This window comes from Shewanella sp. 10N.286.52.E4, assembly GCF_041468785.1.
Classification (GTDB): Bacteria; Pseudomonadota; Gammaproteobacteria; order Enterobacterales; family Shewanellaceae; genus Shewanella; species Shewanella electrodiphila.
Genome location: NZ_JBFRJJ010000010.1, coordinates 86,944 through 202,286 on the forward strand (window position 1 = coordinate 86,944; position 115,343 = coordinate 202,286).

Sequence of the window (115,343 nt, forward strand, 5' to 3'; positions counted from 1 at the left end):
TGCTTCTTGCTTCTTGCTTCAAGCATCAGCCAAGTAATTTACGCATCACAAAATTATTAATTTTCTGATCTCTTACCGCCACACTTTGGGCCTCTTCTTCCACAAAACCATAGCGGCTGAAAAATGGTTTTGCGGTAATACTCACTTCAGCATACAAACTATTAAGCGTTAACTTTGCAGCCTTGTTGAAGATCGCTTGCATTAATGCATCACCCACACCTTGCCTTTGAAAATCTGCGCTGCAGTAAAAGTGATCGATATAACCGTCATCTTGAAGATCGGCAAAACCTGCGATAACACCATTAACTTCAGCCACAAACGGATTAATTTTTGTCACTCTTTGTACCCAAGCACTTTCATTGTATTCATGAGGCGCCCATGCCGTTACCTCAGCTAACGAATAGTGCTGGCTATTAACATTATGGATGGTATTAAGCTTTAGCTGCCACAAAGGCTTTATGTCGCTTATGGTAAAACGCCTTACGTTAATCATGAGCCTACCTTGATACTTGTGTTTTTACTTATATGATTGAACCCGATCTTTTCTCGACAGACAAACGCCCAAACGATATCTAGCTCTAGGCTTATTTTTTCCAACCTACATTCAGTTTCCACACAAATCAAAGAGTAAACCTTAACTCCCTCTATCACCTCGTTGTTGATAAAAACATCAAATTTACAATACTTGACCTAAAATGAGTGTTCATAAAACAGGCAAATAAAGTTAGATCAACGTCACAAGTCAGCTTTCAAAATTGAAGTAGCATCAAAAGCCAAAGACATAATCAATACGACAACCGGATATCAATCTTTGTAGAAATAGATCGCTTATTGAGTAAGCAAACGTACTAATCAATGGCTTTTTATTAGAAGACGTCACGCTCATAGCACACTTACGCTGTTTCATTAATTGTAACGAGTTAGCAGCAATTTAATTTTTCCTAATTAAGCAATACCAGAATAAAGCGATTACGCTGATTTGTTTAATCAATTTTAAAACAACACAGAAATACTCAATACTGTAAATATTAAGTTTGAGAATGGTTTGCACATTATTTTATGGATGAAGGAGATTAACCGATGACTAAAGGTAAATGCCCAGTAATGCACGGCGGCGCAACTGAAAGCGGTATGTCCAATATGGAGTGGTGGCCTAAAGCCCTGAACCTCGACATATTACATCAGCACGATAGTAAGACTAACCCACTTACTAATGATGTTAACTATCGAGAAATAGTTAAAACACTGGATGTATCTTCCCTCAAAAATGACTTACATGCTCTCATGACTGATAGCCAAGCGTGGTGGCCTGCTGATTGGGGCCACTATGGTGGTTTGATGATACGCATGACTTGGCATGCTGCAGGGACTTATCGAGTTGCAGATGGCCGAGGTGGTGCTAGCACGGGGAATCAACGATTCGCGCCACTTAATTCTTGGCCTGACAACGTTAACCTAGATAAAGCAAGACGCCTACTTTGGCCAATAAAGAAAAAATACGGCAATAAGCTCAGTTGGGCAGATTTAATCGCTTATGCCGGCACTATTGCCTATGAATCAATGGGTTTGAAAACCTTCGGATTCGCATTTGGACGAGAAGACATTTGGCATCCAGAAAAAGACATTTATTGGGGCTCAGAAAAAGAATGGCTTGCACCAAGTGGCGGTGAAGGCAGTCGTTATTCTGGAGAACGTGATTTAGATAACCCCCTTGCTGCCGTCATGATGGGATTGATTTATGTTAATCCTGAAGGCGTAGATGGGAAACCAGATCCCCTCAAAACAGCCCAGGACGTTCGAGTAACATTTGAACGTATGGCAATGAATGATGAAGAAACTGTTGCTCTTACTGCGGGCGGACACACGGTAGGTAAGTGCCACGGTAACGGTGATGCTAATTTATTAGAAGCTGATCCAGAAGGCGCTGAAATAGAAGACCAGGGCTTTGGTTGGTTAAACAAGACTAAACGAGGTATTGGCCGAAATACCGTATCAAGTGGTATTGAAGGTGCTTGGACAACCCACCCAACAAAGTGGGATAACGGTTACTTCCAACTATTGCTAAACCATGAGTGGCAACTACAAAAAAGTCCCGCTGGGGCATGGCAGTGGGAACCTATCGATATCAAAGAAGAAGATAAACCTGTCGATGTTGAAGATCTAACAACCCGATACAACCCGATCATGACCGATGCCGATATGGCCATGAAGGTAGATCCTGAGTATCGAAAAATATCTGAGCGATTTTATCAAGATCCAGCCTATTTCTCAGAAGTCTTTGCTCGTGCGTGGTTTAAATTGACTCACCGAGACTTGGGACCTAAAGCTCGCTATATCGGACCTGATGCACCGCAAGAAGATTTAATTTGGCAAGATCCAGTTCCTGCTGGTGCAACTGATTATGATATTCAATCAGTTAAAGACAAGATCATAGCATCAGGACTCAGCACTAACGAGATGGTAACCACAGCTTGGGACAGCGCTAGAACGTTCCGTGGTTCTGACAAGCGAGGCGGCGCCAATGGAGCACGCATTCGTCTAGCACCGAATAAAGACTGGCAAGGTAACGAACCAGAGCGTTTAGCTAAAGTGCTTTCTGTCTATGAAGATATTGCTAATCAAACAGGTGCCAGTATTGCAGACGTTATTGTATTAGGTGGTAATGCGGGCATTGAAGCTGCTGCCAAAAAAGCAGGTGTCGATATTGTTGTACCATTCTCTGCTGGACGCGGCGATGCTACAGATGCAATGACAGATGCAGCTTCTTTTGACGTACTTGAGCCACTTCATGATGGCTTTAGAAACTGGCTGAAAAAAGACTATGTGGTCAGTGCTGAAGAACTCTTGTTAGATCGTTCTCAACTCATGGGACTAACTGCATGTGAAATGACATTACTCGTCGGTGGTATGCGTGTTATTGGTACAAACTATGGCGGTACTAAACACGGAGTCTTTACTGATAACGAAGGCGCATTGACCAACGACTTCTTCGTTAATCTGACCGATATGAAGTACAGCTGGAAACCAGCTGCAAAGAACCTATATGACATTGTCGACCGTCAAACTGACCAGCTAAAGTGGACTGCCACTCGCGTTGATCTTGTCTTCGGCTCAAACTCTATTTTACGTGCTTATGCCGAGTTATACGCACAAGATGACAACAAAGAAAAGTTTGTAAACGACTTCGTCGCAACATGGGTGAAATTAATGAATGCTGACAGGTTTTAAACAAAGCTAACCGCTTAACACCAAACTAGCCTGTGGTGAGTAGCACGCCTACTCACCCGCAGGACGACTTTTAAACATATTAATTTTTACACCTCAAGTAACACTTAAGGTGTAACAGCTTACAAATATCAGATACGAGGAATGAGTTATGACAGATATTGATATTGGCATTAGTAAAGAAAACAGAGCAGAGATTGCATATGGTCTAAAGCGATTGCTTGCTGACTCTTACACCTTATATTTACAAACTCATAATTTCCATTGGAATGTAACAGGCCTGCAATTTCGCGAATTACACTTAATGTTCGAGGAGCACTATACCGAACTGGCAACTGCAGTCGACGACATAGCAGAACGTATTCGTACGCTTGATGAACCTGCTCCAGGTACTTATAAAGAGTTTGCCGAACTCAGTTCAATTATTGAAGTTGATGGTGTACCTACATCAATAGAAATGGTTAAGCTACTGACAAAAGGCCATGAGCAAGTGATAAAAACGGCGCGAAGCGTGTTAAAAATAGCCCAAGAGGCTGATGATGAATCAACGGCTTCACTGGTGTCAGATAGAATGGGGATCCATGAAAAAACAGCTTGGATGTTAAGAGCAACTGTTAAGTAATAAACCCTTATTTTAATACTTACTCTCTGCAGAGAAATGGAGCTGTGCTAATTATTATATTGGCACAGTTTCATTATCAACACCTGCACCTGCCTGCAGTCAACACAGTCAACACAGTCAACACAGTCAACACAGTCAACACAGTGATTAAAGCCCTATCTCAATGCTCTTAAACTACAGCTTGCAATAACTGATTTCAGAATAGACGATTCAAGTTAGCAACCGCAGTTTTCTACTAAATGCTGACATTGTCTATTAATGACTTTTGTCGAAAGGCATGATTCTAAAGAATATATAAATGAAGTTAATTTATTCTCTCACCTTCTTATTTAATATAAAGTTAAGTACTTATTTGAACCTAAGCTTGAAAATGACCCATAAAAAAACCGCTGCAAAGGCAGCGGTTTTTTAATTAAAGAGTTTAGTTAATAATTACTTATTAGCTTCACGTTCTTTAACTTCAGCAATTACTTTTTCAGAAACACTGTTTGGACATGGTGAGTAGTGAGCGAATTCCATAGAGAATTGGCCACGACCTGATGTCATAGTACGTAGTGAACCGATGTAACCGAACATTTCTGATAACGGTACGTCAGCTTTAATACGAACACCAGTAACACCAGCCATTTGGTCTTTGATCATACCACGGCGACGGTTAAGGTCACCAATAACGTCACCGACGTTATCATCTGGGCTGAATACATCAACGTTCATGATAGGCTCAAGAAGTTGTGCACCGGCTTTAGGCATAGACTGACGGAATGCGCCTTTAGCAGCAATTTCGAACGCGATAGCTGACGAATCAACTGCGTGGAAAGCACCATCTAAAAGTTCTAATTCAACATCTAATACTGGGAAACCAGCAACAGTACCAGTTCCCATCAATGATGCGAAACCTTTCTCAACTGCAGGCCAGAATTCTTTCGGTACGTTACCACCAACAACTTTAGAGCTGAAAGTGAAACCAGTGTTTTGCTCACCTGGACGGATGATGTAGTCAATTTTACCAAACTGACCAGAACCACCAGACTGTTTCTTATGCGTGTAGCTATCTTCGATTTCACGAGTAATAGTTTCACGGTAAGCAACTTGAGGTTCACCAACGATTAAGTCAACACCGTAAGTACGCTTAAGGATGTCTACTTTAATGTCTAAGTGAAGCTCACCCATACCTTTAAGGATGGTTTCGCCTGAATCTTCATCAGTTTCTACGCGGAAAGATGGATCTTCTGCAATCATTTTACCGATAGCGATACCCATTTTCTCTGAACCACCTTTATCTTTAGGTGCTACAGCGATAGAGATAACTGGCTCTGGGAATACCATTGCTTCAAGAGTACAAGGATGTTTAACATCACATAAAGTGTGACCAGTTTGAACATTCTTCATACCAACGATAGCGATAATATCACCAGCTTGCGCTGAATCTAATTCGTTACGCTCATCAGCTTGCATCTCAACCATACGACCAACACGTTCAGTTTTACCTGTAAACGAGTTAAGGATGGTGTCACCTTTCTTGATCTTACCTGAGTAGATACGTACGAAAGTTAGTGCACCAAAACGGTCATCCATGATTTTGAATGCTAAAGCTTTGAATGGCTCGTCAACTGAAACTAAAGCGTGCTCGCCTGTTTCGTTACCTTCTTCATCAGTAAGAGGCTGAGGATCAACTTCAACTGGATCAGGTAGGTAGTCAACAACAGCATCAAGAAGAAGCTGCATACCTTTGTTCTTGAACGCAGAACCACAGTATGTTGGGAAGAATGCCATTGTACGAGTACCCTTACGGATACAACGCTTAATGTCTTCCATAGCAGGCTCTTCGCCTTCCATGTAAGCTTCCATTAGATCGTCGTCTTGCTCAACAGCAGTTTCGATTAGCATTTCACGGTATTCTTCTACCATGTCAACCATATCAGCTGGAACGTCTTCGATCTTGTAGTTTTCAGCTTCACCAGTTTCATCCCATATCCAAGCTTTACGAGTTAATAGGTCAACAACACCTGTAAACTCATCTTCGATACCAATCGGTAAAACCATAACTAATGGGTTAGCTGCAAGAACATCTTGAGTTTGCTTAACAACGCGTAAGAAATCAGCACCCATACGGTCTAATTTGTTTACGAAGATGATACGAGCTACTTCTGATTCGTTAGCATAGCGCCAGTTAGTTTCTGACTGAGGCTCAACACCACCAGAACCACAGAATACACCAACACCACCATCAAGAACTTTAAGCGAACGATATACTTCAACAGTGAAGTCAACGTGGCCTGGAGTGTCGATAACGTTAAAACGGTGGTCATTCCAGAAACAGCTTACTGCTGCTGACTGAATGGTAATACCGCGCTCAGCTTCCTGTTCCATGAAGTCAGTAGTAGATTCACCATCATGCACTTCACCGATCTTGTGGATCTTACCGGTTAGCTTAAGGATACGCTCGGTGGTCGTGGTTTTACCCGCGTCAACGTGAGCGAAGATACCAATGTTTCTGTATTTGGATAATTCGGTCATGATTCAACTTTAATGATTAGTTAAGAGGTACACGGAGTATGAAAAAAGCTTAACACACCGCACATCTGGTTATTTTAGGCGCATATTGTAAGTGGGAACCTTCAAATGCGCAAATAGGACTTGCAAAATTTATCACATTTTGCAAAAAAAAATTGCCTTTAATTTCATTATTCCTAAATAAAACAATAAAATAAAAGTTATTGTTTATTTTTCAAACAACTTAGTTTTTCAGACCCAAATCGTGTATTTTTTATGACGAATAGGTTGAGTAAGACATTTTTTCTGCAATCGGCAACAAAAAAGCGAATTTATATCAATTCATTCAATCTTAATTACGTTAATTTGTGTCGAGTTCAATCTTGCATAGCGATAAAAAATCCCCAGTTTTTCAACTGAGGATTTAATTAAGCAATTTTGTTAGCGTAATAGCATTGCTATCACGCTAATTGATTGTTACTCACCATCAATAGGTAAAATAACAAACAGTAAATCGCCTTGAGAAACCTGCTGGCCATTACCATTCAGAATACGCTCAATTCGGTATTTCTGATTTTCAGGGTACAGCACAGCGTTTTGACGGTTAAATCCAGCTAGAGTTACTTGCGAGAACATCTTCATCGCTTCTGTCAGCGCTAAATTCTGATCCACAGTAACAATGTCACCTTCTTTAACAAAGTCTGGCTCACCTGGTGCTGGTGAGGTATAGAAGATACCTGCACCTTGTGCCAATACTTTAAGCTCATTACTTTCAGCAACGCGCAGTGATTCAGTATCTAAACCGACCGTTTCAGCAGCGGCTTCCATTTCAGCAACTAGTGCAGGCACATCTAACTCAGCCATTAAGCGCGGCAAGTAGTTTGTATCGTAAACACCTTCATTAAACGTCGCATCTTTAAGAATCAGCTTCAATAATGGAATATTGGTTGCGATACCTTTAATCACGACATTATCAAGATACTCAGACATCTTAGTGACAACATCTTCACGTGATTCGCCGCGAATAATGATTTGTGCAATTAAGCTATCGTAGTACGGCGATACTTCTTTGCCAGTCTCAGCAATAGAAATGATTTCAATGTCATCACGTTCAGGCATAACGCATTCAGTGATCATTCCTGGGTTAGGTAATAACTGCAGTACACCTTCACTATCAAGTGCTGCTTTTTCAGCTGTTACGCGCACTTCCATGGCGTAACCTTGATCAACAGGTTGTAGATCTTCAATTGAACGGCCCGCAGCAATATCAAACTGTGCACTTACAATATCGATTCCTGATGTCGCTTCCGTTACTGGATGCTCTACCTGAAGACGGGTATTCATTTCCATGAAATACACTTCGTTAGCATCAAGGTTGTAAATGAATTCAACCGTACCTGCGCCCATGTAATCAGTCGCATCACCTAAAGCACGAGTATATTCAAGTACACGTTGTTTCAGCTCTTCAGGCAACATAGTAGAACCAGACTCTTCAATCACTTTCTGGTTGTTGCGTTGCACTGAACAGTCACGAATACCCAATACTTTGGTGTTACCAAATTTATCACGTAATAACTGAACTTCGATGTGACGCAGAGACGTTACATACTTCTCTAAATATAAATCGCCATTACCAAAGGCTGCTGCGGCTTCTGTAGAGGTCTTTTGGAATAAACCAATCATGTCTTCAGGCTTAGTGACAACCTGAATACCTTTACCGCCACCACCTTGTACCGCTTTAAGCAACACTGGGTAACCAATTTCAAGTGCAACGTTCACCGCTTGCTCAGCGTTAGTCAAAATACCGTGTGAACCAGGTACTACCGGTACATTTTGGTCCTGTGAAGTCTTAATCGCATTTGATTTGTTACCCATCGTCGTCATTGAATGCACACTTGGACCAACAAAGTTAACGCCATTGTTAACACATAGAGCCGCAAACTGTGGGCTTTCTGATAAGAAACCAATACCTGGGTGAAGCGCATCAACGTTTTCGTAATCAGCAACTTTCAATACAGAGTATGCATTCAAGTAACTTTCGTCAGATGTATTACCACCAATACAAACAAGCTTATCGTTCACCTTAAGCATATCTGCTGGGACTGAAGTCATATCTGGATCTGATGCCACAAGTACGACGTTAATCTTGTTATCGTGTGCTTTGCGGATCAGTTTAACCGCTGTACAGCCACGAGCATGTACTAAGACCTTATCGATAGGCTTCATTAGCTCACGAGGGTCGTCTTGAACAATCTTCTCTTCTATTGCTTTCACTTCAGGCACTAAGCTTGATAGTGCTTTAGCAATGATTTCATTGGCATGTAAATTAGGTAGCGGCATTAATGGGTCAATGCTTGATAAATGGCTATCTAACGTATCGCTGAACGGATTGTGAACCAAACCAGTCATTGCACCAGGTACTTTCGACAAATAGTTCGATAGCGTTGCTGTAGACGGTAAGTAAGCAGGTACTACCATTTGGCCAGCAAATGGCATGTTGGTGCCAGATAGGTAATAAGTTTGCACTAATGGATGGGTAACAAAACTTGCTTGTGCACCACCGGTACAATCACCAAAACCGAACATCAATACTGGTAATTCGTTATCACGGACAAAACGCGTGATACGGTCATTAACCACAGCCATTGAGAATAGTGCAGCTGCACCTTCTTTGGTTTGCATACCACCAGAACTGATGAAGCACACCACTGGCAATTTACGCTTAGCACATTCAATCAATAGCGCGCTGAATTTTTCAGCACTGGCCATATCGAATGCACCCGCTTGGAAAGCAATATTTGATACGGCAACACCAACGCGATGTTTGTTATCACCATGCTCAAAGTCAGCGACACCGGTAATCAAACCACATGGGCGAATGCCTTTGTCTAATGCATCTTCAATTGATAAACGGAAACCTGGGAAGTTAAGTAAGTTAGCCGACATTTTGTCGCCATTTAACTCTTCAAATTCAGTGAAGAACTTACCTATAACATTCTCCCAACCCATTTTTCCTTGGCGCTTTTCGTCGCGAAGTACTTTTTGGATTAATAGATCTTGATAGCCCATGGTGAGGCGGTTCCAGAAATCTTTACGACGACCAATACGCACAGGGTTAATTGCACCTGTGTACTTGCTTTGGTCTTCTTCACTGTCAAAGTATTCAGGTAATAAACGCTCAAAGAAATAGGTCAAGATAACGAATAAGCTGTCGTTTAATTGTGGGTTACCAACACTCTTCCATTGCTCTACACGTGTCAGTAATTCTGCACGGTTAGATTGGTCCATGAAGAATTTAAGCCATTTATAGAACTTAGCTTTATCGTTTGCGTCATCATTTTTTGAGAGTGCAATATCGATAGAGGTATGTAGTAGCTTATCAACTGACTCACGAGAAAGACTCTTAGACATCATCGCTTCTTTCGAAATCGACGCTAAGTTCTGAACCACATTGTCGTATAACGCATTAAAGATAAGTACGTTATGACATTGCCAAATGAAATCTTCACGCAGCTCATCGTTAACTACAATATCCAGTACTGTTAACTGGTTTAATTCTGGCCAAGGTGCTTGCGTTTTAGATGCAGGTAATGACTCAAGGTGTTTAATTAATCCCTTAAAGTTGTTAGCTGCGTTACTCTTCCAGCGATGATATAAAGACCAACCAATGTTGAACAATAATGCTTTACGGGCTTTTTTATAGTTCTCTTTTGGTTCACCTAAAATGAAACGTGTAATCACGTTACGCTCAGTAGAGATTTCATTACGCTTACTATCGAACGTGCCCCAAAGCTTATTCAATTCTTCATCGTAAACCAGCTTATCAGGTGTTGATAACCAAGCTTGGAAGACACTGTCTTGCTCTTGCTGGATACGTTCAAGTAAGTCCCCTTCTGGCACACTCACTTTTGATAAACGACCGTACTGTTCAACAGAAATTGAATGAATACGGCTACGCAGTGTCAGGTAACGTAAATAACGGTATGCACTACCAAATAGATTGTGGTGCATTGTAGGGCTACTAGCGACAGCTAAACCTTGGTTGTTTTCAAGCGCTACAAGATTCTTAGATGGGTCTAAGTAACGCGACAAACTACGGTCGTAATGTTCACGTAAATCGGCTGATTCACGTACGAAATTAATTGCAGCAGTCTCAACAGCTTCAATACTACTGATAATAGCGCGGCGAAGATTATGCTGACGCTCATCTTTATCGTAAGGAGAGAAATCTACGATTCCATCAATACAACCAGCAGTAAGTAACTCTTCAGGCGAAACACCCACTGATTTAGCACATTCTTGCCAAGATAAGTTGTACTTACGTGCAATTGATTGCAAACCTTGAGGCTGAATAGTATTGAAAATACCATCACGTAGTGAAAGTAAGATGTTCGCTGCAGCTAATGGAATTGCGCCACCTGAGTAACCTGCGCCGATAACAATACCGACGGTAGGCACGTCAACGTTAGCACTTTCAGCAATCGCTTTAGAAATTGTGTGAGCTTGGTTTTGGCTGTTAGCGACTTCACCCGCATCGGCACCTGGAGTATCAATTAAATAAACGATTGGCATTGATAGTTCAGAGAAGTGACGAATAGCTTTACATGCAGCTAAGTGATGTTCTGGCATCCAAGCGCCATTACCCGTAGTTCTTTCTTGGGCAATAAAACCAACACGACGAGTACGAGAACCAAAGTTTAATTCGATTTCCGCACTGTAGAATGCACCAAGGTGAGTTTCGCTAATCATCTTACCTTTAAGATCAGCAATAACACGCTTTGCACTTGGGCGATTCTTATCTTGAGTTGGCTGAATGACTTTCGTCACGTAGGTATCGACATCTAATGTCGCTAACTCTTTTAAGTTTGATTGAATTGCATCTTCAGATAACAATCCTTTAATTTCTTCGGCCAAAGATTGCTTGCTATGAGCAGGAAATAATGAAAAATCTTTAGCTAAATGTTCCGCTTGTAAAAATAGCGGATCAGCCGCTTGAGCTGTTGTCTTGTTTACGGGCTGCTTTTTGCTAGTCATCAAAAGATCCTCTGCTTATATAGCCTCTAAAATTTTTAGACGGTAAATATAACTTTGTTCCCTGTCAAATTACCATTAAACTATCGGAGACGCTTTGTTCCATTTTTGAGACAGTGAGGCTAAGGTGCCTGATTTAAACGGTATGATGCTGTTTGCAGCAGTAGTTAGAGCAAAAGGTTTTTCCCAAGCAGCCCGAGACATCGGACAACCAAAATCAACCATTAGTCGCAAGGTTGCTCAGCTAGAAGAGCAGCTAGGCGTGCGGTTACTGCAACGTGACACCCGTAATTTAAGTCTCACTCAAGTCGGTTCGTTATTCTTTCAACACTGTGATTCTATCAGTCAAGAAATCGATGCTGCCAAAGCCATTATTGAAAATACCCATAATGATATCTCAGGTTCACTACGAGTGGCCATACCAGTCTCATTCTCCCAAGAAGTGATCGCTAACTTATGCAGTAGCTTTATGCGCCTTTATCCTAATATCGAACTGGACGTTCAATTTACCGACAGTAATGTTGGCTTAGTCGGTGAAGGATATGACATCGCCATTAAATATGGTCCACTAGAATCTTCTGACTTAGTGGCTAAACTGTTATTTGAACGTCAACCTATTTTAGTCGCAAGTCCCGGATATCTCAAAAAATCAGGCACCCCTGCTACCCCACAAGAGTTGGCACAACACAGCGGCATATTATTAGGCACCAGTTTATCCGCGCCAATTTGGCCTGTGGGTAAAGGTAGTCGCAAGACCATGGCAAGCTTTCAACGTAAAGTGAGAGTGAACAGTGCCAGTATGGTCAAACGCTTAGCACAAGATGACTTTGGCATTGCGATGTTATCAAATAACAGTTGTAAGCAAGAGCTTGCTGCAGGCAGCCTAGTGCCGATATTACAAGAATGGCCAATGGAATCATTTAAAGTTTATGGCGTCTATTCAAGCCGTAAGCAATTAGCCAATAATATTAGTGCCTTTCTAGACTTTTTTGCCAAACGATATAGTAGCCAAGAGTCTTTGCAATCAATAATGAATTAGTATGAAAGCCGTGGTAAATTAAACCATAACAACGAAAAGACATCCTAAAGGAATAGCCATGTTCAAGCCCTTAATTATCAGCACCTTAATTGCTGCAGCACTGTTAACGTCAGCAGCCAGTTGTGCCAAAAATGATGCCGCAAACCTAGACGTTGAAGAATTACGTTTACCTAAAGTGATGGATGTTATGGCGGATGTGGCGAACCGTTTTGATAATTTAAATAGTCAATTAGATAGCCAGCTTAGTGCCTCAACAGATGAGTTAGCCATTACCCAAATGGTTGCCTCGCAAGGTACAAAATTATGGCAACAAGCTGTCGCAGATGTAAAAGCGGGCAACTACGATGACCGCGCGCTTTACTGGAGCCGATTGGCAATGCGCCAAACCTTAAAAACCGCTGATGCAGGCTATAACATCGTCCCTTGGCAACGAGACATTCTTGTTAAGGCATTTGAAAAGTCTTCTCGTGGTTTAAGCGATATTCACTTTAAACCAGAAACTCGCATCAAAATTTTACTGACAGGTTTTGATCCTTTCTTTTTAGATAAAGACATCACCCAAAGCAATCCATCAGGCTTAACAGCATTAGCACTCGACGGTATGACGTTTGATGTTAATGGACAGCAAGCACAAATTGAAACCGTGATGATCCCAGTCAGATTTGCCGACTTTGATAACGGCATTATCGAATCATTACTCACACCAATGTATCGCGATAACAGCATCGATATGATTTTCACTGTGAGTATGGGACGCGATGACTTTGATATTGAACGCTTTCCGGCTCGCGGCAGAAGTGCAGCAGCCCCAGATAACTTAAATGTTTATACTGGCGCGAACAAAGCAGCACCTAAAGCGCCGTTTTTTAATGGTGGCACATTAAATGGTCCAGAGTTTGTTGAGTTTTCCTTACCTGTAAGCGCCATGCAAAAAGCAGAAGGCCAATGGCAGGTGAATGATAATCATCAAGTCACTACTATCAGCCGTGGACAGTTTGATGCGAAATCAATTTATGAATTGGCAAATGAAACCTCGGTAGAAGGTTCAGGTGGTGGTTATTTATCAAATGAGATTTCATACCGCAGTATCTTACTCAAACAACAATTTAACCGTGATATTCCAGTAGGTCACATTCATACCCCGAGAGTCAGCGGCTATGATGCAGATACTGAATGGGCTATCGTTGAGCAAATCGTTGAAATGGTAAAACTGGCAGCAGCTGAATAATCAATGCTATAAATGGATTTGCTGCAACCGGATTGCAGCAATCCAGCTCCACAAGATATACTCACTGATATCACCATTGTTGGGTACCAACTCTCCATAACAATGTATTGTGATTATACATTCATGAACCACGATTATTTGAGTCAGGTACAAGCCAGCTTCTATGTTCAAAACCTTGTTTAGTCGCCCAACAAAGCTCTCTTCTACCAAAGCAAGCAGTGTGGGTTCATCCCATACCCGCTCTATAGCTAAAAGCTGCCTACCTAAAACTGAAGTTCAACAAACTGTACTTAAAAAGATTGAAGCTGATTACCAACAGGCAGAGGCAATTCTCGGGCGTCAATTCCCAAGACCCATTGTTCAATTTACCTTAAGAGGAAAAAGTGCAGGTACAGCACATTTACAGCTGAATAAATTACGCTTTAATCCTGTGTTACTTGAAGAAAACAGTACGGAATTTATTGAACAAGTCGTGCCACATGAAATTAGCCATCTGTTAAGTTATCAATTATTTGGGCGAGTAAAGCCCCATGGCGTTGAATGGCAGCGCATCATGCACCAAGTTTATAACGTCCCAGCACACACCACTCATCAACTTAATACCCAGTCTGTAGCAGGTAAACAGTTCGAGTATTATTGTGCATGTGGCCCAGTGCAGTTATCAATTAGACGCCACAATAAAGTATTGCGCAATCAAACCCAGTATCGCTGTAAAAACTGCTCGCAAGTGCTGGCAGCAAAAGCATAATAAATAGCTTATTTGATTAGTTAATCTGATTGCATCACAGGTACCAATCCCTTACCATCCTTCGCAAATATCAACTGATACCAACCCGTATCAATTGTGCCGTATTAATGAAGTTAGGGTTTATTGTGTCGTACCATAAAACAAACAAAATATATCAACTGCCAACACTGCTGTTTATCTTTCTTGCTGTCATTATCACAAGTTATAGCGCGCAAGCAGCAAAGCACCCCACTAGTTTTAGAAGTGCTAAAAAAGTCGCTCAAAAAATTTATAGTACTTCTTTGCCTATGACGAGCTTCTATTGTGGTTGTGATATCAATGTCGTTGGTAAACAATGGAAACCAGATTTAGACAGTTGCGGCTATCAAGTCCGTAAGCAAATCCCAAGAGCCAATAGAATTGAATGGGAACATGTGGTCTCGGCGTGGGAATTTGGTCATCAGCTGCAATGTTGGCAAGATGGTGGGCGTAAGAATTGTGGCAGAACCTGTAGCCAATTTAAAAAAATGGAATCTGACTTGCACAACCTAACCCCTGCTGTCGGTGAAGTGAACGGCGATAGAAGTAACTACCGATTTAGCGAATGGAATGGACAAGCCACTCAATACGGCCAGTGTGCTATGGTAGTCGACTTTAAAGGTCGTAAGGCTCAGCCGCCAAAGCAAAGTCGCGGCGCCATTGCTCGAACATATTTTTATATGCAACAAGACTATGGATTATCTATTTCTTCCAGCCAAAAACGCTTATTTGAAGCATGGAATAAAACTTATCCAGTTGATCAAGTAGAATGTCTACGGGATCAACTTATTGCAAAAAACCAAGGCAATCATAATAGTTTTGTCTTAAAACAATGTCAGAATCTCGGCCTCATTGATTAAGGATCTACTATGCGCGTCCCAAGAATTTATCAACCTATCAATGAACTTACTGTTAATCAGCAAGTAAAACTAGACGAAGATGGTGCTGCACATATCGGCCGAGTGTTACGCATGAATGAAGGTGACAACATTAGCCTGTTCTGTGGTGATGGCTATGATTATCTTGCAACCATTGTCAGTGCGAATAAGAAAAACGTCACCGTTGAGATTATCGAACAAACAGCTAACGAATCTGAATCACCTCTGAATTTGCATTTAGGTCAGGTAATTTCTCGAGGTGACAGAATGGACTTCACCATTCAAAAATCAGTTGAATTAGGTGTTACCACGATTACACCGCTGTTTTCTGATCGATGCGGCGTCAAACTCAGTGGCGAGCGCCTAGAAAAGAAAATCAATCAGTGGCAAAAAATTGTCATCAGTGCCTGCGAACAATCAGGGCGCAGTTTTGTGCCTACAGTCAGACCTGCAATGACTTTAAGCCAATGGTGCGCAGAGCAAACAGATGCAGTAAAGTTGAACCTGCACCCTCGGGCAGCACATGGTATTAATGGTTTATCATTAAAAAATAACAAAGTGCGGTTATTAATTGGCCCAGAAGGCGGTCTATCAGAAGAAGAGATCGCCATGACAGAAACGCACCTCTTTACAGACGTATTACTTGGCCCACGAGTGTTACGAACAGAAACAGCTTCACTAACTGCGATTACCGCTTTGCAACTAAGATTCGGTGATATCGGTTAATCAATGATATAAGCATTGAGAAAATAAGGATAAAAGTATGATCAAGCTCGGCATAGTAATGGATCCAATCAGCGACATTAACATTAAAAAAGACTCTAGCTTTGCCATGTTAATGGCTGCTCAGTCACGCGGTTACCAACTGTATTATATGGAAATGCAAGATCTTGCCATGGTAAATGGTAAGGCAATGGCCAATATGCGTTCGTTAACAGTTGAAGATAACGCCGACAAGTGGTTTGAATTAGGTGAAAGCATCGACACACCACTTGCTGATTTAGACGTCATTTTAATGCGTAAAGATCCGCCTTTTGATACTGAATTTATCTATGCCACTTATATGCTTGAACGCGCTGAAGAAGAAGGCGTTTTGATCGTCAATAAGCCGCAAAGCCTTCGCGATGCTAATGAAAAGCTATTTACTGCTTGGTTCCCAGAATTTACCCCAGAAGCCGTTGTCACGCGCGATGCTAAACGTATCCGTGATTTCTTAGCTGAACAAGGCGATATCATTCTTAAGCCACTTGATGGAATGGGCGGCGCTTCAATTTTTCGCGTCAAACAGGATGATCCGAATATTGGGGTGATTTTAGAAACCTTAACCGAACACGGCACACGCTATGCGATGGCGCAAGGCTTTATCCCTGAAATTAAACAAGGTGATAAACGCATTTTAGTGGTTGATGGTGAACCCGTGCCTTATTCATTAGCGCGTATTCCAATGAAAGGCGAAACTCGCGGCAACTTAGCAGCTGGCGGAAGCGGTGTACCACAACCTTTATCAGAAAGTGATTTCCATATCGCTCGTACATTAGGTCCTGAGCTCAAAAAACGTGGGCTTATTTTTGTCGGTTTAGACGTGATTGGCGACAAACTCACCGAAATTAACGTCACTAGCCCCACTTGTATTAAAGAAATTGAAGCCGCATTTGATGTCGACATTACTGGCATGTTGATGGATGCCATTGAAGTACGAGTTAATAAACAAGCTTAATCTGTATCCAGCCTATTAACATTGTTGATAGGCTGGTGCTTTAAGTTTTGAACACGATAGTTTTTCAGGATTTACCATGCTAATAAGAACAACACTGAGCTTAATACTCGGGATAACCCTGTGCTTTTCTAATAGCACATTTGCTAACGAACAATTACTAGCAAAAGCTGATACTAAAGCTGAACAAACTGCATCACAGATCCAAGTGCACGTCTCTAGTGTATCGGACACTTCAATTATCAAAGCATCTGACAATGCGGCGAAAAAAGTAGATAACGAAGTCGACCCAACCACATTACCTGCTGATATCGTGGCGCCTATTACCAATATCGCCAGCAAACAAGTCAGAGTATCAACAGCACCATCTAAACCTAAAAACATGGTTATTATGATTGGTGATGGTATGGGACCCGCTTATACAACGGCCTATCGTTATTTCAAAGATAACCCTGAAACAGAAGAAATAGAACAAACAGTCTTCGACCGTTTGTTGGTTGGTATGGCAAGTACCTATCCAGCTTCTGTAAGTGGCTATGTCACCGACTCAGCGGCTTCGGCCACAGCACTTGCCACTGGTTTTAAAACCTATAATGGCGCGATTTCTGTTGATGTAGAGAAGCGTCCTCTCAAATCGATAATGGAGATGGCAAAAGAGCGCGGTTTATCAACCGGCCTTGCCGTCACTAGCCAAGTGAACCACGCCACGCCTGCGGCATTTTTCGCACATAATGAGCACCGCAGAAACTATGTTGAAATTGCTGAAGCTTATTTAGATTCAGATGCAGATGTCATATTGGGCGGCGGGCAAAAATATTTCTCTGATAGCTTACTCAAGCAATTTACTAACAAAGGCTACCAACACATTACTGAATTTTCAGAGCTTGAAAACATTTCTCAACCTAAAGTCCTTGGTCTATTTGCTGAAGTGCAATTGCCTTGGGTCATTGACGATAAGCAAGGCTACAAACTCAGTACATTAACCAAAAAGTCTTTGCAGTTATTATCTCAAAATGAACAAGGCTTTGTGTTAATTGTTGAAGGCAGCCTGATTGATTGGGCAGGACACTCCAATGACATTGCGACTGCAATGGGCGAGATGGACGAGTTTGCTAACGCAATTGAAGTGGTAGAGCAATTTGTACGTGAAAGCCAAGATACCCTAATGGTCGTTACAGCCGATCATAATACCGGGGGTTTATCGATTGGTGCTAATGGTGAATATGCTTGGAAACCAGAGATACTGCATAACATTAACGCTTCACCAAACAAGATTGCAGAGCAGCTTATCGGCACTGATGATTGGCAAGCCAGTTTTAATAAATTTGTCGGCTTCGAAGCTTCTGAGCAAGAACTTAGCACTTTAGATACAGCGAGAATGCAAGGTCAAAAGCAGCTGACTAAGTCAATCATGACCATTATTGATTTACGTACTAACACTGGCTGGACTTCAGTGGGACATACTGCATCAGATGTACAAGTATTTGCTGCAGGGCCTGGTTCGCGTTTATTCAGTGGTCATCAAGATAACACTGAAATCGCAACTAAAATGATGAGTTTATTACCGCAAACCTCAAACTAAACAAGCACTTAATTAGATTTTTAATCAAATTAGTACTGACATTAAGAGCAACCCATTAAATCGATGAGTTGCTCTTTTTATTTGCTCACCATTTACATGTTTGCATCAAGAAGCACACTATTGAGTTGTACTGACGTTGCTCATTTTCAGTGAGTTTAGAGATAAACACTGCACGACTTATTTGCTATAATCCGCCAATAACTATTGGGTTAATTTATTAAGGTCGATTCTGTGCTCACCAACACTTCTCAAGTTCTGCTACGAAACATTCAATTTGTCGAAAACCAGAATGTACTGATTCTAAATCATGAAGCAGATGCCTTAGCTGTTGAATTGCTGGATACTGCTAGCTCAGTGACTGCATTAGCCTTAGATTTTAATCATCATCAAACAATAGCAAAACAGACAAAAGCAAACCTACACTGTTATTTTGGCCATGACGTCCCTGTAGATGCTCAGTTACAAACTTTTGATACTGTGGTGATTTACTTCCCAAAAGCAAAAGCTCTCGCGCCATACCTTTTCCTGTTGGCTGCCAAGCACCTTAATGTTGGCGGTACACTCATTGTCATTGGGGAAAACAAAGGCGGCGTAAAGTCTCTGGCTAAATTACTACCAAACTATTATTCAACCGCGTTAAAACGCGATAATGCTCGTCATTGTTTATTGTTTGTCGCTGAACTTATACAAGCAGCACCTAAGCTGAATATTAATGACTGGGTGAGTCAATATCAGTTGGCCACACCTCAAGGTAATATCACAATCTGCAATTTAGTGGGCGTGTTTAGCGAAAAGAAACTTGATCAAGGCACAGAGCTATTGTTATCACACCTACCCGAGCTCACAGGCAGAGTACTCGACTTTGGTTGTGGCGCTGGCGTTATTAGTGCGGCGATGCTAAAGGCTAACCCGAGTCTTAATATTGATTGTATCGATATTAATGCCATGGCATTAAAAGCTTGCGAGCTGACACTTGAGGCAAATGACATGAAAGCCAATGTATATGCTTCAGATGGGTTTAAACAAATATCTGGTAAATTTGATGGCATCATCTCAAACCCACCCTTCCATGACGGTTTAGCGGCAACCACACAAATTGCTAAAGACTTCGTAAAATCAAGCGCTAACAGCCTGTCAAATAAAGGGGTTTGGCAAATCGTTGCTAACAGAAACCTCCCCTATGCAGACACAATTGCTGAAGAATTCGGACAAGTGAACGTGCCAGCTGAAAACAATAAGTACAAACTATATTTTTTTCATAAGTAACAAAGTTTTAACAGTTATTAGGTTTCTAAGAAAAATATATCATTTAGTGAAAAAACAACTGCGTTCTGACTAGTTTTTATCATAAAAAACCGCTACATTTTGTTAGTTAATAACAAGAACGTCACTAAGGCGCATTGACCTGATAACCTTCTCAGGCTATGAATAAAAGGTATTTTATGTTGGATTGGAGCTTAGCGGTTTTTAATGAAAACCAAACTCAAGTTGAGTTTCGTGTTATCCCCAACACTCATGGGCCAGTGTCTGAAGACGATGTCAGTAAACTGCTAACTCAACCTGAGTTTGCCATGCTGCGCCCCATGCAGCACAACATTCATAATGCTGTTGCCGAAATCAATGCGCTATGTGGTCAAGATAACGGTCAACATGAGTTATTTTTTGTTATTGCTGAGCGTGCTGATGGCAAAGTCATCATAGATATAAACGAAGATAAAATGTCTGCCTCGATGACGTTAGAAGCTGCTTGGGGCGGCAAAGATCCATCACTGCCAATGATCCTCAACGGACTTAAATCTTACAAAGTAAAAATGGGCTTAAGTAAGCCGAAAATTCAATCTCTTATTCAGCAATTAGCCATTCTTCCCCCAGGTGAGTCTTGTGACAGTGTTATCGCCGTCGGTAAATTACCCGCCAACGGTATTAATGCTAGCTTGAGTAGAAAAGTTCCACTTGCTCGTGAGCGATTATTGCAACCACAAGAGCGTGAAGACGGCTCGGTAGATATGCGTAACCTAGGCGCCATGATAATGGTTAAACCTGGTGATGTATTAATGGTTAAAACGCCTGCAACTTCTGGCACTGCTGGATATAACATCCATGGTGAAGCCATATTACAGGTTGAAGGAAAAGATCTGTCGATGCAGCCTGGTAGTGGCACAGAAATCGACCCTGAAGATCCATATAAACTGATCGCTACGGTGGCAGGTCAGCCTGTTGAAAACAAAAAAGGTATGCAAGTCGATGACGTGCTGCAAATTAAAGATGTCGACGTAAAGTATGGTCATGTTGATTTTGAAGGCAGTATTTTAATCACAGGTGACGTTCATGAAGGTATGAAAGTAAAAAGCAGTGGTGACATTACGGTCATGGGCTTTGTTGAATCAGCAACCTTAGAAGCCGATGGTGATGTTATTGTCAGCAAAGGCATTATTGGCAGGCAGATTAAAGAACATGAACTCAGTAATAACATCACAGCGCAAGGGCAAATTTGTGCTCAGTTCGTACAATATTCAAATTTAACTGCCCACAGTGATATTTTAGTGACTAAGCAACTTCTGCATAGTCATTCGCAATCGGATAGCGTTATTACTGTCAGCGATCCTAGCGCAAAGCGCGGTGATTTAGTTGGCGGTAGAGCAACCGCTAAAAAAGGCATTAAAGCTGTCGCCTTTGGTGCAACCGCAGGCACAAAAACAGAACTTTATTGCGCTATGCACCAAGCAGAGCTTAGAGCAGAAGTTAAAGAGTGCGATGCTAAAGCGAAAAAATTAGTTGTGATGGGGCTTGATATCGAAGCTCGGCTCAGAAAACTTCCGCCTAAATCAGAATGGCAAACTGACGCTGGCATGATAGAGCAAGTGAAAATGATGCTCGATGAAAAGAAAGAAGTCGCGAATAACCGTGCTAAAGCAGAGTCTGAGTGTAAACAGTTACAACAAGAGGTCGGAGGTTATTACAGCAAGCACTTTATTCAAGCTGAACAGCATATTTTCTCCAATGTCGAAATCCATATTGGCCCTGCTCAAAATCGAACCCAAAGAGAGCATGGACCTTGTCAGATTAAAAACCTTCATAATGAAATCAGTTTTGATTACGGTAGCCATTAAAACTGATGGTGATAAATGCTATGGATAACATTTGTTGGCCTGCAATTATCAAGCAACAAGAAAGTGAAGAGCTGATTTATCTAGCCAGTGAGAGAGATTGGCTAGAGTTTTGTTGCTTGCAACCACACATCTATGATCACCAAGATCAGCTATTAGACACTGCAGGGCTAACCTTTAATATTGTTATCGAACCGACGATAGACTCAAGCTTGATGCAGGTACCACAACCCACAGCGGAATTACCTCAACTTGAAATAAGCCAACACCCTATCGATATTGTCAGTTTTATCCATTTGGTTCGACAACACGCAGTATTAAACGGCCATTGCTGTAGCGCTAAAATTGTTTTTAGTGATATAAAGCAAGGGATTGAAGCTGTCGCTTATCTTGAATCTATTTAGCTTGAGTCGCCTTTGCCTATCAGGCAGAATGCCTAGCGTTTTTAATAATTGCATCGAACAATGTATCAATTAAATCACACCACCAATCATCAACTTCTCATCATAACAATGGAACAGCTAAATTTATGGAACTGCTGAATATAGAATGCCTTGGTAAACGCCTACGATTAGAAGGCTCCATGGCGGGCTGGCAACAACTATATTGGGACAATCAATTAGTCTCGCAAAAGTCAGCATCTGTAGATAATCAGGCTTTTAACATACATGAGTTTGAGTTATCACGGCCCGCTTCCATGCAAACATCGAGCACTGATGATGTCATTACAGAAGCCAGTAGAAACATCATAAAAGTCCGTCTCGAAGCCGATGTGCAATGGCAGCCGTTTCTCATAAACTATGTAGTGCTCGTCGATAAAGACACCATTGCTGAAGGACAACGTAATACCAAGGATATTGAACAACAAGTTCCTGAAGTTGCCCCAGTAAAAAAACAACAATTCAGTATGGTGGGATTGGCATCTTTAGGATTTAAATTACTTAAAAGTGCCAAAGTGGTTAAAGCGATGCTGGCAGCTGCGAGTGTTGCTGCCTATTCGTGGCTTTTTTCAATCGAGTTTGCCTTGGCATTAATCGCTTGTTTGGTTATCCATGAGTACGGTCATATCAAGGCAATGAAACACTTTGGCATGAAGACTAAAGGCATCTATCTCATCCCATTCATGGGTGGTTTAGCGGTCAGTGACGAGCGCATTAATACCCGTTGGCAAAATGTAGTGATATCTATCATGGGGCCCACATTTGGCTTAATAATGTCGATAGGTTGCATGATAGCTTACTGGGTCACTGGCAATATATTCTTCGCTGGCCTCGCTAGTTTTAACGCCTTACTAAACCTGTTTAATTTACTACCAATTTTACCTTTAGATGGCGGTCATATTTTAAAAAGCATTACCTTTTCGATGAACAGCATGGTCGGGCTTATCGCCTGTATGGCTGGCGCAGCAATCGGTGTGTTCATCAGTTACAGTTTAGGTTTAGCATTACTTGGTTTCTTGTTATTAATCGGTAGCCTAGAAATTGTGTTTGAATGGAAAACCCGCCATCAAAGTCATTTATTACCGTTAGATAGATACGGCCAGATATTTTCTACGATTTGGTATTTTTTAACTGTGGGTATTTTGATTGGAATTATCTGGTACTTTGCAGGCTCTGGTGATGACATGCTGGCTATGCCACTTGAAATATTGAAGAGTTAACAAGAATTAAAGTGGGTTATTTCGAAAGTTTAACCCACTTACCTTACGCAGTTTATATTTGGTATTGAGTGTCCCAAATGATAGCTAAGTTCTAGTCCTAAGTTCTAAGTTCTAAGCACTACGCCCTAAGCCTAAGCCTAAGCTCTAGCTCTAAGCTCTAAGCTCTAAGCTCTAAGCTCTAAGCTCAGGAAAAATCATACATCATTTAATCTCAAACACATTCGTCATCACTTTATACAGCTCAGTACCTTGATGCACTGATGCCGAAGCAAAGTGCAAAACAGGCACGCAATCACAAGGTAAACTCACTGACGTTAACGCTTGTTCTGAGCCATATTGATCAAGTCTTAATAGGGTAACTAACGACTCACCTGCTGCCAGCGGCTTGCCCACTTCTGCACAATATTCTACTAATCCCGCTTTTGGTGCATGAAACTTTTTGTAGTCTTTCAAATAACAGCCCCAGCGCGGCATCTCAGCTGGTAGCACTTTCTCTTCAATCACACCTCGGTGACTCAAATAAGCCAAAATTCCTAGCGCATCTTCTTTAGCGTCGGCCATATCAATGCGCTCTTGGCTAGCCAGTTCTAAGGTAAATGCGGCAACCGGTACATCAAAATGACGTTGTTGCGTGGCGCAATATTGTTGAAGCTGCCACCATGGATAAAAAGCGGCTTCGTCCATCGCACCGCCAAATTCATTTGGAATTATCAATGAAAAGGGAATAGAGAAGAATCCAGCGGCTTCAACATCATATTCAGGACAATATAAATGTTTGGCTGATTTCGGACCAGTATGTAAATCTAATACAATATCAGCGTCGTGGGCCATTGATTGCAAGCTAACCGCAAGGCGGTGTCCTGTGCTTATGCCCCAAGTATTGGCGATACGTTGCTGACAGCTACGGGTTAATAATTCACGAAAAGCCACGACTAACTCAGCATCTGATAATCCTTGGTTTAGTTCAAACCATTGAGGAATATTGCTAATAATATCAGCATGTTCATAATATTCACGATTCCAATTGACCCCAGTGATCGGGTCAAACCGCCCCAGGGTAAACTCGCCACTTTTTTGGTTTATACCTAGTGGGTTAGCAAGTGGAAGACAGCGAATATCACCTAAAATAGTGTATGATTCTAGCAAGGTCATTAGCTGATAAATAACCGCATTACCTTGTACTTCTGCGCCATGAACATTTGCTTGAATGTACACAGAAGGCGCAGCGCTATCGCTTCCTTTAAAACTAAACAAAGGCGCTGTAAGCGCTTGACCAGTGGCCAATTCTCCCAACTCAACTTGCGAAGTCAGTGCTTTAGAAGTACCGGTTGATGCTGTCATTTTTAACCTTATTGGCATTACTTATTCAAATAGATTTTGATGCAATGAATTTACTACATCTGCCGCTTCTGATTCAGCCACTAACACACATAAGTTGTGTGGGCTCGCGCCTTGACAGATCATGCGAACATTATGGTTTTCTAGTACTGAGAATACACGACTACATATGCCAGCTGTTGAAGCGATTTTATTACCAATAATCGCGACTAAAGCGAGATTATCTTCTACTCTAACTCGGCAATGCTGTGATAACTCTTGCAATAACGACTCACTTAATAAGCCTTGACCGCTTGAATCTGAACCGGTTTTATCCAGTGTCAGCGAGACATTAACTTCTGATGTGGTAATTAAATCAACAGAGATTTTATGCTTAGCAAGCGTTGCGAAGGTTTCCGCTAAAAAGCCCTGAGCATGTAGCATTTGTAAGCTATGTAAATTTAGTAATGTTTGATCACGTCTTAAAGCAACGGCGCGAAAAACAGGGACCTCTTCAACTTGATGACGGATCCAGGTTCCGCCCTGCTCAGGTGCTTTACTTGAACCTACAAAGACTTGAATTTTTTGACGAACAGCAGGAAGAATAGTCGCAGGATGCAATACTTTGGCGCCAAAAGTCGCCATTTCAGCGGCTTCATTAAAGCTGATTTCAGGGATCGGTCTAGCATTAGGGGCCAAACGAGGGTCAGTAGTATAAATACCAGCAACATCAGTCCAAATCTCTACCGCATCAGCTTTAAGCGCTTCAGCCAATAAAGCTGCTGAATAATCACTGCCACCACGGCCTAATGTTGTCGTGTGCCCTTCACTGTCTGCACCAATAAACCCTTGAGTTACAATGACCTGTTCATTTAAAAGCGGCGCTAAATGTTCAGCGGCTAAAGAAGCAATACTCTCTATCTGTGGCTCTGCACGGCCAAAGTGACTATCGGTTCTCAGTACTTGTCTTACATCAAATGCACTCGAAGGCGTGCCTTTTTGGCGAATAACTGCTGAAAATAACAATGAAGAACATTGCTCACCCATTGAGAGTAACTCATCAATAATGGCTTTGCTTCTATCTAGCACTAACGCATCACTAAGTACTGACATTCTACTGAGTAGCTTATCAATTGTTGCCGCCACATCTTGTGGGCGCTCTAGCTTATCAACAATGTCATATTGAACTTGGGCAATTTGAGTCAACAAAGCCATACGGCGTTGGTCATTTACGTTGGCTTGAGTCAACTCAACCAGTAAATTAGTCACGCCACTTGAGGCACTCACGACAACAACACGAGTATTAGAATTAGCAAGAATGATACCTGCACAGCGATTCATTGCAGAAAAATCGGCAACCGATGTGCCTCCAAATTTAGCAACAACTAAACTCATGACAGCACCTCAGCAATAGGCTGACTAGCATTTACAGATTGAACAATAAGATTTAAAAACATGATTACGCTCCGAACTTACTTCGTTCGAAGAGCCTGGTGCAGTGATAACGCACCCTTAGAGAAGGGAAACAGCAATCTTTTCACCAGAAGCTCTCCACCAATTAATAGGTGACAATCGTTAGGATTCAGCCTAATCGACCGATATGAAGTTAAACCAATCACTTCGAATATCTCGGCGCTAATCTCCCTCATAAGTCATCATCGGAATAGGTTTTCCTCAGACTCACTACCTAGCTAACGCTCCTCTTCTGTTTCTCCCAATGGAAGAAAGTGAAAAATACCAATAAATGACCATCTAAGTCAATTCAGACTTGTAATAAAGTTACTAAATAACAGAATACTGAAAATACGACATTTAAATGCTTAATCAAACAGGAGAGCTTTTTTGAAGGAATTGATAAGATAAATACTTAAATTACAGCAACAAAGAAGAATACAAAAAACAATCTAATGGATAGTTGAAGCAAATATTATACATCTGCAATAACAAAAATAGCGATTACTGCTCAATGATGTCTTAAAAGGGTTTATATACCTCGCCAATGAATACGTATTTTCAATGCAATTGTGAACCGTCAGTAAGTGATAAATAGTTAGCTCTACAATCCGCTTTCAGAATGAAGCTGTTATTCAACCTTAATCTGCTCTTGCTAGAATAAAACCTACATAAAGATACCATTAACGACTTCTGGGCAGAGATCTCACCTTAATCAACAATACCTAATTAACAATACCTAATTAACAACAATACTTAATTAGCAATAATATCTAAAAATTACTCGTGCAAATCTGGTAGTTCATTCACTAGCTGGGTACGTGTTGTAAAGTCGCCAATCATCACTTCATCATCTGGCGCATCTCCGCAAGCCACTAGAGACAATAAACCTTGGTTCACATAATAAATCGCATGTTGTTTGAACTCTCGCCCTAATTCTAACGCCTGCTGTTTATCAATAAAGACTGCCCAGCTTTTTTCCATATGCGATAAATCAGGAGCTGCGCCAATAAGTGAACGATATGGACTGTTATATTGTTCAATTTTTCGCTGTAAACGACGGTCTAATAACCGATTTTGGCAAGGAGTGAGCACACTACCAAGAGGATTGTGTGCGGTGACAATGGCGAAAGGAATATCATTAGATAAGCGCTGCGTGAGTAAAAATTGTGTTCCTTGATACTTGTGCCAAAGGCTATCAATTAAATTATCCATTATCTAATATTCTCTGTTAATCCCAGTTAAGTGTAGCAAACCCTTATTCACGCTCATAGTCCATGTGATGCAAGTCACAAGAATAATAATTAAATTAAACAGCAAAATCAAAGGCTTATTAAAAAATTCAATTTTGTAACAATTCTAATGCGTAAATTTGTTAACATTTCATTTGTTAACAAATGCCTAAAACGAGTACAATAATCACCACTAGCTAGATTTTGCTACATAACTATAAGTTGTGGCACAAGCTGTTACATTTATCGGTACATTTTTTCACCATTAAATAATCAAGCTTGAGCATTTTGTTCTACATTTTTAGATAACATTAAATATAGAACATTATTAAATTGCCAAGGAACTTTTATGAGCAATTTAATCTCATAGTGTAACGAATCATTGTTTTAATAGATCTTTAGACTGATTGTGAGTGAGTTAAGACTCAGCATACAATGAGAATATGGATTTTTTATGATCACATTTATGTCACGTATGTCTCTTTTAATAATGTATTAAGCTGAGTGTATATAATGTAGCTAGTCATGAAGCGTGTTTTGTTCAGGGCAGACATAGATAAACACCTATCGTGAAATTTATAAATTATCGGCGTTTCATTAATAAACACGCCAACGCCCTAGTGCAACATGACTAGAATCAATTGTTTTTAATTTAGGTAAATAACATGCAAAACCCACACATTCTTATTGTTGAAGATGAAGCTGTAACCCGTAATACACTGCGTAGTATTTTTGAAGCAGAAGGGTATGTAGTAACTGAAGCAAACGATGGCGCAGAAATGCATAAAGCCATGCAGGATAATAAGATTAATCTTGTTGTTATGGATATCAATCTTCCTGGTAAAAACGGTTTATTGTTAGCTCGTGAGCTTCGTGAAATTAACAATATCGGCCTTATCTTCTTAACTGGTCGTGACAACGAAGTTGACAAAATTCTTGGTCTTGAAATTGGCGCTGATGACTACATCACTAAGCCATTCAACCCACGTGAATTAACTATCCGTGCTCGCAACTTATTAACTCGCGTTAATAGTGCTGGTGCAGAAATCGAAGAAAAAGGTTCTGTAGAATTCTACCGCTTCAATGGTTGGAGCTTAGAAATCAACAGCCGTTCTTTAGTAAGCCCACAAGGTGAATCTTATAAGCTTCCACGCAGTGAATTCCGCGCGATGCTTCACTTTGTAGAAAACCCAGGCAAAATCTTAACTCGTGCTGACTTGTTAATGAAGATGACTGGCCGTGAGCTTAAGCCACATGACCGTACTGTTGACGTAACCATTCGTCGCATCCGTAAGCATTTCGAAAGCTTACCTGATACGCCAGAAATCATCGCGACTATCCACGGTGAAGGCTATCGTTTTTGCGGTAACTTAGAAGATTAATTTTCGCTTATTGCGGAAATAAAAAAAGCCAAGTCGATGACTTGGCTTTTTTATTGGCTGTAATTCAGCTTAACGGACAAACTATATTACGAATATTCTTTGGCTAAAGCTCAATCTCGAAACGAAGGGGTAAGCTACGCTTTAAATACCGAGACGTTACTTCTTATGAATGTAGTTTAACTGATCGAATTATTTACGCCTTTTGTCTTTAAACAATTCAATTAAGCTCATTAAACACAAAGCCCCCGCTATCACATTGAGGGCTATTAGTACCGCTACCGTCATTACTTCAACTCATTTTCCAAGAAAGCAGCCAACGACTTATAAAGGTGATTTCTAACTTTTTCACCACGCATTGAATGTTTCGAACCTGGATAATCCATCATCTGAAATAATTTACCTTCATCCTGCAAGGCTTTATAAACGCGAGTGCTGTTTTCAAACAACACATTATCGTCAGCCATGCCGTGATACATCATCAATCCTGATTGATAATTTTTCACATAAGGTAAAACACTACTGGCATCATAACCTGTTTGATTTCTTTCAGGATGACCCATGTAACGTTCTGTGTAATGCGTATCATATAAACGCCAATCTGTGACCGGTGCGCCAGATATTGCAGCCTTAAAATAATCAGGTGCTTTAAATTGCGCCATCAATGCCATGTAACCGCCATAGCTATGACCATAAATCGCAATATTGTTTCCATCGATATAAGGCAGACTACGTAAATGATCTACGCCCACTTTCTGATCTTCGACTTCTGCATCGCCCATGTTTTGGTAAATAACATATTCAAACTCAGTACCACGGTGCGCAGAGCCACGATTATCTAATTGAAATACCGCAAAACCTTGTTGCAGTAGATACTGAGTAAAATAATCCGCTTCGCTCCAACTATTCACTACTAATTGCGCATGTGGACCGCCATAAACGCGAACAACAACAGGGTATTTCTTACTGTCATCAAATGGTACAGGTTTGAATAAACGATATTGCAGTGCTTGGCCATCTTCAGCTTTTAGCTCTCCAAATTCAGGCATTTGCCAAAGACCCGCAAAGTCATACAAAGGGTGTGACTGATTAACTTCATTTTGCTCAACCCAAGCTAATTGCTTACCTTTTTCATCGTGTAAGCTCACTTGTGGCGGCTGACTTAGGCTATTAAAGTAATCTAAGTAAACAGGTTTATTATCTGCAAATACCGCAGAATGCATGCCGTTACGGCTGGAGATTTTTTCGATTTCGCCACCAGCTAATGGCACTCGGTATAAATGACGTTCAACTACAGAATCTTTACGACCAGAGAAATAAACCCATCCTGCTTTTTCATCAACTAACTCAAGCGCATCAACCGCCCAATCACCTTGGGTTAATTGCTTTAATACTTTGCCATTTAAATCGAATAAGTAAAGGTGGTTAAAACCATCACGTTCTGACGCCCAAATGAAAGACTTTTGTTGTTTTAAAAACTGTAAATCATCATTAAGGTTAACCCAAGCTTCACTTCGCTCAGCCACTATGGTTTTAGTCTTGTTGTTACTGGTTAAATCAGCAATGCGTAAATCTAGCGATTGTTGGTCGCGACTCTGCCATTGGAATGACAAATGTTTGCTATCAGGTAGCCATTTCACTCGCGGCAGATAAATATCTTTTTCTTTACCTAAATCGATCCATGAAACTTGTTGCTCTTTTCCTTCTTTGGCAAGCGTAATCACGCCTAACTCTATTTCAACATTTGTTTTACCCGCATATGGGTAACGCTGCTCGGTGAGTTTAATCCCGTCTGCATAAATTTCATTACGTGTGACTAATTCAACGCCTGACTCATCAATACGAGTAAACGCGATAGATGACTCGTCTGGCGACCACCAATAACCTGTCATACGGCCCATTTCTTCCTGGGCGACAAATTCTGCCATACCATTTTTAATCGGACCTTTGCCATCAAAGGTCAACTGAGTCAGTTTTGAGCTAGCGAGTTCTAGTACATAAATGTTTTGTTCGCGCACAAAAGATACATACTTACCTTTTGGCGATAGTCGCGCATCAGTTACGAAACCTTCGCCAGTATCAAGCTCCACCGCTTTGTTATCAGCAATGGTAAAATAATATAAAGTGCCAGCAGCTGGGATCAATAATGCTTCGCTGTCATCAGCCCAGAAGTACTCCATGATCCCTTGACCATAAATACGTTGGCGCTCACGGCGTGCTTTTTCTTCATCTGACAATTCACCCGAAGCTAATTTATCGGCATTGAGTAAAATACTGCGCTTTGCCGTTGCAATGTCCATTTGCCATAAATCGTAGAAGTGTTGATTATCTTCACGACTTGCAAGGTATGTCACCAATCTACCATCTGGAGACAACTTCAGTCCTCTAGGGCTTGCACCAGCTAAGGCTGGCGAAGCATGAATTCGTTCAATAGTAAGCGGAGTGTTATTACCTGTCATATTCATTGTTGAGGCCAATACGTAGGTCGAGAAAAGAGAACTAGTCATTACTAGCGGAATTACGGATAACACTGAAAGTGCCGTAGATTTCCATTTCGTCATCATGGTCATTCCTTACAAAAAATGATGGTGTAAATTTCTTATTGTTATTATTTTTAATTTAACCAAATACCAACCTAAAGTAGGCATTTTGCGTGAGTTTATAACAAATCAGTCCGAAGTCATATATTGCTCATCTTTTTCACGCTGTAATGTCACCCGAACTAAGGTATTATCTGTGGCAATAAAATAGAACATTAACCACTGGTTACCGACCTTAACCTCTACTGTCTTAGGAACAAGCATGCAAACTTTGACACAAACCCTTACAAAACAAGCTGTATCAGAATCTCTTTCACAATTAATTTTGAGCTTAGCTGACTGTTCAAAAGAAATTAGCCAAGCCGTTCGCCATGGCGCACTAGCAGGCGTTTTAGGTGCAACTGAACAAGAGAATGTCCAAGGCGAAACACAGAAGAAACTCGACGTTATCACCAACGATATGCTCAAAGATGCACTCAAAGCCGAAGGTAATGTGCGTGGTCTAGCATCAGAAGAAGAAGACTATGTGGTTGAAGTGAATAAGCAAGGTGAATACTTGGTTTGTTTTGATCCATTAGATGGCTCTTCAAACATTGATATTAACTCTTTGGTAGGCACTATTTTCTCAGTACTACCAGCACAAGCTGGTGAGTTAACTGAAAACAGCTTTTTACAAAATGGTCGTCAGCAAGTTGCTGCTGGTTATGTTCTATATGGCCCATCAACCATGATGGCATTAACGACAGGTAATGGCACTCAACTTTATACTCTAGACCCTGATACAAACGAATTCTTGTTAACAGATCCGAGTGTTAGCATCAGCCAAGACACTGCTGAGTTTGCCATCAATATGTCAAACCAACGTTTTTGGGAAGCGCCAATGCAAACTTACATTAGCGATTTGTTGCTAGGTAAAATTGGCACTCGTGAGAAGTCTTTCAATATGCGCTGGATTGCAGCCATGGTGGGTGATGTACATCGCGTGTTATGTCGTGGTGGTATCTTTATGTATCCAACCGATAACAAGAACCCTGAGAAGCCGTATAAGCTACGTTTGATGTATGAAGCTAACCCAATGGCATTATTAGTAGAACAAGCCGGTGGTAAAGCCTCAACTGGTTATGGTGACATCTTAGATATTGAACCAGAAGCCATTCACCAACGTGTAGCGGTAATTTTAGGATCAGCTAACGAAGTTGAAACTTGCTTAAGCTATCACGGTCTTGATTACAGTAGTGAACCTGAAATCAGCTAAGCTGCTTATTTTAAACCTCATCTTTTAAGTGAGGTTTAACTAAAAAACCGCCAGTTGGCGGTTTTTTTTTATTTCGAGTGTTAGGCCCGGTTATTACTGCCAGCTAAAAAGAGCATAATCGGGCAAATTCAATTTTGCTGCAGGATCTTCGGCTAACTTTAGTTTCATTGCGACAATATCCTTTTGTAATTGCGTGCGAAATTGCCACACTTCAGTGGCGACAGCTTGCAACTCATCCGACTTATCTACACTCCCCTCTCGCACCGCAGCCCAAATCGGTCTTAAATGATCAAAGCCCTGCTTCATTTTCGCCACATTTTTTTCGGTAAATTGATCAATTTCCGCAGAGCTATGTAATGGCGCGACAGGTTGGCTACCAATACTTGAAAAGAACGTTAGATAATCATCCATAGGAACACTGTCAGCACTTTGCCATTTAGATAAGTTTACCTCATTGAGAAGTTGACTGGTTTCAGGGTTAATCACCATCACTGTCGGCGTGCCAAAGTAGGCAGGATAGGCATATTTTTGAGGTAAATAATGTAAGTCATCAAAGTAGCCCACATCAATAAACACAGTTTCAAAGCGATCGGATAGTATGGTTTGCATTTGATTTGTCGAAAACTTAGCAGCAAGACCACGGCTGTCATGGCACCACTGTGCGCCCATCACCACCAATAACAATTTACCATTTGCTTGAGCAGTAGATTGAGCCGATGCTACTCGCTCCATATCATTATCATGAGCAATAAACGTATATTGTGGCAGTGATTCACCATGATGCGTCGTTGACTGACACCCCATCAATAACATTAATGGTATTAAAATAAATCCAATCCCTAATTTCACGTAACCTCCCCTTTATTTTTATGATAGTTATCTAAGCATATACAAAAAAGGTCTGCTAATGCAGACCTTTTGTTAACCCCATGTTCAACGAACGGTTAAGCATAGGGTTAACCGTTCGTTGAGCCCCAAAAGACTCAATCAAACTTAAGCTTTTTCAGCTTCAATCTGGTGCGGTTTTTCAGTTTGGTCGACAATGGTTAATACCGCTGTATCACCAACAACGTTACATGACGTCAGCACCATATCGATGATACGGTCTAACGCAGCGACAATAGCAAACGCTTCAACTGGTAATCCCATTTGGTGAATAAGCACACCAATCATCACCATACCACCACCAGGCACACCACCTGCACCCACTGACAATAAGAAAACACTGAACAATAAGGCTGGAATTTGATCGCCACTAATAGGCATACCAAAAGCATTGGCAACAAAGAAAATCGCAATAGTAATGTAAATAGATACGCCACCCATGTTCATGGTTGCGCCCAACGGCACCCCGAAACCTGCTACAGCGCGGTTTACACCTAGCTTGTCAGTTAAGGTTCGCATGGTCACTGGAATTGTTGCATTTGAACTCGCAGTTGATAGCGAGAACAAGATTTGTTCGCGGGTTTTTTCGCGGAATTGTTTCGCTGTTACTTGAGTAAAGAAACTTACTGCATATGGATAAACCACAAAAATCCACAGTAATAACAACCCAAGAATTAGCAGTAAATATTGCACCACGCTGAAGAAGATTTCAGGCTCTAACGTCGCACCAAGCTTGAACATCAATGCAAACACACCTATTGGTGCAAGGTTCATCACCACTGATATCAAACGCATCATAATGACGTTAGCGGTTTGAAAGCCCTTCACTGCGCCTTTAGCAACTTCACCTAATGACTTGATCACGCCGCCTAGCAATAGCGCCATGAAAATGACTTGCAGCATATTGCCTGACGTAAATGCAGAGAACGGGTTATTCGGTACGATATTGACAATCAAGGTCATCAAATTAGGCAGTTCAGTGGCGGTAATATCCACACCACCAGCACTAGACATATCAACGCCTTTACCTGGCTCGATTAACATTGCTACCGCAAAAGCAGCCGTAATCGCCACTAGGGTATTAATAATGTAAAAGCCAAACGTTTTGCCACCAAGACGGCCGAAGCTTTTTAGGTCTTGTAGTTCACACACGCCGCAAACAATACTGACAAATACTAGCGGTACCACTAGCATCATGATCATATTGACGAACATTTTACCAATGCCAGAAGCGACTTCGACTAATGTCCCCGAAAAGAACGCCACATCATTTAGCGCAAATTGAACGATACTACCCAGTAGTACCCCTAAGAATAACCCGATAAAAATTCGAGTCGATAATGATTTGGTCATAATTTTCTGTATTCCTAGTTCAAGCCGACTTCAGAAAGAAAACACCTAAAAACGACGATAAAATTTGTTTTAATTATTTTTAACGACAAGGATACTGAAACAAGATGCAACATAATTCAATGTTAGAGATCAATAAGTTGTTATAAGGAATGAAACTAGATATTTACAGTGAGGTATAATTGACTGTTTTAAAACAACTAAACCATTAAATTTAATAAAATTGACTGTTATGCCAGTTTTCAAAACCAAAACACAACTCCATAACAGCGAGATCCGTTAGTTAAATTACCAAATTAAGTTAGATACACTGGCTTACTACAATATGTTTTGCCTTGATGCCATAACACTCGTAAGCAATAACATTTGTTACTAAATAAAATTAATCATAATGTTATCAGTAAGATCGATAAATGTATCAATATAAAACCATATGAGTCGCTACTGTTAAATCATCACAGCAATTTCAACTGGCTAAATTCTAGCCAATAAAAAAGCAGTTAAGTTGCCTTAACTGCTTTACCCGCTAACAAGCTTATTTACGTTTTGAGCGCCATTAACGCAAATTCAAAGCTCGTCTTTTTATGCTAGCCATAGCTCAACATCGTGGATCATAAAGTTACCATTATAAACAGGATCAGGTTCACCTATTGGTTCCAACTCAAAATAGGCTTTATGCTCGTCGGGTAAGCCTTCATAGCCACCAATAACTTGATACAGCCAGTTTTCGGATTCCCACTCAAGCTTATTAGCTTGTAGATACTCAAGCGCCGACTGGCGAAGACCTGAATCAATGACTTCACAGAAATACTCATCGACAGCTAGCTTCAATGGATTATCTGGGATATCAAAATCTTCCACTGCAGTCATTGTGGTTTCAACATTATGCTCACGCACTTTGCTTGGTAACAAGTCCCGACTAATGGCTTTAATTTTTGATACCGTATCAAGCAAGGTTAACTCATGCTGACTATTATGCACATCAACACTGGCAGGCTTGATGATCGCTTCAGCGCAATTAAACAACCTAGGAACATGCTTATGGCCAACATGATTTTCTGGTTGATAATCAGGGTGTAAATCTGTGTGCAGTAAAAAACCTTTCAACAATCGAGTTCGGCCTTGGATTTGTCTAAATCGCCCTAAAAGCTCCAATAACCTGCCCTGCACCGCACTGATTTCTTGAGTACACTGACTTAAAGTTTCTTGTAAGTTAGTGACCAGCAAACGTCGTAACTCACGAATATCACCGGCAATCTCACTTAATTCGCTGAACTGGAACATCTCCAGACCGTTAAGTAGCTCAGATACCTGACTTTGGGCTAATTCATTTTCGCGAATTTTAGCGTTGATACTTCCCACATAGCCAAACTCATTATTGATCCGGCTCCATAACACCCTAATGGAGTACCTTAGGCTATCGGTAAAGCTATAAACATGTTCACTTAAGTCAGCTAAATACGCTTCAGCGGCACTGTAATCGATATTATGACGGGCTTCTTTATAATGATCAGCCAAAGTCTTAATGGTGCTAAATGCGGATCCCACATTAGAATCAATCTGCCGATTACGTTCATCACTTAAGGCTTCTTCTAGTAAAGCCCGCACCGAGCGTTTTAGTCGCAGCTCTTCGTCTGGTTCTGGTCGCCATAAAATACCGCTCTTTTTCAGTTTCTCAATCACCGCAACATCATGAGTAGATTCACTGACTGAGCCTGCTAAATAGGCATCCATAACCACATCAGCATGACGACTGAGCTGTTTGAGCAGCTTAACCCCGGCTTGATGTAAATTATTACTCATACTAAATCCCGTTGCGTGGCCGTTTCAGCTTGAGCTTCAAGACTTAGTCCTTCGGTTTCATCAATAAAGCGAATCACCTCATACAGGTAATCAAGCTTACCCGTGGCGATGTAAATCTGCTTTTCGCTGTTTGGCTTAATCAAGTAGCCCAGTTCAACTAACCGCTTAAACACCAGTTTTATTTGGTTATCGACATTACTGCTGGTTGAGCCAAATAGTCGATACTGGCTTAATTTAGCCAGTTGTTCCATAAAGGCTGGCGTATCTTCAATACGCGCCTGCAGCTCAGTTAATCTTATTGGTGCGCCTTCACTTAAAGGGGCATCTTGGCCACTGCTCTCTTGCACCAGTACTAACCATTCCACCAGCGGAATTAACGCTGAACAAATGTCTTTAAACTGACTCGAGATAACCTTCTTTTCTTGATCTCCTAGTTGCTGGTAACCACAAAAAAATACATCGCCTTCAGCAGCCGATGAAATCGTGCGATTAATTTGGTTAAGATATTGCTCAACCTTTTCAAAGGTGGTGCTATTTTTAAGCGCGCGCCAACCATCTTCATTGGTTGTGCGACAAATAAACTCGCCGCGTAACAACTGTTCAATCAATACCCCTGTGCCGACCAAAGGCGTGTCTGAAGAGACAGAGTTTAATGAGTTTGAAGTAGACGTTATAGACTCAGACATTACACAGCCTCCTTGTTAGCTCGTTGGCTTAATCGTTCTGCCAGAGGATTACTTTTAGGCTTAACCACTTGCAGTTTTCGGGTTTGTTTATTGATAATATAGCGGTTAGCAAACAAGTTAAGCACTTCAGATTCTGGGTTAGGGAAGGCCCCCAAAACACTGATATTGTTATTGACACAAGCATCAAAAATCTTCTTCACATTGGTGTGATGCAAAGTGCCTAATTCATCAATTGGCCAATGAATAGTGACATCTGCTTTACCGCGTAATAAGCGCGTAAATGCCAATAAGAACTTACACAAGATTAAGTAAGCCATACCATGACTTGATGACTCATTAAGTTGTCTGTCTGTGCGAATGATTAAGTCACTGTTGCCTTCTTTTAGGCGCAATTCAATTTCCAGTAATTTAGCAATACCACCAGATAATGCGGAGCGGCCAATGATGTCTAATGCTCGGCGCATACTTGAGGTGTAATGCTCATCAGGCAATTGGCTAAAACCATCCGCTTTCCATTGTTTAAAGGCTTTCACGAACACTTCTAATTCTGGCCAGAACTCTAATTCACTAATACGCGAACGAATCCTCACTGCCGACTCTGAAACACCATCAAGGAATAACTCTTCGCCTACTTCGCGAGTAATCCGCGCGCTTTGTGAGGCAATACGGCGATCGATATCGGCAAGCACATCATAATAAGCGGTTAAATCGATACCAAAAATACGTCCTTGCTCACGAATAGCCATCAGTGATTGCGGCACCATCACATTCAGCAGTTGCTCAAGTTGCGGCACTAACTTACGGTAATCCAGTAAACGGATCCCTTTATCGTTAGTAAAGCTCGACTCATCCCGAGCACGCTCCCAAAACTCAGCTAAACTCGAACCGGATTTACTGACAATCACCGAGTCAAAGTGTTCAACATATTGCTTTACTGAACCCAATAAATAGTCACGTTGCAGAAGTAACTCTTCACCTTGTCTTAAGCGTTCGCCAATACTGCCATCAGCTTCATCTTTACTAGGTGGTAGTTTCAATTCCGCTAATTTGCGCATCACTGCACGTAATTTAGTTAAGTTTTCGGATGCATCGACTTGCGCAGCATCTGAAGCTTTTTTCTTGGTTTCAAGCTGCTGTTTACGTTGCTTCACATCTGCTGTTTTATTTGCAAGCTGCTGCTCTAACTCTAGTGCGGCTTGTTTGACTTTAGATAAGTCGGTTTGCAGTTTAGGTTTAGTGATCATCCATGCATTTTGATACCAATGGTCATAACGCAACACATCACTTCGACGTTTTTCAGCGTTACTGATTTGGCTTTCTAATTCACGGATGCTTCCTTTAAGCGCAACAATCGCTGCTTCATCGACACCGCGAGATTTAAGCTCGTTCTTGTACCAAGTATCACAGGCTTTCTGTTCTTGTTTGGCGTTACTGCGGCGAGTCTCAATATTGGCTTTGATTTGCCCCAGTTGGTTATCCAGTGCGCCAACCACATCTTGCCAGTAAGCATTTTTTTCCATTCGCGCTTCAAGCGCTTGCTCTTTTTGCTCAGATAACCAAGCTAAATGGTGATTATGTTGTTGCTTAAGTTCGTTATCTAATTGAATAAGACGCTTGCTTGCATGGGCTTTTCTATCAGCCAAAGCTTGATTGATTTGCTCTTGAGTACTGCGTTTTTCATCAAATAAACGCCTAACATCTTCACGACTATTTTTATAAGCTGTGCGGGCAAAGGTAAGCTCTTTATTAAGATTATCGAGCTCATCGTTGATGGCAACCAGCTGATCTTCGTGCTCAGCTTTAAGCTCTTCAGCTTGGGCTAAAGCATCTTCAGCTTTATTGAGCCTTAAACGCAAGTCTTGTTCAGAGGCGGCATAATCAGGCACCTCAATCGCTTTAAGATCTAAGCCAATACCAAATAACGACTCGTCATTATTTCCTGAAACACTTGGATGTAAGTCTGTTCGATGGAGTAATTCTGGCGCAATCACTTTACCAAAGCTTTGCTCCCAGCCCGGTGACTCTTTGCGTAGAAACTCAAGTAAAGTATGTGACTGAGGAAATAAAACCCCCTTAACATCATCCACATCGCTTAGTCGCTCATTTACTCGAACACTGGCGATACGTAATGCTTCGCTGACTTGATCGCGCTTTGCTCTGAGTTTGCGTTCATCACTCGATAAACGATCGACTTTTTGATTACATATTTCTTGCTCTTCATCGGCGCGACTAATTCGTTCATCGAATACCGCCAGCGTCATTTTTTCTTCTTCGGTATACGTTACGCCATCAATCTGATGACTTAACTCACCACGAGTTAATTTGAGTTGGTACTCTTGTTCAGCAAATGCCGCTTTACCAGCATCGGTTTTATCACGCCATAAATTCTCTAATGCCGCTAAATCTTCTGACGACGCTTCACGCTGACTATCGCGGTTTTCACGCGCTTCATCTTGCTCTTCATGAAGAGATTCCAGCTCACGGTGCAGTTGCTCTGCAATTTTGCTGCGACGAGAACTGTAAGCTGCTTCAATATCTTGGTGCTTTTCAGTTTGTAGCTTATGGCGCTCTGTGAGGTTTTCTAAATCACTGCGCCAATTATCCAAACTGTCTAAATCAGCTTTAGCTTGCTCAATATTGGCATTTAAAAAGCCTTCGTATTGATCTTCAATGGCATCCAGTTCAGCTTCATACTTACGTGTGTCACCTTGCGCAAAAGATAACTCCTGACTGATCTCATCACGTGCTTCTTTCCACTCTTCATCTAATAATCTCAGCTGTAAACTGGCATCTTTAGATTCATTTTGATTGATATCTTGTCTCTCGGCTTCAAAGGTTTCATCTGCGCGATAACCTTTAGCCAATGTCCCTAAACGCAATTCAGCGCTCAGTAACTGGTTAAATTCTTGTTCTAATTTCTCAAACTCTGGGCGAATTTGTTCAAAGCCTTGTACCAATTGGCTTTCACGGATCCAATTCTCGACACGCTGCGGATTAAGGCGAGACGTTGGCGGATTAACTCCGTCTTCTTCTAAAATAGCCGCAACCATCGACTTAACGGTTTCCATTTTTCCTTCTTTGGAATGGACCGCTTTAGCAAGTTTCTCTATATGACGTAATGAATATTCACTGTCACACAATGAAAAGTGATGCGCATAGGTGCGTAACTCACCTTTATTACCACCTGTAGTTAATAAACTGCGATCGTGTTGGATAATCGCGCGATATTCACGGGTGTTCAGTAGATTAGTATGAGTGACTTGAGCACGTTTCATTTCTCGGCCAAGTTCTGCCATGGTATGACAAATAATTGTATCGCCATTACGGTTTTTAACGTAATCATCTAACTCGAAGCCTTTAGCAATAAAGCGATAGTTAACACCTTTGCCGTCACCAGCTGATGCCATAACCGCTTGATACAACTTACCATCACTCTTTTGATACTCATAAATGATATAGCTTGAATCGTGAGGTAAGTACCAACGCTCGAAACTGTCACGGGTAGAAGGAACAACGCGGCTTGGGTATTCGCCATAAAATACAGGAACCAGTCGCTGTAACGTGGTTTTACCCGACGCATTGGTACCACAAATATTAGTGTGTCCATCTAATTGAAGTTCTACTACACCTGGGAGGTGAGTATTAATTAACACGATTCTGATCAAGCTTGGCATTGGAGTCCTTTTGCGCAGTCAGCTAAAGCTACAAACTAGATTTTAAGGCACTTTTTAAGCGCTTTTCTTATGAGCTTGGCTTATGATTTTTTACCTATTGGTAATAAGTTAAATCAAAGCGATGAATGAAGCAATTTCGCCGATTATAATGTTTGAGATAATACGCTAACAAGACGAAAAGTGGCGCCTAACAAAGCAGCAAACAGTGATGTTTAATTCATTTATTCCTAATGGAATAAGCGATATTCCAAATAGCGCAACCAGCTTTGATAGAATGGGGGATATTTATCTCTGTACATTGCTCATCAATCAATAGGTTTCCCTTTTCGTATGGCAAAATCTCATTTACTCACATCACTTTCAATTTTGTGTACGCTACCTGCTTCTTTGCTAGCTACCGCTGACGAAAAGCACCATGAAGATCCGACTAAAATTGTCACTAAAGCGGGTGTCGGCTATAACGATCAATTTACCTTTTCGGGATCTATTGGCCTTGATGCTACGCGAATGGTAAACGCACGCATTAATGATGATGGCAGTGAATGGCGCATTGGCGGTTCTTGGTTATTTGATTTTGGTATTGTGAACTTTAACTTTAATCGCAATGAATACGACAATGATGCGAGTTCTAACGGTTATAGTGTGGGTACATTTATTCCATTGAGTTATTTCGGTTTTACCCCTGGTGGCTGGCAAATATTTCCTATGGCCGGCTACAACTATACCTATGGCGACATTGCCGAAGAAGACGTCATAGATGATAACGGCTTTATTTTAGTCCCTAAAACCAGCCATGGTGCATATCTTGGCGCTTTTGCGATGAAGCCTCTCGGAGAAAGTTGGACCTTAATGGCATTTGGCGGTGGCGCTGTCGGTAGTGACAGTTATTCTAGCTATTGGGCTGGCGGCGGTGCGAGTTATAAAATTAATCAGCAGCAATCATTTAACTTTTATGGCTTTATCTCTGAGAGTGACTACGGAAAAACCAATAAAATCGGGATTTCTTATACTTATCAATTTGAGTAAAATGTTTTCTGAGGTTTTGTTTACTTTTATCTCAAAACCTATGATCAAAAAAGCCACCTGACGGTGGCTTTTTAGTGACTGTTTTTTGCTACTATTTTTAAAGGCTGTTTTTAAAGGCTGTTTTTAGTAACTAATTTTTTAGTAACTGTGAATTTATCCTACAGCTTATATTTCGTTAGAGCTTAAACTGAGAGGTCGCACTTTGAAGCTCGTCAGAGAAACCTAATAAGCCTTCTGATACATCTTGTACTTCAGCAAGGATATCTAAAGTTTGAACAAATGAAGCATTCATTTCAACCACGTTATGACTCACTTGCGCCGCAACCGCTGATTGCTGTTCTGTCGCCGCCGCAATATGGGTGTTCATGGTATTAATACTGACAATCTGTTCTTGAATTGACTTAAGCACATCGCCAGTTTCACGGGCATGTTTCTCATTATCTGATGCTTTACCAATAGCGACATCCATGGTGCTAACCGAAGATTCAGCCGCTACTTTTAAACGCGATAGCACTTCGCGAATCTCTTTAGTTGCATCAGCAGTTTTCGACGCTAATGCGCGGACTTCATCAGCAACAACCGCGAAGCCGCGCCCCTGCTCACCCGCTCTTGCTGCTTCAATAGCAGCGTTCAATGCTAAAAGGTTAGTTTGTTCGGCAATTGAGGTAATGACATTCAAAATTGAATTAACGCTTTCGGTATCTTTGGCTAATTCATTTATCGAGTCTGAAGCCACTTCAATTTCAGCATTAAGCTCTTGAGAGATATTAATTGTACTGGCCACCACAGCTAAACCGTTTGTCGCTTCTTGCTCTGCGCTATCTGCAGCTTCCGCTGCCTGTTGAGCGCTTTGGGAAATTTCATTAACAGAAATACCCATTTCTTCCATTGAGTGTTGCACTGCTTTTGCATCTAAGCTTTGTTTTTCTGTGGCTTGCGTGGCTGTTCCCATACGCTCTTTTAAAGACTCTGCGCTTTGCAGTAATGGCGCTGTCACACTGACGACTTGTTGAATCGCATCAGCAAGAAGACGTAAGAAACGATTGAAGTTAGAAGATACCTGCCCTAGTTCATCACGACCAGTGACATCTAACTGATGGCGCAAATCACCTTTACCGTCAGCTAATTCACCCAAAGAGTTAGCTAGATTACCTGCTGAACCACTTAATGATTTTGCGATTGATATAGTCGCAATAGCCATAATTAATAACAGCACTAAGCCAATTGATAATGTCAGTGCCAAGCTGCTTTCAGAACGACTAACTGACTCTTGAATGGTGTTATTAAATTCAGATACTTTATCGGTTTTATATTGCTGAACACCATTGATAAGCTTGTCGTAAACTTGAGTTTTATTGGCAATAATTTCGCCGACTTTACTCATATCAAGGGTGTTATCTATCATCCCCTTAGCAAGATCATAGGTTATGTCATTATATTGGGAGAGTTCTCGATTCAGTGTTGATAATCGTGAAGCTTGTTCATTATCAAGCCCTGTTAAGCTATTAATGTTCTTCTTTAATGATTCAAAGGTCTTGTTAGCATTATCAATCAGGTCTTCATCAGCAAAAGACACTGCCTGAGTATAAAGTTCATCAAGTCTTTGCACATATATAACGTTTTGATTGGCGAGTTCAACTCGTTGAGAAACCTTATCTTGCATGAAGGTCATGGTATCGTTGTTTTTATTAATTGCTACGATACTGATCGTTAAATTAACAGCGAAAATAATCACTGATAATACAAAAATTAAACCGATTTTTTTAAAAATAGACATATTGCTAAACCAATTCATTTATTGCCCCCAAAGCACTAAAAAAGTAAATTTATGACTTAACAAAGTCATTCAAATTGACTACAACACATTGAATTTAAATTAGTAAATTGTGTAATAGTGATTATGTGATGTAACGACAAAGAATAAAGAAAACAAGCAACTGTTGACTATGGAATTGTTACAATTGTATATATCGGCTTTACAGAGTAAATCTAAAGCTAATGAGCAATATTATTTCTTGAACTGTCTTTAACTTCATACAGTTTATCGTCGGCATGCTTAACTAATCGCTCAAGTGTCATGCCCGAATGCCATTGGACGACACCTTGAGATAGGGTCACAAACTCACTTGCTAATGAATCAGGATGTTTAAACGCCATTTGGCTTAATTGTATTTTGATATTGTTAGCGACATCTATCGCACCAGAAAGGTCTGTTTCAGGTAATAAAACGATAAACTCTTCGCCACCATAACGGGCGCAAACGTCTCTTGGCCTTTTAATTTGTTTGGTCAATAACTTAGCCAGTTCGACTAAACATTCGTCACCTCGTTGGTGACCTAGATAGTCGTTGAGTTTTTTAAAGTAATCGATATCCATTAAGATAATCGACAGAGGTAAGCCCGTGCGTTCAGAGTGTTGAATTTCTTTATTCAACATTGAGTCAAAATGGCGTCGATTACTCAGCTTGGTTAAGCTATCCGTTAGTGCCAACTGATTTAATTCGCTTACCAAACGCTGATTCTCAACATCTTTAAACACCGCTTTTCTGAACCACTTTTCTACTACTTGTTGACCAGAAATAATCACAGCAAAAAAGCTCAGCATTTTAATCACTGGAATAAATAAGTCGATAGAAAAGAAAAAGACTCTCGCAATCACTAAATAAGCACCAATAATTAATACGGGGACAATCAGTAATCCTCGTGACGGGAATAGCGCCACCACAAATGAAATTAAAATCAAGTGGATCAATGACTCAACGGTTGTTTGAGCAGACAATGCTTGAAATAAAAACAAATTACACACTAATACCCAACAGAGAACCAAGGCGAAAATGAAGGCATAAAATCTTTTGTAATTATTTACTTGAAGGTTTTCTGATAATGCGAAATTGTGAATAAGACCGAACAGTGAAATTAACGTAATTGGAATGAGGCTGAGTGAAGTAAAAACGATGTCTTTATCTGGATTATTGATCACAATAGAAACAAAAATCACAATAGTGAGAATGAATGATAAAACACTAAGCCATCGGCAACTTTTTGCTAAGTATTGTTGCGTCTCTATATGCAACTGGAATTCAAAAGTTGGTGTCTTCGTTTGCATGTATCTGATTATTTTTTGAGTTATTATGATTTGATTATAGCCATTTTTTAATCACTTGCGACATTAAGTGTAAGATTAAACACTGATTTTAAATTGAGAGTTTTTACAAACCCAAAAACAGCAACTCCTTGCAGCATTTTATCAGCCGGATTAACTCAGAGACATAAAAAAAGCTAACCTAAGTTAGCTTTTAACATTTCCGAAAATTTGATTTATTTAAGCAGCGATTTCAGCTGCTTTAGTCTGCTCATTTTCACTGTGTCGAATAAGGTAATCGAATGCACCAAGTGAAGCTGTCGCCCCACTGCCCATCGCAATAATAATTTGCTTATACGCTGAGTTAGTCACATCACCAGCAGCAAACACACCAGGTATTGAAGTTTGACCCTTGCCATCGACGATGATTTCTCCGCGACCAGTCAATTCCACAGTATCTGTTAGCCATTCAGTGTTGGGCACTAAACCTATTTGTACAAAAATACCCGCTAGCTCAACATCATGTGATTGATTCGTTTTGCGGTCGGTATATTTAAGACCCGTTACACGTTTACCGTCACCTATAACTTCGGTAGTCATAGCCTGAGTGATGATATCGATATTACCCATAGAGTGGGCTTTACGTTGCAGCACTTCATCTGCACGCAATGTGGTATCAAACTCAAGAACAGTAACGTGCTCAACGATATTGGCTAAATCAATCGCAGCTTCGATACCTGAATTGCCGCCGCCAATCACCGCGACACGTTTTCCTTTAAACAGTGGACCATCACAATGTGGACAATACGCAACACCGCTACCACGATATTCTTGTTCGCCAGGTACGTTCATTTCACGCCAGCGAGCTCCGGTTGCTAATAATACTGTTTTACTTGATAACTTAGCGCCACTTTCAAGCTCTAATTCAAATAAGCCGCCGTCTTTTAAAGACAATGCACGCTGATTATCCATAATATCAACGTCATAATCTTTTACGTGTGCTTCTAAATTAGCAACCAACTTAGGGCCTTCAGTTTTAGATACTGAAATAAAGTTTTCAATACCGACAGTTTCAGCCACTTGGCCGCCAAACTTATCAGCAACAATACCCGTTCGAAGTCCTTTACGTGCAGCATAAATTGCCGCAGATGCACCCGCTGGGCCGCCGCCGACGACAAGCACATCAAAAGCTTCTTTATTGTTAATCTGTTCGGCTTTTCTTGCTACAGCATTAACATCAAGTTTATTTAATATTTCTACTACGCTAATGGCGCCTACTGAGAATGGTTCGCCATTCATGTATACCGTTGGTACCGACATGATATTGCGCTCATTGATCTCATCTTGAAACAAAGCACCGTCAATCATCACATTGGTAATATTTGGATTAATTGCCGCCATCATATTTAATGCTTGAACAACTTCAGGACACGTTTGGCAGCTCAGCGAAACGTAGGTTTCGAAATGAAATTCACCAGGTAAGGATTTAACTTGTTCAATCACTTCATCGGCAAGCTTAATCGGATGACCACCAGAGTGAAGCAAAGCAAGCACTAATGAAGTGAACTCATGCCCCATAGGTAAACCAGCAAAAGTAATATTAGTGTTTAGCTGCGGGTTAATAATACTCATGGATGGGGTTCTTGAACCCATTTTTTCTGTCAAACTTACTAAGTCAGACAGTCCTGTGACATCTGTAGCAAGTGACAATAATTCTTGAGATTTTGGGCTAGCGTCTGCTGACACGACAAGTTCAACTGGGCGCTTGAGGTTTTGCAGATAGGTGTTCAGTTGATTTTTAATATTCGTATCTAACATACGTGTGCTCCTAAAAAGTAAATAAGTTGAGCAAAAAAATGTGTCAATCTCAGTAACTCCAACAAGGTGATGAAACTTGTTTGAGCCAAGGGGGCCTAAGATTGACAGGAGATGATTTGGAACAATGGAGATAATCTAATTGAAACCGTTTTATCAAATATTGGCTCACTCATGATGATGAGATGAGCAAGCCAATGCTGATAATATTTTACGCTTAGATTTTAGTGACTTTTAGATTTTACCTACTAAGTCAATTGATGGAGCAAGTGTTTCTTCACCTGGCTGCCATGCTGCTGGACATACTTCACCATCGTGAGTTGCAACGTACTGAGCTGCTTGAATTTTACGAACTAACTCAGATGCGCTACGACCAATACCAAGATCATGGATTTCAGCAACTTTAACTTCACCTTCTGGGTTCATTACGAAAGTACCGCGAAGTGCTAGACCGTCTTCTTCAATCATTACACCGAAGTTACGAGTGATTGCGCCTGTTGGGTCACCAATCATTGGGTAGTTGATTTTGCTGATTGTGTCAGAGCTTGCATGCCATGCTTTGTGAGTGAAATGAGTGTCAGTTGATACTGAGTAAACTTCAACGCCCATTTCTTGTAACTTAGCGTAATGGTCTGCCATGTCGCCTAACTCAGTAGGACATACAAATGTGAAATCCGCAGGGTAGAAGAAAACAACTGACCACTTGCCTAGCAGATCTTGCTCAGACACAGGAACAAATTCGCCATTGTGAAATGCTGTTGCTGAGAATGGCTTGATAGTTGAATTGATGATTGATTGAGTCATTGTATTGCTCCGTAAATTTAATTAAGTGTTTAGCTGTATCCGTTTGATGGGATAGATAATAGCGACAACTCAGAATTAAATATAACGGATAAAAACTATCACCTTAATCGGTTTTTTAGAATGACGATAAAGTTAGGGTAAGTGTTATCGGATTTTCCGATGACCAATTTCAATAGTCCAAATAATGAGGGTTAAAACAAGCACCCATCAAACAAGTACTTATTAAACAACCACTTATCAAGCAAGAGTAACAGACTAACAATCACATCATTAATCACTATCACTCAAGTTTCATATTCTAAAACCTTTATTCCCATTGGGTGAAACGAGTCAGTGAACGCCCTACAGGGTAATCAAGTTGCTGTGACAATTGCTGTAGCTGCTGTTTGTTACTTGCGGCGCTGAATGAGTGAGGTTGTTTACTGGCATAAATCACCCAGTTACCCCCGCCTGTTAGGGTTGCATACACATTCGCAAACTGCTGCGATAGCGTTTGCTTTAACAGCTCGCTTTTACTGTGCTCTTTCCAACAATTTAATACCAAAAAACCATCAGCTTTAAGGCCTTTATGGCAATGCTCAATAAACTCCTTGGTTAACTGCTTTTCATCAACACCTTGTTCGATATACATGTCTGCAAAAATGATGTCTACTCGCTTATGATCGCCTTTAGCGAGAAATTCACCACCATCTTGATGAACAAGATTAAGCTTTTTGCCAATTGGTAATTGAAAATAACGTTTCGAAATATCAATCACATCTTGTCGAAGCTCCACAGCAGTGAGCTTAATCCCCGCATCAAAACGCCTTAAAGCATGCACCAACCCACCGCCACCTAGCCCTAGAATAATTGCACTTTTAGGTGTTGAGAAAAGTAATACCGCTAGCATTGCCTGAATATAAGTATGCTGAGGAACATGAGGCTTAGCTTTAAGGATTTTGCTTTGTTCGTCATTATCACCAAAGGATAAAATACGGTAGTCGTTATCTTCTAATACGAATATTGGGCCGATCTCATCGTTGCACTGGTGTAACTGCTGGTAATCTAACATTTAACTGACTCTAGTGATCCGACTGTAAATTTTCTTATATTCAACATGACGAATTTGATTGCAAGCTGGACAGTTTACAGGATAAATTCTAACTCTCATCGTCTGAGTTCAAACTTAACAAGAACAATCTGAAATCTAGCCCCAAAAGAGTAAATAAAGCCTATGACGACCCAAATTTTAATTAGTTGTATTTGCTTAGCGGTGTTTTTCTTTGTGCAACATCAATTAAAGCAAATCATCACTAAGCAATCAGAGAAGAAGCAAATAAATGAGGTCAGAACCCGACTTGTCACTCGGCTCTTATCATATTTATTATTTTTCATTACGGCATCGATTATGGCGGTGTCATTAGGGCTAGGCTATCAAGAAGTTTCCCTATTTGTATCATCAGCTTTTGCTGTGCTTGGGGTCGCTTTGTTCGCTCAATGGTCAATTTTGAGCAACATCACTGCTGGAGTGTTGATATTTTTTGCGTGTCCTTACCGTATTGGCGAAAAAATTAGGATCGTTGATAAAGATGAAGATATGACGGGTATTATTGTCGAGATAAGCTTATTTCATGTCATTTTAAAACGAGATAAGGGGGACTTAATGACGTACCCCAATAGCTTAATGTTGCAAAAAGCGGTGATAAAACTGCCTCATACGAATTCAAAGGCTGGTAACGAGCACCAACCTAAAAAAGATGTTACTCAAGTAGCGGGTAACAATGTCGAAGCTTCAACTGTCAGCGAAACAGAAAACAATACCGTAAGCTAATCAATTTTTGACAAGTCTGACTCACCGTATGCTAGTGCATAAGGCCAGATTTATGAGTTCAAGTTTATGAGCTTAAGTTTATGAGCTCAAGTTTAAGAGTTTAAGTTTCAGTTTCAGTTTATGAGCCCAAATTAATGGGCTCTATTCATCGGTTAGCTTAATACTCTTTGAAAAAATGCCACCGCTTGCAAATACATTTGAAGTGCTAGCGCCGCATCATAGCGTTCGCCCTCGTCACGCATAAAGGCGTGTTGGGCATTCACTTCTTGCCAACTAAAGTTGATTTGCTCTTGCTCCAACTTTTGATAAATCAATTTACGTCCTTCACTGGATACGTGAGGATCTTGTTTACCAAAAATCATTACTAACTCACCAGCGATGTCGCCAGTTCGTGTCAATGAATCATTGCCTTGCTCGCAAGGTAACGTATTTGAATGAATATCCGTTGGGTATAAACAAAATGCGCCACTGATATCGGCATTAAGCGCTGCACGATAGGCTAAATGGCCACCAATACAAACGCCCATTACTCCAACCTGACTGGTGCAATATGCCTGACTACGGGCAAACTCCACCATTGCTTCAGTATCACTGTCATGATGCTCTAGCGGTTTAGCAAATTTATCTGCATTACCTTTGTCTTTTCCAGCATCATCATATTCCAGCACAGTTCCAATTGGGTTTAGCTCATGAAACACTTCAGGCACCATAACAACAAAGCCATGGCCAGCTAAAATTGCAGCGCTTCTAGCAATCGGGGCTGTTTGCTGAAAAATTTCCGAGTAGAAAATAATCGTTGAATACTGGCCTGACTCGTCTGGGCGATAAACATACGTGCGCATCACGCCAGTTGCCGTTGCTATATCATGCACTTCTTTGGTAATGATCATAATCCCTCTTTAATTTTAATCCTTTCACAGTAAGTAAAATGGCTATTCTAGAGCCTGTTTACGATATTAAACCAGCTTAATTGAGTTCGTTATCTGAATGGTGACTCGTCAATAAATCAGTGATATTTTTCAAGGTCGTATAGGCAATGGCATTAAGTGCTTCATCAGTTAAGAAAGCTTGGTGACCAGTAAAAATAACGTTGTGACTGGCAGACAAAATTCTGAACACATCATCCTTAATAATTTCATTTGATTTATCTTGGAAAAATAGCTCTTTTTCATTTTCATATACGTCTAACCCTAGCGAGCCTAACTGACCCACCTTTAATGCTTCCATGGCATCAATCGCATTTAATAAGCCACCACGACTGGTATTGATAACCATGACGCCTGGTTTCATTTTATTAAAGCTTTTTTGGCTCAACAGATGATGATTATCTTCTGTTAGTGGGCAGTGCAAGCTTATGATGTCGCACTGTGGATACAGTTCATCAAGGCTGATGTACTCAACGCCTAAACCTTTAACGACTTCACTTGGATAAGGATCGTATGCAACAACTTTACAGCCAAAACCAAGCAAAATTTTGATAGTGGCGATACCAATTTTCCCGGTACCAATAACGCCAACTGTTTTGCCATGCATGTTGAAACCGACCAAACCTGACAAGGCAAAATTAGCATCTCGAGTGCGTTGGTAAGCTTTATGAATTTTACGGTTTAAAGTTAGCATGATGGCAATGGTGTGTTCGGCGACAGATTCAGGCGAGTATGCAGGGACATTAACAACCGTGATGCCTAATCGTTTAGCAGCATCTAAATCGACATTGTTAAAGCCAGCACAACGCATGGCAATAATTTTAGTGCCACCTTTGGCCAGCTCAACTAAGACTTCTTCACATAAAGAATCATTGACGAAAGCGCATACCACTTCAAAACCATCCGCTAATTTGGCATTTTGCATACAAAGTCGATAATCAAAGTATTCAATCTTGGCACCAAAGTCTTTATTCATCGCATCAAAATGTTGAATATCATAATTTTTTGCGCTGAAGAATCCGATTTTCATTTAACAGTCCTTAGTCAACAAGCTCAAGGGCTTGTCTTAACACACCGATTAACAATTCACGGTGTTATTTTTATAAAATGTCATCTAGCTAGCATACCAATAATTTAGATTTTGCTATAGATCGCTATTCATTCAAGATGAATTTGCTAAGCTGTTACCTCATTAACATCTCAATTATGTGTAATTCATGTCTAAAAAGCAGCATCAAGAAGTTTCTGAATTCCAATTTTGGCTACAACGCTTAGGCAAAACCAGTTTAAGAGCCTTACATATTGTCGGCATTGTCGGTGCTGGCGGTGGACTATTACTGGGAATAGAACAAAATCTTTGGATCAATTACTGGATTTTAGCCATGACTAGCGGCGTGGCATTATTTGCTTGGGAAGTGATTAGAGATTGGCGCTGGTTAATTCAATTGAAAGGCGTGTTAACGATCTTCAAAGTTTTATTGCTGGGTTTATTTATTCCAATGGCAGATTGGAAGCCTGAAATAACAATTTTTATCGTGCTGTTATCGGTCGTAGTATCCCATGGTCCTGCTGGATTACGTCATTATTCTGTGGTCCATAGAAAAGTAATACATGGCAAAAAGGAAATTAAAGGTTAATCTAGTATTATCTTTTGTTATTTTTAAGGTAATAGGATGTTTCCTTATCCGGAGCAATATCGTTTAGCAGCCCCACCGTTAACTACAAGTTTCATGGTGTTTTGGGCACTACTAAGCCACAGTATTTTTGCTGATGCCAGCCCGTTTGCACTTTATCCTTTATTGTCCCTATTCCCACTGGTACTCATTGGGCATGTGTATTTGATTTGGAATGCACAAGGAATGTCGCGACTTGACCAAAGTTTTTACGCACTAGTCCATGTCCCGCTGGCATTTGTTGTCTGGACTTTTACCATTATGCACGTCAATGGTAACGCATTTTCATAAGTGTTTTTGGATAAGCGACTTATTATAAAGGTTAAGTGAACAACGATTTTTATAAACCTTGAGCGGTATAACTAAAACGTTGGCGTCAAAGCACACTAGGGCGTGCAAGCAGTATCATTCATAGATTGCTTGCACTTACTTAAGCTGAAAGGTATCTTTGCCGCGCATTCTTGTAAAGGGCTTACCATGGCAGACTTCATCTACACTCCCCCTACCGATCCTTGGCTCGATATTATCCATGAAGATAAAGATATTATTGTGCTCAATAAGCCTTCAGGACTCTTGTCTATACCTGGACGTGATGCCCAATACCACGACAGCATTTATAGCCGTGTATTAGAAAAGCACCCCAATGCTCAAATCGTACATCGACTGGATATGGCAACATCTGGTGTCATTGTAGTGGCACTGCGTCGTAACGCTGAGCGAGAATTAAAGCGCCAATTTAGAGACAGAGAAACTGCTAAAACTTATTACGCTAGAGTAGCAGGCCACCTTAATCCTGAAATAAAACAAGTCGATTACCCGCTTATCTGCGATTGGCCTAACCGGCCTAAACAAAAAGTTGATCATAAGCTCGGCAAACCTTCTTTAACTCATGTCGAAATAATCAATTATGCTAAGCAGTCAACGCTGGTAAAGTTAACCCCTATTACTGGGCGTTCTCATCAACTACGCGTTCATATGTTGGCATTGGGTCATGTGATCCTAGGCGATGGCTTTTATGCCGACCCATTAGCGAAACGTTTATCTGAACGACTATTGCTGCATGCCGCAGAGCTCACCATTCATCATCCATATAGCCAACAGAAAATGACATTCAATGCTGAAGTGCCCTTTATTCATCCCGTTGGATTGCAATAATACTAAGTTTAATCCAGTCCTTTTCTTGATAACTGCAGTCATTAACCTCAACAGTTTACGTTATGCATAAATTGTTCATGAGAACTTTTTGATAGCCATTGTTCATTATTCATCGTAAATTAATGCCTAATTATAATTTAATTAGGCATTTTACTATGGAAACTCCATTTCAAAGAGATCAGCTAGATAATCAAATTCTTGAAGCATTAATGGAAGAAGCGCGAACCCCCTTTGCAGAGCTCGCTAAACGTTTTGCAGTAAGTGCCGGTACGATTCATGTCCGCGTTGAAAAAATGAAACAAGCAGGCATTATCACAGGTGCAAGGATAACAGTGGATCCTAAAGCTTTAGGCTATGACGTTTGTTGTTTTATTGGCATCAATTTAAAAAGCGCAGGGGATTATCCTGCTGCCATATCAAAGTTAAATGCATTAGAGGAAGTTGTTGAAGCATATTATACCACTGGTAATTACAGTGTTTTTGTAAAGGTAATGTGCCAATCTATCGACGGATTACAGCACGTTTTAATCAATCGCATCCAATCTATTGATGAAATTCAATCAACAGAAACCTTGATTAGCCTACAAAACCCCATTGTTAGAGGTGTTAAGCCTTAGTGTATTTTATTCTTGCCTATAACCAACTTAATTGAGGTATACCTCTAAAGTAATAATTATAATTTACGATAAATTTATTAATTTGTAACAACTTTGATTACCTTTGTTAATTATTTGTGTTAAAAAGTCATTGAGTGCATCGAAGAATGCACCAAACGCATTAATGTAAAAACATAATAAACAGCATTGCCACCGACCTAGTCTCTACCCTACAAATGCTTGGACGTGGTAAATGCTTTAACCAAGGAAGAAGTTGTGAAGACTAAATTATCTATAGCGATATCAGCAGCGTTACTCTCTAGCGCTAGCTTTGCAAACACTCAAATGACAGGCAATAAATATGATTTAGAAATATTGTCTATTGACCAACATAAGAAACCAGCAGTAAAGCTGAACAATATTACAACACCACAGCGATTTATTGTTGAGCTGTCTTCTCCTGCTGTTGCAGCATACCAAGGTGGCACAGCGAACTTAGCAGCAACTGCCGTTTCAGCTAAAGACACTAAATTAAACATTCAATCTACCGCAGTACAAAATTATGCTTCGCACCTTGCTACAGAGCAAAAAGCATTCACAAATGCATTAAGCAGTGTGTCTGCAAACAGCAAAGTCGAGCGTCAATTTAAAACACTGTTCAATGGTGTCACTGTTACAGGTCAAAACCTAACTGTAGAGCAGTTAATGGCGATCCCAGGTGTTAAGTCTGTTTATCCAGAAACTATGTATGACATCAGCATGGATGCCTCACTTCAAGTGATAAATACTGATGCTATGTGGGAAACGGTCAGTGGAATGGAAAATGCGGGCAAAGGTATCCGTGTTGCTGTCATCGACGGCGGTATCCGTCCTGAAAACCCAATGTTTGCTGATGAAGGCTTTGAAGCACCAATGGGTGCTATGCCAACTGATGACTACTGTTCAACGACTGATGAGTCTTTTTGTAATAATAAACTCATTGTTGCCCGCTGGTCTCAACCCACTTTTGAAGTGTGTGCCGATGAATATATGAGCCCGCTAGGTTTCGGTGGTCATGGTACTCACGTGGCAGGTACCGCTGTAGGTAATCAAGTATCAACTCAATTTAACGACATCGATGTAGAATTATCAGGTGTTGCGCCTGCTGCATACTTAATGTCATATAAAGCATTATATTCAAAAGCTGATTGTACTGGTGGTAGCGGCTCTAACATCATGTTAATGGAAGCGCTAGAACATGCGGTTAATGATGGTGCAGATGTTATCAACAACTCATGGGGTGGTGGCGCAGGTGCAGATCCAGCAAGCAGCCCGTATAAAACAATGTTCGAAGCCGCAGAAGCTGCTGGCGTCATTGTGGTATCAGCAGCGGGTAACGATGGTAATGGTGCAAGCACTATCGGCTGTCCTGCTTGTATTGAATCAGGTATTGCCGTAGCAAATAGCACAACGGGTCGTTATTTTGCCAATAGCTTTAATGCCGGCGGCGAAGATTTATTAGCAATTCCTGGTTCTGATACTGTCATTGAAATGGATGTCACGGCACCTGTTATCGCTGCTATAAATGTTGACGAAATGAACTTTGAAGGTTGTGAAGCTTTCCCTGTTGATAGCTTTAAAGGCAGCATTGCACTAATTTCACGTGGTTTGTGTGCTTTCTCAACAAAAGCAGAAAATGCTATTAATGCAGGCGCTGAAGCATTAGTTGTTTACAACAGTAACCCTGGCGCGCCAATTACTATGTCGATGCCTGGTGTGACTTTCCCTTCAATAATGATATCTAACGATGATGGTACTGCAATTATTGATGCTATGGGTGAAACAGCAACTACAGGTACTGTTGGCTCTGAAATTAAGCGCATAATGGTACCAGCTCTAGCAGATACTATTAATAGCTCTAGCTCACGTGGTCCAAACGGTAATCAGAATATGCTGAAACCTGATTTGGCAGCGCCGGGAACCAATATCTTGTCAGCTTATTCCCCTGATGATGGCGGCGAAGATTTCAACATGATTTCTGGTACCAGTATGGCAAGTCCTCATGTTGCAGGTGCTGCAGCAATGATGAGACAACTTCATCCAGATTGGTCTGCAAATGACATTAAAACAGCATTAACATCTACTTCGACTACCGAAGGCATTTTAGATGATGATGCAACGACTGCGGCAACACCATTTGCGATGGGTGCTGGTCGTATGGATTTAGATGCTGCAGCTAAAGCAGTACTAACCTTCGATAAGCCTTCAATTGCAGCTGATTCATGTGTTGGTCCATGTACTTTCACTCGTACTGTCTACAACAAGAGTGACGAAGATACATCTTGGTCATTAGCGGCAAGCAGTGATTCTGCAGGCATTACAGTATCACCATCGATGTTGGATATTCCAGCAGGTGGCTCTGCAACCTTTATGGTGACTGTTGATTCAACCTTCTCTGATTACGGTGACTGGATATTCGGTAATGTAATGCTAACAAGTGCTGCAGGTCTGCAAAATGCGCACTTACCATTAGCTGTCCTTGCTCAAGAGTCTAGTGATGCTTCACTGATTTCTATTTCATCAGATGACAGTGATTTAACTACAGCTGATGATATGGAAATTACCGCAGTATTAAACAACACCATGTTTGAAAATACGGTCACCTTTACAGCTAAAGTACCTGAAGGAACAATGTTAACCTCAGAAGATGATGTTTCAGTTAGCTTAACTAATGCCACTCAAAATGGCTTTAGCGTCAATGAAGATACTGGCGTTATTACCTGGGTCGGTAGTCTTGAGCAATCTGAAATGTCTATCGATGCGTCAACAGGTACCTACCCGAGTATTTTTGATGCTGACTTAGTATTTGTGCCTGCTTGTGATGAAGGTTGTGATGAAAAATCATTTACCTATGAAGGCTTACCTGAGTTCAAATTTAATGGGGTAACATACGACACCATCACAATATCTGACAATGGTATTGTGTTAGTCGGCGGCGGAAATACTGCTGGCACTTGGAATAATAGAGAGCTACCAGACAGCACAAACCCAAATAATATATTAGCACCATTCTGGTCTGACTTTGATTTGAGTGATGGCACTGCTACTGATACTGGTGGTGGTCAACTAGGTCTGAATGTTATTAGTTTATCAACAGGTACTTTCTTAGTTGTTGAATGGAAAGATGGACAGCTTTATGCTGACACATCTGGAACAGGTTATTCATTTAGTGTTTGGATTAAGGCTGGCGATACGGAAGATGTTTCGTTCAATTATCTGAACATTCCTGATATGCCAGCAAACGTATCAATTGGTGCAGAGAATATGGGCGGCACAATTGGCACCACATACCATTACAACGGTGAAGGTTCAGCAGTCACTTCAGGTGATTACTTACAAGTTCTATCTTCAGCAGCTGGCCAAGTTAAAATTGACTATAAAGCAACAGCAAGTGAATTTGACTTAGGCACTATGGACTCTTCAACTACTGTTGAAGAAACTGCTGTGACATTCAATGTACTAGATAACGACACAATGCCTGACCAAAAAGTGGCTCGTTCTCAAGTGACTGGCGATGGTATTACAGCGACAGCTCAACGTATTATTAACACGGCAGCTTCTGGTGACTTAGGAAGTGTTGCAATAGTCGATGAGCCTGCAAATGGTACAGTCACTGTGACTGAATCTAGTGAAGTAACTTATACACCAAATAAAGATTTCTTCGGCAAGGATACCTTTTCATATAGCGCAACTGATGCTGCTGGAACTGTAAGCACTCCTACTGAAGTGGTTGTTGATGTTACTAATGTGAACGATGCACCTACTGTATCTCCTGCAGACAAATCAAGCATTGAAGGACTTACTGTAACTGTTAGTGCTAATGGTAATGATGTAGATGGTGATGACCTGACCTATAACTGGACTCAAATATCTGGTACTGATGTCAGTTTTGAAAATGGTAATGCATCAATCAAATTCACTGCCCCAGCAAAAGGTGCTCTTACATTTGAGGTCACAGCTTCTGATAGTGAACTAGAAAGTGCAACTTCTACGGTAACAGTCAATGTAGATTCTAAACCGAGTGACAGCAGCGGCTCTATGGGCTGGTTAACTACATTACTTCTTCCTTTAGCGGCGTTCCGTCGTCGTAAAATGAAGTCGTAATTGATATTTAAGCTTTAACGTAAAAGCCCAGCAATTGCTGGGCTTTTTTATACCTGAAACATCAAAGATTATTCAGACAATTTATCTACTCATAACATCACTTAGTGGTTAATCACCAATGTCGAAATAAAGTAACCTAATACCGTTGCTGTCGTGACTCCGATAAAACCCGGGATAAGGAAGCTATGGTTAAGAACATATTTGCCAATATTCGTTGTCCCAGATCTATCAAAGCTGATTGCGGCTAAATCACTTGGGTAGAATGGGAAGAAAAAGTAGGCATAACACGCCGGAATCACACCAATAAGCACAGGTGCAGGGATACCTAGCGCAAACCCTAGTGGGAACATAATAGTGAGTACTGCAGCTTGGCTTTTAAGGAAGATTGATGCCATAAACATCGCAATAGCAAATGACCAAGGGTAAGCACTGACTAAATCACTGAGCGAACTCACTAAGTAGGCTTTATGATGGCCAATAATAGTGTCACTTAACCATGCAATACCAAAAATGATCACCACTGCAGTCATTCCTGCAGTAAAGACATTACTATTAACAATCTTTTGCGGTGACACCTTAGTTGCCAATAATATAATCGCACCAACAGATAACATCATAAACTGAATTGCTACCGACATTTTCACGCCTTCTGGCAACACTTCCTTGCTGAACATCGCAATCATGATGACTGATAAGATACCCGCTAAGAATAAAAACAGACCCCGTTTAGCAACCGAATCGGTATGCGCTTGATCGCTAGACTCTACATCAGGATCAATTAGGTTACTGCGAAACTCTTCATCTTTAAGGCGTTGTTGAAACGCTTCATCTTTATCTAAATCTTTACCTCGATTCAAACTCCATGCACAACCTGCAAGCACACCGATTAAGGTAGCAGGGATAGTGACTGACAATACATTGATCAAACTAATATCAAGGCTATTATCCATTGCAGTCGCCATTACCACTGCGGCAGCAGCAGCAATTGGACTTGCTGTAATCCCCATTTGCGAAGCAACCGTAGCCATTGCCAATGGGCGCTCAGGACGAATACCTTTTTTATAAGCAACATCATAAATCACTGGTAAAAGTGGATACACGGAATGACCGGTTCCTACTAACACTGTTAATGAATAAGTACACAAAGGACCGAGGAAAGTAATTTGATTTGGGTGTTTTCTTAATAGCTTTTCAGCATATTTAACCAGTAGTTTAAGACCGCCAGTGGCTTCAAGTGTCGCTGATGCCGCCACAACAGCAAGGATAATCAGCATAACACTGACTGGAGGTGAACCTGGAGCAACCCCAAACACAAACGCTAAAACAGAAACGCCTAATCCACCTAATAAACCGAACGCGACGCCACCATGGCGAATACCAACAAATATTACCGCCAACAACAACAGCATATGAACATAAAACATTAGCTAATCTCCTTAGCAAACATTAAGTAATTGCAGCGACTCCTGCTGCATTAAATTCATTTTCTATGTCATAAACAAATTGGTTATCTATGCGTTGTAGGAATCGCATATTATCATTAGCATAAACAAAGAAAATACAGTTGAAGGCTGACAGAGTGGTTATTATTTTCACAGCCTTCATCTTGTTTATACATCAAATGCAGCACATCAAATATCAGCTAAAAACCATACAGTGACCTTGCGCAAGGATTTCAACAACAGCTTGTTAAATTTGTGATCTGCTCACACCTATACCGATCAAAAGCACTAATTTTCCAATTTAAAAATCACAGAAAACCAAGTAAACATATCAAAAAAGACAACATATTAAATTAGCAATTAATAATATTGAAATAAGGTTTAAATTACTGTTAAAGCTAGAATTGAATAACAGTAGTTATATATGAGGAATTGAATTTATTTAGGGTAATCACTACAAACTTATCTATTTATAATAATGAATCCACTAACTAATAGAAATAGTATTATTAATTAAATCACCAACAAGTCATTTATTTTTACTCTTAAACTCATTCAGTTCTGATACAGCTTAGTCAGACTATGATTGCTCCAACAAAACGAAATAACTATTTTTACTTGGAGTGATTATGAAAACTAAACAACTTATTTTAGCGGGTGTAGTAACGTCAATGATGTCTGTCCCAGCAATGGCATCTGATTGGTTTGTTGGTGGCGCGGCTGGATACCAAAAGAATGCTTACGAGACGACGCAGTTAGACTCTTCTGTTAAAGAGAACGAAAGAGATATGGCCTATCAACTTCGTTTTGGTAAGTATATTAACGACAATAGCCGTGTATATGGTACATATGGCTACAACTCTGAAGACATAGGTAAACAGCAGACTTTCTTATTATCTTATGATTACCTAGTCCCACTCGGACAAAGTAATGTTAACTGGTTTGTGGGGGCAACAGCCGGTATGACTCATACCAGTATCAAGGAAGCAGATTTAAGCTCTGGTGACAATTTTGTGTGGGGTGGTCAAACAGGCTTTATGTACAACATCAACGACAACTGGTCGACTGAAATTGGTTACCAATACCTGAAACAAGACTACGAAAAAGATGTTGCCAATGGCGCTAATACCGGTACATTCTCATTAAATGATACCCAACAAGTTTATTTAGCCATTGATTATAAATTTTAATCTTTAGCGGAATGCCTCAATAAAGAACATTCCATCTAATCAAAAGAATAAAAAGCTCAGTTTTGCTACTGAGCTTTTTTGTATGTCTAAATAAAGAACCAAAGAACCAAAGAACCAAAGAACCAAAGAACCAAAGCATACTTTCATTTCGCAAATTAATACTCACCTATAAACTTACTCAGGAAAGTTCTCTTGAAGATAATTATGAATCTTACTAGAGATCGTGACCAATTCATCTCGAAGCCAGCTATGAGCAGGATCTTGATTGAGCTTTTTCAACCAAATAAGATAATTTGATACTTTCTTATATTCAAAAGGAGGGCGAAATAACTGCAACTTTAGCTGTTCCTTAAATTGTAAAGCTAAAGAAAGTGGCACGACACTAATATAATCTGACTGACTAACAACCAATAAGTTACTAAAAAGTGAGCGTCCATGATAAGCCACTTTACGCTTGGACAAATTAAGGTTGGTATAGTGACTTAAGCTATAGAGATGGTTACGAGTTCTCTCTAAAATAGCATGCGATTCCTGCATGTATTGCTGCTCTGAAATACATCCTTGAATTCTAGGATGTTCCTCGCTACATATCACCACGAACTCATTATCAAATAGTTTCAAGCTTTCAACATTGGGGTGTTCGAACGGCAAAATATCAATCATCAAATCAAATTTTTGCTGTAACAACACCTCATAAAAATTATCGTCTTTATCCATTTGGTCAAAGACTTCCAGTGATATACCTTTATTTTCAATTAATGAAAACTGCTTTAATAGCACCCCTTGCATATGTTCAGGAGCTGTTAGCACAAAACGGCGACTAGAACGCAATGGGTCAAAGTTTCCAAACGAAGTAAAAACACCATTAAGTTGATTTATCGGAGCTTGAATTTGTTGATACAAACTAAGTGAGTAACTTGTTGGCACCACCCCACGGCCTTTTCTGATGAACAGATCTTGCCCAATCTCCTCCTTCAACCTTCCAAGCATGGTGCTCACTGTAGACTGATTAGTATTCAGGTTTTCTGCTGCTTTACTTAAACTGCCATCTTCCATGACCTGTGAAAACACAGCGAGCAGGTTAAAGTTAGGAATATCATTTTTCATTTGCTGTCCTGAATATCCGTGGGGGTCTTAATATTTCGCAATAGCAATATTTCACAATAGCAATATATCGTAATTACGATATTACGATATCGTAATATCGTATATATCAAAGATTACTATCGAATTAACATGACGTCATTAAATAAAAGAAATTCATATTAGTTCAATAATCTGAGGTATCACATGACTTCTTCACTGAAAAAACTGTTAATTTCTGTCGCGATCAGTTCTGCACTGATCCCTGCATCTGTCGCGTTTGCAACTCCAACTACTGAAGCCGAATCGGCAACAGGCCAGTCTCTGCAAACAAGTTCAGCCGCACATTATCAAAACATTGATTTTAATAAGCGCTATAACGATGGTGTGTTGTTTGAACATGAATCTAATTTGTTTTGGGGTAAAGGCGAGCGCATTAAAGTGCTTTCTAAAACAGGTGAGACATTAGCTTATGTTGAAGACTCTCCTCTAGTACATGACGCGCTAACAAAGCATAGTCGTAAAATGGATCAAGCCATCATTCAAGTCGATGATAACGTATTTCTTGGATACGGTTATGGTCTAGATACACCTGTGATGATTGAAGGTGATGACGGCATTATCATTGTCGATCCAGGTGAGTCAGTACAAATGGCTGCCTCTGTGAGAGATGCTTTTAGAGAAATCACCGACAAACCTGTTAAAGCCATTATCTACTCTCATAACCACATTGACCACATTTCTGGTGTTCGTGCTTGGGTAACCGATGAAGAAGTCGCATCAGGCGAAGTGAAAATTATTGCTCAAGAAGGACTAACTGCAGCAGTGGCTAACTGGTCTTCAAATCTAGGCACCTTATTTGGTCACCGCACATCTTACACAGGCGCAAAACATGTTGAAGAAGGCAAACACGGTACAGTGAACGACGGTTTAGGCCCTCGCTTCATGCAAGGTGATATCTCATTCATTGAGCCAAATGTCACCCTGAAAGATCGTTTAGACATCACTATCGCAGGTGTTGAACTACAAATAGTCAACGTGCCTTCAGAAACAAAAGACGAAGTTGTTGTTTACCTGCCTAACCAAAAAATACTTCATGCAGCAGAAGTATTACAAGGTGAGAACTTCCCGAACCTACACACTATTCGTGGGACCAAGTTCCGTGATCCTGCAATGTGGTTTAAAGGCATTGATGTAATGCGTGGTTTTGATACTGAAATCATGATCAACTCTCACGGACGCCCAGTTGAAGGTAAAGAAGCAGTAGCAAACGTATTAACTTCTTACCGTGACGCAATTCAATATACCCATGACCAATCTATTCGCTACATGAATAAAGGCATGACACCAGATGAACTTGTTGAAGTAGTAAAACTGCCTAAGCATCTAGCTGAACATCCTTGGCTTGGTGAGCATTACGGCACTGTCGCTCATGCTGTTCGTCAAATTTATGTTGGTTATGTAGGTTTCTTTGAAGCTGATCCATGGCAGTTAGAGCCAATGGCATACGAGCAACGCGCAAAAGCATTTGTTGAATTAATGGGTGGTAGAGACAACATCATTAAAACAGCAAAAGCAGCAATAACTGCTGAAAACTACACCTTTGCAGCAGAGATCTTGTCGTACCCAATTACGATCAACAAGCAAGACACTGAAGCACGTGAAATGAAAGCTAAAGCTTATAAAGAATGGGCAGCAAATCAAGTGAACATCAACTGGCGTAACTGGGCATTAAATGCATCAGCTGAGTTAGAGGGTACACGTGATTTTTCTAACCTGATTAGCTTTGCCTCTGTAGATGTATTAACTGCACTACCTAGCGCACAAATTTTCGACATGATGACAGCAACATTAATTGCAGAAAAAACACTCAATGTTGCAACTGCGATGACATACAAGTTTGCTGACACCAATGAGTCAATGACTATTGAAATCCGTAACGGTATTGCACAGTTACATACTACACCATACTCAGGTGCGGATATCCAGATAGAAACCACTCGGAAAGTGTTAAACCAAATCCTGATTGCAGGTCCTAAAGCACAACAGGTGATAGGCGAAAACTTAGGCTCAGGCAAGTTCAAGTTTACTAATGGCGATATCAAAGATTTTGGATTGTTCATGAGTTACTTCGACAAACCAATGACGCCAGAAGAACTTAAATTAATTGTTCGATAACACGTCAACTAGAGGGGCTGTATAGCCCCTCCGTTTTAGGTGGTCACTATGTCTCGTCTATTACTATTACTTATATGTTGGGTGCCATTTTTCGCAAATGCATGCGGCATACACCAAGACACAGGTTTATTCCTTGTCACCGAACCAGGGTCACTTCCAGTATTTGAAAACACCGTTAATGAAAGACAAAACGGTAGATTCAATAGCTTAAAAAGCCCTGAGCACGTCAAGGTTTACCAGTTCACTAAGGTGCTATCAAACAGCAATCAAAAAGTTTCTTTCAGTTTATTTGAGCCAGTAAAAGGCCATTACAGTGAAGTCTTGATTTCTGAGCACACCAAATTACAACACCGAGAAACACAGCCCTCACCTACTGAGCTATTGCTAATCGCTGAGCTAGATGTACTTGAGGCGTTAGCCACTAAACAACTTAGTTGGTCTGATGCAAAAACGCTTGGTTTAGTCCGCATCAATGGGCAAGCCAAAGACATAGCAATGCTCGAGCGATGGTTTGTAGATTTATTTTAATCGGCTCGCGGTAATTAATGCATATTGCATTTGCTAAGGAATGTTATGAACGTAATTAAAACCATTTTATCTAAACTAGCCACCGTCTTTATGGTGCTTATCAAATTCGTATCCTTTATGGCATTGATGCTTGGTGGCGCATATTTATTAGCGCCTATGGGGCTCATTAATTCTAAAGATATCGATATGAGTCTTTTTACTAATACGCCAAATGACACCATGATGATTCTGTTTAACTCAGAGTATTTCAGTGGCTACTTATTTTCAGTCACCATTGCCCTGGTCATCTTTGTTATCTATCTACTTTGGTCAATACATGAAGTGGCAGTCCATCGCACAGAAAAAATGCACAGCTCTCACGTCCAGCTAGTGTTTGCATTGTCATTATGTGGCCTGTTCATCCATAAAGCTTGGTGGGTATTAGCCATCATTATCGCTTTTGCCAACTGGTCTGAAATTGGTGAGTCCATAAGCAGCGTGATTAGAAACAGTCGAAATAAAACCAACGACTTAAAAAACACCTCGAATGAAATAAACAAGGTAGAGGACTAATACTATGAAAGAAGTCATGATCCCTTACATCTTATTAATGTGGATACTCGTATCAACAGGTGCCATTAAATGGACCTTACGCAGTTGCTTTTGGATTGTCTCTGGCGGCGTATTAATTCTGGTTATATTGGGCGTACTTTCACGCCTTTGGGCGCCGGTTGATTTAACTTATTCCTCAACCGTCAAAGCACCTCATGCAGTGCTATCGCCTTTGTTCGGTGAGGAAATTGATCAAGTACATGTTCGTCATAACCAAATCGTCAAACAAGGCGAAATTATTTATACCCTTGTAGACACTAAATCTAACGCTGAAGTTGAAAAAATTAAATCCTCAATCGTTACGCAAGAAGAAAGTATCGCCCAGTTTATTAGAGATTTAGAGCGAACAAAGACATCGCCAGACATTTTTAAAAAACGAGACGTTGAGTATTACCAATCACAACTGCGTATTGCCAAGGCAACTCTCATATCGCTTCATGCCGACTTGGAGCAAACCCATTTTGAGCAAAGCCGAAAAACAGTTCGAGCTCAGTTTGATGGCCAGGTAGCAGTCGTAAATGTCGCAGATGGAAGCCGTGTAGGTAATATGCACCTTTATGATACTGGCAAAAAGTTTATTGAAATGCGCATTCCTGATCAAACGTTTCGCTACGTAGAAAAAGGACAATTTGCTGAATTTTATGTTGATGCTTATCCCGGTGAAGTATTCCGAGCTCGCGTTCACAGCTTTACGGCTGGTACAGGTGAGTCATCGATTTCACCAATTCAAGGGCCACAAAGTGTTAGACAACATGTTGGTGCCAATACCAGTAGTCATGGACGTACAGTGATTCTTGAGATTTTTGAGCCTGAAGGCAAAATTATCCCAATTGGCGCAACGGGTTCTGCTTGGATTGCAGCAAACAAACCACACCCATTTTTCAGTTTTATCGATGTGATTGGCGCAGCAACGGTTCGTCTTCATTCATACAAGTCCTACTTAAATGCGATGTAACTTTTCAGGCTCGCCTCATAACAGAGGCGAGTACCTGTTAACTACATTAGTAAAGACGAATTAATAAGGTTATCCATGAATACTAAAATCACAGTACCGTTACTTTTATCATTATTAGTGGCAAACAATGCATTGGCAGGGGCTTATATGTTCCCAGAGCTGGGCGGCGTGAATGTAAGTACGGCAGGCGCCGGTGCTCAAGCTTTGGCAGAAGGTGCAGAAACCGCGTTTGCAAACTCAGCTGCTATGACGAAGATTACTCAGCCCACCTTAGCTTTTAATATACAAGGCATGGTGTCAGACATTGCATATACTGATACTGGTTCTGATGGAATATTTGCTGGCGGAGAATCTTCAACTCAAGCTGGAACAGCAATGCCAGCAGGTGCTATGTATTACGTCACACCAATTAATGATAGTTGGAGTGCAGGTATTGCTCTGGTATCGGCAGGTGGATCAGTCATTGATTACGGGGCTGACTTTCCGGGCGCATTATTGTTGCAAGACGCTCAGCTCGTTACCGTACAGTTAAACCCAAGTGTCGCTTATAAAGTTAACGAGCAGTTATCTCTGGGTGTTGGCCTAGTTGCTGAGTACGGCCAGCTTGAACAAAATTTTGCAGGAACTGACAAGTTTAAGACCCAAGCAACGGGTAGTGATCTAAACATTGGCTATACCTTAAGTGGACTGTACGAGTTTAACGATGATCATCGACTCGGCTTTTCATACCGTTCAGAAATAGAACATGGCATGGATGGTAACTTAACCATTTCCAATCAAGGGCTTGACTCTTCAGTTGGTATCATTATGCCTGCCACTGCGTCTTTAAGTGGATATCATAATGTCACTGACAAAACGGCTTTGCTATGGAGTTTAGGCTGGACCCAGTTTAGCTCTGTTGCAACAACCGATATTGAACTGGATTCCCGTATTGTCGAGATCCAAAGGCAGTGGGATGACACAGTAACCGCAAGCGTTGGGGGCTACTATCAACTTAACGATAAATGGCGACTAGAAGGTGGTATATCTTATGAATCATCACCGCAAGATGACCCAAGGATGCAATACCCAGATGTGCCAACTGGCGAGCTTTGGAAATATGCAATTGGTGCCACATATGATTTAAACCAGAACTGGCGCATGAATTTTTATTATGAATACCTTGACGTAGGAACCCCAAGTATTGAATTTCAGCTAGCAAATTCAACGCTTAGAGGAGATTATTCAGCAAATATTCACTTCTTTGGTTTGATGACAAACTATCGTTTTTAACTGTAAAGAACAGCTTATAAAATATTTTTCGATAACACTGACGGGGCATATACTGCCTGTCAGTTTTTCAACAAAGTAGCTTAACTGAACTTTAGCCAAAAACACCAAGCTAGTTTTTAGCGACTTTAGCCCCTAAGCAGCCCAGCTCATATTAGTCCAAAACAACCACGCCAAATCAAATCAAATCAAAGCAAATAGCACACAGCAAAAAAGACAACACAGCAGGCGCCAAATTATTTCTTGGCAAAAAATCGTCACACTTGGAGGTTTTTGAGGTAAATATTGGAGGTTACACATTGATTCTGGATGCCCAGAAACAAAAAAACCTACTATTTAATAGTAGGTTAGAGAGATGGTACCGGTGGGCGGACTTGAACCGCCACGCTCGAAAGCAACGGATTTTGAATCCGTCGTGTATACCAATTTCACCACACCGGCATCATATTGATGTCTCAACAGAGCTAGGCTCAATCGAGAGTCAGAATTATACCTAGGCCATTAACAATGGCAAGCTCTTTAATGCGCTATTTAGTCTATTTACTTTCAACAGCTCAAATCTCATTCAACCAGCGCTCTTTGCTGCGCTAAGCTGACTCTAAACAACAGCTCACACGTCCCTTTCGAAAATTCGCTTCTAACTCGACACCATGTAAATAGTGATCGATTGCAGAGTTTACTAATTTTTAATTCATTACATTAGCATTCTAGCAATAACCGACAAGTTAATTGATCGAGATCATAATTGTTAAAAGATGTATCTAGTATGTTATTTATGACTTCACAATAAAGGAGATAATAAAATGGCATTCTGGTTAGATTTAATGTTTGGTAATGCAATAGGTTTGCTATCTATGATTGTCATCTTCTGCACTATGGGAATTATGTCGTACATGATGTGGATGTTTATAGTGAAGTCGGCTCCAAAGAAATAGGTGTTACTTATTTTTATTTTAGTCAGTTTTTTTGTGTTTTTTAGCAAATAATTAGGGGGCAATTAGCCCCCATTTTTCTGCCTAATAAACATGAAATCAATGGTAAGTGATCATGGTTGGTGATTAAGCAGCATGTTTTCTAGGTTGCACTAAACCATTAATGAATTGCGGCCTGGCTTTAATCAAATGCGACAATTCTTCTTTACTGGGCTCACCAGCAGGTAATCGTAATACATCGCGATTCAAATACACTCTCGCTTTCATCGAAATTTTATACTCAGCTGTCGGGCCTTGTATCGCGTAATGACGTTCATTACCCACTAACTCAAGAATACTCGTCGCAACTAATCCCTTCACCGCCAGTTCGTTTTGAGGTAATGCCAAAATAGTGGCACCTTGAAGGAAGAATTCACGCAACAATGCACGCTCAGCAGGATCCAGCAATTTAACTTTAGACTCAATGGTTTCTATCGCGCGTTTTTCACGTAAATAATTAATAGATTCATCAACAACAAAAGTGAATAACTGACTTAAGAAGAAAGCTGCGCCGACAATGAGACCTAGGCCAATAAAATGACCATATTCGTTCACTAGGTTATCTAACGATAAAGTCTGCAAGACATGAGAAGGGGCAAACAACAATACAGCACAAGCAACAACCCACCAGAGCATTACACTGACAAGCACACGCTTTGCGTTGGCAAATTTTAAGTTATCTAATTTAATTTTCATCATCTCGCTTCCAAAGTGTCAGATTTTTGAATCTAATACTTCAAAAGCAATTTTGATGCCAAATAGTACGCATTAATCAGCTTATTAAAACAATAACTTACTTTTCAGCTAGCCTTGCTAACACACGACTCGCAGCAATAAAGCCAAATGTGCCTGTAACCATTGTCACAGCGCCGAACCCTGATGCACAATCCATACGCATACTACCTTCTGCTGTCGCTTTAGTACTGCATACTGAACCGTCACTTTGAGGGTAAACCAGGTGTTGAGTAGAAAACACCGCATCGACAGCAAAACGTCGTTGGACATTTTTAGTAAAATTATACTCACGACGTAAAATCCCTCTCACTTTAGCAAGTAATGGATCTTGGATCGTTTTAGCTAGATCGGTAAGTTGGATTTGAGTGGGATCAGTTTGCCCACCAGCGCCGCCGACAGTGACAATTTTGAGTTTATTTCTTTTACACCAAGCAATTAACGCGGCTTTTTGTTTTACTGCATCAATACAGTCAACAACATAATCGATCGATAAAGGATCGCTTTTAGTTCCGAGGTACTCTGCTAGGTTGTCAGCAGTAACAAAATCCTCAATCTCATTGACGACACATTCAGGATTGATGTCGCGAATACGCTGTGCCATCACTTCAACTTTAGATTCGCCCACTGTTGATGTCGTCGCATGGGATTGGCGATTAATATTAGTGACACAGATATCATCCAAATCAATCAAGGTAATCTGCCCAATTCCGCTTCGGGCTAATGACTCAGCAACCCAGGTCCCTACCCCACCAATACCAATGATAACAACATGAGCATTTGCAAAGTTTTGCAGTGCATTTTGACCATATAAACGGCCTATACCACCAAAACGATTTAAATAAGATTCTGACAACATGTAACGCTCTTGAGTACTCACTAATAAAGGGGCGATATTTTATCCGAAACTGATACAAACCGATATAACTGAACAGTGAAAAATGAGAGTCGATGTCTTTATTATTACTTTCGTTGAATTCAATAACCATACGACACAGTTGTTACCTACAGACGCCAATTAAGTAAACTTAATTGATTTACCGTTAAACAAGCTAAAAAACATGTTACCCATAACCGTAAACCTTGTAAATCAATATGATACATATCGAATAAAACCAGCCTTTAGTGACAATAATCACACTTTTTAGTGAAGCTTTTATGTCAGTATCAGCCGCAGATAAAGGATCCTAAATAATAGCGCTTACCGCTAAATTATTAGCGAGTCGCTATTGTTATCAATGTTGCGCACAACTGATGAGTGCGTAACAAAATCAAGCCCTTACCAAAGGAAGATTAAGATGATGAAAAAAAACCTGATCACTGCTGCTATTGTATCTTGCACAGCAATGACCTCTTTCACTGCGTTAGCTGATGGCCCAAATTTTTATGGTCGCGCAGATCTTGCATTAACAAATTCTGATTTAGGTGTTGCGACACAAAATCAAAAAGACGGCACAGTTATCGAGAATAACTTTTCTTGGTTAGGTGTTAAAGGCAGTGAAAAAATCAATGAAAACTTCGAAATTCTTTACCAAATGGAATTCGGTGTAAGTAACTTTGATAACTCAGGCGATACTTTCGCAGCTCGTAACACTTTTATTGGTCTTAAAACCAATGCAGGTACGGCTTTAGTGGGTCGTAACGACACTGTGTTCAAAGCTTCTGAAGGTGGCTTCGATTTATTTGGTAACAGTAACTCTGATATCGATTTATTAGCAGCAGGTCAAACGCGTTCAGGAGACGGTATCAGCTACTACTCTCCAAAAATTGCTGACATAGTGACGTTCAACGCAACTTACTTAATGGATGACAACTATGAGTCACAAAGTGATTCAATGTATGCATTAAGTGCAACGCTAGGTGATAAAGCACTTAAGTCACAAAACTTCTATGCCGCTGTTGCTTACCAAGATGGTATTACAGATGTCGAAGCGTACCGTGGTGTGGTTCAAGCTAAATTCGGTAACTTCATTGTTGGTGGCTTATACCAAAACACTGAAAGCTTAAAAAGCGAGTTAGCTCACCTAGAAGGTGACTCTTACTTCATCAATGCTGCATATGTAATGGGCAACCTAAAGCTTAAAGCAATGTACGGCTACGATGATTCAGGTCTTGGTAAAATCGTTGACCGCCGCACCGGTCAATTAGAAAGCCAAAGTGATGTCAACGTGTTAGATGCACGCAAAGACGTATCTGACGTTGAAATCCAGCAGTTCAGCATCGGTGCTGATTACCGTTTAAGTGCTAATACATTAGTATACGGACACTACACTAAGTACGATGGCGACATGAAGCTAAATGGTGTTGTTGAAGACTTAAGTGATGATATTTTCACAGTTGGTGTTCGTTTAGACTTCTAAACTGTCCTTAAGCTGTTGAAAAATATTACAACGAATTGTTAAGCAATTGCTAAAGCGACCTAACTAGGTCGCTTTTTTTTGCCCTAGACATTCCAATTGAAATTTCCAATATGCAAAACTGCATAACTCTAGCTGACACAAGCCACAAAACTTAACACTTTAGCTACAACTTAACTAACCAGAAAGTCAACTACACCAAGCCTTACACGATATTGACAATTTGTGGAACCTCTATAAATAGGTAGTTTGCTATATTGGTGTTAACTAATGGCTAAAAGTATCGAACTTGTCACATTTTTTCATCAAAACATTACGTTATCCCATAAAGTTTGACATAGCCCACAACTTAAACAGCTCAAACCTGTAAAAATCCTCTCAAGTTCACGTCGTTGACCTATTACTATTTAGATAGTTCCGTGACTGAAATTCACTAAAACACCCCCACTTAAAGGGGATAGAACCTCAGGTTCTAAAGGGAGTATGAAGATGAAAAAGACGCTAATCTCAGCATCTGTAGCCTCAGTAATTGCATTAACTTCTTTCGGCGCTGCAGCTGAAGGCCCAAACTTTTACGGTCGTTTAGACTTAGCTGTGACCAATTCTGACACTGGTGCAACGACTCAAGAAGGAAAAGAAGGTACTGTATTCGAAAACAACTTCTCTCACATTGGTGTAAAAGGCAGCGAAAAAATCTCTGATGCTTTCGAAGTGCTATACCAAATGGAATTCCAAGTTGAAAACACGTCTTCAAGTTCAGATGTTTTCAAGGCTCGTAATACTTTCCTAGGTTTAAAATCTGACTTCGGTACAGTTTTAGTGGGTCGTAACGACACAGTATTCAAGCAAGCAGAAGGCGGCGTTGACGTTTTCGGTAACACCAATGCTGATATTGACCGTCTTGTAAGTGGTCAATTCCGTAAAGCTGATGGTATCTGGTACTACTCTCCAAAAATCGCTGATTTAGTTACATTAAACGCGACTTACCTAATGGAAGATAACTACACAGACGCTAATGGCAACGAATCTTATGAAGATCAGTACGCACTAAGTGCAACCATTGGTGACAAAAAACTTAAAGCTCAAAACTACTATGTAGCAGCGGCTTACAACACTATTGGTGGCATCGATGCTTACCGTGCTGTTGCTCAAGTTAAACTAGGTGATTTCAAAGTGGGCGGTTTATACCAAAACACTGAAAGCCAAACTACTGATCAAGAAGGTGATTCTTACTTCTTAAACGTAGTTTACAACCTAAATGGCGTAAACTTGAAAGCTGAATATGGCGTTGATGAAGCTGGTTTTGGTAAATACTACAGCAACATTGCAGAAGTTGACGGTTCTGACATCAACGTAACTTCAATCACTGTCGGTGCTGACTACCGTATCTCTAAGTCAACGCTAGTATATGGCCACTACGCTATGTACGAAGGTGACCACAAAGTTGCTGGCGCTAAAATCGATTTAGAAGATGACAATATCTTCACTATTGGTATGCGTTACGACTTCTAATTGATTGAGTCACTAGGCTCATTTCAATAAAGCTATACCAAAAAAAGCGACCCCGAGGTCGCTTTTTTTATGGTGTCATTTTAGTGAACTTAACAAATAAGATTACCCTTTACGGGTTAACACATAAGCCGCTTCATTAAGCCAAGGAACATTCTTTTTCACAAAACGCTGATTGTCAGCAAGCACATCAGCGCACTCAAGTAACTCAACCTCAAAATCAGCAGCAAGATGCGTCTCTATCCATTGCGGGCTAACGGCAAATGGCGGGCCATTGAGCGCAGATTGATCATAATCCAGTGTCACTAATAAGCCCTTAACGCCAGCAGGAATAAGTTCAGCCAGTTTTTTAGCGTACTGTTGGCGCATGGCTTCTGGCCACGCAATGAGTGCGGCGCGATCATAAAATGCGTTAATTGAATGGGTTGATTCGTTAGCTAAGGTGAAAATATCACCCTGGATCAGTGAAACCTGCTCAGTTGAGTAAACTTGATGTTCACCGTGAGTTTGACGATTAACTGGTAGGTTGTTTTCTTTGAAAAAGTCTTCGACAGCAATTTGATTTAACTCGCAGCCAAGCACACTATGGCCCTGCTCCGCTAAATAACACATATCTAGGGATTTGCCACATAAAGGTACAAATACTTCCGCAGATGGTTCTAGCGATAAACGCGACCAATACTTAAGCAGAAATTCATTAATTTGAGGTTGATGGAATCCAATTTGTTTCAAATCCCATTTTTCGTGCCAAAAGCTCGGCTCCATGATAACAAACCCTTGTTCAGTAACTAATGGGCTTCACTGTAATCACAAAAATACTGAGATGCAACACACCATATAAGCTTGGTCACTCACACAGCGTTAGCAAATTGACTTATCATCAAGCCAAATACGGCAATCGTCACTTAACTCTTATCAGCTCAGGACACTCAAGCTAAGCTAATTTATTGAGCAATAAACCTTGGGGACTTACTCAGGCTCACCCTCTAGCACAAACTGGACTTTCTTAAGCCATTTACAGTTGTCACATTGGCAGTTACGACGAGAAAGATGATGCGGACTCAAATTAGAATCAACAAAATCCACTGCTATCAATAGTTGCTGCTTCAATTCATCAACGGATTTCTTCTCTATGGCAACTAGTTCATCATTATGATTCATCCAGATACACTCTTCGCCTTGATGGCAAGTGGTACACTGTTCATCACTGGCATTATAAAAGATGGCATGTGGACAATGCGTCACTTCCATTGACTGTAAAATTCGCTGACGAGGAAACCTAAACAGTGGAATTAAATCTGCTTTATTGATGGTAGGCATAAGCGCTCCTTGATTAAACCGAATCCGTTGATTCAGTTAAATAGTACCTGTCTATGACCAAAAACAACTTGATTCAAGTCAAAGTTTACAACACCGTTTATTTGAGATAGGTAGCTTTACTCTGAATTGCTAATATAAATACTTAAATAGCGCCGACAATAATTGATCCTGCCGCACTTTTAGCATTTTATGAATTCTTAAACATAAAAATTTACCATCAATACTTGCCTGATAAATCTAAATATGAGTTTATGGTGTTTCTAACACATTAAGCCAATGAGTTAGCTAACTGGAGTACAAAGTGCAGACACCTCAGCTACAACACTTTTATATCAATGAAGAACAATCTGTCTATTTATTAAAAGCTGAAGATGCACGTAAACATCGCGCTTGGATAAGACTATGTAACCAACAGCTGAGTAAGCTAGGATATGCGGATATCGAGTTTATTGGTAAAGGCGCCTATGGCTTCGTGTTTGCTGGTACCAATGATATTGGTGAATCCCACGTGTTTAAATTTTCACGTATTACCCTCCCCCGAAGCGTTCAAGACCGACTGGAAGAAGAAGCGTTTATGCTCAGCCAGTTAGTTCACCCAAACGTTCCTAATGCCATCAAGTTTGAACGTGTTGGCAAGCAAGGGATCATGGTAATGGAGCGTGCTCAAGGGGAGGATTTAGATAAAATTTGCCACCGATTAGGCGTACTGCCTGTAGCGATGATTATCAGTATTGCCCGCCAATTAGCTAACTTACTTTATTATCTGCGCACCGGTAAATGTCTTGTCCATGGCGATATAAAACCCTCTAACTTAGTTTATGATATTAAAAACGATCATTTGTCGTTAATCGACTGGGGATCGGCAGTGTTCGCTCAGCGAGATGAACACAACAAAGCGGTTGAAGATAATGTCATGTCGTTAATGTCCAGCGATCAACACCATACCAATGCCAGAATGGGCGATGTCTATTTTATTGGCTCCGAGCAGCTAAATGGTGCGCTCTCAAGCCCACGCTTTGACGAGCAAGGTGTAGCCGCAACCTTATACGCGTTAGCCTCAGGACAAATTAGCCGTTTCGGCAGTAAAGTGATACCAGCGAGCAGCTTAGGCCTGCCTATTGAGCTGGCCCGAACATTAGATGGCATGCTAAGTGATGATGTTGAAAGGCAAAACCTTGCTGGAGATTATTTCCTTAAGAGCATGCGCCACAATCATCGAATGCACCTACCAGATTTGCAAACCCAGCCGCTGCATGAAGACATACCGCTGTGGGTATTACCCAAACAGAAACAAGTTGAAACCGTGAGTTATAGCTCTCGAAAATCATTTTTAAAAGAACATAACACCCAAGATCCTATTGCTAAAATGGACGACGTACAGCTGGAAAAGTACTATCGAAACTTTTTAGCTGGCATGGGAGACACTGAAAAAGGCTTCGTAGCTGCAGTGGGTAAACTGGCGCAATATCCAATTGTTGGCGGTCTTGCTATTCACTGGCGTAAAAGCGGCGTGTACATTGATTCAAATCTTGCCATATACGACCCTGATACCAAAGATGTGCTCATAAAAGCAGTCAATAATATGGTCACTTTAGCCCGTGGAATAAAACGGATCGGGGTATTTAAGGCCTGTTTTTTTAATGCAAAAGACACCTTACATCTTGAGAGGGACACGCCTTCTGAGCCATATAAGATGATCAATGATGCCCAACTTAGTTTTGAAGTGGGTGATGTCCCCGCATCTGAAGGACGTTCGAGATTACACTCCTACTTTGAAGACGGTAAAGATCCTGAAGAAAACCTTGAATTGCCCACTGAGATCATGACCGAGCTTGGCTGGATTAACCAAATTCATCACACTGGTTGTATTATTTTTGAAGCGCTACCTAATCACCTTAAAGTGCACAGTTATTTACGTTTACTCAATCCTCGTAAACAAGCTGCATTTAGGGCTTCATTAGATCGAATTCTCCATCATGCTAGCAAAATACAAGGTCATGGTGTGTCAGGTTTTATGAAGCTGCCCTATAAAAACACCCGACAGTTTTCGCATATCGATCAAAAAAGCGATCATTTTTACCCTAAAAACCCTAAGCAAGCGCAAAGCTAACCCGCTTTGAACAGCGCCTCACACAAAAAAGCCTCATTTCGTAATGAGGCTTTTTACTATCGCATCAGTGAAACCCTTTAAATAGGTGAACCAGGCGGCATTTTTAGTGGCTTAGTAATAAAGCGATATTCTTTCGACTCTATCCCTTGAGCCAAGCCTTGTAACAGCCAATCAAAATGCGCAGCTTGATAGTTGCTCGCACGGTTACTGCGGCGTTTGAGCTGTTTCTCAACATAATGCAGCCTTGCAAGTAATTGAGCTTTTACTTCCGGCGAAGTTTTCTCATTATGATAACTGGCTAACAATTCATCCATAACCACTGTATTGACTCGCATTTGCACCGCCAATAACTGACCGCGCTGCAGATCTTGATAAACCGTTTTCGCCAATAGTTTATCCACTAAACTCACTACAGATAACTGCTCTGAATCATCCATATAGCCTTGATTTACTCTATTTAGTCGTTCAGGTGCTAGTAACCTATTAGCAATTTGGCGGCTCAGTACTTCTGCCATGCCTATAGGATCTGTTAATACACCAATACCAGAATCAAAGCTTTCTCGCGTTTTTCGATAGTTACCCGCTTTCGGCACTAGCATTTCTGTCACTTCTTGTGGAACTGATAAACTCTGCGCCGAAATCACCTCTAACAGTGAAGATAAAGCGGCATGCTGCAACTTTGGTGAAAGGTAATGCCAGCGTTCAGCTGAACCTTGCTGCTGGTAACTGTAATCACTACCACCAATCCATTTAGCCGCGGCATCTATCTGGTAACGCGTCAGTAGATAGATGGGCACAAATGCATCACTCAGCTCACCTAATGGCTGTTCTTGCAGTAAAGCTTGAGCATTAAATTGCTCAATGGCGGTGCGACGAACTTGCTCTAATCGGGTTAACTCAGCCGCAGCCGAAGCTCCAGTGTCCCATAAACTTGCATAAGCGTGACTGGCTGAAGGTGAACGAGAATCAGCTTCGCCAATATAGCGTAGGCCTTGAGTTCTCGCTTGTCTGACCAACTCTTCCATGTTCGCTTCATTGCCGTAACCATAGGCAATAGTGAACTTATCCCATGCGCCTATACCCTCAGCATATGGCGCTGAGATATCAATTTTATCACCGTTAAGTGTGGCATTAGGGTGTGGATAATCCATCACAGATGCATTGTCATTGGTCGATGCAGCAAAGTTATGGTCAAGGCCAATTGTGTGGCCAATTTCATGGGCCGACAGCTGACGAATACGGGCTAGTGCTAATGCCATAGATGCATCACTTGCCGCTTCTCTGTCTTCCCAGCCAGCTGTTAAACCACGCGCAATTAAGTGATCTTGTTTAACCCGCAAACTGCCTAGAGTCACATGGCCTTTAATGATTTCACCGGTGCGAGGATCTTTGATTGATGCGCCATATGACCAACCGCGCGTCGCTCTATGTACCCACTGGATCATGTTATAGCGAATATCTTGTGGGTCAGCATCTTCAGGCAACATTTCGACTTTAAAGCCATCAATAAAACCTGCTTCAGTAAAGGCTTCTTCCCACCAGCGAGCACCATCTACCAGTGCAGTGCGAATAGGCTCTGGCACACCAGGGTCGAGATAATAGGTAATAGGCTTGATGACTTCACTGGGCGCTATACCTGGAGTGACTTTTTCTAAACGATGTCTGAGTAAATAACGCTTACTGAGCGGAGAATCTATTGCAGCAGAGTAATCATAATATTCACCTGACAAATACCCACTCATAGGTTGATATTCGCGAGGTTGATAACCTTCCTCTGGTAGCGCCACAAATGAATAGCGCATTCTTACCGAAACAAACTTGCCATCAGGGGTTACTTGCCTGACTTGCTCGCCTTCTTTGTTGCTAGTGAAGGTTAATAAAACGTCCACATCGGCATTCTTTTCAAAGGACTTTATCCCCTCTTCCATAATGACCGAACGCGAGGTATCTAAACTGTAATGACCTTGCTTAGTATCAGCAAAACGCTGCCCGACGCCGTGAAGATCATTAAGGACTAAATCATTCACCGACACTAATGGCGTTTTGCCATCTAAGACTTTGCCGCGCCATAACACTGATTCAGCAAAAGCTTCTTTAACCGCTAATTGCTCAGCAGGATTGTCACTACTGGCACGATAAAAAGTGTTTAATTGCTTTAATAATATGAAAGGACCTTGGCGCTCAAACTGCACCATTCTAGTTTCACCTAATTGGCCACGATCTAGCCCAATATCATTAGAGCCAACGCCGTGGGGCAAGCTAGTTATCATCAAAAAGGGTTGATTTAACTTTTGGGCCTCTAAAAATAGCTCACCTGATTTATTTTGGTAATAGAAATTAATAAACCCAGAAGCTTTCTCACTTTGCTTAATCACGGTTTGCGCAGGTGTCGCCGCATACGTCATGATGGGAATGGCGGTTAATGCCAATGAAAGTGCGATGCTGTGGCGGATCATTAAACTATCTCCAAATCGAATAAACAGGGTCTACAAATAAACAACTCAAACTTTAAGCAAGGTAATACAAACAACTATGCTAAGCCAGATTTAAATCTGGCTTAGCACTTATCACTTATGGCTATTCTTATAATCTATCCAATGCTCAAGCGAATCAAATAACTCATTCAAGACGATAGGTTTGGTAATATGGGCATTCATACCCGCTTTTAAGCTCTTTTCTCTATCGCCTGACATTGCATGAGCAGTCATGGCAATAATGGGCATTTGTTCACTGGTATAACGTTTACGCAGTTCCTGAGCGGCTGTGAGACCATCCATCACTGGCATTTGAATATCCATCAATACCGCATCAAATGGCTTACTATCAATTATATCTAGCGCGATTTGACCATTATCGGCCACCACTACTTCATAGCCAGCACTTTTCAATAACTCTGTGGCGACTTGCTGATTAATAAAGTTATCTTCAACCAACAGTACTAAACCGGCTTCTTTAGTTTGCTCAGGATCTTCTTCGACTACTGGCGCCACATTGAGTTTAGGTTCAGCGGCAAATGCACCGATGATTTCGTCAAATAATGCCGAGGCTTTAAATGGCTTTTGTAACACGGCAAACACACGGCTTTCATCAAATTCAGCTTCTAATGGCTCGGCTGAATAAGCCGTCATTAAGATGATGACGGGACGTTTTTTAAGGCGACCATCTGCCACCATCTCATCGATAATATCAATAACATCAGCGCCGCCCATTTCAGGCATCATCCAATCTAGCAGCAGCAAATCCACTGAGCTATGGGTTAGCACATCAATGGCTTCAGCGCCGCTTTGTGCTGTTTTAACATCAAAGCTAAAGTCATCCATAACGGTTGAGTATATTTGTAATGCACTTGGGTTATCATCAACCACTAAGGTGGTTAAGTTATTCAACTGCTCAGGCACCACTAACGGCGCAACCACATTCTCTTCGGCTATTTCAAAGCTAATATTGAAACTAAAGGTGCTGCCTTGATTTGGCTCTGATGACACTTCCATCGTACCGCCCATCAGCGACACTAAGTGCTTACTGATCGATAAGCCTAAGCCTGTACCACCGTATTTACGAGTTGTAGAGCCGTCGGCTTGTGAGAAGGCATCAAACAACTTAGCTTGTTGCTCTTTGCTAATACCAATCCCGGTATCACGTACCCAGAATTTAAGGTTGATACGGTGATCGCGCTCACCGACATCTTCACAGCCCAGTTCAATTTCGCCATTTTGGGTAAACTTGACTGCGTTAGATAATAAGTTAACCAATACTTGGCCTAAACGCAGCGGATCGCCACTAAGAATTAAGCCTGCGGTCACTGGGGCATACAGTAATAACTCTACCCCTTTCTCTTGTGCTTTTTGAGCGTTCATATCAATGACGTGGTCAAGCACCTTATCAAGCGGGAATGACACTCGCTCTAACTCTAGTTTACCCGCTTCAATCTTGGAGAAATCCAAAATGTCATTGATGATCCGCAGTAAAGACTGAGCCGAGAAACCTGCCTTGTTAAGGTAATCTTGCTGCTGCGGTGTTAGCTGAGTACGCTGCGCTAGCTGCAACATACCGATAATCGCGTTCATTGGGGTGCGGATTTCATGACTCATATTAGCCAGGAATTCACTCTTATACATATTGGCAAGTTCAGCGTCTTGCTTCGCTTCAAGCAAGGCCACCTCATTACTTTTTTGACGAGTAATATCTTTGTGGGTACCCAACATACGTTTTGATTGACCGTCATCGGCAAACTCTACCGCACGACCACGTGATAATACCCAATGGTACTCACCGGATTTCGCTCGCATCCGATACTCAATCTCGTAGGTGCCTTCAGGTTTTTTGGCATAGCCACTGCGGTATTCTTCAACACGCATGCGATCATCTGGATGAATTAACGCATCCGTTGATGAAATAAGCGCAGGGAATTCATTTGGCTTATAACCCAGCATTGAATAGAAAGCAGGGTTACAAATCAGCTGCTCTGAATCTAAATACCAATCCCATAAGCCATCTTCTACCGCATCCATCGCAAGATGATAACGCTCTTCAGATAAGCGTAACTGCTCAGCGGACTCATACTCACGGGTCACATCACGCCAAACCGAAATAAGCCCTAATAGCTCGCCACGACGATTGTAGAAAGGTAACTTTAAGGTATCGAGTAATACTGTCTTGCCGCCGATATCGACTTTTTCTTGATAACGCAGCAACGAGCGATCACTTAAGACTTTCTGATCTTCTTCACGAATACGTGCGCCTTGATCATGAGTTGCATCAAGTGATAGTTGGCCTACTAGTTCATTTTCTTTACAGCCAAGCATGTATTCAGCTGACTTATTACAGCCTAAATACTTACCCTCTTTATCTTTATAAACAATCGCCTCGGGAATTGAGTCAATCAAAGAACGCAGTAATGCAAATTCACGTTCTCGACGCTCTGTGGTATCACGCAGTCGTTGAGTACGCCGCGCAACGAGATTATCAAGGCGCTTATTCTGCTCAGCTAAGTGGCGGGTATATTGTTTGTTTTCTTCAAAAATGCGGCTGACCAGTAAAAACCACGGCTCCCAACCTTCGGTAATTTTCTTTGGCGCAGCAATCGGCTCACGGGAACACTCTTCTAAATGGGTCAGCAGGCGAGATGCTGGATTAACGAATGAGCGACGAGTCTGCCAATGCACTATCGTCACCAACACTGATAACGCTAAAACAACTAATAAAAACGTCAGCTTTAACTTATCCCACGCATCTTGGAATAACACATCTTCATCTTGTAAATACAATAAACGCCAAGGTGGATTTTGCAATGCAACTGAATGGATGTAATAACCATTACGTAATATGCCATCGTGGGCATCGAATAGCTCAGACTCAGGTAGCGAGTGTAACTCTGACGGGATCCGCTGACTAATGTGATAAACACGGTTCATATCATTGGCGTCGAAGTCACTGTGAGAAAGGATATTGTTGTATTGATCCAGCAATATCACCGTGCCCGGCATTTTAAAATACATGCGCATTTGCTTAGCAAGCGATGCCAGTGTCATATCTAGGTTGATTGAACCGATAAAATCATCTTCAAGATAAACCGGTAACCCTAATGTAGTTAACAGTCCTTGATCGGCTAAATCAACATACGCTTCGCGCCAGAATACGCTGCGCTGTGGGTTCATTGCGGGCGTTGCAAGTTGGAATTGTTTCTTGTTTAACAGTTCTTCTCTAAATCGGGTCTCATTGGTCGACCACGGAAATGAAGACATTATCCGTTGTTTAGAGATGTAGTAAATTGATGATGCTTTTGGCGCTGCTTCTTTAGCAACAGGGAAAGACAATGACAGTTCAAACAGCATTTCTAATTCTTGATAGAAGGTATCACTGCGGCCATCTAATGAGCCCATACCAGTGATCCGCCCCATATTGGTAAAAGGTTCACCGCTAATGGCATAGCTAGGTTCTAAGGTGAAGAACTGGCCATCTTCATTGAACTTTTCATACTGAGGCAAACGATCTTTACGCACTAATTCGCCCAGGCGTAAGTTATCAACCGCCACATTACGTAAACTTTTAACCGCGCGAATACTGGACTCAAGCAGTAAATCAATTTGCAGTACATGACGTAAGACTTGCTCTTCACGCTCTTTAATTAATTGCGTTTTTTGACGTTCAAATAGCATCCAAGCCGATAATAGCGCCATAACAATAACGCCAATATAGGTATAAAAAACAGCTCGATTGTACTTTCGTTGAATAAGCGATTTTAGATGTAAATCTGGCTCGGTCGATTTCATTGAAATCCCTATGGTTTACTCAATAGCGTCGATGTTCAAAAGAAAAAGGAGAGGCGCTACATAGTTTAATTCTGGTTTATTTATGCATATTATCAGGAAGCTATTCTTAAGCACATGAATAACCTAGATCAATCGTTAGAAAACATGTCATTTTAATCAGTTTATAAATAGCTTCTAAAACATAGCAAATTATCACTATAGAATCATGGTGATTTTACCTTTAATACCAAGAAATCTGATTCCTTATTTTGTGATAGATAAAAGCTTCAATTTCTCTGCCCTTATCCCAATTACTCACTGCAGAATTAATATTCGCTAGCGTTAAGTGAAAACTGAAAATTAAAAAGTTGCCTCAAAACAATAACAACGACTAAAAACAAAAAAACCGACAATGCCAACGCATCACCGGTTTATCATTTACGGCTAATTTCTCATTAACTAGAAGCGGAACTTATAACCAAACTCAATGGCATTATCACGTTCACCATACCACTCATAATCACTGCCTAAATGGCTGGATTTAAGGAGTTCAGACTTAATTTTATACTTGCCATAGAATGCATGAGCACGAGCATTTGGCAGACGGTATTCCGCGCTAAATTCATGCTCCCATACCGTGCCTTTGTTGTTATCAAATACGTTGTCATCCAGTTTGTCTTTGTAAATCGCATCATAAACAAATCTAAAGTCATTCCACGTATACGTTAACCACAGGTCATAACGCATTTCTTTACCCACAGCATCATCATAAACACCGCTACTTAGGCTCAAACGATCTAAATCCTCTGAGTAGCGGGCACGGAATTTCATTTGAAAATCTTTGGTTATGCGGTAGCCATAAAAAGCGCCAAGACGAAGCTTTTTAGCGTTTTCTTTGATTTGGTAATCCAATAATGGACCAACTTCGTGTTCATTCTTATCGCCCCAACGATGACGATAACCCGTTTTAACAGTAAATTCATATTGATCAGGTGCATAACCTGTTTCAAGCTCAGTTTTACTGCGGTCATATTGCCATACTTGTTCAAAGCCGAAGTTAAAACCGTTATCCATTCTGTGGCTAAACTCGAGTTTAGGACGATCTGTACGGCCATCTAATACTTTATGTTCCCACTTCATTGTAATGGTGCTGTTCGCTAGTGCTGAACCACTCACCATACTTAATAAGCCCAAGGCTAAAATTGATTTTTTCATCTTAAAATATCTTCCTGTAGGTAGTTAAATACCCGGCATGTGCATCGCACATGCCTTATCAATATCGAATAAATTACAATTCAAGGCGTAATTAGTTGTGAGTGTTACCAGTAAATACATTGGTACTTTCAGCTGGTAAACGAGCGAAAATAGCAGCATCACGCACACCTTCGCCCACATCATTAACCGCTTCTAGGGTGTAATCAGTGAAGGTGTTGTTGCTCACAGTGACAGCACAAGTATTTTCGTTGTCAGCGTCTTTAATGACACCGCTACTTGAATCCCCGATTTTAACTGCGGCCGTTTCTTTATTACCATCACCAATGATGCTGAAGGTGTTGCCATCAATCAGCGATCCCATGCGACCCTTACTAGAACTACACGTCAGTTTCACCATGTCGTTTTGTAAGTTACGGCTTTGAGTAAGGAACTCACTACCCGTTAGGTTGATGAAACCGTATGAACGGATCCAAGCGCCTTTGTTTTCGATTTGATCTTGTTCAGTGATATTTGAAGCGTCGAATGAAAGGTTATCCAAGATGATTGGCATACCATCCTCACCGACTTTTTGAATATTAATGACTGCTTCTTTGGCATCATCGGTCGCGCCACATTTAGCTATGGCGTCATTATTAAACGTGATGTTTGTGATTTGTGCACCCGCCGCACCATCAACCACATCAATACAAGCACTACCAGAAATAGCCGCGCCAGTTTGACCTGTTAACGTGATGGCTCTATCGATGGTAATCACACCTGTTGAATATTCAAAGCTTGCGCCTAAAGTAATGGTGCTACCCGCTGTTGCAGCTTGAATTGCCACATTAACTTCATCAACATTTTCAGGGTAAGTCGGCTCAGGATCTGTGCCGCCACCTGTTACCGTGTTATTGGTTTCAGTCGTATCACCAAAGACATCGTAAAGTGCTGTGCCAATATCGTTGTTTTCGCTGATTAACGCATTGAATTTATCAAAGGTATTGTCAGTGAACTCAGCGCCACAGTTTTTATCTTCTTGGCCTAAGTTACTTGGCACACCAATGGTTGCAGCGATTGTCATACCTGAAGTGTTATCAGCGCCCAAACCAAAAGTGCTACCTGAAATGATTGAACCACGTGGGTCACTGTTTGAGCCACCACGAGAAGCAGAGCTTCCGCAGTTTAGATATACAATATTTTGCGCATCGGCTGATTTATTGACAAATTCAGAGTCAGAAATATCGACTAAACCACGAGAGTAAACCCAAGCATCACTCTCACCCGTTGATTCTTCGAACCCGCTACCGTCAAAGGTTAAGTTTTCAAGCGCAACTGCTGTTTTATCTTTACCCACTTTACCGATGTTAATAATAGAAGTTGAGGTGCTTTCACCCGAACCACAGTCATTCATCACGATATTTTCAAAGCCGATGTTAGAAATCTTTGCTTGATTACCGTTACGTAAAATTTCAGCTGCTTCTGTTGGAATATCGATACAAACTGCGCCAGAGAAAATAGCTTGCTCTGTCTCAGTCACAACGCCTTCTGAATCAGTTGATTGTAAGGTAATAGCTTGATTGATAATTAAGGTTCCGGCATCAGCAAAGTTACCAGCAACATCTAAACTAATCACAGTGCCTGAACTTGCCGCATCAATTGCTGCATGTAACTCAGCAACCGTTGTCACCACATCAGGCGCTTCTGGTGGAACACCTGGGTCGGTATCACCATCAGTTAAGGTATTGTCAGATTCAGTGGTATCACCAAATACATCATAAAGTGCAGTTGATTGATCGCTAGTCTCGCTGATTAAAAAGCCAAATTTTTCGAATGTATTGCCTGTAAAGGTCGCAGCACAATTCTTATTTTCTTGACCTAAGTTGCTAGGCACACCGATTGTGGCCGCTTTAGTCGCATCATTTGCATTGATTTCAGCCAGTGCAAAGATATTGCCAGCCATGATAGAGCCAAGATCATTGGCGTAACTACCGCCTCGAGATGCTGAACTACCACAGTTCAGGTAAATCATACTTTGTGCATCTGTCGATTTATTGGTAAATACACTGTCTGAAATATTCACTAAACCACGAGAATAAACCCAAGCAGCACTATCACTGGTAGACTCTTCGAAGCCAGTGCCATCAAAAGACAGGTTATCTAAAATAACCGCTGTTTTATCTTTACCGACTTTACCGATATTAATAATTGAATTAGAGGTGCTTTCACCTAAGCCACAGCTATCCATGACGATGTTTTCAAACGCCAAGTTTGAAATACGCGCTTGCTCACCACCACGAAGAATTTCTGCAGCTTCAGTAGGAATATCAATACAAACCGCGCCAGATAAAATCGCCTGCTCATTTTCTACAGGATCATCAATTGCGCCATCGGCATCAGAGGTAATTAGGGTAATGGCTTTATTAATAACAATAGTGCCAACATTTTCAAAGCTACCATCGATATTCAAGCCGATAACAGTACCCGCTTCTGCGGTATCAATTGCTGACAATAACTCAGCTGAACTTGAAGCAACCACATCGGCTACATCAGGTGTTTCAACGGGTGGTTGCCCTGGATCTGTTCCACCATCCCCTGGAGGTTCATCATAAAAGTCACAACCTGCTACTAAACTTGTCGATAAAGCAATGGCCACTAAAGCCGATATTTTTTTAATTCTCATTTTACTGCCCCATTAATGAGTTTAACGTTCATCTTTTTATTATTTGATGCGATAGCTCGCACCCGTATCTTGAGTCGTTAGTACTTTCAATCCTTTAGCACCACCATCGAAATTAGTCGCTTCAAGCAAACCATTTTCAGCGCGCTGTAGTTGAGGATTACGGTAAATAACCCCGTCCCATGGCAGTTCGATGCCCGCCACTGGGCCGTAGTACAAATCATTTTCGTAAGTTGGGTTCACCAAAGGTGCAACGCTTTCATTACCCGTGAGAGCCAAAGTTCTTGAACCTTGTGCATAAGACAGGTTGTTCTTAAAGCTCAGATCTGTACCCGCAAAAATGGTGCTCACTTTGGCATTGTCATAAAGGCTGACGCGGTGAGTTTTGGTGGAATAAAGGAAGTTTTGGCGAGAGTCGATAATGGTGTTGTTTTCAATTTTAACTTTATAAGGTGTCGCCTGTTTATTGAGCTCTTTACCTTTCACATCATTATTTAAGGTTTCACCTGCAGCAACATCAGTGATACCAGTGTTCACAGCGATACCGCCACGCACATCACCAGTGCCCATTACTCGCTCAATGTAGTTATTGCGAATCGTATGACCAGCATCATAGAAACGAATACCACCAGATTGCTTTTTGTTGTTACCTAAAATGACATTGTCTTCTACTACATTGTCGGTACCGTGACGCAGTGAAATCATCGAAGCATTATCAACAAAAGTATTGCCTCTAAGCGTGTTACCGCCTGATTTCAATGAAACTAATTCAGTCTCACCATCACACTTCAAAAATAAATTACCTTCGATTAAGGTTTTTGAAGCGTAAATTGAGCTCTTAGAGTCACCTAAACGAATGGCTTCCCAGCTATTTGAGTTATAACGTACAGCATCTGGATTATCGAACTCATTAAACTGGTTGTGCTGTTGGTTATAAAAAAGATTACCTTTGATGGTGTGATGATCAGCGGTGGTGTCGCCTTTTTTCTTTTGTACACCAATCAAGGTGCCGCGTTTATGCTTACCTTCAAAAGTATTGTTGATTAGGCTGTTGTGTTTACCGTATAAGGAAATCCACAAATATTTAGGGTATTCAGCGCGTCTGTCGTCAGGCTGATAAAGGTAGTCATCATTGAAGAAGTAGAAAGTAGAATTAGTTAGCGTATTATTATCACCACGGAAGACCACACCGCCCATTCTTTCTGCTGGGCCTCCATCGGTAAATACCACACCGTCTAAGGTAATATTGTCACCACGAAGATTAAACTGTACTAAACCGGTAAACCAAACTTCCCCAGGGTTCGCAGCTTTAATCGTGACGTTATTTGCTTTGATATCGAACTTGCCAAGGTTGGCATATTTTCCAGCATCGATAACGAGCGTTTCGCCATCTTGGAGTGTGAGTAATTTATCTTTTAATGCTGCAGCATCAGCACTTTGCAAAGATGACGCAGCAATAGCACTTTTATTATTTTGCTCAACCATTGGTCCTGTGATTGTTGCTGTCCCCACAACATCAACCGCAGGCTCGGTAGCTGCACAACCTGCCAGCAATACCAAAGAAATAGCTGAAGCGATAATACGCTTTTTCATACTTTCCCCTTTCCTATTTGTATTATTTAACACAAGCTTATTTGTATTATTAATCTTTTGGTAGGAAAAACTGTGAGATTGTTCATAAACTAACTAATTAGGAGTATATAATTGATTATTCTTTGCAACCAAAGCAAAAAAACCTTTAACAATGAGACTTTCAGGGTAAACTTTAATCACAAAAATTAACAATGGTCTCATTATCTGATTACTAATTGAGTAGAATATTAAAAATTTCTCCCACAAATTCGTTTGAAAAAGTAAGATATATTGTCTTACAAATAAGGAAGGTTATCGTTATGTTAATGCGAATATTTATCTCTAATGTATTACTTATACTTCTTTTAGGTTGTTCAGGTTCTTCTGATTCACCTGAAACGCCACCTGAAACGCCACCTGAAGTGCCTCCAGAAGTGCCTCCGTGCGAAACCTGCAATTGGACAATTGAGCAGTGGAAATTGACTATTCCTGAGAGCAAAGACAGCTTTTATGGTTCAGGCGGAGCGAGTGCTGCAGAACTAAAACCTGGGACATGCAGTAATAATCAAACCTTCTCAAATGACACAGACATCGCTTATTTCTGGACTGAAACCAATCCACAGCAAATGGTGTTTAACCTTGATTTAGGCATAGATGGCGCGACGACACCCAATACCCAGTATGTGCGTTCTGAATTACGTGAGCTATATCGATACGATACTGAAAGTGCATGCTCTACAAGCAATCAAAATTGGTCTATTAGTGGTGAGCATCAATTAATGGCATCGCTGAACATCATTCAATATCCACAAATCTCATCGACGACACCAAAAGTGATTGTTGGCCAAGTACATGGCAAAGATATCAAGCAAGCATTGGTAAAAGTATTATGGGAGGGCGAGGATAAGCCTGTCAGAGTCATATTAAATGACACGTTCAATCCTAATAATGAGACTTGTGATACTTGTCAGCCTTTCAGTATCGAACTAGGCACAGCGCCAGCGTACGAAGATTGGCAATACTCGATTCATCTTGATACTGATGGCGTAACGCTTTCAACTACAATTGCAGGCGCTACAACTCAAAAAACGTTAAAATGGGGCGAACCAGTGATCGCAAATAATGGCCAAGAATACACCTTAGATACCGCTTGGCTTGGTGAAGAATATTACTTTAAAGCTGGCATATACCCTCAAATAGTGACGTCGTCGAACTATGTTGGACAAATATTTGAAGTCGGCTTTACCGAACTTAAGGTCACTCATACTCCATAGCTAGGCATGATCGTAACTGTCCAGGCTGCATAAATTTTCATGCAGCTTGATAAAATTGAGTTTAAGCTATGTAAGATCATGAGTTATTCATTATTTAAGGTATAAAAATGGACGAATCTTTACTTCCTAATGTCATCCAATTTATTGGACAAATCGATCCATTTGATAAACTGCCTAAAGCCGTAGTTCGCGACCTTGCTGAAGTGGTTAAAATCATTTATGTTTCTCAAGGTGAAGTTGTTGATTTATCTTCAGATAATCAAGAAAAGCATTTGTATATTGTGCGGTCAGGCGCGATGGAGCAACGTAAAAAAAGTGGTGTGTTACGCGCCCGTCTAGAATCCGAAGACTTATTTGGCTTCACCTTTTTAGATTCTGATGTTGATGACGATCAAGGTTATCAAGCTATCGCCATTGAGCCCTGCTTACTGTACCTGATCCCTCATTCAGCACTGCAAAGCTTGTTTACTAAGACACCTGAATACGCAGAACATTTTGCATCACAAGCACAAGTACGTTTGAACTCAGCATTAGATGTTGTCTGGTCAAATAAAGAAAAAGGCTTGTTCATTCGCAAGGTAAAAGATGTCGCCAGTGGTCGTATTGCTGTGGTCACCGCCGATATGAGCATTCAAGCTGTCGCCCATGAAATGCGCATGATTAAACGTACCTCCTGCGCTGTCATTTACGAAAATGACAAAATTGTCGGCTTGATTACCGACCGTGATATGACCAAACGCGTCATTGTGGAAGGCTACCCAATTGATAACCCAATTAAAGATGTGATGACATCGAATCCGCTCACTGTCGCGCCCGATGATCTTGTTCTGCAAGCTGCCTCACTGATGATGCAATACAACGTGCGTAATCTTCCTGTCGTCGAAGACAACAAAGTCGTCGGGTTATTAACTACGACACACTTAGTGCAAAATCACCGAATGCAGGCCATTTTTCTCATTGAGAAAATTAAGTATGCTGTCAGTGTCAAAGAACTTGCTGAATTAAACCCTGAGCGCCAAGCCATTTTCGAAGCCTTAGTAGAAGGCAAAGTGGTACCTGAAACCATCGGCAAAGTAATGGCGATGATTTTCGATGCTTACACTCGACGATTAATCAATATCATGATTGATCAACTAGGTCAGCCGCCCTGCGAATTTGCCTGGATTGTCGCAGGTTCCCATGCCCGCAACGAAGTACATTGCTTAACGGATCAAGATAGTGCAATCGTGTTAGCCGATAACGCTACTGCCAATGATCGGATTTACTTCAAACATTTAGCCGAATTTGTCACTCAAGGGCTTAATCGTTGTGATTACCCACTTTGCACGGGCTTTTATATGCCAACCACTGAAAAGTGGTGCCAACCATTATCAATGTGGAAGCAATATTATAAAAAGTGGGTCGCTAACCCTGAATACGAACGCCTACTCAATATCAGTGTATTTTTAGAGATTAGAACTGCATTTGGTAATCAGCAGTTTGAACATGAATTACATGAGTCTATGCATAACCATATACGTGCAAATGCAGAATTCTTGGGGATCTTAGTCAAAGACGCGACAAATACCAGTCCACCCCTCGGTATCTTTAATTCATTAGTGCTAGAAAAAAGTGGTGAGAATAATAAGACACTGAATATCAAAAAATATGCGATTAACTTAATTATCGATCTAGCAAGGATTTATGCCTTAGCTGTTGGCAGTGATGCACTGCAAACAGAGGCTCGTTTTCAAGCGGCTAATGATGCGGGAGTATTAAGTGATGATGCCTTTAAAAATATTATGGGCGCATACCGCTTTATTTTGTCATTCAGATACAGTCATCAACTAACGGCATTAAAGGAAGGCAAAGTTCCTAATAACCATATTAATCCAGATACTTTTGGTAGCTTCGAGCGTAAACATTTAAAAGACGCCTTTCGGATCATTGCCGATCAACAAGATGCCGCTAAACTGCGCTTTGGAAATATCTAATGGCTCTTTTAGACTATTTCCATCCTCTGTCGGTTTTAAAAAGGCAACGTGAAAGCTTTCTTATTAAAGACAGCTCAATGCAAAATCTGCTTAAGCCGACCAAAGCAGAGCTGCCAGAACTTAAGGCGTTATGCAAAGACTTAACCTACGTGGTACTCGACATCGAAACCACGGGCTTCGATCCTGTTGATGATGACATTCTCAGTATGGGGTGGGTAGTGATTAACAACCAACAGATTGACTTAACCAACTGCCAACACCTTTATATTAAGAACTGTGACAAAGTAAAACCTGAATCTGCAGTCATCAATCACATCACTCCACAAATGTTAGATAACGGCATTTCACTGCATGAGGCAATGAACTACTTTTTCACTCAATTGGGCGACAGGGTATTAGTGGCTCACGGTTCAGTGATTGAATCGGGGTTTATTAACTACTACGCCAAAAAGTATTGGCAACTGCCTACGCTGCCTTTACTTTGGCTCGATACCTTATGCTTGGAGAAGCATTTTGCTACTGCAATCGATCATTACTCAGATGTTGATCTTACATTAGCAGGCACCCGCAAACGTTATGGCTTGCCAGAATATAATAGTCATAACGCATTAGTCGATGCGCTCGGGGCGGCAGAATTATTGTTGGCGCAACAAAAAAGGTTATCTCGAGGCAGTCGCGACAGCTTTGCCCGACTCTATCGATTAAGCCAGAAGAAATAGCTAAAAATACGCCAGAGAAGTGAACGACCATATTAAAATTTGATCATTTTCAAACATATTTTTGGACAGAAATTGGATTGAGTCAAAGCTCTTAAAGTGATGAATCTCAATAGTGAAAATATGACAAGCGGATATTCGGTAACGCCCTGCTAATAAGTGAACCATGTGCTGGCGGGCGATTTGCTCAGCAAATTGCATGACAGCCTTGGGGAATCTGGATTTAGCAGCTTGTTATAACTTGCAAAAGTCAAATGACTCCTTAGCTACGATTGACTCGATGTTTTTCCTGTGTTCATTATCATTTTTGACAAGTAACTCAACACCTTCCCTAGCTAAGTCCAACCGATCCTGCTTAAAAGCTTCCAAAATTAGTGTGTGTTTATTCATTTGAGATATTGAGTCACTGGCAAACGTCTGAACTGTATACTTAGCCCCGTCTTCGGCACCCACTTTATATCCAAAAATGTATGAACCAAAAGAACATCCCAATGTTGCTAAAATAAATAAAGTTATGTGTAATTTCATAGTGAGTTATAACGCCTCAAGCAGAGACGCAGCTTGCTGCGTCCTGCTGGCTTGATTTGTTAGATTTTGGATTCATACGTAGGACCTGTTCAAAAACTCGATTACCGAGATAATAAGCAGTTTCAAGGTCGGTTTTATTAACGTTACCATCTGGTGAGTGCGCGACAACTCCGAGCTGGCAACCCAAACGGTTAATGCCATGATCTTTATATCCTTGCGCTGAATCTAGGCCAACCCATAACATACCATGCTGATTTGACAGGGTTACAAGGTATTGAAGAGTTCCTGTTTGATCTCCATTCATTGCACTACCACTAGTAAAGCCCGCTGCAAGTTTCCCCGACCACTCTTGTTCGCACCAAAGCTCACTTGTGGCATCAGCAAAAGCTTTAAATTGCGCCGAAACACCGCCCATATATGTTGGAGTTCCAAAAATAATTGCATCACATGAAGATAGTTTTTTGATGATCTCTAAGTTTGTAAATCGCCCCTCGACAATTTCACCACCTTTAATTTGATGTTTAATAATCGTGGCTTGGCCAAAAGCACTAAGGCCATTTATCAAAGATGTAGCTAATGCTCCTGTCACATCTGTTTTTGAGAAAAAGATAACTCCAATTTTCATATATACCCGACTCCATGGGATTACTGTAATTTTGAAATCTAACGCCAACTTCAGCCGCCGCCGAAGGCGGTCGGGTGGAGGGGCGAAGCCCCGGAACGAACTGGAAGTTTTTGTTATACATCTACTTCAATAGTTCTGGGTTTTTATGCAGATACTTCCAAGCCCACGGCTGTATATTGTAAGCAAAGAAATCTCCATGCACAGAAACTGTTGCAGCTAGCCGAATAATGTTATTTGTAGCTAACTCTTGTATTACACCATCAGAGAGAGAGGCTTCAATTGATTTTGTATTATTGCTAATAAACTCTGATAGCACCTCTTTTTCAGGCACGGTTAAATTATGAAGATGTGTTCTACAATGTTTTAGATACTTTTTTTGGCTGTATTTTTTCGTGATTTTTTTATATAGAGGAATAATAAGCTCAGATAACAATAATGCCAATGTAAGTAGCCACATCAATCCAAGATAAGGTTGCAAAAGCTCTTTTGGTTTTTCTAAACCTAACTTAACAACAATAGTTCCATCGTCAAAAAGTAAGATCGAACAAATTGTAAAAATGATAAATGCTTGTTTGGGTGATAACTTTAACCAATCAACCATTTTTTTGAATTCGATCATATTGTGTCCTGATGTATAACTCCGCAATAAGCGGACTAAAATAGTGGATTAAAATTTGGAGTAAATCGAAACGTAACCCACTGTTTTAGTTTCATTTAGTTACCTTACTAAGCGGCTAATATAGTAACCACAACACCTGCAATAAAGAAGAACATACTCACTAATATGGACTTCCAAAATGACTTTGTGCCTTCACTTTTTAGTTCTCCTCGTAGAGTTTGAGCAACAGCTTCTATCTCTGATTCTTTTAATTTTGCAAGGTGCTCAAAACGCTCTACATCGGCTTGTAACTTTGATGCTAGTTCATGCCTCTGTTTTATTTCTGACTCTATTTCATTAGTTAGATCAATTGATTCTTTAAGAGATTTAGAAAGTCGAGAAATACGCTCATTGGTAGTCTCACCTCTCTTCTCTTTAATTTTTCTTTCAATCTTAATTTTTATGAATTCCATGAATATAATGAAAACAGCAACACCCAAGATTGAAGGTAATACGTTTAAAAATAAATCTGTTGGGTTTATAGTATTCATTGAATTCCTAATTGACTCTTAACGCCTCAATAAGAGGCTAAAAATTGTTGGCTAAAATAAGCGACGCAGGAGCAAAAGCCAACTATTTTTTAGTCCTGCTTAATTGACTTGTTAGGCATAATGCTGCATTAGCTACATGTATTTTACCGTTGAAATAACTTTGTTAAACTCAGTTAAATGTGTATCGTGTGATTGCTCTGTAGTCGTTAAATCAAAGAAGTATAAGTTATTCAATTCGAAATGAGGAATAATGATTAAGGTTGTTAATATGTCTTTCCCTCTAAGTTTACCTTTCAGTTTAATGACTTTCCCAGATACTCCCCCAATAGAATAGTCTTCCATGCTAAGCACTTCATGCTCTCTATGGATGTTTTTTATTAGGTCAAGTTGTTTATCAATAATACTTACAATAGCTTGAGACTTGTTTAAATTTTGTAATTCATTCCCATCTAACTCTTCAACGCTAAAGCTAATATTTCCTTCGGGTCCAAAACCTACAGAACCTACAATCTCTCTTTTACGCCACTCAGAAAATTGATTTCCTTTTGAGTATCCAAACCCAAACTTCCATTTATCTGAAATATATTGGTTATAGCTATTAGGTAAATCTAAACTCTTGGTGGATGAATTTTCATTTAACTCAGAATAACTATTGTGCAACAATAAATATACTCCAATAAATCCTGCGATAGCCCCGCCAAATTTACCAAATGGTGTATTAACAACAGCAGAGTTATCTAGCCATTTAAATAGAATGAATGCAGCAGATAAGCTAAGCACAAAGAAAATGACAATCAGTATTATTGGTTCCATTAGTAACTCCTTTTGATGAAAAAACTCATATGCCTAACATTTGTATAGCGCGCATGCGCGTTTATTTGGCAAACGCGCATGCACATTTAATAAACCTATTATTTAAGCCTTACTAAAGTAAAGCTATTGATTTATAAGCACTCTACCAGAGTGGTATTGGATAAACGAGCACAAATGTTTGCAAAGTGAGCATTGAAATTGATGCCTTATCTGAAGTAGTCAGCAGCAGTCACTTATAATTAGTTGGGTCAGAGTAAACTTTATACCTAAATTGATTAACACATCATAATGTAATGTTTTTTCGTAGTTTTTATTGGCAAGGTTTTCTTATATCACTACTTCAATCTAATCCATTGCCTGCCGCAGGCTTATGTGCAGATACAGCTGCTAGACGCTACAAGTACGTCCATGTAAGCTCTGCCAAAACATCCATGTTTTGGAAGCTCGCTGCTGCATCTACACTGGGATTATTATCTCTTCGAATTTACTGTATTTGTGTCAAATTAAAGAACTCAAAAGATCTAGTTCTAATTAACTAGAAGATTCAATTTGAATTGAGGACGTTGAAGAAAATAGCGTGAGCCTGACAGGACGTCAGGCTAGCTTTCGCGGTGCAGGGATGCACCATCGGAAGCGTTAGCATTTTCGAATAAGGCCGAAGCAGTAATAAAACGAAGTCTAAAGCTGGATCAATCCCCGTTGAAAACATGCGTTTTTCAGCATTTTTCGTTAGGGGCGGCAGGGTGATCCAAGAGGGTATTGCTGTTGATACCCTCTTGGTCGGGTGTGGGTGGAAAACCCACGACCTTTATCCAAACGGAGTTTGGAAATACAGAAAGGAAGTTTACGGTCTAAATCAGGTGTGAACTAAGCACCACGACTTTGTTTTATGAGCCCACAATAAGTCATGACTGGATGTTCAATTCTTTATAATCAATTCTGTGCGATCAATTCTTGTAATAAAAAGCCCCTGAAACTAAAAAGCGAATACCTATATCAGTATTCGCTTTTCATTTTAAGCAGTCAGAATCAGTTAGTTTGAACGATACAGCAGTTCAATCTCACGCTGTGCCCATACCTCAGCTAAGTTTTTACTCACGCTGTAATTACTAAAGTCAGTGTCTTTCGCCAAGTTAATCCATTGCTCGTTATTCAACGCTTGACCTGCTTTTAGGTAAATAGGTGACATACGGGCAATTCTGCGGCTGTCTTTTTCAGGAAAAGGCCAACTGGCTTTAGGATCATTGTAATTCACCATAAACTCGATGCCTTTCGATAAAGACACGCCTTGATCATTTTCATAGTGCCACAAGTCAACATCAACCTTATCACCAAGTTGAGCAATGCCTACTAACGGATCTAAGCTGAAGTAATGGTAATGATAAGAACGAGTTCTTTGCGCTTCATGTGGCTGCGAGCCATCTTCAGCAAACTGGGTATCAACACGAACTTTACCTTTTTGAACCATTTGCTTAGTTAAATGTGTATTACCTAAGAAGTATGCAATGCCAGCCATTTGATAATCATACCAAGTGCCGTGGTTATTAGGTGCGTAAGCCTCGCCTTTAGGGCCACCACTTAAATCGTCTTCTATTAACCAATCAAGGTAATCGCTGTACCATTGCTCTATCCCCTGCTCGTCTTTATCTGTCCACGAGGGTGACTGAGATAAAATAGCTATCGCATCTAAATTACGTTCAACCAAAGTACGAGTATCGATCAAACCACTGCGACGTCCTTCTGCCACACCTGGTACACCTTGACCAAAATTCACATTGGGATTCATGCGTGTGTCTTCATCTATATACCAAGCACGAACTAATTCAATCGCTTTATTAGCGTAGGCTTCATCTTCACTAAAGTAATAACCTAATGCTAATGCCCGCACTGTACGAGTAAAAGTGCCAATTCTTACTGAGTCCGTTTCATCAGATTTAGACGCTGGATTAGTTTTCCCATCAAAGCGTATCCAAGGTAGGCCGTCAGCTTTAGATTCATCTGGCCACCAATAAGGACTAATGCTCATATAATCATTTTTATCGCCACTAGGAGGTGTGAAGCCTTTATGGGCTACACTGAAAATACCTGCCTTTTTGCCGATATCTGCTTCTTCAAGTAGTTGCTGGTAACTGCGCTGCATTGATTTAGGTGCATTTTCTGAATGTAACAAAGCACGATTAGCTGCCAATGTGGCTTCATCTAAAAAAACAAAATTTGCCGCCAATACAGGACTCGTTACAAATACACTCATTAAAGCGGCTGCGCACAAAGATTTTGGGACTTTCATTTACTTCCTCCAGCTATTAAGTAATACAAATATAGCATAAGACAAAAATTATTCAGTGATACAGGTCATGTAAAATTACTATCTTTATGTAACCAAATAAATATACCACAACAAAAACAACAACTTAAAAATACAATTAATTATTGGCAATAATTTCTATAACGAAATTTGATGTGCGTCTCACAATTGATATTGTATTATGTTAGTATCATTTTATTGATTTATTGGGAAATGGTTTCACTGTATCGACTTTGTCTAAGAGGCAAAGGTTAATACACTCCCATTTATCGTTTTCATACAGCGAGTACGAAAAGCCAGCACCTAAGAATATTTGGGGCGTGCAGTCTTCGACCCGCAATGAAGTTACCACCCTAAGAAGAATAACTGCGGTCAAGGTAACAACGAGGTTAGCGACCCAATTTAATAAGTCAGTGTGACAAATAGATTTTAGGTTATTGCAGCTACGATATGTGCTTTAGCAAATGCATCCACTACTCAGGATGCTAAATCGTTGATGAAATAAGAATGTTTGAAGTTTTAAAGTTTGCACTTTTAATAAGGTCAGTCTGATTACTGAGTAATTAAGGCTTTTTTTCAGCATTATTGCTGATGTTGGTTCCCATAGATTTACTCTTAGAAAAGGTTATAAAAATGGAGCTAAATACACTCATTGTAGGCATCTATTTTCTATTCTTAATTGCAATAGGCTGGATGTTCCGAACATTTACAAGTAATACAAGTGACTATTTCCGTGGGGGCGGAAGTATGTTGTGGTGGATGGTTGGGGCGACTGCCTTTATGACCCAATTCAGCGCATGGACCTTTACTGGCGCAGCTGGTAAGGCATACACAGACGGCTTTAGTGTCGCCATTCTTTTCTTAGCCAACGCCTTTGGTTATTTAATGAATTACGTCTACTTCGCGCCTAAATTCCGTCAACTACGTGTTGTCACGGTAATTGAAGCAATCCGTATGCGCTTTGGTAACGCCAATGAGCAAGTATTTACCTGGACTGGTATGCCAAACAGCGTAATCACTGCGGGTATCTGGTTAAATGGTCTCGCCATTATTGCATCAGGTATCTTCGGCTTTGACATGACCACAACCATTATTTTGACTGGTCTTGTTGTATTGGTTATGTCAGTTACCGGTGGTTCATGGGCGGTTATTGCATCTGACTTTATGCAAATGGTTATTATCATGGCTGTAACGATTACCTGTGCGGTAATGGCTTACGTACACGGCGGTGGTATCACTAACATTATTGAAAACTTCCCAACGGATTCATTTATTGCTGGTGGCGATCTTAACTACTTAAGTATCTTCGCAGTATGGGCAGTATTCATTTTCTTAAAGCAGTTCAGTATTACCAACAACATGTTGAACTCTTACCGTTACTTAGCAGCTAAAGATTCAAAGAATGCACGTAAAGCCGCATTACTGGCCTGTGTATTAATGAGTATTGGCCCTGTTATTTGGTTCCTACCTAGCTGGTACTTAGCGGGTTCTGGTGTTGATTTAGCAGCGATTTACCCTGAGGCGGGTAGTAAAGCGGCTGATTTTGCATACCTATACTTCGTACAAGAATATATGCCTGTGGGCATGGTTGGACTATTGATTGCCGCAATGTTTGCCGCAACCATGTCTTCTATGGATTCAGGTCTGAACCGTAACTCTGGTATTTTCGTTAAGAACTTCTACGAGCCAGTCGTTCGTCCACATGCTAGCGAAAAAGAATTGATGTTAGTGTCTAAACTGACTTCAACCTTCTTCGGTATTGCCATTATCTTAGTATCGTTATTTATTAACTCACTTAAAGGGTTGAGCTTATTCGATACCATGATGTACGTTGGTGCCTTAATTGGCTTCCCAATGACTATTCCAGCATTCTGTGGATTCTTCATTAAGAAGACGCCTGACTGGGCAGCATGGGGAACCTTAGTGGTCGGTGGCTTTGTTTCTTATATTGTTGGCTTTGTGATTACTGCTGAAATGGTTGAGAACGCTTTAGGTCTAGAACAAGCGTTAACTGGACGTGAATGGTCTGAAATTACGGTTGCGATTGGTCTGATGGCACACGTGGTCTTCACCGCTGGTTTCTTTGTCGCTTCAACTTTATTCTACAAACCTTTGACAGAAGAACGTCAAAAGAATGTTGATAAGTTCTTTGAAAACCTTGCTACACCACTGGTTTCTGAAGGCAACGCTCAAAAGCAACTGGATAACAAGCAACGTCGCATGTTAGGAACATTAATCGCTGTAGCAGGTATCTTTGTCATGGCAATGTTCCTTCTACCGAATCCTTTCTGGTCTCGCATGATATTTGTATTATGTGGTGTGATTGTCCTCTCGGTTGGTTTACTGCTAGTTAATGCAGTTGATAGCAGCATTGAAGATGCGGCCGCTGCAGAAGAAGCAGAAGCTAAGTAAAACCAATAATGGCATTAAGACAATAGACTAATAACCTGTTGTCTAACCCAACAAAAAACGCAGACCTAGGTCTGCGTTTTTTTATGTCCGATTAACGAGCTAACTTACTCTTTAATTCGGTGATTGATTGACTGTAAATGCTCACGAGATGTTTCGCGAGCTTTGGTTGAATCACCAATCATAATGGCTTCATAAATCAACCTATGCTCATTAAAACAGGTGCCACCTTCTTCAGATGAATAAGCGATAAAGTGCTCAAACATGGTGGTGAGAATATTGCCAAAAGGCAGGTAAAAGTCATTACCCGTAGAGAAGAAAATAATCCGATGGAATTGAATATCAATGTCAATCCATGCTTCGATGTCTAACTCAGGTGCTGAATTCAACTCGCTCATTTTCTGAAACACTGAAGACAACTCTTTACGCTGCTCGACAGTGGCATTTTGCGCCGCTAATGCACAAGCTTCTGGTTCAATTGCACGGCGAAAGCCTAAAAATTGGTTACAGAAGTCATTAATGTCAGTCAGCCCTTCCATCCACTCAATTAATTGTGGATCTAAAAAGTTCCAATTAATCTTCTCAACCACTCGTGTACCGATTTTGGGACGTGACTGTAGCAAGCCTTTTGAAGTCAGTAATTTCACTGCTTCTCTTAACGCTGTTCGACTAATACCAAATTGTTCGCACAATACCATTTCACTTGGAATGATACTGCCTTGAGCAAGTTCACCTGAAAGGATCGCACGAGCGATTTCGCGGGCAACGTGTAAATGTAAACTACGTTTAGCCCCTGAAATTGAATTGAAGCTATTCGCCATTTGCTTATACAACGCTGTTATTGGGATAATTGCGCCAATATAACATGATAAATATGAGACGAGAATGCTTGAAAACTGTACTTTAACACTGATTTTCAACAAGTTTCATGTTGCCTACCTTTGATAAATCATACAAATAAAATCAAGTTCATTCGGTCTTCAAACCCATATGACAATTTAACATGTGAAAAATAATCTAAAGAAAAGACAAAATATTTATCTTTTTTATAACTATCATATCGTTACTGAGTTTACTCGATTGTACATATTTTGACTCTTACCATGGCAAACTAAGTAAACTTGTTTTAACTGAATAACTTAGAGCTTATTCAGTCTTTAGAAGTACTTACTCTGAATATTTGTACGACAATATAAAGCAGAAATCATCCAACTTAGTCAGCTTTAAACAAGCTAAAGATAATAAATAAAAATTAATCTTTTATTCATATATGTGAGTCTAAACAGCTTTTAACACCCATTGGTAACATAAACAGGTTTTATAAAAACACGGTATATTGTAGTATAATACAACAGGAAATGGTGAGTGTAAGGAGTCTCAGAATGAGTGAAACGCTTACCTTTATTTGCTTACATGATAAGCAAATAATCTGCGATTCCGACTGTAAACACTCATTCAATTGTAAAGGTATATACATGATTTGATGCTTATCAAGTTCTGCGAATACCCCGTTCCATAACAGCCTTTTTAGCCATGAGCCAACAGGCAAATGTCGCTGATACGTAATACCATTTTATAACTATCTATGATGAGCATTAAACCCACTGCACTACAACTCATGTGGCTTAGAAGTGTTCTGATCTCATCGATATTTTGAGCCAATTTTCATTTTAAAAAGGATCGCAAGATCATGTTCATACAAGTAGAAGATTCAAGCAGACGAGTCCATGTGCAAGTTGCTAGACAAATTGCGCGTAAAATTTTGTCAGGCGAGATTGAGCCTTTGCAGAGACTTCCTTGTGAAATGGATTTATGTGAAATGTTCGGCGTTAGCCGCACAGCATTACGTGAATCAACTAAATTGCTATCGGCCAAAGGCTTGATTGAGTCACGTCCTAAAGTGGGTACGACGGTAAGGGCGCGTGCAAATTGGCATTTTCTTGACCCACAGTTATTAGACTGGATTCAAGGGCTTGAAAATACTGAAGTGTTCTTAAGTAAGTTTTTAGGATTACGTAAAGCCATTGAGCCCGAAGCCTGTGCACTGGCAGCCAGCTACGCCACAATTGAACAACGTAAGCAGATGTCGGTATTAATGCAAAATATGATTAAAGCTGCTGAAGAGTTTGATTATGAGCAATGGACCATTAACGATCACTTGTTCCACCAAACGATCTACTTATCGACAGATAATCAGTTTTATATTCCTTTCGGCAATATATTAACCACCATCTTTAAGTTGTTTATCGATCACTCAGCTGAAGGTGGCCGCTTTTGTATTAACGAACACAAAGGCATTTATGACTCGATTATGTCTGGTGATGCCGACCAAGCACGCAGCTATTGTCAGGAATTATTACGCGATGACAATCAAAGGTTCTCTGAGGTCCCTACTGCTTAATATTTACTAAGGCTTCTGCTTAAAAAGTGAGGTTGCTATCAGTTAACTGCAAACTGAAGTACCAAGTACAGAAGCCCTAGTTCAAGGAAGAATGAATGACAAACTCGATAATAATGAAAGGTGAACATGCAGTTCATTAATCGCTATATTCATAACCAATATGTTCGCAATAACATTGCCTTAGCTTGGCCTTTAGCATTAAACGCCCTGTTGATGCAGTCAATGCTGATGATAGACACCCTATTAGTATCACCACTGGGTGAAATCCCGTTGGCAGCAATGGGAATAGCCACCACCATTGTGGCGTTTATCATGGGCATTCAAATGGCATTGGCCAATGGATCGCAACTGGTTATGAGCCGTGCAGTAGGTTCTAAAAACGCCCTTGCACTGACTAAATCATGCTGGTCTGGCATGAGTATCAATTTCTCTGTCGCATTAGTCTTTTGGTCTGTACTTCTGTTATTTGAAGAATCTATAGTCGCGCTAATTACCCAAGATGTCGCCTTACAGGCTGAAGTACTGCGCTACTTAAGTGTCGCCAAGTATGTGGTGCTCTTTAACGCTGTAACCCAAGTTTGTATTGCCCTCTTTAATAGCTTGGGCAAAACAAAAATCGCGTTTAAAGGCTATTTGATTGAGCTCCCTATTAATGCAGTTTTGTCATACGCTTTCATATACGGCACAGCATTCACCCCAGAGCTTGGCGTTGTCGGCGCTGCTGTGGGTAGTTTAGTGGCTATTTTCGTGCGCTTTATTTACCTCGCTCTGTGCGTTTCCACGTTAGATAATATCTCGTTAAAGCTTGCATTGAATATTCATGAAGCACTGATCAATGCGCGCAAACATTTTATGGAAATTTTTCCTGTTGCAGCCAATGTCACCATGCTGTCTATTGGTGTCAGTGTTTATCAGTTACTTTACTCGCAGCTATCAATTAACGCTTACGTAGCCATCACCTTAGTCTTGCCTTGGATGCGAGCAGGTGGGCAATTTATTACAGCCTGGGCCCACTCTTCTGCCATTTCAATCAGCCAAGCCATTGGTTCAAAGAAGCTGCATGATTTAGAAGATAATGTGAATATCAGCATTAATCTTGCTGTGGCAATTTCACTGATGACCATGGGCTTTTTCTTCATTTTAAGTTTTTGGATTGCCGATATATACCCTGATATGGCAGACGAAACCTATCAGGCGTTAGCCATTATTGCGCCAATTTATATTATTTTGCCTCTGGTTCGCGGATACAACACAGTACATGGGCATGTGCTCAGAGCAATGGGGCATACTACTGCGGTATTTAAGATTAACTTTACGGGTCAGTGGCTCATATCAATCCCTTTATGCGCCCTGCTTATCTTGTACTTTGATGCATCAATATTTTGGGCATTTGCAATTCAACCTTTTGAAGAAATCATTAAAGCGTTTCCATTTCGATTTTTAGCCAGAAAAGCGGTCAAAGAATTTAGTCATCACGATGCTGAAAAGCTCAGTTATTAACCTGAGTTATAGGGTTAAGCTTATCTCTGTACCGGACAAACAGATAAAACAAAAGGGCTAACTTCTCAGTTAGCCCCTTTTTGCAGTATAAGTATTACTCGTAATCAGCTGCGTATGTTTCTTCATACGTGTGCGAGTATAATTCGAATAAGTTTCCAAATGGGTCTTCTAGATAAACCATTTGTGCAGTGTTGTTATCACTTTCTGGATGGTAACGCATAATGTCCATACGGACTTTACCGCCAAGCGCTTGAGTGCGTTTGATAACACCGTGAAAATCATCAGTTTGCAAACAAAAATGGAATATACCAATGCGTGAGAAGTCTACTTCGTGACACTCTTGACGATCTTTCATTTCAAAAAGCTCAAAACCAATGCCATCTGATGTAAGTAAGTGAGCAATGTTAAAACCTTTAAAGCCTTCACCAAATACCGCGATACACATTCTACCGATAGCCGTTTCACGTTCTTCTTTCACTTTAGTGTTGCCCATGACAACCTTCATATCTAAAGCTTTAGTGTAAAACTCAACCGCTTGGTTCATGTCACCGACCATAATACCGACGTGATTCATTTTCATAACTTACCTCAAATTCTATTAGTGAAACCATGTTCTGTTTCGATGAGGTAATATTAAGCTCAATCATTAATAAATAAAAATTATTAGATTTTATTAAAATGATTACTTTTATTTATCAAACATTCCATTTATCAAACATTCCATTTATCACAAGTTACATTTATCACATAGTTTATGGTTCAGTCTTACTAGAGTTATTCATTGCATCCCTTTAACTCAACATCCTAATGATGACCTTGGATACCCTGAAATACGCCCAATAAAAAATGGGAAGCAACTGCTTCCCATTTATGACTAAGATAAACTTGCTTAAATAAACTTTTTTAAGCTGTTACTTAAGCTGCTTTAAAGCTATCAAATAACAGCCGTTTACGCTGGCTCTACATCTGTAGGCTCGACTTGAGCAAATGCCCCTGTCCAAGTGTAGTAGTGAGAATCAAACTTCACGGTGCGGGTTTCAGCATGCTTGGCTTCTTCTTCGTTTGAAATTGCAAAGTAGTAGTCATTACCTTTAATCGTTTCAATACGAATGACAGTACCAATGTCGTCATGGCCCATCACGTTAACTGACTTTACTTCGCCACGCGCATTCAATGATGCTTCAGTTGACTCGTTAAAGTAACCGTGGGTTTCAAGTACCGAGGCAAACACATGGTTTTTGCCCGATTGACGCATAATTAACGCAGGCTCGCTACGCATATTAAAGTCAGGATCATTGGCACCTGTGCGCGCAAAAATCACTTCACTGTGCTCAACTGCGCTAGTAACTAAACTGTAGTAGCTGCTGTCATGTAACCAGGTCACTAATGCGCTTGCTTCAACTTTACCTGAACCGACATTCCACAAGTGCTCATAACCATTGTCTTTGCCTAATGGACGTAGTTTGCTTTCCACGTCGTAGTCAAAGTCAGTTCTAATGATTTGACCACTATAATGAACCGGTAAATCGTATTGGTGCTCAGCATCAGCTTCAATCAAGTAAACATCAATGACTAATGGTTTTTCAAACTCTTCGAGCTCAGCCAATATCACACTACGTTGCATGGTAATGCCGTCGTAATAATCGCTGATAACGCCACTCATGCCTTGCAATGCTGGGTTATCCGCAACAAAGAAGTGCTTTTGGCCAAACTTAGATTCAGCTGTGGCAGTATCAAAGTTGTTTTGGGTTTTCTGGTCAACTGTCACTGTGTTGTGCGCAACGGTCTGCTTACAATATGATTTGTTCTCTGGGATATAACGGCCGCCAAATTTTGGCTCAACGTTAACCCAACGGCCAAAGCCGTAGTCGTTTAACACTTCATGACCGCGATTAAATACGCTTAAATGTAAACCGTCATAATGGCCATGATCCAGCGCCGAGTGATACTGATGATCACTGCCGTGCTGGCCAAACCAAATCAGTGCCATAGTGTCATCATCTTTCGCATCACGATGACGTAAAATACTCACGCCACCTTTTTCGCCTTCTGGGCCATCTGTAACGAATAAACTGCCCCAGTTAAACGGCTTGATATCGTCAGCGTTAGCCACTGCCGTAGACAAGGTTTGTCCTGAAGAGTGAACCCACACATCTTGCTGATGATTCGCCATACCGAGTAAGGTTTCAGTTTGCTCGTAACGATGGAAACATACAGATGTTGCCATGACCACGCCTTCATCGTTAATCGAAATCGTTTTCGATGAATCGTTTAATGCAGGTAAAGAACCGTCTGGGAATGCGGTTTTAAATACTGCATAAGACGTGGTTTTAATCACTGAGTCATTGAACTGGTAAATGCCAATATCAGGCTGACGACGTTCAATCGCTTCTGCAAACAAGTAAATTGGACGCAGTGAGAAGCGGTGATAATAAGGCCCTTCCATGTAATAGCCATCAGGCGAGAACAATTGGTCTAATTGCGCTAAGAAACCACCGCTAACTTTATCAAGCTTTAAGCCATATAACGCTTTATCCACTGATTCTTGGTCATTAATGGCATAACCACAAATACCTACAGCAGCCACAGCCCATAGGCCATGATTATGAACGATGTCGAAGTCATGAGCGTAAGTCACCACAAACATTTCGATCATTTGCTTCAAAAGATCATCTTCAATTAAGCGTTTTTGATCGTCAGTTAATGTGTGGTAAATACAGCTATACGCGCAAGATGCGTAAAGCATCCACATATTTTCGTTTAACGTCTGGTGGAACAGCTTACCCGGTGGGTTAGAATCTTTACTGACGTTGCTTTCAAGTGTTGGGTACACGGTCGCGTATGCTGTGAGCATATCAACAATGTAATCACGGTATTTAGTGTCTTCAGTGATTAAGAACAAACGGCCAGCAAGATCCATATGGATATAGTTTTGCTTATGACGGTTATGCTCATAACCACCACCTTCACCATGGCCTGGCACTTCAATGCCCACTTCGGCCATATAGCTGTCTGTTTGTTTAATATCACGGCTCAATGCATTGCCAAGAAGCGTATCTTGACCCAGCTCTTTACGTAGCTCAATTGCTTCATCAAAGCTGATTAATAATGGTTGATAACTCATGTTACTTCTCCTGCACTGTCGCTTGGCTTGATACAGCGTAAAACCCTGTCCAAGTATAAGTTTGACCGTTGATATCTAGATGATGCTCAGTGGTTCTAGTCGCATCAGCTTGGTTGCTGATCATCACTGTAACGACACTGTTAGCGGTTTCAATCTCTACGACAGATCCCACTTCATTGTGGCCAATAACCTTAATATTTTTCACTTGGCCACGAGCACTAACTGATTGCTCAAACTCTTCGTTGAAATAACCGTGAGTTTCTAATACCGAAGCAAATAACGTGTTGCCACCTTTGCTGCGTAGCGTAAACGCTGGCTCGCTGCGTAAATTAAAGCTTGGGTCATTTGCCCCTGTGCGGGTAAAGATGACTTTATCATTGTCGTTAGAGCTTGTGCCTAACCAAGTGTAATAATTATGGTTTTGCAACCAGCTAACCAATGCAGTGTCATTTACTTTGCCATCTGCAACGTGCCATAAATGCTGGTAACCATCTTTATCACCAAGGGTGTCGAGTTCTTGATGAGTGGTGTAATCGAAGTTAGTACGGATAATCTGGCCATCATATTGATGTGAGTAATCATACTGATGCTCACCTTCACCCGTTAAGCGATAAAGATCTAATAAAAGCGGGGCTTCAAGTTCTTCAATGTTCAACATAAATACGCTGCGCTGCATGTCGAAACCATCGTAATGGTCATTGGCAAATGCGCTCATGCCTTTAATGTTGTCGCTGTCGATAGCGAAGAAGTGAGGGATACCATGAACCCCATCTGCGCGCTTAACGTCAAAGTAGTTTTGGCAAGTTTCGTCAATCGTGACCAGGTTATGGGCTATCGTTTGGCGAGCATAAGATTTGTTTTCGTCTAAGTAACGGCCACCAAATTTAGGCTCAACGTTAACCCAGCGACCAAAACCGTATTCACGTAATACTTCTTGGCCACGGTTAAAGTAAGTAATACCTAAAGTATCGAAGTTGCCATGACCCATACCGTGTTGGCCGTAATTCATTACCAACTGGAATACATCTTGTTTTTTATCCTGCATACGGATAAAACCTTGTGCGCCGCTTTGGCCTTCAGGGCCTTCGTTAAGCTCTACACTCGGCCAGAATGGCATGCCAATTTCACGTTCTTGGGTCGCTTGTTCAAATGCTTGCGATAATGCTAAGCCACATGGGTGCATCCACACAGCATCTTGAATTTTCGCCATGCCTAATAAGTTGTCATCAAGCCCGTAATGTTTGCTATAAACACTGACTGCCACTTGAACGCCCATATCGGTAATCCCCATGGTACGAGAAGCATCATTCAATGCTGGGAATTCACCATTAGGATAAGCCGTTGATAATAGCGCCTGCACTGTGTTGCCAATCACGCCGTCTTTGTAGCTGTAAATATCCACTTCTGGCATATGACGATGTAATACTTCTGCAAACACACAAGTTGGGCGAATAGCGTAGCGATGGTAGTAAGGGCCTTCCATGTAGTAGCCCGATGGCGCAAACAATTGTGATATTTGCGCTAAGAATCCACCGGTGTCATCACGGTCTAAACCATATACAGCGTGCTCTAGGTATTCACGCTTACCAATGGCTAAGCCACATATCCCCACTGCGGCTACAGCCCATATGCCATGATTATGAATGCGGTCAAAATCATGGGCATATTTTACAGTGAACATATCTAGCATAGGTTCAAAAATGCGTTCTTTGATACGTTCTTGTTGAGCTTGAGTCATTTCAGAAACGACACAAGAATAAGCAATACTGGTGTAGAACAACCAGCAATGCTCGTTAAGAATTTGATGAAATAAACGACCTGTTGGATTGGTATTCTTTTGAACATGAAAATCAAAAGTAAGGTATTTATCTGCGTATTGCTCTAAAACTTCAATAACAAAATCAGCGTACTTTTGCTGTTTAGTGATCAAAAATAAACGACCGGCCAAATTCATGTAAGTGTAGTTCTGCTTATGACGGTTGTGCTCATAGCCACCTGCTTCACCATGCCCAGGAATATCTATAGGCAGTTGCATAAATGCATCGACGTCTTTCTGGTTAGCCGCGATGGTCTTTCCCATCAAGCTTGAACGACCTACTTCTTTACTTAACAGCGAAATCTCGGCTTCAGTAAGCAATATTGGTTGCGTTGCCATAGGTTTTGTCACCTTTTTACAGTCATGAAATTTAAGAGCTGCACATAAAGTAATACAATATGCGTCATAGATATATCTAATCCTATCAGAAAAATGAACTTGATCACATTCGCAATCAAATGGTCATATTCAAGCTATACAGCGTTTTACGGATAAATATCTTATAATTCGCCCAATAAAGAATAGTTGATTTAGCTCACACAAATAAAAACATATTGTATTACAAATCAAAAGTAAGCATTATGATAACTAAATATTGATGATTAGCAATATTTAAAACGCTTCGGAGAAACACAATGAATATATTTTTTAAAGCAGATGAGCATCCATGGGAAGAAGTCGGTGAAGGGATTAAGCGTAAAATTGTAGGCTTCACGGATGATTTAATGGTGGTTCACCTTTGCTTTGGAAAAGGTGCTATTGGTACCCCGCACACTCACGAAATTCATGATCAAATTGGTTATGTAGTGAAAGGTAGCTTTGAAGCTCAAATTAATGGTGAGAAAAAAATTCTTAATGCGGGTGATGCATTTATTGCGCGTAAACATTTTGAGCACGGCGTAGTAGCACTAGAAGAAGACAGTATTCTGGTCGATGTTTTCTCGCCTTCAAGAGAAGACTTCCTTAAGTAACTTAACCTCTAAATAGGCACTGGAATATGAAAAATCAAAAAATTGCGATTATTGGCGAATGCATGGTTGAGCTAAGGCCATCAGGCGAATTGCTGGCGCAAAACTTTGGTGGAGACACGTTAAATACCGCTTTGTATTTAGCGCGCCTTACCCAAGGTGCCAATTTAGCGACCCATTATGTTACTGCGTTAGGTCATGACCCTTTTAGTACTTCCATGAAAGACACTTGGCAGGCTGAAGGCATCAATACTGATTATGTATTGCATGTTGAAAACAAGCAGCCAGGTCTTTATTACATTGAAACTGATGATTGCGGCGAACGCTCTTTTTATTACTGGCGTAATGATGCCGCTGCGAAGTACTTATTTGAGCAAGCTGGCAGCAAAAAGCTGGCAGCGTCTTTGATCGATTTTGATTATCTGTATTTAAGTGGTATTTCACTGGCTATTTTAACCAGTGAAAGCCGTAAAACTTTATTCAGTGTGCTTGAGCAATTTAAAGAAGCAGGCGGCAAGGTTATTTTTGACAATAATTACCGTCCACAGCTTTGGCAAGATAAAGCTCAAGCTATAGCAAGTTACAAAACAATGTTGTCATTCACTGACATTGCTTGTTTAACCTTTGAAGATGAACAAGCTCTATATGGTGACACTGATGTTGAACAATGTATTGAGCGCACCTCAAACCTTGGTGTATCTGAAATCGTTGTCAAACTGGGCAGTGAGCCTTGCTTGGTGATCACCCCAGATTCAAGGATCAGTGTTGCGGCGACGTTTGTAGAAAACGTAGTTGATACTACTGCAGCTGGCGACTCTTTTAGCGCAGGATACCTTGCGAAAAGATTAACCGGTGGCACGACAGAACAAGCAGCCAAAGCAGGTCACTTACTTGCTGGCACTGTCATCCAACATGCAGGTGCGATTATACATCCAGATGCTATGCCTAGTTTGGGCTAAATTTGAGCCTGATTTAAGCCTGATTTAAGCCTATTAAATAATGAGTAAGAAGTGAGAAATACTGTGCCGACATTAAACGAACAACTATCACAATTAAAAGTTATCCCTGTTATCGCAATTGAAAATGCTGATGACGCTGTACCACTCGGAAAAGCGCTGGTCGAAAACGGCATGAACTGTGCCGAAGTGACTTACAGAACTGCTTGTGCATCACAAGCTATCCGTAATATGCGTGAAGCTTTTCCAGATATGTTGATTGGTGCTGGAACTATCTTAACCCCTGAGCAAGTTGATGATGCTATCGATTCAGGTGTGGACTTCATCGTTAGTCCTGGTTTTAATCCAAAAGTCGTGCAGTACTGCTTAGATAAAAACATTCCCATCATTCCTGGTGTGAATAGTCCAAGTTTGGTTGAACAAGCAATGGAAATGGGCCTTAAGACTGTTAAGTTCTTCCCAGCAGAACCATCTGGCGGGATCCCAATGCTTAAAGCATTAACGGCTGTTTACCCAGTGTCATTCATGCCTACTGGTGGCGTAAGTTTATCGAATGTCGATCAATATTTAGCGATTCCAGCGGTACTAGCTTGTGGTGGTACTTGGATGTTACCGCCGAAAATGATTGCTGCAGGTCAATGGGAAGAAATTGGTCGTTTAGTTAAAGAAGCAGTGGCTCACGTAGCCTAATATGAGTAAAAATTAACAATAAAAACAATGCTGTTCCCTCAGCGCTAGTCTGATTCATCAGCAGACAACTCAACACTGATTGTTCTATTTGCATGCTAGGGTCTGTTGACCTTTACCGGTTAATTTTTGTTCGAAATAAAAGCGCTTTAATCGAGGCGGATGAGTTGATGCCTAGTCATCTAAGCAAAATTCATCCAACAAAGAGTAAAACGCTTTTAGTCGACCCCCTTGGGCAGCGTTTGTTGGCCATTTTTACTGCGTTATCGACTTTTTATGTAGAATAACTACACTACAAAGTCTCTGCCTTGTATAAATGGCCAACAACTCGCTGCAAAAACAACCTTGAAAGGTCAACAGACCCTAGATCATCAGTGTTTTTTTATGCCTGTAAATTAGCTCACAAGTCAGTTGATACAAGTCAATTAATACAAGTCAATTGGTGCTAATCGAATGTTCAAAAAAGCCATCGATGAAAACCGATGGCTTAATGATTTGTGAAGTGATGCCTTTATCATCAACTCACACTTACTACTTGCTACTTGCTACTAGCTACTAGCTATAAATGCTCCTCAGCAAATTCAGCCAAGCGTGAGCGCACCACGCCATTTAGGTAAATATTGGCACTACCATCAAAGTCTTTAAAGCGTTCCACAATGTAGGTCAGCCCTGAAGTCACCGCAGTCAAATAGGTTGAGTCAATTTGCGATAAATTACCACAGCACACTAACTTAGTGCCCTCGCCCATTCGGGTGATCATGGTTTTAATTTGTGATGCCGTCAGATTTTGACATTCATCTAAAATGACCACTGAGTCCTGAATCGAGCGGCCCCGCATAAAGTTAATCGACTTAAACTGCACGTTGGCCTTTTCCATAATGTAGTTCATGCTGCCAGTCGGGTTAACATCATTTTTGTGTAGTACTTCGAGGGTATCGGTAATCGCTGCCAGCCACGGCGCCATTTTCTCTTCTTCTGTGCCAGGTAAAAAACCAATAGACTCGGCAATTTCAGGCGTGTTACGAGTGACAATAACCTTCTCGTATTGTTTTTTCTCAACCACTAACTCAAGTGCTGCAGCCATGGCAATTAAGGTTTTACCGCAACCTGCGGGCCCTGTAAGAATAACTAAATCAATTTCAGGATCGAGTAAGGCATTAAGCGCCATACCTTGATAAATATTCTTTGGTTTAATCCCCCACGCCTGCAAATGCTCAAGTCGGTCACGACCATAATCAATAATATTAAGGTGGGTTTCGGTGCGACTTGCGACCTTGCCGCAAAATTCAGTGGCTTCATCAATTAAATATTGGTTTTTATAAAATGGTTCGTTACCCACTTCTGAAATATTCACTTGGTGAACGGTTTTTCCGGCGACGCGATCTGTAGAAACCTTGTCAACATTGCCCCAGAAATCACCTTCAAATTGATAAAACCCTTTGGCAAGAAAGCGAATGTCGTCAATTAATTGATCGGTTCGATAATCTTCAACCCTTTCAATGCCCGCACCCTTGGCTTTTAGGCGCATGTTGATGTCTTTGGTGACTAACACGACTTGACGGGGTGAGTGAGTTTTTTGCAGATGCAGAGCGGTATTAATGATGCGGTTATCGTTGTTATCACCGGGCAGATCGCCTGCTGTAAAATCGATTTGATGGTCTGGGAAAATGGATAAACTGCCTGAAACGTCTAAATGACCTTCGCGAGCTGGGAGTGATACACCGTTAAGGATTTGTTCTGGTGAGGTCTTTCCTCCGAGGATATCCTCTAATGCCCTAATGGCGACTCGCGCATCACGACTGATGTCGTGCTTTCTGTCCTTAATATTGTCTAACTCTTCTAACACTGTCATTGGGATGATTACATCATGTTCCTTAAACGAATATATCGCTAAAGGTTCATGCAGTAACACATTGGTATCCAGTACAAACAACTTTCTGTCGTTATGTTCCATGGCGCCTCCAGAGTGCTCAATGCAAAGGGGTAACTAAGGGATTAATCCAATTTAAACTCCTGATATTAAAAATATAATAAACTTACAGCGATAGATAATCTCTATCAGTGCACAATTAAACTATGCCAGCAAATCTATTAACTCTCAATAGTTAATCGGATGTTTACTAGGTCAGTTTAGGGGAATAAAGATGTCATTTAGATGACAATAATGTGGCAAATTCAGACTTAGCTAAATAAAATTGTCGATCATGAATATTTAAATCGCTGCTAGAATTTAAATCTAGCAGCGTTTGTTATAACATACGCGCCCTTTGTTTTAATCAGCCCCGAATGAGAGTAAAAAATGCCGTTTGCTTTAGGTCAACGCTGGATTAGTGATACCGAGTCAGAACTTGGTTTAGGTACTGTTGTCGCCGTCGAAGGACGCATGGTCACTGTACTGTTTGCTGCCGCCGATGAAAACCGTCTGTTTTCACGCGATGAAGCCCCATTAACTCGTGTAATTTTTAATCCAGGTGACTCAATTGAAAGCCATGAAGGCTGGAAACTTACCGTCAATGAAGTCGAAGAAAAAGATGGTTTAGTGACCTACATCGGCATTCACAGTGAAACGAATGAAAGTGTTCGTTTACGTGAAACTCTGTTGAACCACAATATTCGTTTTAACAAACCTCAAGATCGTTTATTTGCTGGTCAAATTGACCGTTTAGAGCGTTTTGGTATTCGTTACCAAAGTCAGCTATTGCGTCATAAATTGGCTACCTCTGACTTACTTGGCCAGCAAGGTCCACGTGTAGGCTTAATTCCACACCAACAGTGGATTGCCCATGAAGTGGGTCGTCGTTATGCGCCGCGCGTATTACTGGCTGATGAAGTCGGTTTAGGTAAAACCATTGAAGCAGGTTTAATCATTCATCAACAGCTGCTCACTGGCCGTGCTGAACGTATCTTGGTTATCGTACCTGATACTTTACGTCATCAGTGGTTAGTCGAAATGCTGCGTCGCTTTAATTTGAAGTTCTCAATTTTCGACGAAGACCGTTGTGTAGAGGCTTATGCTGATAACGACAATCCATTTTATACTGAACAATTAGTCATTTGTTCGCTTGAGCTGTTGCGTAAAAAACGCCGCTTAGAACAAGCTATTGATGCTGATTGGGATTTAATGGTCGTTGATGAAGCGCATCACCTTGAGTGGAGCGAAACAGCGCCGAGCCGTGCATATCAAATTGTTGAAGCATTAAGTGAAGAAGTCCCAGGCGTGTTATTGCTTACTGCAACTCCTGATCAACTTGGTCATCAGAGCCATTTTGCGCGTCTACGTTTACTCGACCCTGATCGTTTCTACGATTATGAAGCCTTTCTTGAAGAAGAAAAAAGCTACCAAAGTGTGGCAGAAGCCGCCGAAGCTCTCACTGCCAACACCAAGCTTGCAGACAGCGCCATTAACAGCTTAACTGAGCTGCTGAGCGAAAAAGACATTATGCCTAGCATTAATGTTATTCAGGCTGAAGATGTGGCTGATGACGTTAAACAAGCTGCTCGTGATGAGTTATTGCAAGAGCTACTTGATCGCCATGGTACTGGCCGAATTCTTTATCGTAATAGTCGCGCATCAGTCAGTGGTTTCCCTAAACGATTCTTTAATCCACATCCATTAGCCATGCCGCAAGAATATGTTACTGCTGAGCGTGTGAATGCGATGATGGGTTCTAAAAAATCACCGCAAGATCAAGCCAAGCAGTCCCTAAGCCCAGAAAAGCTTTACCAAGCTTTTGAAAGTGAAAGCGCCAGTTGGTGGAAATTTGATCCCCGCGTGGATTGGTTAATCGACTTTTTAAAAGAGCACCGCAGTAAAAAAGTATTGATTATTGCGAGCCAAGCAGAAACCGCTTTAAGCCTTGAAGAAGCATTACGTACCCGCGAAGGTATTCAAGCAACGGTATTCCATGAAGGTATGTCGATCATCGAGCGCGATAAAGCTGGCGCCTACTTTGCTCAAGAAGAAGGCGGTGCGCAGGCACTGATTTGTTCTGAAATTGGCTCAGAAGGACGTAACTTCCAGTTCGCAAGTCACCTTGTGTTGTTTGACTTGCCGCTAAACCCTGACTTACTTGAACAGCGTATTGGTCGATTAGATCGTATTGGCCAACAAAACGATATTCAAATTCACTTGCCGTACCTACAAGATACCGCGCAAGAGCGTTTAATGAATTGGTACCATCAAGGGCTTAACTCGTTCGAGTTAACCTGTCCTAGTGGCCACA

The 115,343-nt window shown here is 40.8% G+C and carries 85 protein-coding genes, 1 tRNA gene and 1 riboswitch (1 of these 87 running past the window's edge); of the genes, 42 read left to right on the forward strand and 44 right to left on the reverse strand.

Features of this window, described 5'->3' with window-relative positions; translation table 11 throughout:
* Positions 1–25: 25 nt before the first annotated feature.
* On the reverse strand, positions 26–493 hold the full coding sequence (locus AB4153_RS05510; protein ID WP_371996634.1) for a GNAT family N-acetyltransferase: 468 nt from the start codon (positions 491–493) through the stop codon (positions 26–28).
* Positions 494–1,080: 587 nt separating this feature from the next.
* Between AB4153_RS05510 and katG the strand changes: the two genes are divergently transcribed.
* Together katG and AB4153_RS05520 are read left to right on the forward strand one after the other, a co-directional pair.
* The gene (gene katG, locus AB4153_RS05515; protein ID WP_371996635.1) at positions 1,081–3,228 is read left to right on the forward strand and encodes a catalase/peroxidase HPI; all 2,148 of its coding nucleotides are present in this window, start codon (positions 1,081–1,083) and stop codon (positions 3,226–3,228) included.
* Between the two features lie 148 nt (positions 3,229–3,376).
* Positions 3,377–3,847, forward strand: coding sequence for a Dps family protein (locus AB4153_RS05520; RefSeq protein ID WP_229368529.1), 471 nt, complete (start codon positions 3,377–3,379; stop codon positions 3,845–3,847).
* Positions 3,848–4,279: 432 nt separating this feature from the next.
* Here AB4153_RS05520 and fusA read toward each other — a convergent pair whose 3' ends face one another.
* Together fusA and AB4153_RS05530 are read right to left on the reverse strand one after the other, a co-directional pair.
* Positions 4,280–6,364: an elongation factor G gene (fusA, locus tag AB4153_RS05525; RefSeq protein ID WP_102526565.1), complete on the reverse strand. Its 2,085-nt coding sequence runs from the start codon at positions 6,362–6,364 to the stop codon at positions 4,280–4,282.
* Positions 6,365–6,817: 453 nt separating this feature from the next.
* Complete coding sequence (locus AB4153_RS05530; protein ID WP_102526566.1) at positions 6,818–11,374, reverse strand: biotin carboxylase N-terminal domain-containing protein; 4,557 nt, start codon at positions 11,372–11,374, stop codon at positions 6,818–6,820.
* A 124-nt stretch (positions 11,375–11,498) separates the two neighbouring features.
* Between AB4153_RS05530 and AB4153_RS05535 the strand changes: the two genes are divergently transcribed.
* The 11 genes from AB4153_RS05535 (at position 11,499) to AB4153_RS05585 (ending at position 23,345) form a co-directional block, all read left to right on the forward strand.
* The gene (locus AB4153_RS05535) at positions 11,499–12,410 is read left to right on the forward strand and encodes a LysR family transcriptional regulator (RefSeq protein ID WP_371996637.1); all 912 of its coding nucleotides are present in this window, start codon (positions 11,499–11,501) and stop codon (positions 12,408–12,410) included.
* A gap of 58 nt (positions 12,411–12,468) precedes the next feature.
* Entirely contained in the window at positions 12,469–13,638 is a 1,170-nt protein-coding gene (locus AB4153_RS05540; RefSeq protein ID WP_303514652.1) for a hypothetical protein, read from the forward strand.
* 163 nt (positions 13,639–13,801) lie between these two features.
* Complete coding sequence (locus AB4153_RS05545) at positions 13,802–14,386, forward strand: SprT family zinc-dependent metalloprotease (protein ID WP_102526569.1); 585 nt, start codon at positions 13,802–13,804, stop codon at positions 14,384–14,386.
* 167 nt (positions 14,387–14,553) lie between these two features.
* Positions 14,554–15,264 carry an endonuclease gene (locus tag AB4153_RS05550; RefSeq protein WP_371996718.1) on the forward strand — a complete coding sequence of 237 codons (711 nt, stop codon included), beginning with the start codon at positions 14,554–14,556 and terminating at the stop codon, positions 15,262–15,264.
* A 9-nt stretch (positions 15,265–15,273) separates the two neighbouring features.
* Positions 15,274–16,008: a 16S rRNA (uracil(1498)-N(3))-methyltransferase gene (gene rsmE, locus AB4153_RS05555; protein WP_229368525.1), complete on the forward strand. Its 735-nt coding sequence runs from the start codon at positions 15,274–15,276 to the stop codon at positions 16,006–16,008.
* A 37-nt stretch (positions 16,009–16,045) separates the two neighbouring features.
* A complete protein-coding gene (gshB, locus tag AB4153_RS05560; protein ID WP_248956245.1) occupies positions 16,046–16,999 on the forward strand; it encodes a glutathione synthase in 954 nt (317 codons plus the stop codon).
* A 76-nt stretch (positions 17,000–17,075) separates the two neighbouring features.
* Positions 17,076–18,578 carry an alkaline phosphatase gene (locus AB4153_RS05565; RefSeq protein ID WP_371996638.1) on the forward strand — a complete coding sequence of 501 codons (1,503 nt, stop codon included), beginning with the start codon at positions 17,076–17,078 and terminating at the stop codon, positions 18,576–18,578.
* 231 nt (positions 18,579–18,809) lie between these two features.
* Positions 18,810–19,844 (forward strand): methyltransferase, encoded by a 1,035-nt coding sequence (locus AB4153_RS05570; RefSeq protein WP_303514660.1) that lies wholly within the window; start codon positions 18,810–18,812, stop codon positions 19,842–19,844.
* 176 nt (positions 19,845–20,020) lie between these two features.
* The gene (locus AB4153_RS05575; protein WP_303514661.1) at positions 20,021–21,688 is read left to right on the forward strand and encodes a DUF342 domain-containing protein; all 1,668 of its coding nucleotides are present in this window, start codon (positions 20,021–20,023) and stop codon (positions 21,686–21,688) included.
* Between the two features lie 20 nt (positions 21,689–21,708).
* The gene (locus AB4153_RS05580) at positions 21,709–22,089 is read left to right on the forward strand and encodes a DUF4144 family protein (RefSeq protein WP_303514665.1); all 381 of its coding nucleotides are present in this window, start codon (positions 21,709–21,711) and stop codon (positions 22,087–22,089) included.
* Positions 22,090–22,214: 125 nt separating this feature from the next.
* Positions 22,215–23,345, forward strand: a complete 1,131-nt coding sequence (locus AB4153_RS05585) for a site-2 protease family protein (RefSeq protein ID WP_229368519.1) — start codon at positions 22,215–22,217, stop codon at positions 23,343–23,345.
* Positions 23,346–23,546: 201 nt separating this feature from the next.
* Here AB4153_RS05585 and AB4153_RS05590 read toward each other — a convergent pair whose 3' ends face one another.
* The 3 genes from AB4153_RS05590 to AB4153_RS05600 form a co-directional block, all read right to left on the reverse strand.
* On the reverse strand, positions 23,547–24,686 hold the full coding sequence (locus AB4153_RS05590) for a succinylglutamate desuccinylase/aspartoacylase family protein (protein ID WP_102526577.1): 1,140 nt from the start codon (positions 24,684–24,686) through the stop codon (positions 23,547–23,549).
* Between the two features lie 21 nt (positions 24,687–24,707).
* Positions 24,708–26,057, reverse strand: coding sequence for a lysine-sensitive aspartokinase 3 (gene lysC, locus AB4153_RS05595; protein WP_102526578.1), 1,350 nt, complete (start codon positions 26,055–26,057; stop codon positions 24,708–24,710).
* Between the two features lie 141 nt (positions 26,058–26,198).
* Positions 26,199–26,375: riboswitch (Lysine riboswitch) on the reverse strand.
* A gap of 519 nt (positions 26,376–26,894) precedes the next feature.
* Positions 26,895–27,329: a DUF3293 domain-containing protein gene (locus tag AB4153_RS05600; RefSeq protein WP_229368516.1), complete on the reverse strand. Its 435-nt coding sequence runs from the start codon at positions 27,327–27,329 to the stop codon at positions 26,895–26,897.
* 682 nt (positions 27,330–28,011) lie between these two features.
* On the opposite strand from AB4153_RS05600, the gene arcA reads away from it, so the two are divergent.
* A complete protein-coding gene (gene arcA / locus AB4153_RS05605) occupies positions 28,012–28,728 on the forward strand; it encodes a two-component system response regulator ArcA (RefSeq protein ID WP_102526580.1) in 717 nt (238 codons plus the stop codon).
* Positions 28,729–29,012: 284 nt separating this feature from the next.
* Here arcA and AB4153_RS05610 read toward each other — a convergent pair whose 3' ends face one another.
* Positions 29,013–31,232, reverse strand: a complete 2,220-nt coding sequence (locus AB4153_RS05610; protein ID WP_371996720.1) for a S9 family peptidase — start codon at positions 31,230–31,232, stop codon at positions 29,013–29,015.
* A 162-nt stretch (positions 31,233–31,394) separates the two neighbouring features.
* Positions 31,395–31,529: a hypothetical protein gene (locus tag AB4153_RS05615; RefSeq protein WP_267869067.1), complete on the reverse strand. Its 135-nt coding sequence runs from the start codon at positions 31,527–31,529 to the stop codon at positions 31,395–31,397.
* Here AB4153_RS05615 and AB4153_RS05620 point away from each other — a divergent pair.
* On the forward strand, positions 31,528–32,520 hold the full coding sequence (locus tag AB4153_RS05620; RefSeq protein WP_102526582.1) for a class 1 fructose-bisphosphatase: 993 nt from the start codon (positions 31,528–31,530) through the stop codon (positions 32,518–32,520). The two genes, AB4153_RS05615 and AB4153_RS05620, sit on opposite strands and share 2 nt — an antisense overlap.
* Before the next feature lie 93 nt (positions 32,521–32,613).
* Here the strand turns inward: AB4153_RS05620 and AB4153_RS05625 are convergent, their stop codons facing one another.
* The 5 genes from AB4153_RS05625 to AB4153_RS05645 form a co-directional block, all read right to left on the reverse strand.
* Entirely contained in the window at positions 32,614–33,369 is a 756-nt protein-coding gene (locus AB4153_RS05625; RefSeq protein WP_371996639.1) for a thioredoxin family protein, read from the reverse strand.
* A 144-nt stretch (positions 33,370–33,513) separates the two neighbouring features.
* On the reverse strand, positions 33,514–34,758 hold the full coding sequence (locus tag AB4153_RS05630; RefSeq protein ID WP_102526584.1) for a dicarboxylate/amino acid:cation symporter: 1,245 nt from the start codon (positions 34,756–34,758) through the stop codon (positions 33,514–33,516).
* Between the two features lie 579 nt (positions 34,759–35,337).
* Positions 35,338–36,558, reverse strand: coding sequence for a phosphoenolpyruvate carboxylase (locus tag AB4153_RS05635; protein WP_248956254.1), 1,221 nt, complete (start codon positions 36,556–36,558; stop codon positions 35,338–35,340).
* Positions 36,555–37,244 carry a condensin complex protein MksE gene (locus AB4153_RS05640; protein WP_102526586.1) on the reverse strand — a complete coding sequence of 230 codons (690 nt, stop codon included), beginning with the start codon at positions 37,242–37,244 and terminating at the stop codon, positions 36,555–36,557. The genes AB4153_RS05635 and AB4153_RS05640 overlap by 4 nt, the downstream gene beginning before the upstream one ends.
* Positions 37,244–40,918: an ATP-binding protein gene (locus AB4153_RS05645; RefSeq protein ID WP_371996640.1), complete on the reverse strand. Its 3,675-nt coding sequence runs from the start codon at positions 40,916–40,918 to the stop codon at positions 37,244–37,246. Before AB4153_RS05645 ends, AB4153_RS05640 begins: the two co-directional genes overlap by 1 nt.
* 330 nt (positions 40,919–41,248) lie before the next feature.
* Between AB4153_RS05645 and AB4153_RS05650 the strand changes: the two genes are divergently transcribed.
* Positions 41,249–41,944, forward strand: coding sequence for a hypothetical protein (locus AB4153_RS05650; protein WP_371996642.1), 696 nt, complete (start codon positions 41,249–41,251; stop codon positions 41,942–41,944).
* Between the two features lie 175 nt (positions 41,945–42,119).
* Here AB4153_RS05650 and AB4153_RS05655 read toward each other — a convergent pair whose 3' ends face one another.
* From AB4153_RS05655 to AB4153_RS05675, 5 genes are all read right to left on the reverse strand, one after another.
* Positions 42,120–43,739, reverse strand: a complete 1,620-nt coding sequence (locus AB4153_RS05655) for a methyl-accepting chemotaxis protein (protein ID WP_102526589.1) — start codon at positions 43,737–43,739, stop codon at positions 42,120–42,122.
* A gap of 200 nt (positions 43,740–43,939) precedes the next feature.
* Positions 43,940–45,049 (reverse strand): GGDEF domain-containing protein, encoded by a 1,110-nt coding sequence (locus AB4153_RS05660; protein ID WP_102526590.1) that lies wholly within the window; start codon positions 45,047–45,049, stop codon positions 43,940–43,942.
* Between the two features lie 216 nt (positions 45,050–45,265).
* Positions 45,266–46,843 (reverse strand): alkyl hydroperoxide reductase subunit F, encoded by a 1,578-nt coding sequence (gene ahpF / locus AB4153_RS05665; RefSeq protein WP_371996643.1) that lies wholly within the window; start codon positions 46,841–46,843, stop codon positions 45,266–45,268.
* Between the two features lie 231 nt (positions 46,844–47,074).
* Positions 47,075–47,644: an alkyl hydroperoxide reductase subunit C gene (gene ahpC / locus AB4153_RS05670; RefSeq protein WP_371996644.1), complete on the reverse strand. Its 570-nt coding sequence runs from the start codon at positions 47,642–47,644 to the stop codon at positions 47,075–47,077.
* Positions 47,645–47,951: 307 nt separating this feature from the next.
* Entirely contained in the window at positions 47,952–48,695 is a 744-nt protein-coding gene (locus AB4153_RS05675) for a spermidine synthase (RefSeq protein ID WP_248956259.1), read from the reverse strand.
* Positions 48,696–48,857: 162 nt separating this feature from the next.
* Between AB4153_RS05675 and AB4153_RS05680 the strand changes: the two genes are divergently transcribed.
* A complete protein-coding gene (locus AB4153_RS05680) occupies positions 48,858–49,454 on the forward strand; it encodes a mechanosensitive ion channel family protein (RefSeq protein ID WP_102526594.1) in 597 nt (198 codons plus the stop codon).
* 152 nt (positions 49,455–49,606) lie between these two features.
* Here the strand turns inward: AB4153_RS05680 and AB4153_RS05685 are convergent, their stop codons facing one another.
* Positions 49,607–50,344, reverse strand: a complete 738-nt coding sequence (locus tag AB4153_RS05685) for a dienelactone hydrolase family protein (RefSeq protein WP_248956261.1) — start codon at positions 50,342–50,344, stop codon at positions 49,607–49,609.
* A gap of 76 nt (positions 50,345–50,420) precedes the next feature.
* Positions 50,421–51,410 carry a 2-hydroxyacid dehydrogenase gene (locus AB4153_RS05690; protein WP_248956262.1) on the reverse strand — a complete coding sequence of 330 codons (990 nt, stop codon included), beginning with the start codon at positions 51,408–51,410 and terminating at the stop codon, positions 50,421–50,423.
* 187 nt (positions 51,411–51,597) lie between these two features.
* Between AB4153_RS05690 and AB4153_RS05695 the strand changes: the two genes are divergently transcribed.
* From AB4153_RS05695 to AB4153_RS05715, 5 genes are all read left to right on the forward strand, one after another.
* A complete protein-coding gene (locus AB4153_RS05695; protein WP_303514706.1) occupies positions 51,598–52,017 on the forward strand; it encodes a hypothetical protein in 420 nt (139 codons plus the stop codon).
* Positions 52,018–52,053: 36 nt separating this feature from the next.
* The gene (locus AB4153_RS05700) at positions 52,054–52,344 is read left to right on the forward strand and encodes a hypothetical protein (protein WP_102526598.1); all 291 of its coding nucleotides are present in this window, start codon (positions 52,054–52,056) and stop codon (positions 52,342–52,344) included.
* Positions 52,345–52,530: 186 nt separating this feature from the next.
* Complete coding sequence (gene rluA / locus AB4153_RS05705) at positions 52,531–53,208, forward strand: bifunctional tRNA pseudouridine(32) synthase/23S rRNA pseudouridine(746) synthase RluA (RefSeq protein WP_102526664.1); 678 nt, start codon at positions 52,531–52,533, stop codon at positions 53,206–53,208.
* Between the two features lie 155 nt (positions 53,209–53,363).
* Positions 53,364–53,825 carry a transcriptional regulator AsnC gene (asnC, locus tag AB4153_RS05710; RefSeq protein WP_055022683.1) on the forward strand — a complete coding sequence of 154 codons (462 nt, stop codon included), beginning with the start codon at positions 53,364–53,366 and terminating at the stop codon, positions 53,823–53,825.
* A gap of 255 nt (positions 53,826–54,080) precedes the next feature.
* Complete coding sequence (locus AB4153_RS05715) at positions 54,081–57,947, forward strand: S8 family serine peptidase (RefSeq protein ID WP_371996648.1); 3,867 nt, start codon at positions 54,081–54,083, stop codon at positions 57,945–57,947.
* Between the two features lie 101 nt (positions 57,948–58,048).
* Here AB4153_RS05715 and AB4153_RS05720 read toward each other — a convergent pair whose 3' ends face one another.
* Entirely contained in the window at positions 58,049–59,371 is a 1,323-nt protein-coding gene (locus AB4153_RS05720; RefSeq protein WP_371996649.1) for an anaerobic C4-dicarboxylate transporter, read from the reverse strand.
* Between the two features lie 22 nt (positions 59,372–59,393).
* Positions 59,394–59,543 carry a hypothetical protein gene (locus AB4153_RS05725; RefSeq protein WP_371996651.1) on the reverse strand — a complete coding sequence of 50 codons (150 nt, stop codon included), beginning with the start codon at positions 59,541–59,543 and terminating at the stop codon, positions 59,394–59,396.
* Between the two features lie 475 nt (positions 59,544–60,018).
* Between AB4153_RS05725 and AB4153_RS05730 the strand changes: the two genes are divergently transcribed.
* A complete protein-coding gene (locus tag AB4153_RS05730) occupies positions 60,019–60,579 on the forward strand; it encodes an outer membrane beta-barrel protein (protein WP_371996653.1) in 561 nt (186 codons plus the stop codon).
* A gap of 174 nt (positions 60,580–60,753) precedes the next feature.
* Here the strand turns inward: AB4153_RS05730 and AB4153_RS05735 are convergent, their stop codons facing one another.
* Positions 60,754–61,686, reverse strand: coding sequence for a LysR family transcriptional regulator (locus tag AB4153_RS05735; RefSeq protein WP_371996655.1), 933 nt, complete (start codon positions 61,684–61,686; stop codon positions 60,754–60,756).
* A gap of 183 nt (positions 61,687–61,869) precedes the next feature.
* Here AB4153_RS05735 and AB4153_RS05740 point away from each other — a divergent pair, with 183 nt between their 5' ends.
* From AB4153_RS05740 to AB4153_RS05760, 5 genes are all read left to right on the forward strand, one after another.
* The gene (locus AB4153_RS05740; protein WP_371996657.1) at positions 61,870–63,840 is read left to right on the forward strand and encodes an alkyl sulfatase dimerization domain-containing protein; all 1,971 of its coding nucleotides are present in this window, start codon (positions 61,870–61,872) and stop codon (positions 63,838–63,840) included.
* A 48-nt stretch (positions 63,841–63,888) separates the two neighbouring features.
* Positions 63,889–64,368, forward strand: a complete 480-nt coding sequence (locus AB4153_RS05745; protein WP_371996658.1) for a hypothetical protein — start codon at positions 63,889–63,891, stop codon at positions 64,366–64,368.
* A 45-nt stretch (positions 64,369–64,413) separates the two neighbouring features.
* Positions 64,414–64,920 carry a magnesium transporter gene (locus AB4153_RS05750; RefSeq protein WP_371996660.1) on the forward strand — a complete coding sequence of 169 codons (507 nt, stop codon included), beginning with the start codon at positions 64,414–64,416 and terminating at the stop codon, positions 64,918–64,920.
* 4 nt (positions 64,921–64,924) lie between these two features.
* The gene (locus AB4153_RS05755; protein WP_371996661.1) at positions 64,925–65,914 is read left to right on the forward strand and encodes an efflux RND transporter periplasmic adaptor subunit; all 990 of its coding nucleotides are present in this window, start codon (positions 64,925–64,927) and stop codon (positions 65,912–65,914) included.
* A gap of 75 nt (positions 65,915–65,989) precedes the next feature.
* Positions 65,990–67,186: an OmpP1/FadL family transporter gene (locus AB4153_RS05760; RefSeq protein WP_371996663.1), complete on the forward strand. Its 1,197-nt coding sequence runs from the start codon at positions 65,990–65,992 to the stop codon at positions 67,184–67,186.
* Positions 67,187–67,539: 353 nt separating this feature from the next.
* Here the strand turns inward: AB4153_RS05760 and AB4153_RS05765 are convergent.
* Positions 67,540–67,624: transfer RNA gene (locus tag AB4153_RS05765), tRNA-Leu, on the reverse strand.
* A gap of 362 nt (positions 67,625–67,986) precedes the next feature.
* Between AB4153_RS05765 and AB4153_RS05770 the strand changes: the two genes are divergently transcribed.
* Positions 67,987–68,118, forward strand: coding sequence for a DUF3149 domain-containing protein (locus AB4153_RS05770; RefSeq protein WP_065109785.1), 132 nt, complete (start codon positions 67,987–67,989; stop codon positions 68,116–68,118).
* Between the two features lie 123 nt (positions 68,119–68,241).
* On the opposite strand, the gene AB4153_RS05775 is transcribed toward AB4153_RS05770, so the two are convergent.
* Together AB4153_RS05775 and tcdA are read right to left on the reverse strand one after the other, a co-directional pair.
* The gene (locus AB4153_RS05775; protein ID WP_102526602.1) at positions 68,242–68,853 is read right to left on the reverse strand and encodes a superinfection exclusion B family protein; all 612 of its coding nucleotides are present in this window, start codon (positions 68,851–68,853) and stop codon (positions 68,242–68,244) included.
* A gap of 94 nt (positions 68,854–68,947) precedes the next feature.
* Entirely contained in the window at positions 68,948–69,742 is a 795-nt protein-coding gene (gene tcdA, locus AB4153_RS05780; protein WP_102526665.1) for a tRNA cyclic N6-threonylcarbamoyladenosine(37) synthase TcdA, read from the reverse strand.
* A 445-nt stretch (positions 69,743–70,187) separates the two neighbouring features.
* Here tcdA and AB4153_RS05785 point away from each other — a divergent pair, with 445 nt between their 5' ends.
* Together AB4153_RS05785 and AB4153_RS05790 are read left to right on the forward strand one after the other, a co-directional pair.
* Positions 70,188–71,246, forward strand: coding sequence for a porin (locus AB4153_RS05785; RefSeq protein ID WP_371996722.1), 1,059 nt, complete (start codon positions 70,188–70,190; stop codon positions 71,244–71,246).
* A 486-nt stretch (positions 71,247–71,732) separates the two neighbouring features.
* Positions 71,733–72,755: a porin gene (locus tag AB4153_RS05790; RefSeq protein ID WP_303514747.1), complete on the forward strand. Its 1,023-nt coding sequence runs from the start codon at positions 71,733–71,735 to the stop codon at positions 72,753–72,755.
* Between the two features lie 102 nt (positions 72,756–72,857).
* Here the strand turns inward: AB4153_RS05790 and AB4153_RS05795 are convergent, their stop codons facing one another.
* Both AB4153_RS05795 and AB4153_RS05800 read right to left on the reverse strand, forming a co-directional pair.
* The gene (locus tag AB4153_RS05795) at positions 72,858–73,517 is read right to left on the reverse strand and encodes a thiopurine S-methyltransferase (RefSeq protein ID WP_371996665.1); all 660 of its coding nucleotides are present in this window, start codon (positions 73,515–73,517) and stop codon (positions 72,858–72,860) included.
* Positions 73,518–73,721: 204 nt separating this feature from the next.
* A complete protein-coding gene (locus tag AB4153_RS05800; RefSeq protein WP_371996667.1) occupies positions 73,722–74,072 on the reverse strand; it encodes a hypothetical protein in 351 nt (116 codons plus the stop codon).
* A gap of 301 nt (positions 74,073–74,373) precedes the next feature.
* Here AB4153_RS05800 and AB4153_RS05805 point away from each other — a divergent pair, with 301 nt between their 5' ends.
* Positions 74,374–76,182, forward strand: a complete 1,809-nt coding sequence (locus tag AB4153_RS05805) for a protein kinase domain-containing protein (RefSeq protein ID WP_102526606.1) — start codon at positions 74,374–74,376, stop codon at positions 76,180–76,182.
* Positions 76,183–76,259: 77 nt separating this feature from the next.
* Here AB4153_RS05805 and AB4153_RS05810 read toward each other — a convergent pair whose 3' ends face one another.
* From AB4153_RS05810 to AB4153_RS05830, 5 genes are all read right to left on the reverse strand, one after another.
* Positions 76,260–78,638: a zinc-dependent metalloprotease gene (locus AB4153_RS05810; protein WP_371996669.1), complete on the reverse strand. Its 2,379-nt coding sequence runs from the start codon at positions 78,636–78,638 to the stop codon at positions 76,260–76,262.
* A 111-nt stretch (positions 78,639–78,749) separates the two neighbouring features.
* The gene (locus AB4153_RS05815) at positions 78,750–82,454 is read right to left on the reverse strand and encodes a response regulator (protein WP_102526608.1); all 3,705 of its coding nucleotides are present in this window, start codon (positions 82,452–82,454) and stop codon (positions 78,750–78,752) included.
* A 438-nt stretch (positions 82,455–82,892) separates the two neighbouring features.
* Positions 82,893–83,648: an oligogalacturonate-specific porin KdgM family protein gene (locus AB4153_RS05820; protein WP_229368485.1), complete on the reverse strand. Its 756-nt coding sequence runs from the start codon at positions 83,646–83,648 to the stop codon at positions 82,893–82,895.
* Between the two features lie 91 nt (positions 83,649–83,739).
* Entirely contained in the window at positions 83,740–86,307 is a 2,568-nt protein-coding gene (locus AB4153_RS05825) for a hypothetical protein (RefSeq protein WP_303514762.1), read from the reverse strand.
* A gap of 39 nt (positions 86,308–86,346) precedes the next feature.
* Positions 86,347–87,897, reverse strand: coding sequence for a polysaccharide lyase 6 family protein (locus tag AB4153_RS05830; RefSeq protein WP_102526611.1), 1,551 nt, complete (start codon positions 87,895–87,897; stop codon positions 86,347–86,349).
* 299 nt (positions 87,898–88,196) lie between these two features.
* Between AB4153_RS05830 and AB4153_RS05835 the strand changes: the two genes are divergently transcribed.
* From AB4153_RS05835 to AB4153_RS05845, 3 genes are all read left to right on the forward strand, one after another.
* Positions 88,197–89,150, forward strand: a complete 954-nt coding sequence (locus AB4153_RS05835; protein ID WP_371996671.1) for a polysaccharide lyase family 7 protein — start codon at positions 88,197–88,199, stop codon at positions 89,148–89,150.
* Positions 89,151–89,257: 107 nt separating this feature from the next.
* A complete protein-coding gene (locus AB4153_RS05840) occupies positions 89,258–91,123 on the forward strand; it encodes a putative nucleotidyltransferase substrate binding domain-containing protein (RefSeq protein ID WP_371996673.1) in 1,866 nt (621 codons plus the stop codon).
* Positions 91,123–91,842 carry a 3'-5' exonuclease gene (locus tag AB4153_RS05845; RefSeq protein ID WP_371996675.1) on the forward strand — a complete coding sequence of 240 codons (720 nt, stop codon included), beginning with the start codon at positions 91,123–91,125 and terminating at the stop codon, positions 91,840–91,842. Before AB4153_RS05840 ends, AB4153_RS05845 begins: the two co-directional genes overlap by 1 nt.
* A 231-nt stretch (positions 91,843–92,073) precedes the next feature.
* On the opposite strand, the gene AB4153_RS05850 is transcribed toward AB4153_RS05845, so the two are convergent.
* The 6 genes from AB4153_RS05850 to AB4153_RS05875 all read right to left on the reverse strand — a co-directional run bounded on the left by AB4153_RS05850 (position 92,074) and on the right by AB4153_RS05875 (position 97,241).
* Complete coding sequence (locus AB4153_RS05850) at positions 92,074–92,367, reverse strand: hypothetical protein (RefSeq protein WP_371996677.1); 294 nt, start codon at positions 92,365–92,367, stop codon at positions 92,074–92,076.
* Between the two features lie 16 nt (positions 92,368–92,383).
* Complete coding sequence (locus tag AB4153_RS05855; RefSeq protein WP_371996679.1) at positions 92,384–92,992, reverse strand: NAD(P)H-dependent oxidoreductase; 609 nt, start codon at positions 92,990–92,992, stop codon at positions 92,384–92,386.
* Between the two features lie 121 nt (positions 92,993–93,113).
* Complete coding sequence (locus AB4153_RS05860) at positions 93,114–93,611, reverse strand: super-infection exclusion protein B (protein ID WP_371996680.1); 498 nt, start codon at positions 93,609–93,611, stop codon at positions 93,114–93,116.
* A 107-nt stretch (positions 93,612–93,718) separates the two neighbouring features.
* Positions 93,719–94,141 (reverse strand): hypothetical protein, encoded by a 423-nt coding sequence (locus tag AB4153_RS05865; protein ID WP_371996682.1) that lies wholly within the window; start codon positions 94,139–94,141, stop codon positions 93,719–93,721.
* 132 nt (positions 94,142–94,273) lie between these two features.
* Entirely contained in the window at positions 94,274–94,954 is a 681-nt protein-coding gene (locus AB4153_RS05870) for a hypothetical protein (protein ID WP_371996684.1), read from the reverse strand.
* A 1,033-nt stretch (positions 94,955–95,987) separates the two neighbouring features.
* Positions 95,988–97,241 (reverse strand): alginate lyase family protein, encoded by a 1,254-nt coding sequence (locus AB4153_RS05875; protein WP_371996685.1) that lies wholly within the window; start codon positions 97,239–97,241, stop codon positions 95,988–95,990.
* Positions 97,242–97,952: 711 nt separating this feature from the next.
* Between AB4153_RS05875 and AB4153_RS05880 the strand changes: the two genes are divergently transcribed.
* Positions 97,953–99,671: a sodium:solute symporter family transporter gene (locus AB4153_RS05880; protein WP_371996724.1), complete on the forward strand. Its 1,719-nt coding sequence runs from the start codon at positions 97,953–97,955 to the stop codon at positions 99,669–99,671.
* A 104-nt stretch (positions 99,672–99,775) separates the two neighbouring features.
* Here AB4153_RS05880 and AB4153_RS05885 read toward each other — a convergent pair whose 3' ends face one another.
* Positions 99,776–100,591, reverse strand: a complete 816-nt coding sequence (locus tag AB4153_RS05885; protein WP_229368476.1) for a FadR/GntR family transcriptional regulator — start codon at positions 100,589–100,591, stop codon at positions 99,776–99,778.
* Positions 100,592–101,358: 767 nt separating this feature from the next.
* Here AB4153_RS05885 and AB4153_RS05890 point away from each other — a divergent pair.
* Complete coding sequence (locus tag AB4153_RS05890) at positions 101,359–102,069, forward strand: FadR/GntR family transcriptional regulator (RefSeq protein ID WP_102526620.1); 711 nt, start codon at positions 101,359–101,361, stop codon at positions 102,067–102,069.
* A gap of 126 nt (positions 102,070–102,195) precedes the next feature.
* Positions 102,196–103,569 (forward strand): MATE family efflux transporter, encoded by a 1,374-nt coding sequence (locus AB4153_RS05895; RefSeq protein WP_248956284.1) that lies wholly within the window; start codon positions 102,196–102,198, stop codon positions 103,567–103,569.
* A 94-nt stretch (positions 103,570–103,663) separates the two neighbouring features.
* Here AB4153_RS05895 and AB4153_RS05900 read toward each other — a convergent pair whose 3' ends face one another.
* The 3 genes from AB4153_RS05900 to AB4153_RS05910 form a co-directional block, all read right to left on the reverse strand.
* Positions 103,664–104,149, reverse strand: a complete 486-nt coding sequence (locus AB4153_RS05900) for a VOC family protein (protein ID WP_371996688.1) — start codon at positions 104,147–104,149, stop codon at positions 103,664–103,666.
* Positions 104,150–104,518: 369 nt separating this feature from the next.
* On the reverse strand, positions 104,519–106,693 hold the full coding sequence (locus AB4153_RS05905; RefSeq protein ID WP_371996689.1) for a heparinase II/III family protein: 2,175 nt from the start codon (positions 106,691–106,693) through the stop codon (positions 104,519–104,521).
* Position 106,694: 1 nt separating this feature from the next.
* Positions 106,695–108,848 (reverse strand): heparinase II/III family protein, encoded by a 2,154-nt coding sequence (locus tag AB4153_RS05910; protein WP_371996691.1) that lies wholly within the window; start codon positions 108,846–108,848, stop codon positions 106,695–106,697.
* A gap of 296 nt (positions 108,849–109,144) precedes the next feature.
* Between AB4153_RS05910 and AB4153_RS05915 the strand changes: the two genes are divergently transcribed.
* The 3 genes from AB4153_RS05915 to AB4153_RS05925 are packed head-to-tail and all read left to right on the forward strand — an operon-like array spanning position 109,145 to position 111,123.
* Positions 109,145–109,480, forward strand: a complete 336-nt coding sequence (locus tag AB4153_RS05915; protein ID WP_102526625.1) for a cupin domain-containing protein — start codon at positions 109,145–109,147, stop codon at positions 109,478–109,480.
* A 26-nt stretch (positions 109,481–109,506) separates the two neighbouring features.
* Positions 109,507–110,436 (forward strand): sugar kinase, encoded by a 930-nt coding sequence (locus AB4153_RS05920; RefSeq protein WP_102526626.1) that lies wholly within the window; start codon positions 109,507–109,509, stop codon positions 110,434–110,436.
* A 51-nt stretch (positions 110,437–110,487) separates the two neighbouring features.
* Entirely contained in the window at positions 110,488–111,123 is a 636-nt protein-coding gene (locus AB4153_RS05925) for a bifunctional 4-hydroxy-2-oxoglutarate aldolase/2-dehydro-3-deoxy-phosphogluconate aldolase (protein ID WP_229368469.1), read from the forward strand.
* Positions 111,124–111,679: 556 nt separating this feature from the next.
* Here AB4153_RS05925 and AB4153_RS05930 read toward each other — a convergent pair.
* Entirely contained in the window at positions 111,680–113,074 is a 1,395-nt protein-coding gene (locus AB4153_RS05930; protein WP_102526627.1) for a PhoH family protein, read from the reverse strand.
* 345 nt (positions 113,075–113,419) lie between these two features.
* On the opposite strand from AB4153_RS05930, the gene rapA reads away from it, so the two are divergent.
* Positions 113,420–115,343: the 5' portion of an RNA polymerase-associated protein RapA gene (rapA, locus tag AB4153_RS05935; RefSeq protein ID WP_102526628.1), read on the forward strand. 983 nt of this gene lie beyond the right edge of the window; only the first 1,924 of its 2,907 coding nucleotides appear in the window; its start codon is at positions 113,420–113,422; the stop codon falls past the right edge of the window.

Coding starts and splice junctions, on each gene's coding strand:
- AB4153_RS05930 (WP_102526627.1), bottom strand. CDS start 113,074: ATGGAACATAACGACAGAAAGTTGTTTGTACTGGATACCAATGTGTTA.
- AB4153_RS05700 (WP_102526598.1), top strand. CDS start 52,054: ATGTTTCCTTATCCGGAGCAATATCGTTTAGCAGCCCCACCGTTAACT.
- AB4153_RS05520 (WP_229368529.1), top strand. CDS start 3,377: ATGACAGATATTGATATTGGCATTAGTAAAGAAAACAGAGCAGAGATT.
- AB4153_RS05895 (WP_248956284.1), top strand. CDS start 102,196: ATGCAGTTCATTAATCGCTATATTCATAACCAATATGTTCGCAATAAC.
- AB4153_RS05775 (WP_102526602.1), bottom strand. CDS start 68,853: ATGATGAAAATTAAATTAGATAACTTAAAATTTGCCAACGCAAAGCGT.
- AB4153_RS05850 (WP_371996677.1), bottom strand. CDS start 92,367: ATGAAATTACACATAACTTTATTTATTTTAGCAACATTGGGATGTTCT.
- AB4153_RS05650 (WP_371996642.1), top strand. CDS start 41,249: ATGGCAAAATCTCATTTACTCACATCACTTTCAATTTTGTGTACGCTA.
- AB4153_RS05845 (WP_371996675.1), top strand. CDS start 91,123: ATGGCTCTTTTAGACTATTTCCATCCTCTGTCGGTTTTAAAAAGGCAA.
- AB4153_RS05905 (WP_371996689.1), bottom strand. CDS start 106,693: ATGAGTTATCAACCATTATTAATCAGCTTTGATGAAGCAATTGAGCTA.
- AB4153_RS05795 (WP_371996665.1), bottom strand. CDS start 73,517: ATGGAGCCGAGCTTTTGGCACGAAAAATGGGATTTGAAACAAATTGGA.
- asnC (WP_055022683.1), top strand. CDS start 53,364: ATGGAAACTCCATTTCAAAGAGATCAGCTAGATAATCAAATTCTTGAA.
- AB4153_RS05870 (WP_371996684.1), bottom strand. CDS start 94,954: ATGGAACCAATAATACTGATTGTCATTTTCTTTGTGCTTAGCTTATCT.
- AB4153_RS05910 (WP_371996691.1), bottom strand. CDS start 108,848: ATGGCAACGCAACCAATATTGCTTACTGAAGCCGAGATTTCGCTGTTA.
- katG (WP_371996635.1), top strand. CDS start 1,081: ATGACTAAAGGTAAATGCCCAGTAATGCACGGCGGCGCAACTGAAAGC.
- AB4153_RS05545 (WP_102526569.1), top strand. CDS start 13,802: ATGTTCAAAACCTTGTTTAGTCGCCCAACAAAGCTCTCTTCTACCAAA.
- fusA (WP_102526565.1), bottom strand. CDS start 6,364: ATGACCGAATTATCCAAATACAGAAACATTGGTATCTTCGCTCACGTT.
- AB4153_RS05575 (WP_303514661.1), top strand. CDS start 20,021: ATGTTGGATTGGAGCTTAGCGGTTTTTAATGAAAACCAAACTCAAGTT.
- AB4153_RS05920 (WP_102526626.1), top strand. CDS start 109,507: ATGAAAAATCAAAAAATTGCGATTATTGGCGAATGCATGGTTGAGCTA.
- AB4153_RS05685 (WP_248956261.1), bottom strand. CDS start 50,344: ATGATCATTACCAAAGAAGTGCATGATATAGCAACGGCAACTGGCGTG.
- AB4153_RS05540 (WP_303514652.1), top strand. CDS start 12,469: ATGTTCAAGCCCTTAATTATCAGCACCTTAATTGCTGCAGCACTGTTA.
- AB4153_RS05900 (WP_371996688.1), bottom strand. CDS start 104,149: ATGAAAATGAATCACGTCGGTATTATGGTCGGTGACATGAACCAAGCG.
- AB4153_RS05600 (WP_229368516.1), bottom strand. CDS start 27,329: ATGGATAATTTAATTGATAGCCTTTGGCACAAGTATCAAGGAACACAA.
- AB4153_RS05620 (WP_102526582.1), top strand. CDS start 31,528: ATGCAAACTTTGACACAAACCCTTACAAAACAAGCTGTATCAGAATCT.
- AB4153_RS05890 (WP_102526620.1), top strand. CDS start 101,359: ATGTTCATACAAGTAGAAGATTCAAGCAGACGAGTCCATGTGCAAGTT.
- rluA (WP_102526664.1), top strand. CDS start 52,531: ATGGCAGACTTCATCTACACTCCCCCTACCGATCCTTGGCTCGATATT.
- AB4153_RS05655 (WP_102526589.1), bottom strand. CDS start 43,739: ATGAATTGGTTTAGCAATATGTCTATTTTTAAAAAAATCGGTTTAATT.
- AB4153_RS05510 (WP_371996634.1), bottom strand. CDS start 493: ATGATTAACGTAAGGCGTTTTACCATAAGCGACATAAAGCCTTTGTGG.
- AB4153_RS05800 (WP_371996667.1), bottom strand. CDS start 74,072: ATGCCTACCATCAATAAAGCAGATTTAATTCCACTGTTTAGGTTTCCT.
- arcA (WP_102526580.1), top strand. CDS start 28,012: ATGCAAAACCCACACATTCTTATTGTTGAAGATGAAGCTGTAACCCGT.
- lysC (WP_102526578.1), bottom strand. CDS start 26,057: ATGAGTTTAGTTGTTGCTAAATTTGGAGGCACATCGGTTGCCGATTTT.
- AB4153_RS05915 (WP_102526625.1), top strand. CDS start 109,145: ATGAATATATTTTTTAAAGCAGATGAGCATCCATGGGAAGAAGTCGGT.
- AB4153_RS05735 (WP_371996655.1), bottom strand. CDS start 61,686: ATGAAAAATGATATTCCTAACTTTAACCTGCTCGCTGTGTTTTCACAG.
- AB4153_RS05530 (WP_102526566.1), bottom strand. CDS start 11,374: ATGACTAGCAAAAAGCAGCCCGTAAACAAGACAACAGCTCAAGCGGCT.
- AB4153_RS05615 (WP_267869067.1), bottom strand. CDS start 31,529: ATGCTTGTTCCTAAGACAGTAGAGGTTAAGGTCGGTAACCAGTGGTTA.
- AB4153_RS05585 (WP_229368519.1), top strand. CDS start 22,215: ATGGAACTGCTGAATATAGAATGCCTTGGTAAACGCCTACGATTAGAA.
- rsmE (WP_229368525.1), top strand. CDS start 15,274: ATGCGCGTCCCAAGAATTTATCAACCTATCAATGAACTTACTGTTAAT.
- AB4153_RS05820 (WP_229368485.1), bottom strand. CDS start 83,648: ATGAAAAAATCAATTTTAGCCTTGGGCTTATTAAGTATGGTGAGTGGT.
- AB4153_RS05855 (WP_371996679.1), bottom strand. CDS start 92,992: ATGAAAATTGGAGTTATCTTTTTCTCAAAAACAGATGTGACAGGAGCA.
- AB4153_RS05675 (WP_248956259.1), bottom strand. CDS start 48,695: ATGTTAGATTACCAGCAGTTACACCAGTGCAACGATGAGATCGGCCCA.
- AB4153_RS05840 (WP_371996673.1), top strand. CDS start 89,258: ATGGACGAATCTTTACTTCCTAATGTCATCCAATTTATTGGACAAATC.
- AB4153_RS05640 (WP_102526586.1), bottom strand. CDS start 37,244: ATGTCTGAGTCTATAACGTCTACTTCAAACTCATTAAACTCTGTCTCT.
- AB4153_RS05690 (WP_248956262.1), bottom strand. CDS start 51,410: ATGAAAATCGGATTCTTCAGCGCAAAAAATTATGATATTCAACATTTT.
- AB4153_RS05755 (WP_371996661.1), top strand. CDS start 64,925: ATGAAAGAAGTCATGATCCCTTACATCTTATTAATGTGGATACTCGTA.
- AB4153_RS05730 (WP_371996653.1), top strand. CDS start 60,019: ATGAAAACTAAACAACTTATTTTAGCGGGTGTAGTAACGTCAATGATG.
- AB4153_RS05810 (WP_371996669.1), bottom strand. CDS start 78,638: ATGATCCGCCACAGCATCGCACTTTCATTGGCATTAACCGCCATTCCC.
- AB4153_RS05750 (WP_371996660.1), top strand. CDS start 64,414: ATGAACGTAATTAAAACCATTTTATCTAAACTAGCCACCGTCTTTATG.
- AB4153_RS05590 (WP_102526577.1), bottom strand. CDS start 24,686: ATGACAGCATCAACCGGTACTTCTAAAGCACTGACTTCGCAAGTTGAG.
- ahpC (WP_371996644.1), bottom strand. CDS start 47,644: ATGACTCAATCAATCATCAATTCAACTATCAAGCCATTCTCAGCAACA.
- AB4153_RS05610 (WP_371996720.1), bottom strand. CDS start 31,232: ATGACTAGTTCTCTTTTCTCGACCTACGTATTGGCCTCAACAATGAAT.
- AB4153_RS05660 (WP_102526590.1), bottom strand. CDS start 45,049: ATGCAAACGAAGACACCAACTTTTGAATTCCAGTTGCATATAGAGACG.
- AB4153_RS05565 (WP_371996638.1), top strand. CDS start 17,076: ATGCTAATAAGAACAACACTGAGCTTAATACTCGGGATAACCCTGTGC.
- AB4153_RS05815 (WP_102526608.1), bottom strand. CDS start 82,454: ATGAAATCGACCGAGCCAGATTTACATCTAAAATCGCTTATTCAACGA.
- AB4153_RS05860 (WP_371996680.1), bottom strand. CDS start 93,611: ATGATCGAATTCAAAAAAATGGTTGATTGGTTAAAGTTATCACCCAAA.
- ahpF (WP_371996643.1), bottom strand. CDS start 46,843: ATGTTAGATACGAATATTAAAAATCAACTGAACACCTATCTGCAAAAC.
- AB4153_RS05790 (WP_303514747.1), top strand. CDS start 71,733: ATGAAAAAGACGCTAATCTCAGCATCTGTAGCCTCAGTAATTGCATTA.
- AB4153_RS05880 (WP_371996724.1), top strand. CDS start 97,953: ATGTTCCGAACATTTACAAGTAATACAAGTGACTATTTCCGTGGGGGC.
- AB4153_RS05740 (WP_371996657.1), top strand. CDS start 61,870: ATGACTTCTTCACTGAAAAAACTGTTAATTTCTGTCGCGATCAGTTCT.
- AB4153_RS05645 (WP_371996640.1), bottom strand. CDS start 40,918: ATGCCAAGCTTGATCAGAATCGTGTTAATTAATACTCACCTCCCAGGT.
- AB4153_RS05830 (WP_102526611.1), bottom strand. CDS start 87,897: ATGAAAAAGCGTATTATCGCTTCAGCTATTTCTTTGGTATTGCTGGCA.
- AB4153_RS05695 (WP_303514706.1), top strand. CDS start 51,598: ATGTCTAAAAAGCAGCATCAAGAAGTTTCTGAATTCCAATTTTGGCTA.
- AB4153_RS05785 (WP_371996722.1), top strand. CDS start 70,188: ATGAAAAAAAACCTGATCACTGCTGCTATTGTATCTTGCACAGCAATG.
- AB4153_RS05630 (WP_102526584.1), bottom strand. CDS start 34,758: ATGACCAAATCATTATCGACTCGAATTTTTATCGGGTTATTCTTAGGG.
- AB4153_RS05635 (WP_248956254.1), bottom strand. CDS start 36,558: ATGAGTAATAATTTACATCAAGCCGGGGTTAAGCTGCTCAAACAGCTC.
- AB4153_RS05835 (WP_371996671.1), top strand. CDS start 88,197: ATGTTAATGCGAATATTTATCTCTAATGTATTACTTATACTTCTTTTA.
- AB4153_RS05770 (WP_065109785.1), top strand. CDS start 67,987: ATGGCATTCTGGTTAGATTTAATGTTTGGTAATGCAATAGGTTTGCTA.
- AB4153_RS05720 (WP_371996649.1), bottom strand. CDS start 59,371: ATGTTTTATGTTCATATGCTGTTGTTGTTGGCGGTAATATTTGTTGGT.
- AB4153_RS05680 (WP_102526594.1), top strand. CDS start 48,858: ATGACGACCCAAATTTTAATTAGTTGTATTTGCTTAGCGGTGTTTTTC.
- gshB (WP_248956245.1), top strand. CDS start 16,046: ATGATCAAGCTCGGCATAGTAATGGATCCAATCAGCGACATTAACATT.
- AB4153_RS05825 (WP_303514762.1), bottom strand. CDS start 86,307: ATGAGAATTAAAAAAATATCGGCTTTAGTGGCCATTGCTTTATCGACA.
- AB4153_RS05865 (WP_371996682.1), bottom strand. CDS start 94,141: ATGAATACTATAAACCCAACAGATTTATTTTTAAACGTATTACCTTCA.
- AB4153_RS05875 (WP_371996685.1), bottom strand. CDS start 97,241: ATGAAAGTCCCAAAATCTTTGTGCGCAGCCGCTTTAATGAGTGTATTT.
- AB4153_RS05580 (WP_303514665.1), top strand. CDS start 21,709: ATGGATAACATTTGTTGGCCTGCAATTATCAAGCAACAAGAAAGTGAA.
- AB4153_RS05745 (WP_371996658.1), top strand. CDS start 63,889: ATGTCTCGTCTATTACTATTACTTATATGTTGGGTGCCATTTTTCGCA.
- AB4153_RS05760 (WP_371996663.1), top strand. CDS start 65,990: ATGAATACTAAAATCACAGTACCGTTACTTTTATCATTATTAGTGGCA.